The sequence below is a fragment of the Methanobacterium sp. genome, from assembly GCA_016222945.1.
In the GTDB taxonomy this organism is placed as follows: Archaea; Methanobacteriota; Methanobacteria; order Methanobacteriales; family Methanobacteriaceae; genus Methanobacterium_D.
Map to the genome: position 1 here is coordinate 403,701 of JACRPY010000004.1, position 115,343 is coordinate 519,043.

The 115,343-nt window shown below is 30.3% G+C and carries 104 protein-coding genes (2 of these 104 cut by a window edge); 58 read left to right on the top strand and 46 right to left on the bottom strand.

All coding sequences use genetic code 11. The features are described 5' to 3' along the window. The 7 genes from HZC47_07975 to HZC47_08005 form a co-directional block, all read right to left on the bottom strand. Positions 1–268: the 5' portion of a hypothetical protein gene (locus tag HZC47_07975; protein ID MBI5680813.1), read on the bottom strand. It extends 38 nt beyond the left edge of the window; the window shows 268 of its 306 coding nt (coding positions 1–268); it begins with the start codon at positions 266–268; the stop codon falls past the left edge of the window. A 96-nt stretch (positions 269–364) separates the two neighbouring features. After that, complete coding sequence (locus HZC47_07980; GenBank protein MBI5680814.1) at positions 365–1,570, bottom strand: hypothetical protein; 1,206 nt, start codon at positions 1,568–1,570, stop codon at positions 365–367. A 45-nt stretch (positions 1,571–1,615) separates the two neighbouring features. Beyond that, complete coding sequence (locus HZC47_07985; GenBank protein MBI5680815.1) at positions 1,616–2,638, bottom strand: Zc3h12a-like ribonuclease; 1,023 nt, start codon at positions 2,636–2,638, stop codon at positions 1,616–1,618. Beyond that, on the bottom strand, positions 2,635–3,390 hold the full coding sequence (locus HZC47_07990) for a metallophosphoesterase (GenBank protein MBI5680816.1): 756 nt from the start codon (positions 3,388–3,390) through the stop codon (positions 2,635–2,637). Before HZC47_07990 ends, HZC47_07985 begins: the two co-directional genes overlap by 4 nt. Continuing rightward, positions 3,391–3,744 (bottom strand): nascent polypeptide-associated complex protein, encoded by a 354-nt coding sequence (locus HZC47_07995; protein MBI5680817.1) that lies wholly within the window; start codon positions 3,742–3,744, stop codon positions 3,391–3,393. Then, positions 3,744–5,777, bottom strand: coding sequence for a tRNA guanosine(15) transglycosylase TgtA (tgtA, locus tag HZC47_08000; GenBank protein ID MBI5680818.1), 2,034 nt, complete (start codon positions 5,775–5,777; stop codon positions 3,744–3,746). The genes HZC47_07995 and tgtA overlap by 1 nt, the downstream gene beginning before the upstream one ends. Before the next feature lie 63 nt (positions 5,778–5,840). Next, positions 5,841–7,049, bottom strand: coding sequence for a hypothetical protein (locus tag HZC47_08005; protein ID MBI5680819.1), 1,209 nt, complete (start codon positions 7,047–7,049; stop codon positions 5,841–5,843). Between the two features lie 137 nt (positions 7,050–7,186). Between HZC47_08005 and HZC47_08010 the strand changes: the two genes are divergently transcribed. The 5 genes from HZC47_08010 to HZC47_08030 all read left to right on the top strand — a co-directional run bounded on the left by HZC47_08010 (position 7,187) and on the right by HZC47_08030 (position 11,510). Next, positions 7,187–7,771 (top strand): flavodoxin family protein, encoded by a 585-nt coding sequence (locus tag HZC47_08010; protein ID MBI5680820.1) that lies wholly within the window; start codon positions 7,187–7,189, stop codon positions 7,769–7,771. Positions 7,772–7,920: 149 nt separating this feature from the next. Beyond that, positions 7,921–8,697, top strand: a complete 777-nt coding sequence (locus HZC47_08015) for a glycosyltransferase family 2 protein (GenBank protein ID MBI5680821.1) — start codon at positions 7,921–7,923, stop codon at positions 8,695–8,697. Continuing rightward, entirely contained in the window at positions 8,697–9,074 is a 378-nt protein-coding gene (locus tag HZC47_08020; protein MBI5680822.1) for a DUF2304 family protein, read from the top strand. Before HZC47_08015 ends, HZC47_08020 begins: the two co-directional genes overlap by 1 nt. 26 nt (positions 9,075–9,100) lie before the next feature. Beyond that, complete coding sequence (locus tag HZC47_08025; GenBank protein MBI5680823.1) at positions 9,101–10,285, top strand: glycosyltransferase family 4 protein; 1,185 nt, start codon at positions 9,101–9,103, stop codon at positions 10,283–10,285. Positions 10,286–10,328: 43 nt separating this feature from the next. Then, complete coding sequence (locus HZC47_08030; GenBank protein MBI5680824.1) at positions 10,329–11,510, top strand: glycosyltransferase family 4 protein; 1,182 nt, start codon at positions 10,329–10,331, stop codon at positions 11,508–11,510. On the opposite strand, the gene HZC47_08035 is transcribed toward HZC47_08030, so the two are convergent. Together HZC47_08035 and HZC47_08040 are read right to left on the bottom strand one after the other, a co-directional pair. Then, complete coding sequence (locus HZC47_08035) at positions 11,502–12,524, bottom strand: glycosyltransferase family 2 protein (protein MBI5680825.1); 1,023 nt, start codon at positions 12,522–12,524, stop codon at positions 11,502–11,504. The two genes, HZC47_08030 and HZC47_08035, sit on opposite strands and share 9 nt — an antisense overlap. Positions 12,525–12,543: 19 nt before the next feature. Beyond that, positions 12,544–13,257 (bottom strand): family 2 glycosyl transferase, encoded by a 714-nt coding sequence (locus tag HZC47_08040; GenBank protein MBI5680826.1) that lies wholly within the window; start codon positions 13,255–13,257, stop codon positions 12,544–12,546. 393 nt (positions 13,258–13,650) lie between these two features. On the opposite strand from HZC47_08040, the gene HZC47_08045 reads away from it, so the two are divergent. The 12 genes from HZC47_08045 (at position 13,651) to wecB (ending at position 26,132) form a co-directional block, all read left to right on the top strand. After that, positions 13,651–14,577, top strand: a complete 927-nt coding sequence (locus HZC47_08045; GenBank protein ID MBI5680827.1) for an NAD(P)-dependent oxidoreductase — start codon at positions 13,651–13,653, stop codon at positions 14,575–14,577. Then, on the top strand, positions 14,567–15,067 hold the full coding sequence (locus tag HZC47_08050; GenBank protein ID MBI5680828.1) for a dTDP-4-dehydrorhamnose 3,5-epimerase family protein: 501 nt from the start codon (positions 14,567–14,569) through the stop codon (positions 15,065–15,067). The genes HZC47_08045 and HZC47_08050 overlap by 11 nt, the downstream gene beginning before the upstream one ends. Before the next feature lie 144 nt (positions 15,068–15,211). After that, a complete protein-coding gene (locus HZC47_08055) occupies positions 15,212–16,519 on the top strand; it encodes a hypothetical protein (GenBank protein MBI5680829.1) in 1,308 nt (435 codons plus the stop codon). After that, complete coding sequence (locus HZC47_08060) at positions 16,503–17,498, top strand: glycosyltransferase family 2 protein (GenBank protein ID MBI5680830.1); 996 nt, start codon at positions 16,503–16,505, stop codon at positions 17,496–17,498. The genes HZC47_08055 and HZC47_08060 overlap by 17 nt, the downstream gene beginning before the upstream one ends. Positions 17,499–17,532: 34 nt before the next feature. Then, positions 17,533–18,648, top strand: a complete 1,116-nt coding sequence (locus HZC47_08065; GenBank protein MBI5680831.1) for a glycosyltransferase — start codon at positions 17,533–17,535, stop codon at positions 18,646–18,648. Positions 18,649–18,701: 53 nt separating this feature from the next. Beyond that, a complete protein-coding gene (locus HZC47_08070; protein MBI5680832.1) occupies positions 18,702–19,379 on the top strand; it encodes a (Fe-S)-binding protein in 678 nt (225 codons plus the stop codon). Between the two features lie 46 nt (positions 19,380–19,425). Beyond that, positions 19,426–20,637: a lactate utilization protein gene (locus HZC47_08075; GenBank protein MBI5680833.1), complete on the top strand. Its 1,212-nt coding sequence runs from the start codon at positions 19,426–19,428 to the stop codon at positions 20,635–20,637. Positions 20,638–20,792: 155 nt separating this feature from the next. After that, the gene (locus HZC47_08080) at positions 20,793–21,506 is read left to right on the top strand and encodes a (5-formylfuran-3-yl)methyl phosphate synthase (GenBank protein MBI5680834.1); all 714 of its coding nucleotides are present in this window, start codon (positions 20,793–20,795) and stop codon (positions 21,504–21,506) included. 177 nt (positions 21,507–21,683) lie between these two features. Continuing rightward, the gene (gene guaB / locus HZC47_08085) at positions 21,684–23,171 is read left to right on the top strand and encodes an IMP dehydrogenase (GenBank protein ID MBI5680835.1); all 1,488 of its coding nucleotides are present in this window, start codon (positions 21,684–21,686) and stop codon (positions 23,169–23,171) included. Positions 23,172–23,232: 61 nt separating this feature from the next. Beyond that, positions 23,233–23,826, top strand: a complete 594-nt coding sequence (locus HZC47_08090) for a molybdenum cofactor guanylyltransferase (protein MBI5680836.1) — start codon at positions 23,233–23,235, stop codon at positions 23,824–23,826. Between the two features lie 426 nt (positions 23,827–24,252). Continuing rightward, complete coding sequence (locus tag HZC47_08095; GenBank protein MBI5680837.1) at positions 24,253–24,711, top strand: Hsp20/alpha crystallin family protein; 459 nt, start codon at positions 24,253–24,255, stop codon at positions 24,709–24,711. A gap of 104 nt (positions 24,712–24,815) precedes the next feature. Further along, the gene (gene wecB, locus HZC47_08100; GenBank protein MBI5680838.1) at positions 24,816–26,132 is read left to right on the top strand and encodes a UDP-N-acetylglucosamine 2-epimerase (non-hydrolyzing); all 1,317 of its coding nucleotides are present in this window, start codon (positions 24,816–24,818) and stop codon (positions 26,130–26,132) included. A gap of 105 nt (positions 26,133–26,237) precedes the next feature. On the opposite strand, the gene HZC47_08105 is transcribed toward wecB, so the two are convergent. Then, entirely contained in the window at positions 26,238–27,230 is a 993-nt protein-coding gene (locus HZC47_08105; GenBank protein MBI5680839.1) for a glycosyltransferase family 2 protein, read from the bottom strand. Between the two features lie 187 nt (positions 27,231–27,417). On the opposite strand from HZC47_08105, the gene HZC47_08110 reads away from it, so the two are divergent. The 6 genes from HZC47_08110 to HZC47_08135 all read left to right on the top strand — a co-directional run bounded on the left by HZC47_08110 (position 27,418) and on the right by HZC47_08135 (position 35,722). Continuing rightward, on the top strand, positions 27,418–28,791 hold the full coding sequence (locus tag HZC47_08110) for a hypothetical protein (GenBank protein MBI5680840.1): 1,374 nt from the start codon (positions 27,418–27,420) through the stop codon (positions 28,789–28,791). 31 nt (positions 28,792–28,822) lie between these two features. Continuing rightward, complete coding sequence (locus HZC47_08115; GenBank protein ID MBI5680841.1) at positions 28,823–29,836, top strand: glycosyltransferase; 1,014 nt, start codon at positions 28,823–28,825, stop codon at positions 29,834–29,836. 406 nt (positions 29,837–30,242) lie between these two features. After that, the gene (locus tag HZC47_08120; GenBank protein ID MBI5680842.1) at positions 30,243–31,829 is read left to right on the top strand and encodes a glycosyltransferase family 39 protein; all 1,587 of its coding nucleotides are present in this window, start codon (positions 30,243–30,245) and stop codon (positions 31,827–31,829) included. A 52-nt stretch (positions 31,830–31,881) separates the two neighbouring features. Beyond that, the gene (locus HZC47_08125; GenBank protein ID MBI5680843.1) at positions 31,882–32,874 is read left to right on the top strand and encodes a glycosyltransferase family 2 protein; all 993 of its coding nucleotides are present in this window, start codon (positions 31,882–31,884) and stop codon (positions 32,872–32,874) included. Positions 32,875–32,979: 105 nt separating this feature from the next. Beyond that, a complete protein-coding gene (locus tag HZC47_08130) occupies positions 32,980–33,996 on the top strand; it encodes a glycosyltransferase family 2 protein (protein MBI5680844.1) in 1,017 nt (338 codons plus the stop codon). Positions 33,997–34,126: 130 nt separating this feature from the next. Then, complete coding sequence (locus HZC47_08135) at positions 34,127–35,722, top strand: hypothetical protein (GenBank protein MBI5680845.1); 1,596 nt, start codon at positions 34,127–34,129, stop codon at positions 35,720–35,722. A 22-nt stretch (positions 35,723–35,744) separates the two neighbouring features. Here HZC47_08135 and HZC47_08140 read toward each other — a convergent pair whose 3' ends face one another. Continuing rightward, the gene (locus HZC47_08140) at positions 35,745–36,854 is read right to left on the bottom strand and encodes a glycosyltransferase family 4 protein (protein MBI5680846.1); all 1,110 of its coding nucleotides are present in this window, start codon (positions 36,852–36,854) and stop codon (positions 35,745–35,747) included. 419 nt (positions 36,855–37,273) lie between these two features. Between HZC47_08140 and HZC47_08145 the strand changes: the two genes are divergently transcribed. Both HZC47_08145 and HZC47_08150 read left to right on the top strand, forming a co-directional pair. Then, positions 37,274–38,206 carry a hypothetical protein gene (locus HZC47_08145; protein ID MBI5680847.1) on the top strand — a complete coding sequence of 311 codons (933 nt, stop codon included), beginning with the start codon at positions 37,274–37,276 and terminating at the stop codon, positions 38,204–38,206. A gap of 396 nt (positions 38,207–38,602) precedes the next feature. Continuing rightward, entirely contained in the window at positions 38,603–39,595 is a 993-nt protein-coding gene (locus tag HZC47_08150) for a hypothetical protein (protein MBI5680848.1), read from the top strand. A 34-nt stretch (positions 39,596–39,629) separates the two neighbouring features. Here the strand turns inward: HZC47_08150 and HZC47_08155 are convergent, their stop codons facing one another. From HZC47_08155 to HZC47_08190, 8 genes are all read right to left on the bottom strand, one after another. Then, the gene (locus HZC47_08155; GenBank protein ID MBI5680849.1) at positions 39,630–40,766 is read right to left on the bottom strand and encodes a glycosyltransferase family 4 protein; all 1,137 of its coding nucleotides are present in this window, start codon (positions 40,764–40,766) and stop codon (positions 39,630–39,632) included. After that, positions 40,766–42,661, bottom strand: coding sequence for a hypothetical protein (locus HZC47_08160; protein MBI5680850.1), 1,896 nt, complete (start codon positions 42,659–42,661; stop codon positions 40,766–40,768). The genes HZC47_08155 and HZC47_08160 overlap by 1 nt, the downstream gene beginning before the upstream one ends. Continuing rightward, entirely contained in the window at positions 42,661–43,542 is an 882-nt protein-coding gene (locus tag HZC47_08165) for a glycosyltransferase family 2 protein (GenBank protein ID MBI5680851.1), read from the bottom strand. The genes HZC47_08160 and HZC47_08165 overlap by 1 nt, the downstream gene beginning before the upstream one ends. A 73-nt stretch (positions 43,543–43,615) precedes the next feature. After that, positions 43,616–44,821 carry a glycosyltransferase gene (locus HZC47_08170; protein MBI5680852.1) on the bottom strand — a complete coding sequence of 402 codons (1,206 nt, stop codon included), beginning with the start codon at positions 44,819–44,821 and terminating at the stop codon, positions 43,616–43,618. A gap of 63 nt (positions 44,822–44,884) precedes the next feature. Beyond that, a complete protein-coding gene (locus HZC47_08175; protein MBI5680853.1) occupies positions 44,885–45,505 on the bottom strand; it encodes a PHP domain-containing protein in 621 nt (206 codons plus the stop codon). 53 nt (positions 45,506–45,558) lie between these two features. Next, positions 45,559–46,410, bottom strand: a complete 852-nt coding sequence (locus HZC47_08180) for a polysaccharide deacetylase family protein (GenBank protein MBI5680854.1) — start codon at positions 46,408–46,410, stop codon at positions 45,559–45,561. Beyond that, complete coding sequence (locus HZC47_08185; protein MBI5680855.1) at positions 46,403–47,578, bottom strand: ATP-grasp domain-containing protein; 1,176 nt, start codon at positions 47,576–47,578, stop codon at positions 46,403–46,405. Before HZC47_08185 ends, HZC47_08180 begins: the two co-directional genes overlap by 8 nt. Before the next feature lie 177 nt (positions 47,579–47,755). Further along, the gene (locus HZC47_08190) at positions 47,756–48,940 is read right to left on the bottom strand and encodes a nucleotidyltransferase family protein (protein ID MBI5680856.1); all 1,185 of its coding nucleotides are present in this window, start codon (positions 48,938–48,940) and stop codon (positions 47,756–47,758) included. A gap of 138 nt (positions 48,941–49,078) precedes the next feature. Between HZC47_08190 and HZC47_08195 the strand changes: the two genes are divergently transcribed. Next, positions 49,079–49,480: a hypothetical protein gene (locus HZC47_08195; protein ID MBI5680857.1), complete on the top strand. Its 402-nt coding sequence runs from the start codon at positions 49,079–49,081 to the stop codon at positions 49,478–49,480. Between the two features lie 27 nt (positions 49,481–49,507). Here the strand turns inward: HZC47_08195 and HZC47_08200 are convergent, their stop codons facing one another. The 5 genes from HZC47_08200 to HZC47_08220 form a co-directional block, all read right to left on the bottom strand. Further along, positions 49,508–51,322 (bottom strand): ABC transporter ATP-binding protein, encoded by a 1,815-nt coding sequence (locus HZC47_08200; protein MBI5680858.1) that lies wholly within the window; start codon positions 51,320–51,322, stop codon positions 49,508–49,510. Between the two features lie 35 nt (positions 51,323–51,357). Then, a complete protein-coding gene (locus HZC47_08205; GenBank protein MBI5680859.1) occupies positions 51,358–52,260 on the bottom strand; it encodes a serine kinase in 903 nt (300 codons plus the stop codon). 305 nt (positions 52,261–52,565) lie between these two features. Beyond that, a complete protein-coding gene (locus HZC47_08210; protein ID MBI5680860.1) occupies positions 52,566–54,458 on the bottom strand; it encodes a lasso peptide isopeptide bond-forming cyclase in 1,893 nt (630 codons plus the stop codon). Continuing rightward, positions 54,455–54,889: a lasso peptide biosynthesis B2 protein gene (locus HZC47_08215; protein MBI5680861.1), complete on the bottom strand. Its 435-nt coding sequence runs from the start codon at positions 54,887–54,889 to the stop codon at positions 54,455–54,457. Before HZC47_08215 ends, HZC47_08210 begins: the two co-directional genes overlap by 4 nt. Before the next feature lie 95 nt (positions 54,890–54,984). Next, positions 54,985–55,287: a PqqD family protein gene (locus HZC47_08220; GenBank protein ID MBI5680862.1), complete on the bottom strand. Its 303-nt coding sequence runs from the start codon at positions 55,285–55,287 to the stop codon at positions 54,985–54,987. Positions 55,288–55,614: 327 nt separating this feature from the next. Here HZC47_08220 and HZC47_08225 point away from each other — a divergent pair, with 327 nt between their 5' ends. The 5 genes from HZC47_08225 to HZC47_08245 all read left to right on the top strand — a co-directional run bounded on the left by HZC47_08225 (position 55,615) and on the right by HZC47_08245 (position 62,551). Further along, positions 55,615–59,526, top strand: coding sequence for a DUF11 domain-containing protein (locus HZC47_08225; protein MBI5680863.1), 3,912 nt, complete (start codon positions 55,615–55,617; stop codon positions 59,524–59,526). A gap of 195 nt (positions 59,527–59,721) precedes the next feature. Beyond that, positions 59,722–60,576: a DUF1616 domain-containing protein gene (locus HZC47_08230; protein ID MBI5680864.1), complete on the top strand. Its 855-nt coding sequence runs from the start codon at positions 59,722–59,724 to the stop codon at positions 60,574–60,576. 217 nt (positions 60,577–60,793) lie between these two features. Then, entirely contained in the window at positions 60,794–61,030 is a 237-nt protein-coding gene (locus tag HZC47_08235; protein ID MBI5680865.1) for a hypothetical protein, read from the top strand. 10 nt (positions 61,031–61,040) lie between these two features. Further along, positions 61,041–61,862 (top strand): hypothetical protein, encoded by an 822-nt coding sequence (locus tag HZC47_08240; GenBank protein ID MBI5680866.1) that lies wholly within the window; start codon positions 61,041–61,043, stop codon positions 61,860–61,862. 86 nt (positions 61,863–61,948) lie between these two features. Then, positions 61,949–62,551, top strand: coding sequence for a hypothetical protein (locus HZC47_08245; GenBank protein MBI5680867.1), 603 nt, complete (start codon positions 61,949–61,951; stop codon positions 62,549–62,551). 31 nt (positions 62,552–62,582) lie between these two features. Here the strand turns inward: HZC47_08245 and HZC47_08250 are convergent, their stop codons facing one another. After that, positions 62,583–63,923: a tetratricopeptide repeat protein gene (locus HZC47_08250; GenBank protein ID MBI5680868.1), complete on the bottom strand. Its 1,341-nt coding sequence runs from the start codon at positions 63,921–63,923 to the stop codon at positions 62,583–62,585. Positions 63,924–64,207: 284 nt separating this feature from the next. Between HZC47_08250 and HZC47_08255 the strand changes: the two genes are divergently transcribed. The 4 genes from HZC47_08255 to HZC47_08270 all read left to right on the top strand — a co-directional run bounded on the left by HZC47_08255 (position 64,208) and on the right by HZC47_08270 (position 68,382). Beyond that, complete coding sequence (locus HZC47_08255; GenBank protein ID MBI5680869.1) at positions 64,208–65,176, top strand: glycosyltransferase family 2 protein; 969 nt, start codon at positions 64,208–64,210, stop codon at positions 65,174–65,176. A gap of 229 nt (positions 65,177–65,405) precedes the next feature. After that, complete coding sequence (locus tag HZC47_08260) at positions 65,406–66,299, top strand: thymidylate synthase (protein MBI5680870.1); 894 nt, start codon at positions 65,406–65,408, stop codon at positions 66,297–66,299. Between the two features lie 19 nt (positions 66,300–66,318). After that, on the top strand, positions 66,319–67,080 hold the full coding sequence (gene cobM / locus HZC47_08265; GenBank protein MBI5680871.1) for a precorrin-4 C(11)-methyltransferase: 762 nt from the start codon (positions 66,319–66,321) through the stop codon (positions 67,078–67,080). Between the two features lie 66 nt (positions 67,081–67,146). Next, a complete protein-coding gene (locus HZC47_08270) occupies positions 67,147–68,382 on the top strand; it encodes a hypothetical protein (GenBank protein ID MBI5680872.1) in 1,236 nt (411 codons plus the stop codon). Positions 68,383–68,442: 60 nt separating this feature from the next. Here the strand turns inward: HZC47_08270 and HZC47_08275 are convergent, their stop codons facing one another. After that, a complete protein-coding gene (locus HZC47_08275) occupies positions 68,443–68,826 on the bottom strand; it encodes a CopG family ribbon-helix-helix protein (GenBank protein ID MBI5680873.1) in 384 nt (127 codons plus the stop codon). Between the two features lie 115 nt (positions 68,827–68,941). Here HZC47_08275 and HZC47_08280 point away from each other — a divergent pair, with 115 nt between their 5' ends. The 5 genes from HZC47_08280 (at position 68,942) to HZC47_08300 (ending at position 72,745) form a co-directional block, all read left to right on the top strand. Beyond that, positions 68,942–69,850 (top strand): zinc ABC transporter substrate-binding protein, encoded by a 909-nt coding sequence (locus HZC47_08280; GenBank protein MBI5680874.1) that lies wholly within the window; start codon positions 68,942–68,944, stop codon positions 69,848–69,850. A gap of 33 nt (positions 69,851–69,883) precedes the next feature. Beyond that, positions 69,884–70,630: an ABC transporter ATP-binding protein gene (locus HZC47_08285; GenBank protein MBI5680875.1), complete on the top strand. Its 747-nt coding sequence runs from the start codon at positions 69,884–69,886 to the stop codon at positions 70,628–70,630. A gap of 32 nt (positions 70,631–70,662) precedes the next feature. Beyond that, positions 70,663–71,463, top strand: coding sequence for a metal ABC transporter permease (locus HZC47_08290; protein ID MBI5680876.1), 801 nt, complete (start codon positions 70,663–70,665; stop codon positions 71,461–71,463). A 335-nt stretch (positions 71,464–71,798) separates the two neighbouring features. Then, a complete protein-coding gene (locus tag HZC47_08295) occupies positions 71,799–72,425 on the top strand; it encodes a hypothetical protein (GenBank protein ID MBI5680877.1) in 627 nt (208 codons plus the stop codon). 5 nt (positions 72,426–72,430) lie between these two features. Then, positions 72,431–72,745 (top strand): hypothetical protein, encoded by a 315-nt coding sequence (locus HZC47_08300; protein ID MBI5680878.1) that lies wholly within the window; start codon positions 72,431–72,433, stop codon positions 72,743–72,745. Positions 72,746–72,767: 22 nt separating this feature from the next. Here HZC47_08300 and HZC47_08305 read toward each other — a convergent pair whose 3' ends face one another. Then, a complete protein-coding gene (locus HZC47_08305; protein MBI5680879.1) occupies positions 72,768–73,130 on the bottom strand; it encodes a hypothetical protein in 363 nt (120 codons plus the stop codon). Between the two features lie 206 nt (positions 73,131–73,336). Between HZC47_08305 and HZC47_08310 the strand changes: the two genes are divergently transcribed. From HZC47_08310 to HZC47_08365, 12 genes are all read left to right on the top strand, one after another. Beyond that, positions 73,337–76,006 carry a valine--tRNA ligase gene (locus tag HZC47_08310; GenBank protein ID MBI5680880.1) on the top strand — a complete coding sequence of 890 codons (2,670 nt, stop codon included), beginning with the start codon at positions 73,337–73,339 and terminating at the stop codon, positions 76,004–76,006. 16 nt (positions 76,007–76,022) lie between these two features. Next, the gene (gene aroA, locus HZC47_08315) at positions 76,023–77,297 is read left to right on the top strand and encodes a 3-phosphoshikimate 1-carboxyvinyltransferase (protein ID MBI5680881.1); all 1,275 of its coding nucleotides are present in this window, start codon (positions 76,023–76,025) and stop codon (positions 77,295–77,297) included. A gap of 55 nt (positions 77,298–77,352) precedes the next feature. Then, a complete protein-coding gene (locus HZC47_08320; GenBank protein MBI5680882.1) occupies positions 77,353–77,835 on the top strand; it encodes a GTP-binding protein in 483 nt (160 codons plus the stop codon). A gap of 49 nt (positions 77,836–77,884) precedes the next feature. Further along, positions 77,885–78,805 (top strand): hypothetical protein, encoded by a 921-nt coding sequence (locus tag HZC47_08325; GenBank protein ID MBI5680883.1) that lies wholly within the window; start codon positions 77,885–77,887, stop codon positions 78,803–78,805. Beyond that, the gene (locus HZC47_08330) at positions 78,787–79,467 is read left to right on the top strand and encodes an endonuclease III (GenBank protein ID MBI5680884.1); all 681 of its coding nucleotides are present in this window, start codon (positions 78,787–78,789) and stop codon (positions 79,465–79,467) included. The genes HZC47_08325 and HZC47_08330 overlap by 19 nt, the downstream gene beginning before the upstream one ends. Before the next feature lie 379 nt (positions 79,468–79,846). Then, positions 79,847–80,779: a twin-arginine translocation signal domain-containing protein gene (locus HZC47_08335; GenBank protein MBI5680885.1), complete on the top strand. Its 933-nt coding sequence runs from the start codon at positions 79,847–79,849 to the stop codon at positions 80,777–80,779. A gap of 9 nt (positions 80,780–80,788) precedes the next feature. Beyond that, on the top strand, positions 80,789–82,288 hold the full coding sequence (locus HZC47_08340) for a nickel-dependent hydrogenase large subunit (protein ID MBI5680886.1): 1,500 nt from the start codon (positions 80,789–80,791) through the stop codon (positions 82,286–82,288). Between the two features lie 19 nt (positions 82,289–82,307). After that, positions 82,308–82,790 (top strand): hydrogenase maturation protease, encoded by a 483-nt coding sequence (locus tag HZC47_08345; protein ID MBI5680887.1) that lies wholly within the window; start codon positions 82,308–82,310, stop codon positions 82,788–82,790. Next, positions 82,775–83,515, top strand: a complete 741-nt coding sequence (tatC, locus tag HZC47_08350) for a twin-arginine translocase subunit TatC (protein MBI5680888.1) — start codon at positions 82,775–82,777, stop codon at positions 83,513–83,515. Before HZC47_08345 ends, tatC begins: the two co-directional genes overlap by 16 nt. 12 nt (positions 83,516–83,527) lie before the next feature. Further along, complete coding sequence (gene tatA / locus HZC47_08355) at positions 83,528–83,797, top strand: twin-arginine translocase TatA/TatE family subunit (protein ID MBI5680889.1); 270 nt, start codon at positions 83,528–83,530, stop codon at positions 83,795–83,797. Between the two features lie 166 nt (positions 83,798–83,963). Next, positions 83,964–84,626 (top strand): carbonate dehydratase, encoded by a 663-nt coding sequence (locus tag HZC47_08360; GenBank protein ID MBI5680890.1) that lies wholly within the window; start codon positions 83,964–83,966, stop codon positions 84,624–84,626. A gap of 615 nt (positions 84,627–85,241) precedes the next feature. Further along, positions 85,242–87,788, top strand: coding sequence for a PAS domain S-box protein (locus tag HZC47_08365; GenBank protein MBI5680891.1), 2,547 nt, complete (start codon positions 85,242–85,244; stop codon positions 87,786–87,788). 71 nt (positions 87,789–87,859) lie between these two features. Here the strand turns inward: HZC47_08365 and HZC47_08370 are convergent, their stop codons facing one another. The 8 genes from HZC47_08370 to HZC47_08405 all read right to left on the bottom strand — a co-directional run bounded on the left by HZC47_08370 (position 87,860) and on the right by HZC47_08405 (position 95,551). Then, complete coding sequence (locus tag HZC47_08370) at positions 87,860–90,043, bottom strand: DHH family phosphoesterase (GenBank protein MBI5680892.1); 2,184 nt, start codon at positions 90,041–90,043, stop codon at positions 87,860–87,862. A 111-nt stretch (positions 90,044–90,154) separates the two neighbouring features. Further along, positions 90,155–90,646, bottom strand: coding sequence for a hypothetical protein (locus HZC47_08375; GenBank protein MBI5680893.1), 492 nt, complete (start codon positions 90,644–90,646; stop codon positions 90,155–90,157). 195 nt (positions 90,647–90,841) lie between these two features. Then, positions 90,842–92,359 carry a GAF domain-containing protein gene (locus HZC47_08380; GenBank protein MBI5680894.1) on the bottom strand — a complete coding sequence of 506 codons (1,518 nt, stop codon included), beginning with the start codon at positions 92,357–92,359 and terminating at the stop codon, positions 90,842–90,844. A gap of 91 nt (positions 92,360–92,450) precedes the next feature. Next, on the bottom strand, positions 92,451–92,795 hold the full coding sequence (locus HZC47_08385; protein ID MBI5680895.1) for a DUF241 domain-containing protein: 345 nt from the start codon (positions 92,793–92,795) through the stop codon (positions 92,451–92,453). Between the two features lie 777 nt (positions 92,796–93,572). Further along, positions 93,573–94,034: a hypothetical protein gene (locus HZC47_08390; GenBank protein MBI5680896.1), complete on the bottom strand. Its 462-nt coding sequence runs from the start codon at positions 94,032–94,034 to the stop codon at positions 93,573–93,575. Positions 94,035–94,244: 210 nt separating this feature from the next. Beyond that, positions 94,245–94,514, bottom strand: a complete 270-nt coding sequence (locus HZC47_08395) for a hypothetical protein (protein MBI5680897.1) — start codon at positions 94,512–94,514, stop codon at positions 94,245–94,247. Between the two features lie 50 nt (positions 94,515–94,564). Further along, positions 94,565–94,951: a desulfoferrodoxin gene (locus HZC47_08400; protein MBI5680898.1), complete on the bottom strand. Its 387-nt coding sequence runs from the start codon at positions 94,949–94,951 to the stop codon at positions 94,565–94,567. Between the two features lie 15 nt (positions 94,952–94,966). Next, positions 94,967–95,551, bottom strand: coding sequence for a rubrerythrin family protein (locus HZC47_08405; protein ID MBI5680899.1), 585 nt, complete (start codon positions 95,549–95,551; stop codon positions 94,967–94,969). A 305-nt stretch (positions 95,552–95,856) separates the two neighbouring features. Between HZC47_08405 and HZC47_08410 the strand changes: the two genes are divergently transcribed. After that, on the top strand, positions 95,857–97,251 hold the full coding sequence (locus HZC47_08410; GenBank protein MBI5680900.1) for an MFS transporter: 1,395 nt from the start codon (positions 95,857–95,859) through the stop codon (positions 97,249–97,251). Positions 97,252–97,264: 13 nt separating this feature from the next. On the opposite strand, the gene HZC47_08415 is transcribed toward HZC47_08410, so the two are convergent. Genes HZC47_08415 through HZC47_08430 form a run of 4 tightly spaced genes read right to left on the bottom strand, consistent with a single transcriptional unit; the run spans position 97,265 to position 103,772 of the window. Continuing rightward, entirely contained in the window at positions 97,265–99,715 is a 2,451-nt protein-coding gene (locus tag HZC47_08415) for an SMC family ATPase (GenBank protein ID MBI5680901.1), read from the bottom strand. Position 99,716: 1 nt separating this feature from the next. Next, positions 99,717–100,985, bottom strand: a complete 1,269-nt coding sequence (locus HZC47_08420) for an exonuclease SbcCD subunit D (GenBank protein ID MBI5680902.1) — start codon at positions 100,983–100,985, stop codon at positions 99,717–99,719. Positions 100,986–100,991: 6 nt separating this feature from the next. Beyond that, positions 100,992–102,644 carry an ATP-binding protein gene (locus tag HZC47_08425; GenBank protein ID MBI5680903.1) on the bottom strand — a complete coding sequence of 551 codons (1,653 nt, stop codon included), beginning with the start codon at positions 102,642–102,644 and terminating at the stop codon, positions 100,992–100,994. A gap of 18 nt (positions 102,645–102,662) precedes the next feature. Next, positions 102,663–103,772: a DNA double-strand break repair nuclease NurA gene (locus HZC47_08430; protein ID MBI5680904.1), complete on the bottom strand. Its 1,110-nt coding sequence runs from the start codon at positions 103,770–103,772 to the stop codon at positions 102,663–102,665. 244 nt (positions 103,773–104,016) lie between these two features. Between HZC47_08430 and HZC47_08435 the strand changes: the two genes are divergently transcribed. Further along, a complete protein-coding gene (locus tag HZC47_08435) occupies positions 104,017–104,478 on the top strand; it encodes a hypothetical protein (protein ID MBI5680905.1) in 462 nt (153 codons plus the stop codon). 172 nt (positions 104,479–104,650) lie between these two features. Here HZC47_08435 and HZC47_08440 read toward each other — a convergent pair whose 3' ends face one another. Next, a complete protein-coding gene (locus HZC47_08440; protein MBI5680906.1) occupies positions 104,651–105,244 on the bottom strand; it encodes a hypothetical protein in 594 nt (197 codons plus the stop codon). Between the two features lie 512 nt (positions 105,245–105,756). Beyond that, positions 105,757–106,407: a hypothetical protein gene (locus HZC47_08445; GenBank protein ID MBI5680907.1), complete on the bottom strand. Its 651-nt coding sequence runs from the start codon at positions 106,405–106,407 to the stop codon at positions 105,757–105,759. 470 nt (positions 106,408–106,877) lie between these two features. On the opposite strand from HZC47_08445, the gene galE reads away from it, so the two are divergent. Continuing rightward, positions 106,878–107,849 (top strand): UDP-glucose 4-epimerase GalE, encoded by a 972-nt coding sequence (galE, locus tag HZC47_08450; GenBank protein ID MBI5680908.1) that lies wholly within the window; start codon positions 106,878–106,880, stop codon positions 107,847–107,849. Positions 107,850–107,912: 63 nt separating this feature from the next. Here galE and HZC47_08455 read toward each other — a convergent pair whose 3' ends face one another. Beyond that, entirely contained in the window at positions 107,913–108,158 is a 246-nt protein-coding gene (locus HZC47_08455) for a DUF131 domain-containing protein (GenBank protein MBI5680909.1), read from the bottom strand. 35 nt (positions 108,159–108,193) lie between these two features. After that, positions 108,194–108,706 carry a methyl CoM reductase subunit C gene (locus HZC47_08460; protein ID MBI5680910.1) on the bottom strand — a complete coding sequence of 171 codons (513 nt, stop codon included), beginning with the start codon at positions 108,704–108,706 and terminating at the stop codon, positions 108,194–108,196. Positions 108,707–108,822: 116 nt separating this feature from the next. Between HZC47_08460 and HZC47_08465 the strand changes: the two genes are divergently transcribed. Both HZC47_08465 and HZC47_08470 read left to right on the top strand, forming a co-directional pair. Further along, on the top strand, positions 108,823–109,263 hold the full coding sequence (locus HZC47_08465) for a hypothetical protein (protein MBI5680911.1): 441 nt from the start codon (positions 108,823–108,825) through the stop codon (positions 109,261–109,263). A 55-nt stretch (positions 109,264–109,318) separates the two neighbouring features. Next, entirely contained in the window at positions 109,319–109,813 is a 495-nt protein-coding gene (locus HZC47_08470; protein MBI5680912.1) for a class III signal peptide-containing protein, read from the top strand. Positions 109,814–109,853: 40 nt separating this feature from the next. On the opposite strand, the gene HZC47_08475 is transcribed toward HZC47_08470, so the two are convergent. The 3 genes from HZC47_08475 to metG form a co-directional block, all read right to left on the bottom strand. Further along, positions 109,854–110,321 (bottom strand): helix-turn-helix domain-containing protein, encoded by a 468-nt coding sequence (locus HZC47_08475; protein MBI5680913.1) that lies wholly within the window; start codon positions 110,319–110,321, stop codon positions 109,854–109,856. 86 nt (positions 110,322–110,407) lie between these two features. Beyond that, positions 110,408–111,979 (bottom strand): DUF530 domain-containing protein, encoded by a 1,572-nt coding sequence (locus HZC47_08480; GenBank protein MBI5680914.1) that lies wholly within the window; start codon positions 111,977–111,979, stop codon positions 110,408–110,410. 30 nt (positions 111,980–112,009) lie between these two features. Next, a complete protein-coding gene (metG, locus tag HZC47_08485) occupies positions 112,010–113,995 on the bottom strand; it encodes a methionine--tRNA ligase (GenBank protein MBI5680915.1) in 1,986 nt (661 codons plus the stop codon). 346 nt (positions 113,996–114,341) lie between these two features. On the opposite strand from metG, the gene HZC47_08490 reads away from it, so the two are divergent. Next, positions 114,342–115,343: the 5' portion of a DNA primase gene (locus HZC47_08490; GenBank protein MBI5680916.1), read on the top strand. Its footprint extends 297 nt past the window's final position; only the first 1,002 of its 1,299 coding nucleotides appear in the window; the start codon lies at positions 114,342–114,344; the stop codon falls past the right edge of the window.

Genomic DNA, 115,343 nt, shown 5'->3' on the forward strand with positions numbered 1-115,343 from the left:
TTGTATTCCCGCCGTTATTCTTATTTTCAATATAAACTGTCTGTGAACTTCCTTGATCTGTGTTTGGTGTAGTTTGAGGTTGTGTTTCTATATTAACATTTTTTGTAGTTTGAATTTGAGGCATTTCTTGACTTGTGTTGACTTTAGTAAGGTTATTCATGTCATTTGTAGATAAACCCATTACTATTCCTGCTCCTGATCCACATCCAAATGCAATTAAAGATATAATCAACGCAACTATGGCTTTAGCTTCAGTTTCTGGCTTCATAATACCACTTATATTTCTTTTGTAAATTAATATTAATATATTATGCTGTTATGACTTTTTATCATAACTTGCAATCCTAAATTCTTTTTAATTGATTTATGTCGCTACTGCATATAAAAGGGCCAGTAAAATGGCAACTATCCCAAATTCCCAGAACCCTGCACTCCATCCAACAAATGTAGCTATAAACACGAATATAAATATGAAGAATACTTTGGACTTCCCATGCATTAAAAAGTCCATTATTGCCTTTGTAAACTCAGAAGGTATATAATAAGCATAAGTTCCATCAGCAACATCAAATACTACAGCAGGACTGTTATTCCAGACTTTAATTTCATCTGCTATTTGTGCTCTTTCTCCAGATTCTCTTCTGCTTTTACCTATACCTGCTCTAAGTCTTGCACCGTTATTTAAGGCATGCCATGCAGAATCAATACCAGCTCTAAGTGCTGCATCCTTGGTAGGCATATTAGCAACCAAATCATCACCGCCTTCTCTGTATCCCTCTATTCTTCCTTTACATTCTTTTTCGATGAAGTTTTTTATATCTGTCATTACTTCAACGAGTTTATCGCGTCCATTTTCGTCTATAAATTTTGTAGAATCTATAATATCTATGAAAAGGTAATTATCATATACTGCAGGAGTTCCATGCAATTTTTCAATTTTAGATGAGAAAACTATAGCATATTCTCCCCCTAATTTAGTAAATCCTACACCTGCTGTTTCTCCTATTTGTTTATTGAGATTAATTGCTCTTTCAATGGCTGCTGCGCCAGTCATACCTGCTGCAACTCTTACATGGATATCTTTGTCCATACCCTGCCCAATTAGCTCAATTCCAACTCTTATAGCATCATTTTTTGAAAGAAGCCTGGCTACGATTTCTGTTTTACTCTCTTCAATAATTGTACCCTTTTCTTTTCTAATATTCTTTACAAATTCTTTTATAATCGGATCTCTCTTAAAAACTTCTACATACAAATATCTGTCACTACCCATGATTATATTACTTAAAAGTGCGTATTCATCGACTCTATCTTCTGCAGATTTAATTTCTATGAATTTCCGTCCTTCAGGAATGTTTTCTGTACCTACTTCTTTTACAAGGTTTTGGAAAATATTTTGAGTTGTGATATGGGCTCGATCTATTTCTAATAACATTGTATTAGTGTAATTCATCATATCTACATATTCTCGTTCCTTGTCGTTAGTTGGGTAATATTTTGTGCCTATGCTTAAGACTTTGGCTTTTACAAAAAATCCAAAAAGCCCTCTCATTAGATAATCCATGACCATTTAGCCTTTTCCTCCTGGATATGGTGAATTTATGTAGATACTAATTTAATTTTCCCCTTTTTCTAAAACAATTTCAAATTCTCCGGGTCTTTCCATTAGCATGCTTGGTTTTACTGATACTATTGGAAATTTCCAGGTTCCTACCCTTGATGCCACTGTACTCGCGATATTCCTTGAATTTTTCTTTACAAATGCGTAATCATGATCATTTATGGTTATATTTACATTATATTTTGATTCTTCAACAACTTCATCAGAAAAAAGAATATTCAGCTCAAAACTCCCAGGTCTTGTAAATAAATCATTCCTTACAGCTACAAGCGGGGCATGATCCAGTTTTAACCTGTCTCCAACAGTTACTGCAATATTCCCAGCATATCTGACAGCATCTTTATAATCTCTTGGACTTACAAGTACAAAAATTATGAAATCACTTGTTTTTTCTGCGTCTTCCACCATGCTCATTACTTTACCAAATAAAGGAATCTTCAAAAATATGTCTTCTATTTTAGAATCAATTCCTTCTTCTTTGCTTTTTGTTATTCTGTCTATTGCTTCTTTTGCAATTGCAATACCACTTAGTTTCTTACTTTTTTTACCTTTATATGCGTCCAAACCTTTTTTTTCAAATTCATCAATGCTTTGATTACATATTTTCTGTAATATGTTTTTAACTTTCTTAGGTTTGGAAGCTTTTCCAATGAAAACTTTACCTTCTTTTATATTATATGGGATTCTTCTACTTGCAATATCTTTGAATTCATCGTTATATTCCCTGAATATGTCGTTTGATAATATTTTTCCATTTTCGTCTTCTGCAATTTTTAAAATGAAGTGATCTGCTGTTGTACCTGCTGGAACTTGGTGAATTTTATTTTCTTCAAGTAGTTTAGTGAATTCTTCTTTTTCGTCAATTTCATGTCTTAATGATGCATCGGCTATGGTAAATGGTTCATAACCTAACTTTTTTAATGATTCTATTGCGTTTAACACATTATTTAGACTTGGTTTACCATCTTTTCCTTTTCCAAAGTGAGCAACATTGGATGCATCAACAATTACTTTCAATTGATCACCTTACATTTATTTTCATATTTTGCCAAAATTCTTGAATTCCCATCAGCCTTATTTAATATTATTTCAACTTTATCTGCTTGAATATTTATTGTATTGAATGAACATATATCCTTTCCTCGAAGTTTCAAGGAGGAAACTGTTCCTGCTGTTACAAATGCAGTATTTTCAACAAACCATACATAGGGAACATGTTTATGTCCTGAAAGTACCAGATCTGCATTTCCATCTATAACTGATTTTAAGATATCTCCTGCATCAGTTAAAACGTTCCTTTCACGCCCTGTTTTTGGAACAGGGATAATATGGTGATGAAGAGCTATAATTTTATATAAATTATCTTCATTGGCTTTTTTTAGATTTATTTCCATTGATGCTTGCTGTGATCTCCCTATTTTACCATAATCTAGGTCAGGTTCACTGCTATCTAAACCAATAGCACTTATTTCATCAGTTTCAGCTTTTAAAGTTTTACATCTTTTTTTAATGATTCCTTCAAAGCATTCGTTTCCTATATGTCTTGCATCGTGGTTACCTGGAACAACAAGCATTTGATTTTCTATCAAATCTAAGTATTCTGCTATGACTTTAAACTCGTCATAGTAACTATTTTCAGTTAAATCACCAGTTATAATAACTAAATCTGGATTAAGCTCATTTATATTATTTATTGCACTTAAGAGGTATTTTTCTTTGAAATTAACTGCCCCAACATGCATATCTGATAAATGAGCAATAACTGCCATCTAACTTAACCTCATAATTGCTTCTGCAAGGTCTCCATTTGTTTCTTCTAGTGCTTTTTTAGCTTCTTCCTTGCTTACACCTGTTTGAGCAGATACAAGTTCTATATCCTCATCAGGAATTACAAGTTCAGTTTCCAGTTTTCTTTCTTTAGATTTACCAGTAATCTGGTATGTTTTTTGACCCATAAAATCCATTAAATTTACTTTAGGATTAGCTATAACAATTTCTTTATCCTTAAACTTAATTATAACTTCTGTGGCACCTTTAACATCTTTCATGTCCATGCCCATCTGTTTCATTGACCTTTGCATTTGTTTAAGTTGCTTCGGATTCATTCCTGCGCCAGGTATCATTATTTATCACCTTTTCGTGTTTTTACAGCTTGGCCTGTATTAAAATCTTTTATTTCATTAGCATTTAAAATTGCCTTACCATAAGCAAGTAAATCATCATTTTCATTTACGATTAATACTTCCTCATTTGCTTTAATATTTATATCAATGTCTATAACAAATTTAGCAAATATACTTTTTCCTTCTCTTGCGAATGGTTCAGCATCACTGTTTACAACAACTCTATTTTTTGGATACTCGAAGAACTGGTGAAGTCTTTTTGCACCAGGCATACTCAAGACAAATATACCGTCACTAGCACGTAATGTTGCAATTAATTCTTCACCATCATAAACATGCCTTATTTTGCCTGTTTTTCTACTTTTAATTATTTTTACATTTCCTTCAAAAAGTGCAACTCCTGCACCTTCACCAAATTGATAATCTGCAATATACCTTATTTTCTCTTTATCATCAAAATTTAATGCTATAGATTCTATGTCCACTTTTTCAATTTCAAAATCCAGATCATAAGTTTTAATAATCTTTTCGCTAATTATAACTTCTTTAAAATTGTTTATATAATTATTTACCTTTTCTTTTATATTATTCTTAGAATCCATATCTAAATAATTTGAAGTTTCATTTTGAGCTAAAGGATAAACCTCATCAATTTCAATTGGAATTAGTCCAAAAGGGACATCTACAACTGTAATTTGAGTTGAATTATCTGTATCCTGCTCATTTTCAACTTTTACCTTATCCAATTCATTTTTTATTCTGTAAAAATCTCCTAAAATTTCCAAATCATATTCTTTCTTTTTACCATAATCCGTTAAAACATTTTTAATGCTTTTTGAATACGGTTTTTTAAATGAATCTATTAGAATCAGTCTATCTTTTTTTGGAAGTCTTTCCATCCTATTTTCATGTCTCAATATTTCCGGGCGATTTAATGATTCTGGTCCTGAATAGAAGAATGCAGACTTTTTATAAGGAGGATCATATTTTTCTATTAACTCTATGTAATTTTTAAGGTTTCTTAATCCATCTAAAAGATATGGATGTGCTCTACATCGCTGTTCAACTAATTCCAATAAATTACCTTCAATTATGGCCTGTTTAATTTTTCTAATTTCTGCAAAACTAACATGGAGATTGTGTTGGGCAATTAATTTCATTCGTGACTCTTTTTTCATATTCCTTAAATCATTAGGTGTGTAACCCTGACATATATCGCAAGAACATGGCATATATGTTAAATTTTGTAATTTATAAGTCCCATCAGGCATTAAAAAACGATCATCCTGTGCATATAAAATATATGCTGCTGAATCAAAAAGATCACAACCCATTGCAACTGCAAGAGCAAATACCATAGGATGGCCTGCACCCATAAGGTGTCGTGGTCTTGAAGGAGGTAAATTTTCTACTGATGCCATTACAATATCAACAACATCCCTATATTTATAATTTTCAAGTAAAGGGACTACAGCACCTATAGGATAGACATCAAAGTTCATTTTTCCTATTATTTTGGCACATTTAGCTCTTAAATCAGGGAAAGTTGATCCTTGAACAACAGAATTCAACATAAGCTTATTTCTTACTTCAAGTGCTTCTTCGGCGCGTTTTAGTGTTATTTCAAGTTCTTTTTCTGCTCTTTCACGTTTTACATATGGAGGAGTAGGAATATCAAGTGAAGTTCCAATATCTGTTCCTATTTTTTCTTGAAACTCAATAATTTCTCTGTTATTAACATCTATATCTCCATACTCTGATAGCTGAAAAGAGCCAGAATCAGTGACTATTGGACCATCAAAATTTATTAAGCTATGAACTCCTTCTTTTAATGCTTTTTCTTTAAGTTCTTCGTTTTTATAGATTATATATGAGTTTGTTATTACTATATCTGCGCCATATTTCCCTACATCGATTGTTTGCTTTCCAGGATGGATTACAGGCATTAATGCAGGAGTTTCCACATTTCCATGAGGTGTTTTTAGTATCCCAATTCTACCCATTGCATCCTTGTATTTGATTTCAAAATTCAATTTTTCACCTTTTATTTAAATAATCATTTATGATAGTCCATTTATTAAATTTAACTTCATATTTCATTCATTTGTTACTTTAGATAATCTATTTGCCATTTCATTTATCCTTTCCTTTGAATTATTTAATCTACCGATCCCACATGTGCATAAACATTCTTCAAACTGTGGACAAACAATAAAACCTGCTTTTTTAGACTTTAAATCATCTGTTTTGAGCATTTTAATGCTTTTTGTAACTCTTCTTTTAAGTCTTTCATTTTTTATATCTTTATATAGATATATGGGCGTTTTTACAGTTGATGCAAATTTTTTAATTCCCCTTACAGACTTTCGTTCATCTTCACGTCTTTTTATTATTATTTCACTGGAATCTTTAAGTTGAGGATCTTTAAATGGAATTCCTGCATCACTTAATGATATCATTCGCTCATCATCAATTGGAAGAGATTTCTCAATCTTTTCAGGGTTTTTTGAAGCTATGGTTCCGCCACTTTTTCTCCCAAATGAGGGCCCTTCTCCAACATGAAGCCCTGCACAGATCATTGCCGCCCTAACTGGTGCAGCAGAAGTGTATGTTAAAATAAGTCCATTATCTTTTAATAAATATTTCAAAAGAGATAAAAACTCAACAGAATATAATTCTGGAGATTTTAAAGGCGAAAATGGATCTAAAAAGATAGCATCATATTTTTGACTTTGGAATTGTTTTATAGTATTTCGGGCATCATCAATAAATATGTTGATATTTATTTTATCATTTAATCTTTCTTTATGAAATTTAAAGCCTATGATTCCTTCATCATAAAATTTTTCTTCTATTGCTTCCTTAATGATTTCATAAGATTTTAGTGGATTATCTATAAAAAGAGCAGTGGCAATTGTTTCTTTTGATATTTCAACCATGTCCATTTCAATTTTGGTCTTATCATCTAAAAATTCTATGCATGAAGCAGCATTGTAACCTAAACCGCTGCATATATCCAGGATGTGAACTTCTTTTTTATCTTTAAGTTTTGCAGGCTTTACAAATTTCTCTATGGATTCATTAATGGCTCCATGCGTTGTATGCATAGTTTCTGATTTACCATTGAAGTTATTTGAGCTAAGTGTATATGATCCATCATCAGTTTTGATTAAACACTTTTTTAAATCTTCCTTAGCTTCCTCTCTCGCTGTTTTTTTTCCTTTTTTTTCGTTCTGGAAGCATTTTTTAATTATATTCAATGCATCTTCTCTGGGAGTTAATGCATTATAATCTTCATTTTTCATGATACTTTTGATTATATGAATTTAATGATTTTATTAATTTATGTATAAAATTTTAAAAAAATATTTAATAGAAATAGAGTTAAATTTAATTTAATAATTTTTAAATGACATTTATAACATTTATCGGAGGCAAATTAATGGTTAAAATAATAGGGATTATTGGAAGTCCAAGAAAAAAAGGGAACACATCATATCTTGTTGAAAGATCTTTAGAAGCTGCAAAAAATGTAGGGGCAGAAATAGAAAGTATTCATCTTGGTAAAATAGAAATTGAGCCTTGTAATGCGTGTGATATATGTAAATCAACAGGTGAATGCCCTAAAGACGACGACATTAATGATGTTCTTATAAAACTTCAAAATGCTGATGGATTAATCATTGGAAGTCCTGTGTATTTTGGAAATGTTTCATCACAGCTTAAAATATTAATTGATAGGTCAAGACCACTTAGAAGTGATTTTAAACTGAAAGACAAGGTTTGTGGAGCAATAGCTGTTGGAGCTGCCCGAAACGGAGGACAAGAAACAACTATTGCAGCTATACATGAATTTTTACTTATTCATGATGCTATAATTGTTGGAGATGGTGCCCCATTAGCTCATTACGGTGGAACTGGAGCTGCAGGAGTAGCTGGTGATGCAAAAAATGATGATTTTGGCATAGAAACATCACAAAATCTTGGAAAAAGAGTTGCTGAGCTTGCAAGAAAAATTAATGGCTAAAAATCTGTTCTAGCAGTATTTTAAATAATTAATTAAAATCTCTTTCTTTTACTATGCAAATGTTCTTTTTGTATGAATATTAAAATAGAATCATAGTATCCCACTTGGAGAAATAAGAAATGAAATTATTTGCAGATGAGATACATAACATGAATAACACACTTGAATCTTCTAATAAAATTTCAGACGATCAAAATAATAATGACCCTAACTCGTTTGATTCCATATTTAAACTCCTGCAATCCAATATATATGTAGTTATACCTGCATATAATGAAAATAAAACTATAAAAAGAGTTATAGAAAATTTAAAGGATAAAAGATTGAATATAATTATTGTAGACGATGGATCCACTGATAAAACATATAAAATTGCAAAAAATGCAATTAATGGCACTTATAATTCTTATATTTACAGACACATCATAAACAGAGGTTTAGGAGCTGCATTGAAGACAGGAATAGATGTTGCACTATCAAAAAATGCAGATATAATCGTGACATTTGATGCAGATGATCAACATGACGTAGAAGATATATTCCATGTAAGTAAACCTATTATAGATGGTGCAGCAGATATTGTAATAGGAAAAAGGAACTTTGAAGAGATGCCTCTTTCAAAAAAGCTTGGAAATCAAGTTATGAATATTATTACAAGAATTTTTTATGGAATACATGTAAACGACTCACAATCAGGTTTAAGAGCTTTCAATAGAAAAGCTGCAGAAGTTTTAGATATTCATTCAAGAGGCTATGGTGTTTCATCTGAAATTATAGGCGAAATTAAAAAATACAACTTAAAATTAGAAGAAATCAATATTAAAACAATTTATACCGATTATTCCATGTCAAAAGGCACCAATCTAAAGGTTGGACTTAAAATATTATTTAAATTAATAATTAACGCAATTAAAAAGGTTTTATAATGATAGAGCATGCATATCAACTATTTGGAATTTTAATAGGAATACTTGCCATTATACTGTCTATATTCCGATTTAGGGAAGGAAAAATGACTTTAGGCATGTTATCACTATGGATTTTAGTCTGGATTGCAGTTATAGTGGTTTCGATATTCCCTGAATCAACAAATTCCCTGGCAGTACTTACAGGGATTGGAAGAGGCCTTGACTTTATATTGATATTAGGACTTATTGGAGCATATTATTTAGTTTTTAAAATGTACAATATGATTGAAAACATGGACCAGGAAATCACAGAACTTGTAAGGGAAATTGCTATTCAAAGAGAAGAACTAAAAGAAAAATCAGATGTAATAAATGATAAAAAAGAAAATAAATAATTAATAGAATTTATAAGTGAAAATTTATGAAAATAGGATATTTTATAAGTCATTTTCCCTACATAAAGCATGTTAATGATGTTAATTACGATAAAGAATATGCTCATGGCGGTACAGAAATCGCAGCATACAATTTAGCCCTTAATATTGCAAAAAAACATGATGTAGAAATTTTTACAACATCTATTGACTCTGAAGATGCAGTAGAACACAATGATAATTTAAAAATACATCGTTATGCTACTAATTTAAAAATATCGAGTGCTAATCTTTCTTCTAAGATATTATACAAACCATTAAGTCATGAAATTGATATTACTCACGCTCATTATAATATGCCTTATTCTGATTATGTTGCTTTAAGATATGCGAAAAAAAAGAATGTGCCATTTGTAGTTACATATCACGCTGATGCTCAAGATAGCGGAGGTAATTTTATCCGGAATTTGGCAACTTTTATTTACAACAGAACTCTGCTTAAAAAAGTTTTAAAGGGTGCAGATGTGATTATTGCAACATCTAATTCTTTCATAAATGAATCAAGATTTTTAGGAGATTTTAAAGAAAAAATCAGAGTTATTCCCAACGGTATAAACATTGAAGAGTTTGAAATTAATCTTTCTAAAGAAGAATGCAAAGCTAAATTAGGTTTACCTTTAAATAAAAAGATAATATTGTTTTTAGGTAATATTGTATCATATAAAGGGCCAGATATACTTATTAAAGCATTTAACGAAATTAAAGATGAAGTAGAAGATGTCGAACTTGTTTTTGCTGGTAGAGGCGAAATGCAAGGAGAACTTATAAAAATGGCCAATGATTTAGGAATTATTGATAATATACGGTTTACAGGATATGTAGATGAAGAATTAAAACCTATTTACTTTAAATCTGCAGATATATTTTGTTTACCTTCAATTACCAAAGCAGAGGCATTTGGAATTGTTAATCTTGAAGCTATGGCATGTGGAGTACCTATTATTGCTTCAAGACTTGGAGGAATACCAGATATTGTTAAAAATGAAGAAAATGGATTATTAGTAAATCCAAATGATTCAAAATCCCTTGCAGATGCAATCCTATTTTTACTTAAAAATGAAGATATTGCCCAAAAAATGGGAAATAAAGGAAAAAGGATGGTAAAAGACTATTCCTGGGAAAAAATTGCTGAGGAAACTGATAAAATTTATAAAGAGCTTTATTATGGCTAAATAAACAAAAAAAGTTATATATATTATTAAATGGTGAAAATTAATGGAAATTGATTATATAAAAGGACCTAAGACGTCTAAAATTTTTGGAATGTCAAGATATGAAAATGAGATTCATAAAAGGATAAAGAATGTTGATTTTAACGTTATTGAATATAAATCATTGACTCATGCCTTTGAAAAAAAATATAAATCATTAGTTCCTCCAAAAAATAATCATTCCCATTCTAATTTAAAATCTAATAAAACTACATCTAATAACATAATTAACAGCTTAATAAACACTGGAAAAAATATTACCAATGATATAGATAGATACAGATATGCTAATTTAGTAAAAAATAAAATAAAAGAGGATAATGTTAAACATATAACTTATCAGGACCTTGCATACTTATTAAATTCTGTTAAACTAAAAAAAAGTATTTTAACCTGTCATGATTTGATACCATGGGCATATGAAAAAAATCGCTCTTCTTTTTGGAAAAATAACCTTATTGGATTAAAAAAAGCTGATAAAATTATCACAGTTTCAGAATTTTCAAAAAATGAAATAATTAAATATGCGAAATATCCAAAAGACAAAATTTCCGTAATTCCAAATGCTGTAGACCATTCAATTTACTATAAAAATCCAAATAAAGACATATTAAACAAATTAAATATTGGGGAAAATGAACAAATAATTTTATATGTAGGATCTGAAGAACCGAGACAAAAAGTTGATATTCTAATAAAATCATTTGCTAAACTAAAAAAGAAGTTACCAAAAATAAAATTAATTAAAATTGGAGATTCTAACTTATATGGTGCAAGAGAAAAGCTTTTAAAATTAATTGAAGATTTAAATCTAAAGAAAGATGTTATTTTTATAGGTTATGTGCCAGATGACGAGTTACCTGAATGGTATAATGCTGCAGACTTATTTGTTTATCCTTGTGCCTATGCAGGCTTTGGTTTACCTCCATTAGAAGCAATGGCTTGCGGTACTCCAATAATTACATCAAATACAACATCACTTCCAGAAGTAATGGGAAACGCAGGAATTATGATTAACCCCAACAACATTGAGGATTTAAGTGAAAATATGTATGAAATTTTGACTAATGGGAGTTTAAGGGAAGATTTAATTAGTAAGGGGTTAAAAAGAGCTAAAATGTTTAATTGGGATGAATCTGCTGAAAAAACATTTGAAGTTTATAATGAACTTGATGAATTAATCTAAATCTTTAAATCCATATTTGCCATTAATAGCATCGATAACTGCATAAATGACTGTTTTAAATTCATTTATTCTTCCCTGAAATATTAAAAATAGTGAAAAAATAAATTTTCTAAATAGAAATACTGGTAAAAATATTAAAAGATGTTTAAAGTCACAGTTTTTTCTTATCAGTAAAAAATGATTACGTATCCCATAATATAAAGCCATTGTTGAATCTTTATTTATTGATGATGATATTTTATGCCATATTTTAGCCTCAGGAACATAGATAACTTTAAAACCTTTATTTTTAGCTCTTAAACACCAGTCTGTGTCTTCATAATAAATAAAATATTGAGGATCTAATAATCCCACTTCATTAATTACTTTTTTTTTGATTAGTAAGCTACATCCACATATATAATCAATTTCCCTATTTTTTAAATTATTTTTTGTGGTATTTAAATGAGGGTGTGTTATCTTACCAGTATAACAGTTGATATCGCCCCCAATATATGTTATTTTATCAGGTTCACTGTAATAATAAACATTCGGGCCCAAAATTCCAATATTCTCATTATCAGCTTCATTAACAAGGATATTTAAAAATTGAGGTTCTACCATAGTATCATTGTTTAAAAGCAGTACAAAATCAGTATTTAAATTTTCTAGTGAGTATTTTATTCCAATATTGTTTCCTTCAGCAAAACCATAATTTTCATCGTTTTCTATGAGAATTAACTTTCTATTTGAAGGTAATTGAAATAAACCATCTTTGGTGTTTAACTCATTATTAGTAAATTTTAAGATATTTATAGGCTTATTTACCGAATCATATTTAAAAAATGGCGATTCTACTGTTAATTTGCCTTTACAATATTCTTTAATTTTTTCTATTGAATCATCTTTAGAATTATTATCAACAAGAATAACATTATAATTAGGGTAATCAATCTGGTAAAGGGATTCCAGACAGCCTATGGTGTCTTTCCAACCATTCCAATTTAGAATTATGATAGAAACATGAGGATTCATAATAATTTCCTTAATAATTTCATTTATCTAAATAAAAAATTATTTTGTATAATATTTTTTGTGCAATAAATGGATATGCTGTATTCCAATTTCCAATTGTTGTGGGAATCCATTTATAATGTTTATGATGCTTATTAATCAATTTTTTCATAGTAGTGAAATATCCGCTTGAAACCGGAAACCCATTTGATAAATGATGTACATACATAGGGATTGCATATACATCCAATTTCAGATTTTTTACACTTAAACAGTAATCAACTGCATATAAATGCCAATTATCACAATTTTCCTCATCAAATTGAAGATACTCAAATACGGATTTAGGTATTATCACCAAACATTCATCTAAGGTTTGTACTTTCATAGGCATATCAATAGGAATGCCAACATCTTTAGAATCTTTACCTTGCTTCATATTTGAAATTACATGTGCTTCTTCTTTAATTTTTCCAGCAGCACCTGCAATTCCTAGATTATTTAATGAATTTAATGACTTTTCAATATTTTCTAACGATTCAAATAAAAAAGCAACATCTTGATGTATAAACACTATATATTTCTCTTTAGCTTTTCTACCACCATAATTAAGTGCTTCTGCAGCTGATTTATACTTATTAACAGTATTATCAATTAGAATTAGTTCATATTCTGTATTTTGGCGGTTTAAGCTTTTGAGTAAATACTCATCTAAAACTTTCTTATTATTAAAAACACATACAATTGAAAAAATCTATTCCACCCCTACTCATAGAATCATATCATATTTATTGCTTTTTCAATAAGAATCACTTTAATATCTATTTTAAACTTCCTTTCATCAATCTTAATTAATTATATATCTTAGATAAAACATTAAATTAAATATAATTTATATTCTATTCATATATGAATATTAATATAACACATGTTATTTATGAACGCTGTAATTTTTGATGATGGATTTAGAACACCATTAAACAACGAAACAAACATTAACCCCTTGCCAATGTTATAGGAGAAAATCCTATTTTATGTATATAATGAAATTATAATCACATTATGGATTTAGAGACTTATTAATACATTAATGATAAAGAGCTTATTAATTTAAGTAATTCAAGAAAAGGAAAATGGAGAATATGAAATGAATAAAACAGTGTTAGTTACAGGGGGCACAGGATTTATTGGTAGTCATGTTATTGAACGACTATTAGAAGATAAATTTGATGTTATTCTACTAAAGAGAAGTTATTCTGATGTTTGGAGAGTTAAAAATATTCTAGAATATATACAAAGTTACAATATAGATGAAATTAAATTGGAAGATATATTCAAAAAAGAAGATATAGATTCAATTTTCCATATTGCTGCATATTACAAGAAATTCCATTCTTCAAATGATTTAGATTCCCTAATTTCTTCTAATATAACATTTCCTGTTAAATTACTTGAATTATCAAATGAATATAATGTTAATCATTTTATAAATACTGGAACATTTTTTGAATATTCCAATAAACCATTACCTGTAACTGAAGAAAACACTAAAACGCCATTTAATTTATATGCCATGACAAAGATAGTTTTTGAAAGTATTCTCAAGACATACGCCACTAAAAAAGAAATTAAAGCCACTACTTTAAATCTTTTTTCTACTTATGGCCCTAAAGATAATGAATACAAATTATTTCCTCAACTAATTAAAGCAGCACTTAAAGAAGAAGAAATAAAATTGTCACAAGGTTTTCAAAAGCTTGATTTTGTTTATGTAAAAGATATTGCCAGTGCATACATGCAATGTATGAATAATATGGATTCATTACCCAATTATGATGCCATAAACATTGGAAATGGTTTTCCATATAGCATCCGGGAGATTGTTTCTGTAATAGAAGAAATTTTAGGTAAGCCCATTGGAAAAATATGGGGAAATCCAGCTGAAGAAGAGATTGATATAACATTTGCCAGTAAAGACAAATCTAGTAGCATCCTCAAATGGGCACCAAAATATTCCTTACATAATGGATTGAATGAAACTATAACTTATTATCGTGATGAATATGATTTATAAAAATGAAAATTTACTTAAAATCCCTGGAATTAAGGGCAAATATATAAAAGATGTGGAAATTAAAGCATTAAAAAGAATTCCAGATGAAAGGGGCAGCATATATCACATGTTAAGGAGTGATGATGAAATTTTTGAAGATTTTGGTGAAATCTACTTTTCTTCTGTATATCCTGAAGTGATTAAAGGCTGGCATATCCACAAAAAAATGATTTTAAACTATGCTGTAATACATGGAATGATAAAGTTAGTTCTTTATGATGACAGAGAAAATTCAAAAACACACGGTAATTTAATGGAAATTTTCATAGGAGAAGAGAATTATTTACTTGTTAAAATACCACCAAATATATGGAATGGATTTAAAGGAATAGGAGAAACCAAAGCAATAATTGCTAATTGCGCATCAATTCCCCATGATTCAGAAGAAATATCAAGAAAAGATCCATTTACAACAGATATACCTTATGAATGGAAGAAAAAACATGAATAAAACCTTGATTAGACTATAGCCTATAATTGATATGGATAATTTAAATTATATATTATATGATAAAAGAATTCATTTACAATGCCAAAAATAAGAGATATGGTTAAGATTAATCCAGTTTTTAATTTTTATGGTAAGGGAATTTAAATGTTCAAATTTAGATATAATTTACTTGCTATATTTCAAATTTCTCTACTGTTTTTAAATACAGTTATACTAATTAGAGTTTTTGGAGCTTCTTTTCAGACCGATGCTTATCTAATTGCCAGTTCCATAATAGAAGCACTTGGACTAATTCAGCTAATGTCAGTTGAACAATTTATGTATTTCTATCATGATTTAAAGGTAAAAAGTGTGGAAGAAGCTTATAAATTTTATAATTCATCTTTAGTTTTTTCTATTGTAGTTGGAATAGCCTTTTTTGCTATTTTATTTGTAGGAATTAACTATATCATAGATATATTTGCATATAACATAGATCCACAACGTTATATTGTTTTAAAAGATGTTTTAATCATTTTGATAGTGGGCATGATTTTTAATTCAGCTAATTTTGTAAACCAGAGATTATTAAATGCTGAAATGAAATTTTCAATTCCATATATATTAGAAGGGATCTTTCCTCTTTTTATTTTAATATCTTTAATCTATATTCTAATTTCAAATAATCCTAACATCGAATTTTTAGCTTATGCACGTGTTTTAGGTATTATTATAGCATTTATTTTAGGGTTAGTTATCATTAAAAAGTTAGGAATTCCATTTAAATTAAGATTAAGACATCCTATGCTTAAAAGCTTTGTAAAAAATAGTTTTTCCATGAGATTTGGGCATAATATTCATAATCTTTTCTTTAATCCAATAACTACTAACATATTATCTTCATTACCTGTTGGTTATGCTTCATTATTTTACTATGCCCAAATGATTGTTATTGCAGTTAATTCAATGGTTTTAGGTCCTTCAATCCGAGTTTTGTATTCTAAAGTCTCAAATTATTGGGCAGAAGATGAAATTAATTTGATCAAAAAATCGATAAAAGATTATTTAAGGATTTATATTCCTTTATTTGTAGTGGCTTTGATCTTAACCTTTTTTATTATCCCAACAGCTCTTAATTTAATTAGTTCAGGTACATTAAGTCCTGCAGATATTGAGTTAATTAAATACATATTTGCTGGATTAGCAGTATGGTATTTGATTATAATGATTGAATCTGCTTTTGTATCTGTTGGAGTGGCATCTAAAAACAGCGTGATATTTATAACTACCAATACAATTTTTATAATAATTTTCTTTAGCCTTTCATTTCTACTTAAAAATGATATTGGAGTTTTTGCAATTCCAATCGCGGCTATTATAGGTCAAATAATAAACTTTATATTTTATAGTACATATGGCCTGAAATTACTAAAAATTAAGATTAGGGGGAGAAACCATAAACCCAAAAATTAGCATTATAATACCCACATTCAATCGAGCTAATTATTTAATTAAAGCTGTAGAAAGTGCTTTAGCTCAAGATTATATTAATTTAGAAGTTATAGTGTCTGATAATGATTCTAAAGACGAAACTAGTGAAATAATGAAAAATTTCGTGGCCGATGAGAGATTTAAGTATTTTAAAAATGAAAAAAATATGGGAATGGTTGCTAACTGGAGAAAAGCAGTTTATGAACATGCCGAGGGAGATTTTTTCCTAATACTTTCTGATGATGATTATTTTATGGATAATAAGTATATTTCAAAGGCAGTAGAATTAATAGAAATTGATAATAACGTAGTTATAGTGTATGCTAACGGTTATTTGTTATATGAAAATTTAAACAAATATATGAAGCTTGAATTACCGTTTAGTGGTATTGAAGATGGTAAAACTATATTTTTAAGCAGGCAGAAAGTCAATCCTCAAGATTTTACATTGTGTAACATTTTATTTGATAGAAAATTAGCTATGGAGCTAAATGCATTTTCTAATAATTATAATATCTCCTGTGATTCTGAAATCTTTCTTAAAATGTGCTTATATGGAAAAATTGGAGTAATAAATGATTTTGTATCTGTTTATTTAATACATTCAAGTAATTTGATAGATAAACAAAAAACAGATTTCAATATGCTAATCAATAATTTAGACTACATTTTTGAGCCTTACAAATTAGCTCAATCGTTAAATGTTATTTCAAAAAATGATCTGAAAAAATGGGAAGATGAAGTAATTGTGCCCATAATTACAATAAAATTAGTTGAGATATTAATATTCCATAAAGAAAAATATGAAGATGCATTGGAAATATTAGATAAAAAAAATCATGATGCACTTCTAAAATCCCAAAAAACTTTAAAATTAAGGATGTACACCATTTTATCCAAAATTAATATGGCCAGATTTATTTATAACCTAATTACATTATTAACAAATCAAAAAAGCTAAATAAATTAAATAATCAAGATATTAGTGCATTAACATGTCGATTTTAGTAACGATTGGAATTGTGGCCAAAAATGAGGCGGAAAATATAGAAAAGACATTAGAAAGTGTTATAAATCAAAATTTTAGAAAATGTGACGCATTTTCTAACCTTTCGGAAATCAAAGATTTCCGATTCCCAAACGTAAAGCGTTTAAGGCCACTAAAATCAAAGATTTTAGAGGATTTTGATCATTCAAAGTTTGAAATAATCGTTGTGGACGGTAATTCAGATGATAAAACTCGTGAAGTAGCAGAAAATGTTTTAAACTCTTCAAATATAAAATATCAAGTTTTAAATGAAAAAGATTTTGGTTTTTATGGGTTATGCTTTGCAAGAAACATTGTAATTGATAATGCCAGCTCAAGCTCTAAATATATAGCTTTTACAGATGCAGATTGTATTGTGGAGGAAAATTGGCTGCAAGAATTATTATTAGAAATTGAAAATACTGGAGATAAGGTTGCAGGAGCTGGAGGGCCGAGATTAGTGGCCTTAACAAAAAACAAAAAAGAGGTTGTTATTAACCATTATTTAACTTCATTTATTGCATCTGCAGGTAATCCTGCATTCTCTAAAAGAGATGTTAAATTTTTAGACAGCATTCCTAACTATAATTCAATCTATAAAAAAGAGATAATCCAAAAATTTAGATATGACGACAGTTTAATCATATCTGACGATAATGAACTGAATTACCGGCTTAAAAAAGCAGGGTATAAATTTGTTTACGGCAAAAATGCTGAAGTTTACCACGGTGAAACTGATTCAATAATGGAATTTGGAAAAAATATGTTCAATTATGGAGTTAATATAACAAACACCATAAAAAAACATAGGATATTTAAAATAAAGCCATTTATTTCATTAATATTCTTAATTTACCTTATTTTTATTATACCATTATATTTAATCATTGGTTGGCTTATTTTAATTCCATTAATGCTTTATTTCATTCTTGCAATACTTACTTTTGCAGAAATTTTGTTTAAAACAAAAACTGTTTATTCTGTAATTGTTTTTTTATTAATGCCCATTCAACATGTGTGTTATGCATATGGAATAATTTATAATCTTTTATTTATTAGACCTGTGCATAAAAATAATAGTTAGAGTATAGAATAATTGAAGTAAAGTTAAGTTATATGTTTTTAAATGGTGAAGAAATGATATATTTTAGAGGTTGTGTTGCAAGGGAAAAGCTTAATAAAATATCTGAAGCTACAGAAGAGATATTGAATCATGCCAATATTGATTTTAAATTAATAGAAACTGAAACATGTTGTGGATCATTTTTACTTAGAACTGGCTTTGTAGATGATGCAAAAGAAGTAATGGAAAATACATTAAATGAGATTGAAGGAGAGAAAATAATTACTTCTTGTGCAGGCTGTTATAAAACATTTAAAGAAGATTATCCTGAAATTTTAGGTGTCAAGCTGGATGTTATGCACACTTCGCAGTTTTTCAGCGAATTAGTTGATAATGGAAAGCTTGAAGTTGAATATTTAGATAAAACTGTTACTTATCATGATCCATGCCATTTAGGGCGGCATCTTGAAGAATATGATGCTCCGAGAAATATTTTAAAAAAAATTGCTAATTTAGTTGAGATGAAAAGAAATAAAGAAAATTCAAGGTGTTGTGGTGCTGGTGCAGGAGTTAGATCTGCACATCCTGAAATAACAGAAAACATTGCAAAAATGCGCATAAATGATTTAGAAGAAATAGACGCCAAAATACTTGTAACATCATGTCCTTTCTGTATATTAAATCTTGAATCTGCCTCAAAAAATGTAAAAATCTTGGATTTATCCCAAATAATTCTAAATGGATTGAAATAAATAATATCAATCATTTAATTTGATAATTCCTTTTTGGAGTATAAAAATGGATGAAAATAAATTAAAGTCAATGCAAAAATCATTCAAAATACTTGAAGATCGTAAAAAAAAGCTTTTATTAGGTGATTCTACGCGAATAGAAGGGCTTAAAGAGTATGTGAAAGAAATACGTAAATATAGTATAAATAATCTTCAAGAACTCATTGAAACTGCCATTAAAAACTTTGAAGAAAATGGGATAGAAGTTATATATGCTGAAAACTCTAATGAAGCTTTAAATGAGATTTATAATATAGTTAAAGATGAAAAAATTATAGCAAAGTCTAAATCAAACACTATAAATGAAATTATGCTTTCAGAGTTTTTAGAAAATAAGGGAATTGAACTTGTAGAAACAGACCTTGGAGATAGAATAGTACAGCTTGATCCAGAAAGTAAAGGACCTTCTCATCCTATAGGCCCTGCAGCACACCTGAATATGGAAAAAATTGCCCAAATAGCTTCAAAAAAATTTGGAGTAAATGTTAAACCAGAAGCAAGACCTATACTGGATATAATTAAAAATAATGTTTTAAAAAAAGTTTCTAAATGCAATATAGGATTAACTGGAGCTAATACTGTGGCTGCTGAAGATGGATCAGTGATTGTGGTGCATAATGAAGGAAATATCAGTTTAGTTTCCATGAAAGATATCCATATCGTTGTTGTAGGTGTTGATAAGTTAGTAAGGACTATTGAAGAAGGTATAAGTCTGGTGAAACTTGAAACAATATTTGCAACTGGAAAAACAATTCCCGCATATATAAATGTTATATCTTCACCATCAAAAACTGCAGATATTGAACAGATTCTCTTAAAAGATATGTATGGTGCAAAAAGAGTTATTGTGATACTTTTAGATAATGGCAGAACTAAAGCACTTAAAGAATATGATGAATGTCTTTTATGCATCGGATGCGGCAGTTGTATTGTCGCATGCCCTGTTTATAATGTTACAGGCTATGAATTTGGATACAAAGGATATTTAGGCGGTAGAGGTGTATCATTCAGCTATTTTATAAAAGATAATGAAACATGCTTTGATTCAGGACTTTTTAAATGCACTGAATGTGGTTTATGCACCATTGAATGTCCCTTAAATATTAAAACAAATAAAATGATTGAAAAACTAAGAGAAAACTCTGTAAAATCTGATATTTATCCAGAAAAACATGGTGAAACTGCAAAAAAAATTAAAAAAAATGGATCACCTTTTTAAGCTTGCAAATAACTTTAGGGATTTTTTAAAAAAATAGTTGAGTTGAAGGAAAGAGTTTAAATAATTTAGAGTATAATTTTTTACAAAATAAGAATTTAAATATTAATTTATAAATATTAATTTAATTATCAAGATGATAAATGGAGGTATATGCTTTGCTTCTCTTAATAAGTCCAATAAACACTGAAGAAGCACACGAAGCCATTGAAGGCGGTGCAGATATAATTGACGTTAAAAATCCAAAAGAGGGATCACTCGGTGCTAATTTTCCATGGGTCATTAAAAGTGTGCGAGAAATGACTCCCAAAGACATGCTTGTAAGCGCAACATTAGGTGATGTTCCCTATAAACCCGGTACAGTGTCACTTGCTGCCCTTGGTGCGTCAGTTTCAGGCGCTGATTACATTAAAGTAGGGTTATACGGCACAAAGAATTATGATGAAGCCCTTGAAGTAATGGAAAACGTTGTAAAAACTGTTAATGATTATAATGATGATGCTATTGTAGTTGCATCAGGATATGCTGATGCTCATCGAATTGGAGCAGTAAATCCAATGGAAATACCAGAAATTGCTGCAGAAGCCGGTGCAGACTTAGCTATGGTAGATACTGCAGTTAAAGATGGTAAAACACTCTTTGATTTCATGGATGAAGAAATGATAGCCAAATTCAATGATGAAATCCATGATTATGGACTTAAATCCGCACTTGCAGGATCAGTAAAAAAAGACCAGCTTTTAACATTACATCAGTTAGGATGTGATGTTGTAGGGATAAGGGGAGCAGCATGTATTGATGGAGACAGAAACTCCGGTAAAATTCATAGAAGTGCTGTTAATGAATTGAAGAAAATGATAGAAAACTTTTAATTCCCTAAAATACAAAAAATTAAGAAATTCAAAATTATTTTTTGATCAATTAAATATTTGATCAAACACTCAAAACTAATGTCATAAAACAAAAAATAAGTTTTAATAGCATTCAAATTATGATTTTAAAGCCGTAACATATGTTTAATGGCTTCTTAAATTTATGGAGGTATTTTAATGTACTCAAAAAAGTTAAAAAATGCTCCAGATGGTTATACTTTCGATGATTTTTTAATAGTGCCTTCTGCATCATCTGTTGAGCCCAAAGATGTTAATATTAAAACAAAGATTTCCAGAAATTATTCTATTAACGTTCCTATAATAAGTTCTGCCATGGACACTGTCACCGAATCATATATGGCAATTGCTCTTGCTCAAGAAGGAGGATTAGGAGTTATACACAGAAATATGACCATAAATGAGCAGGTAAATGAAGTAAAGAAAGTAAAACAATCTGGTGACCTCACAGTTAGAGATGTAATAACTATCAGTCCTGATGAATCCATTTGTGAAGCTAATCAAATTATGGACATGGAAGATGTAAGCGGACTTCCTGTTGTTGAAGATGAAGTAGTTATAGGGATAATAAGTAGAAGAGATATAAAACCTATCATTAACTCTGATTCAGAAAAGAAAGTAAAAGAAATAATGACTGAAAATGTCTTAACAATCCCAGAATCCACAACTCCAGAGGATGCATTAGATATAGCTTATGAAAATAAAGTAGAAAGACTTCCAGTAGTTAGAAACAATAAATTAATGGGAATTGTAACTGTACGTGACATATTAGAACGTAAAAAATTCCCGAATGCATCAAGAGATAAAAAAGGGAAATTTATTGTGGCTGCAGCAGCAGGACCATTTGATTTAGAACGTGCCATTGCACTGGATGATGCAGGAGCAGACATAATCGCTATAGATGTTGCACATGCTCATAACTTGAATGTTGTTGATGCTGCAAAGACTATTAAAGATAATATTGAGGCTGATTTAGTTGTTGGTAATATTGCAACTGCTAAAGCTGCAGAAGACCTGATTGCAAAAGAAGTGGACGGACTTAAGGTAGGTATTGGCCCAGGATCCATCTGTACAACAAGAATAATTGCAGGAGTCGGTGTTCCTCAGCTTACTGCAATATCTGATGTTGCAGATGTAGCAAAAGAACATGAAATCCCAGTTATAGGTGATGGAGGTTTAAGATTCTCTGGTGATATTGCAAAAGCCATAGCAGTTGGTGCTGATGCTGTAATGGTAGGAAGCTTACTTGCAGGAACATATGAATCTCCTGGCGATGTTGTAATTATGAATGGAAGAAAATTCAAACAATACCGCGGAATGGGGTCATTAGGTGCCATGACTGGAGGAGTAGGTGCAGGAACAGACCGTTACTTCCAGGAAGTTAAAGGACCAATGAAACATGCAAAATTAGTTCCAGAAGGTGTAGAGGGAGTTGTACCATACAAAGGACCTGTAAATGAAGTTTTATTCCAGTTAATTGGTGGCCTTAAATCTTCAATGGGTTACTGCGGCGCAGAGGATATTCAAAGCATGAAAGAAAATGCAAAGCTTGTAAAAATCACTTCAAGCGGAATGACAGAAAGCCATCCTCACGACATGACAATAACCAATGAAAGCCCTAATTATCCTACAACACGTTTGATGTAGGGTAATTCTGCTTTATTTTAAATATCTAAAACTAATTTTTTTTATTTTTAAAGGAATTCCAATGAAATCAATAATAATCCTTTGCGGTGGAAAAAGCCAGAGAATGGGTAAAGATAAAGGATCCTTATTATTAAATAAGAAGCCAATGGTTCTCCATGTATTAAATGCCATAAAAGATATTGCTGATGAGATTATACTGGTTTTAAGAGAAAACACACAAGTTGAAAAATATAAAAACTTACTAAAAAATGAGAATATCCAATTAAAAATTGTTACAGATAAAATTGAATCTCAAGGACCACTTGTTGGAATTTTAACTGGTCTTTTAAACATTAAATCCGAGTATGCTCAGATTTTACCTTGTGATTCGCCGTTTATTTCTAAAAATTTTGTTTTAAAGATGTTTGAAATTATAGAATCTAATGATTTCGATGCTGTGGTCCCAATATGGAATGATGAGCATATTGAACCGCTACATTCAATATATAAGAAAAATGTCATTGAGATTATTGAAGATAGTTTAAAAAATGAACGAAGAGACGTTAATTCTTTAATTAACAGTTTGAAAATCAAATTTGTTGATGTTAATGAGCTTGACCAAACTACTCAAAGCTTCCAGAATATAAACACTATAAATGAGTTTGAAAATATTTGAAAGAATTTATTTTATCTTTTTTGGAAAATTTTAAATTATATTTATCCTGTTTTTTTGTTTAGTTGTATTTATTCATCTCATCTACTTTTAAAAATGTAATAAATGGATTTTATAATAAATTACACTCAAATACTGGCTGTTTTTGCTTATGTGAATATAGTAAACAAAGGTAACCCTCAAAATTCTCAAAAATCATAGCTACAAAAAACTTCGTTTTTTGTGTATCAAAATCAAAGATTTTGAATGATTTTTGGAAGTTAGAAATTGAAAATCTTCGATTTTCAAATTCGCAACGAAAGTTGCGAAAAATGCGTAGCATTTTCTAAAATTCTACGAATTTTGGGGCATCGAAAATCGATGTTTTTCGAATGGTATATATATTATTTAATCTAATATATTATTGACTCAAAATATGAGGCCGATAAAATGAAAACAAAAAGAAGATATAAACATAGGACTATTTTAGATAGGAAAGGTTTGATTGAAAGAATGCTTGAAGACACTTCAAAAACCATTGATTCTATAAAATACGACCTTGAAAAGTCGATTGTGGATTATACCTTTGTTCCCGGCAAAGATATAATTGAAACAGATGAAGATGTCATAGTACATATAGACCTTCCAGGTATCAAAAAGAAGGATATTGAACTTAGAATAACCGAAACTAAAATTCGAGTTAAAGCAAAGTTCGATATAGAGCTGGAAATCGAGCAGGGAAGTTATATAACACTTCATGATCGAAAATCAGGTGTAATGAGGAGAACTGTAAGGTTCCCTAAAAAAATCATACCTAACGAAGCCGAAGCTAAATTCCAAGATGGTGTTCTAATCATAGAAGCTCCGAAACTGGAAAAAGAAGAAAGCTTTAACCTGGAAATCAAATAATTATTTAACTTAATTTATCTTTTTTTATTTTAAATTACTTTTTTTAAATCCAAAATTAGAATTAACTTTATTAAACTTAAGATATTATATTTCCATTAATGACTATGAAAATTGCAGTTATAATAGGAACAAGGCCAGAAATTATCAAAATGGCCCCAGTAATTGATGAGATGGAACAAAGAAATGTTGAATATGTCCTGATTCACACTGGTCAACACTACGATCATGAAATGTCTAATCAGTTTTTTTTGGATTTAGAATTAAGAAAACCTGATTATAATATTGGTGTTGGCTCTGGATCTCATGGAGAACAAACTGCCGATATGATTAAAGGTATTGAAAAAGTATTATTAGCTGAAAATCCAGATTTAGTTCTTGTTCAAGGAGATACTAATGCAGTACTTTCTGGAGCAATTGTAGCATCCAAACTCCATATCCCAGTAGGACATGTTGAAGCTGGTTTAAGATCATATGATAAATCCATGCCTGAAGAAATAAACAGGGAAATTGCTGATGTCTGCTCAAAGATGTACTTCGTGCCTACTGAAGAATCTGCAATTAATCTGCTTTTTGCCGGTATAAATCCTAAAGACATTTTTATAACAGGAAACACTGTTGTAGATGCATGCATGAGAAATTTAAAAATCGCTACTAAGAAATTAGACACTTCTTTGGAGATAACTGCTGGTGAAAATATTTTAGCACTTACAATGCACAGGGCAGAAAATGTTGATAATCCCCAAAGGCTCCAAAATATAATAGATGCATTAATTGAGCTTAATGAATTCACTATAATCTTCCCTGCACATCCCCGAACCATTAAAAATCTTAAAAAATTTAATTTACTTGAAAAATTAGAAAATGCAGAACATATTAAACTTATAAAGCCAATAGGCTATCTTGATTTCTTAGTTCTTTTATCTAATTCTAAATTTGTAATGACTGATTCTGGAGGCATACAAGAAGAAGCCATTACTTTAAACGTGCCATGTATAACACTTAGATACAATACTGAACGTCCTGAGACAGTTAAAGCTGGTGGAAATATACTTGTAGGGGCAGAAAAGGATAAAATGATAGATACAGTTAAAAAAATCTTAAGTGACCAGAATCTATATGATAAAATGAGTGAAGCTAAAAATCCTTATGGAGAAGGAGATTCATCAAAGAAGATTCTTGACTCAATTTTTAAACTTTATGATGAAAATAAGCTAAAAATAACCGTGCCTGATGATATAATGAAGGTTAAAAGTCGTAAAATTCTTAAAATTAAGGAAAATATTGATGTTGCTGAATTTGAAAAGAAAAATAAGGGTACAACTGTAAAAATGGTCTTTGAAAAGAGTAATGTTTTATATCCTTATGATTATCTTAATTTGAAGGACAAAACTGTTTTAATTGATGTTTTAAAAGAAAAGTAACATCAGATACTCAATAAACCTTTGTATAAATGTTACTGTTATATCAATAAAAAAAATAATTTCATTGTGCATAATGAATTAAATAATTATTTTTAAGATTAAAGATCATAACAACCTAAAATTAACCTTATAAATTAAATTAGCAGCTTTTCTAACAAGTCTATCCAATAAAGTGTAACTTAATTGTCTTGTTGGAATTTTCCAATCTAAAGATTTAAGTAATTTTCTTCTATCTGATTCTATTTCTTTTATCTCCATGAACAAACCATCTCTAATTGCTAACAATTTGAATTTAATTCCTGAAGGACCTTTTAATATAGAATATCCCCATGTAAGTATTTCTGTCATGATTAAAGAAGGAGATATAATTAAATATTCCCTCCAAGTTAAATATCTCCTTAAAATGATGTATCGGCCCTTTTCAAGGTGGTAAAGCTTTTCTGGAGTAACAATGAGTGTGTAATCATGATAAACAACAGAAGTTGGAACATATAACACATTTAATCCTTTGGCTTTGCATCTCCATGAAAGTTCAGTGTCTTCCATGTAAATAAAGAAATTCTCATCAAAACCGCCAATATCCTCGAAATTATCTTTTTTTAAGGCAAAACAAACACCTGAAAGCCCATTAACAAACTCAAAATCATTGAAACATTCAGGATTATCCCCTAAACCTCTTGTAAATGCTAAACCTGTAAAATGCTCCTTATTTCCACATGTGTTAATTTGATTCCCATTATAATAAAGAATTTTAGAGGTTGTGATTAAATTTTCATCTTTTTTTAAGGGTTTTAATACTTCATGAATGGAATTTACCTTAATCTTTGTGTCTGGATTTATTATAACCATATATTTGCCTTTAGCAGTTTTAACACCTAAGTTGATTCCGCTGCCGTAACCAGTGTTTTCATGGTTTTTAATTAGTTTTATTTGTTTAAAGTTTTTTTGAATGATTTCTACGGTTTTATCAGTTGAATTATTGTCAACAACGATGATTTCTAATGCTTTTTCTTTAATAAGTGATTTTAAGCATTCTTCAATGAATTCCTGGTGATTGTAGGTTACTATTACAATGCTGGTGTTTGAAGTTAGGGACATTTATATCTCCAGAAGTTTAAACTAATTGAATATCATATAAAATTTAATTTAGTACTTTGTGACAATAATTATTATTGTTTTTAAACCCAAGAAGTATAATTAAACTGTATAAAAATATAATTTATTGAATTAGCTATAAGTTGAAGAGAGTTCTATTGATTCTTAAAGCTTATATAACGGAGCTTAAATGAAAATTTCAGATAATCTTTTGAGAATTCCTGGCTTGAATCGCATCATATCCATTTTAGGTATTGATAAAGCAATTTTTTACACTGTTGTTGGTGTTATATGGTCTTCACTTGCCGGAATTTTATCAATATTTTTTATTGTGAATTATCTTACTCTTGCAGAACAGGGTTACTGGTATACATTCATGAGTTTAGGTGCGCTGGCTACTTTTGCTGAGTTAGGTTTTACTACTATTATTACGCAGTTTATTAGCCATGAGTATGCTCATCTGGAAGAAAAAAATGGAAAATTAGAAGGGGATGAAGATAAGCTAGATCGAACTGTTTCCTTGGTTAAATTTTCTTTTAAATTTTATTTGATAATCACATTGATAGCATTTATTATATTATCCACAATTGGAGTTATCTTTTTAAAAAGCTTCACCAATAATTACCAATTACTCTTAGCATGGGTATTATACTCTTTCACCGGAGCGTTTCTATTATTGGTTTCTTTATTTGGAGCAGTTTTGAAAGGATTTAACAAAGTAGAGAAGGTACAAAAAATAATTACCTTAGCTGGTTTTGTAAGTACTGTTTCAATTTGGATCGCCCTTTTTGCTGGCCTAAATTTGTGGTCCTTAGCAGTAGGTGGATTCGTGAACATCGCATTCAGTATGCTGCTCTATATTTCATCTTCCCGGAGTTTATTAGCCCAAATACTCCATGAAAATGTCAAGGGATATTATAATTGGCTTAAAGAAACCCTACCCTTGCAGTGGAGATATGCCATAAGTTGGGCATCAGGATATTTTATCTTCCAATTTATTGTTCCAGTAGCCATGTTCTATGCTGGTGCATCTATAGCAGGCCAATTAGGAATGTCTCTCGTGATGGTTCGTGCTGTTCAGAGTATGGCTGGTTCATGGGGAATGACCAAAGTACCCCAATTAAATATATTTGTTGCCCAAAAGAAACGCCAAAGCTTAGACGGATTATTCAAAACTCTCCAATGGCAAAGCTTATTAGTTTATACTTTAGGTTCTTTAGCATTACTCTTATTAATGATCTTTATATTTCCCATCATCAATTGGAATGTAAGAATACTACCCATAGGGGAGAATGTAATTTTATTCATTGCTGAAGGAGTTAATTTGATCATCTTCAACTGGGCTTTCTTTTTAAGATCCCATAAACAAGAACCTTATGTTAAGATATCTTTTTTAAGTGCCGTATTGACTGCTTTTGGAGTTTGGCTGAGTTATTACTTATTCTCATCAACATTACTGGCATTATGCAGTTTCTTAGCAGCACAGCTGATTATTTTAATTCCTGCTCGAAGAATTCTTAAAATCAAAAGAAAAGAATATGATGAGGGTAAGATAGGATATTAATATGGTTAAAGCTAAGATCAAAGGAGAGAATATGATCGAAGAAAACCTTGAAATTCTAATAATTACTTATAACCGAGCTAAAGATCTGGAGAACACATTTAAACAATTGATGGAGAGTCCTTTTTCTAATTGTAAGATTACTGTGCTAGATAACTGTTCTACTGACAAAACACCTGAAATATGCACTAAATATCAGCAAATATTTGAAAATATGCACGTTGTAAGACATAAAAAGAATATTGGGGCAAATCCTAATTATTTAAGAGCCGTCGAAAAATCTGAAGCTATTTATACCTGGGTTCTTTGTGATGATGATATATTTGATTTTAGTGAATGTGATGATGTTTTAGGAGAAATTGAATCTAATACACCTGATATTATTATAGTTACTTCACATTATCAATATGGATGGGAAAAAGGCCTTAAAACTACTAGCAATGAACTAATTAGAAAAGGTTCAAGATATTATCATACATTAAGTTTTATGCCTGCCATTATTTTTAAAACAGAGTTATTCGATTCTAATTGTATTCATAAAGGATATTTTAATGTATCTAATCTATATCCTCACTTTGAATTTATTAATAAGTCAGTAGAAGAAGATTTTAAAGTTTATGTATCAAAAAAGGGAATTGTTGAACCGGGTGGTTTTAATCAAAGAATCCATTTTTCAGTAATTCACTGGCTTGTAGTATGGATGAACAGCTGTTTAACTATAAAAAATAAATATATACGTAAAAGAACTATATATGACTCTCCTCTTGATGGAGGTTCATTCCTGCTATTTGTAATAATTTGGATTATTATGGAGAAAAAATCAAAAAATAAGGACAATAAAGATTTTATTAGATTCATTTCCGCGTTTATAATAGCATTTGGTCTGAATTGGTATATATTTGCACTGGTTCTGATAATACCATTCATGATAATCCCTTCAATTTTTTATAAATTTTTCCTTAAAAGTTTCGCATATTTTAAATATCATGTATTAAAAAAAGAACGTCCTCATAAAACAGATTTACAAATAGATGAATTTAGATATTAATTATTAAAAAAATTTAAAATTATTTACACTGAACTTTTAATAACATAGAAACCCCTAATCTATCACATTTAATCTAAATATAATTACTCTTAAGGAAATTCAAAATGAATCCCAAAGTTTCAATTATCATACTCAACTGAATGTCTAGAAATGATACCATAAATTGCTTAGAATCACTCTATCAAATTAATATACTATTTTAACATAATATTGTTGATAATCATCTGTTGATAATTCCATAAAAAAGATCAAAAAAGAAAAATCAATTATTGAGTAGAAAATATGACCAGAAAGCAGAAAAAATATTCTCAATCCCACAAATTAACAACCCAAATTAATCCAAATGTTTTTATATTAATTAAAATGTTAACTAAAATATTAGATTAAGCTAGTTTGAGAGGCAATAATGAATTTAAAAGTATTAAATTTAAAATCCATGGACAATTATGGAAAAATATTAATATTTATGATTTTAATAAGCTTATTAATCAAATTAATTATGATTGATCAAGGCATGAATATTTTATTAAGTAAATTCCTGGAGGATGATGCATTTTATTATTATTCATTGGTTTTAAACATTATTAATGGACAGGGCATCGTTTTTAATCTTGGAATTCCAACTAACGGATTTCATCCAATTTACGCTTTGATTTTAATTCCAGTTTTCTATTTTACACATTCTTTTGGTGATTATGTACCGGTTTATATTTCTTTGGTAATTTTATCATTATTTAATGTTTTAACTTCAATTTTTTTGTATTTAATAGTAAAAAATTTGTTTAATAAGGAAGCTGGATTATTAACTGCATTTATATGGTTATTTAACCCTGAAATCATGTTTATAACATTAAAGGGGATGGAAGTTCCCATTCAAATATTTTTCATATCTATACTTACTTACTATCTAATAAAATTAAATTTAAATGAATTAAATATACGCAATTCGGTTATAATAGGTTTTTTATTAGGAATCATCTTTTTAAGTAGAATGGATGGTTTTTTCTTAACATTAGGAGTTATTTTAGCTCTTTCCATACGATTTATAAAAAATAGGAGTATTGATTATTCCTGGCAATCGAATAAAATAAAGAGTATGGTTGCAATCCTTATTTCTGCATTTATAACTGTTTTACCATGGATATTATACAATATTCTCATAGTAAAACAGTTGTTGCCAGTAAGTCTTGCAGCAAAGAACATAATACGTTCAGACCAAGCTTTACATGTTGGTTTATATAATAATATTTTAACTACTTTTTATCCATCTCTTGTTCTATTGACACAGTATTTTTTCTTTTTCATTCAAAAAAATGTGTTTAATTTAGCGATTTTATTATTAATCCTTATAATTTTTTTATTACCCCCTTTTTATTTAGTATTAAAAAAAGATAATCCCTTTATTAAAGTAATTAAATCTTTAGATTTTTTAATTTTCTCAATAATAATTTTCTACCTTTTTTACTTTTTCTACGGAATTATGTTTAGAGAGTACTATTATCTATATACTTATTTCATTTTTACCATATTTCTCTCCATTGCATTAATAAGACTCTTCCAAATTTTTAAAATTAAAAAAGTTAAACTGAGGTATGCATTAATAATTTTATTATTAATATTTACTTTCATACTTGGAGGAATCAATAGATATGACTATGGAAATTTAAACCCGATTACTTTTGAAGTAATTAACTATATTGATACAAATATATCACCAGATCAAAATATAGGCAATTTCAATTCTGGCCTATTAAACTATGGTACTGGGCGTGACTTTATAAATTTAGATGGAATGATGAACCCAGAAGCTTATAATGCTCGAAAAGCAGGAATGTTAGAAGATTACATAATGAAAAAAAGAATTAAATACATCATTGATATGCCTTCGTCAATTAAAGGGATAAATAATGATAAAATAAGTCTTCAATATATAAAAACATTTAAAGGACAGAAATATGGAGAAGATCTCGTTTTGTATAAATTAAATTATTGAGAAATTCAATATTAAATTTTAATGAACAATTTAAAAATTAGGAATATCGAAAATGAATCCAAATGTAACAATTATTTTATTAAACTGGAATGGATGGACTGATACTATTGAGTGTTTAGAATCACTATTCCAGATTGATTATCCTAATTATAACGTAATTATTTTAGATAATAACTCCCATGATAATTCCATAAAAAAAATTAAAGAATATCTGGGAGGAAATATTACTGTTAAATCATCTTTTTTTGAATATATAAAAGGTAATAAACCACTAAAATATTCCGAATTCACCAAAGAAGAGGCTGAAAAAAGGAACATGAATTTAAATGATTTAAACCTCTCAAAAGTCGTAATAATAAAAAATGACAAGAATTATGGTTTTGCTGAAGGAAACAATATTGGGATTAGATTTGCCTTAGACAAATTAAATTCGGATTATGTTATGCTTTTAAATAATGATACGGTGGTCAATGCCAATTTCTTAGACATATTGATAAAATCAATTGAAAATGATAATGAAATCGGAATAATTGGTCCGCAAATCAATTATTACAATGAAAAAGATAAAATTCAGACTTTAGGTTGGAATATCAATTGGAATAAAGGAAATGGGCGCCCCACTGAATATTCACCTGGAAACTTAATTGAAGTTGATTTTATTGGGGGATGTTCCCTATTATTTAAAAGAACGTTGATTGAAGAGGTAGGTTATTGGGATAAAGAATATTTTGCTTATTGGGAAGATATTGATTTCTGTTATAGAACTAAAGAAGCAGGTTATAAGATAGTATGTAATCCTCATTCAAAAATATGGCACAAAGGATCAGTTTCCACAGAGAAAATTACTGGTTTCAATGTATTTTATAACACTCGAAACAGATTCTTGTTTATGAAAAAATACGCTACAAAGAAAAAATACAATATATTCAAATTATATTTCTTCTTATATGAATTCTGGCGTACCGCCGCATTATTTGTTATTACCAACAAATTAAGCGAATTATCATGTTATTATAATGGAATTAAAGCTGGATTAAGAAAATAAGAAACAAATTAAAAAAAATAAAGGAATATATAAACAGTGATATAAGCTATTAATATAACATTATAGAAAATTTTAGATTTAATATGAATATGTGGACGAACGATCATGATTGAAGAAAAACTGGAAATCATTCTTATAACCTATAATCGACCTAAAGACCTTGAAAACACATTAAAACAATTACTTAAAGGTCCATTCGTTAATTGTAAGTTCACAGTTATAGATAATTGTTCTACCGATGAAACTCCTGAAATATGTTTAAAATACCAACAACTATTCCCCAAAATGAGAATAATAAGAAACAAATTAAACATAGGGGCCAACCCAAACTACTTACGAGCAGTGGAAACTTCCAATTCTCTTTATACATGGATACTGTGTGATGATGATAGTTTCGATTTTTCTGACTGCTTAGATGTGATAGATGCTATCGATTCAGAAAAACCTGATATTATTATAGTGACATCTCACTTTCAACAGGGATGGGAAAGAGGGCTTTTTACATCAAGTAGAAAATTATTAAAAAACGGTTCGAGGTATTATCATACATTAAGTTTTTGGCCAGCAATTATTTTCAAAACAGATTTATATGATTCTAATTGCATTCATAAGGGCTATTTTAATGTGCCTAACTTATATCCTCATTTTGAATTTATTAACCATTCCATAGAAGAAGACTTTAAAGTTTATGTTTCAAAAAAAGAAATAGTTAAAAATATAGATGAGCATCACCCGGGATTTCCCCTTTTACACTCTACTGTAGGTTGGATGAACAGTTGCCTCCTAATTAAAGATAAAGAAATCCGTAAACAGACCATCTACTTTAAGGAAACTTATCCTGAGATAATTGAATATTTTTGTGTAATTATATTGATAGAAAAATTGAATAATAGAAACATCTTTAATTACATTATACAGTTAAAAAACGCATTTATCCTAAACTTTGGATTAAGTAAAGACCTTTTTATTTTGTTATTAATCTATATATTTGCTTTGGCGCCTGCTTTTTGTTATGAACTGGTTCTAAAAGCTTATATGATCAAAGATAAAGAAAGAACTGAAAGATTCTTAAAAGATATCAGAGGAGAAAGCAGTGAAAATAAATCAATTTTCCGTTATTGAATTTATTTAAATAATTATATTCTAATAAAGCTATGTTTAATAAAAACAGTTGAATTATAGTTTAATGGTTTTTTTTAGAATGGAAAATATTGGGATTTAAATCAGCTTGAAAATTTTATGTGGAGATACTATGAAAAACATATTTAATCGTGTGAATAAATATTATTTGCTACTTTTTCTAGCATTAATAATTTTTGCGTTCCTTATATTGTATATCTGGAAATTTACCGCTGATGATGCTTATATTTCATTTAGATATGCTCTTCATTTAGTCCAAGGTTATGGATTAATATGGAATATAAATGAACCACCTATTGAAGGTTATACCAATTTTCTATGGGTTTTACTATCTTCTATTGTGATATTTTTAAAATTAGATCCTGTAATATTCACCAAAATTTTGGGTATTAGCTCCGTAATATGGATTGTTTTTGTATATTGGGTAATAGCAAAGGATATGTTTGAAGATAAAAAGTTAATTATGCAAGTATTCTGTATTTCATCAATATTGCTCTTAGTTAACCCTGCTACTACGATTCACGCCGTTTCCGGTTTGGAAACAATGTTTTATTCATTACTAATACTAATTAATATGTTTTTAGCATATAAATTAATTTTATCAGCCAATAATAGGTTATTTTGGCTTTTTGCATGTGTTTCATTAATTTCCAGTATTGTTCGACCAGAAGGAATTCTCATCTCTACAGGATTATTCATATTAATCTACATTACTGCCTTAAACAAAAATGATGATATTAAAAATAAGATAAATCAATGTTTACCTTTTATTTTGGGATTTATAATACCAATTGGAGTATATATGCTATTTAGAATCTTATATTTCCATGAATTGTTCCCTCTTCCATTTTTGGTAAAATCTGTATCAATGGGAGGATTATTTAGTGGGATAGATGCATTGGGTTCTGCTATTAAATATATTGCCCCATTTGCAATAATAATCATCCTATATCTACTGAAAAATGTGGAATTGGTCTCTAAAAAGATTCTTAATTCAAAAATAGGTGTTTTAATCATTACAATGTGTGTTACCATCTTTTTTGCAGATGTTTTATATATTTTTTCTTTCCTTTTAATGAATTATGTTCAAAGATTTTATTACCCCTCTTTTGTGATTATATACATAGTTACAGCAATTTTCCTGGTTCTTTTGATTAATGAATTGAAGAATACTAAATTAAATGAATTATATAATAAAAAAACCAGTATTTTAGGATTTTTAATTGTTTTGCTCCTCTTATCTTCCAATTTAAGTTTTGTATTAGAAGTTCAAGGTCTGCATCATTCTGCAGATAGATTCTCATCATCATATATTCCACTGGCACATGAATTGAGTTTCGTTTCTTATGATAATTTAACATTTGCAAGTGTAGATGCCGGTTCTTTACCTTATTTTTCAGGATGGAATCATATTGATATTTTAGGGTTGAATAATAAATTCATAGCTAAAAATGGAGTTGGAACTGAAGAATATATAGAAAAAAATCGTCCGGATTTGATACTTTTTATTTCTACAGATAATAAAACAATCAATAGCAAAGAACAAGTACCATTCCTAGAATTTGCTAAAAAAAATGGATATATTCAGCTTCCATCTATCAAATATTTAGATAATTATTATCTAGTACCTTTTTTGGATCCAAAAACAAAAGATTTTAATAAAATAAAAAACAGCTTAGAAAAAGTTAGTAAATCATCTTTCAATTGATTTAAATGATTAAAATTTTTATTTATATTATCTTTTTATAAATATTAACTGTTTTTTCAGATATTTTATCCCAATCAAATTCTTTTGCTCTTTTTTCAGCATTTAAACCCATTTTATCTCGTAAATCCTGATTTTTCAGCAGATTTATTATTTTTTGGGCAATATCTTTTTCATTTTCAGATTCAAATAGAATACCTGTGTTTTCGTCAACTAATGATGGAATATTACCTACATTGGAAGCTATTACTGGTTTTCCACAGGCCATAGCTTCTAAAATGGTAATTCCAAATGATTCATACCTTGAAGGAACTGCACATATGTCCACGGATTTAAAATTAGAATATTTTTCTTCTCCAGAAATGTAGCCCAGAAAATCGATATTATTTTCTAAACCCAATTTTTTAGTGAGTTTCCTTAGATTTTCTTCCTGGGATCCTTTACCTGCAATATAAAAGTGAATCTCAGGAATATCATCTTTAATAATATTAATTGCTTTAATTAATGTGTCAACACCTTTTATTTTTTCTAATAACCCTATATAAATTATTGAAGGGTGTATAACTACTTTAGATGAACTAAAATTATCAATTTTTTTACAGTCAACCCCATTAGGCACAACATACACTTTTGCTCTGCTTAATTTGCCAATCTCTTTTTTCATTACCTCAGAACATACAATAATGTTTTTAGCTTTCCTAAAAGCATATTTTTCAAGTAAATATGAAATAAATCCTCCAATGAAGTTTAAACCTTTATTGAATTTATATTCTGTAGCCATTATACCGTGAACAGTTATTATAACCGGATATTTTTCAGGTATTGCTCTGCTAATGTAGTTATAAGGATAATGAGTTCCTTGAACATGGACAACATCAGGATCTATTTCTTTTATCTTGTTTATAACATTTTTAGCATCAAATGGAATTGTAAAAAGCATTGGAAGTCTTGATGACCTTTTAATAAAGTGAATATTCAAATTATTTGATTTAATGTCTTCGTTTCTATCTGAAAAAGTTATAATATGGGTTTCAACAGAATTTTTAGAAATTGCTTTGGCTAAATGATAAACATGTGTTTGAAGACCGCCATATGGTGAATTTAAAGAATAATCGCTTACAATCACTACTTTCATAATATAAATTCCTTTAATAGTTTATTTGAGAATATTTTAACAGGATATAATCTAAACATGAATATTTAAATATATAATACTCCATATGAATTTTATATAATTATATTAATTGATCTAACTTTATCTTTATGGACAAATATATTATTGTACATCATCAAAACCCCTTTAAAAATTATTTTACTTATTCAATGAGATAACAGCTTTTAATAATGAGGATATTCATGTTTAATCTAAAAAATATCAATTATTTGAAATTAATTTATTTATTCCTTTTTATTCTAAGTTTATTTGAAATCTACAACGTTGCTGCGAGCACTAATAACAATACATGGTTCTTAGTTCTCCTTTTTAAAACTAATATCATATATTTACTTTATTCCGTTATTTTCATAGTTGGTTATATCCTTTTATTCACAAAGATGGGCCAAAAAGTTTCAAATAACCCGAAATTTAGTATTTTACTTTTAGTATTATTGATAATTTTATCTGTAACTTTAAACTATTTAGGGAATATTCCTTCTATTGATCAAAATATTGACTATGATGATGCCTTAGAAATATGGATTAACCATCTTTTTTCATTTCAATATCCATATGACGCATTAACACAACTTGGACAACGAATTACTCCTTTTCCTTCCTTACCATTATATTCCATACCATTCTATTTATTAGGAAATGTCGCTTACCAGGATTTCATAAATCTTTTTATAATACTCTTTGTTATATGGAAATTTTCAGATAATATACTGCAGAGGAACTTTGGATTAATATCACTTTCAATTAGCACACCTTTTTTAATTTGCCTTTTAAGTCACTCATATCACATAACCCTAGCATCATTTACAGCTTTAGGCCTCTATTTACTCTTTAAAAACCGTTTTATATGGGGAAGTGTTATTTTTGGGTTGCTAACAGCATCAGTAGGTTATATCTGGTTTACAATACCTACTGTAATATATTATATTTTTAAAAAAGGAACATCTCAAAATTTCAAGAAGTCCTTATTTATTATAATATTGATCCCATTAATCATTGTTTTGCCATTTATTATATGGAATCCTGACATATTCTTCCATTTCGCCCCATTAGCTGCAGTAAGTGGTAGATTAAGCGCTTTTAAGTATTTTGATGTAATTGTTGCTTTAGCTCTTGCTATAATCTCTTTAATTTCTTATAAAAAGACAAACAATTTATTTTTCTCGGTTTTCATAGGATATTTAATATTTGAATTAATATTACCCTTACGTTCCATGTTTTTACTGGCATTATCTGCAATATTACTTGGAGTATATATGGATAAATTAAAGATTGATACTAACAAAATAAGTGATCAAAGTCAATCGGATTAAGAAATATAAAATATTAAATAAAATACTAAATATTATTCTCGTTATCACTAATTAGTTCATTACAAACTTCAAATGTTTTATCAGAGATTATAAACCTGAATATTTAAATATATAATATTCTATATGAATTTAATAGAATAATTAATTGACCTAAATCATATTTTTATGGACAAATATGTATATATTGTAATCAAAACTGTTTAAAAAAGTATTTTACTGATTCATTTGTATAAAAACTTTTAATAATGAGGATATATTATGTTTAATTTAAAAAATATAGATTTTTTGAAATTATTTTATTTATTAATTTTTATTTTTAGTTTATTTGACATTCGTAGCTTTTCAATTTACACTAGCAATAGTACATGGTTACCTTTTTTTCTTAAAGAAACTTATATGATATATTTAGGTTATTTTATTCTTTTTTTATTATTTTATGTAGTTCTATTCACTAAAATAGGCCAAAAAATTTCAGATAATAAAAAATTTACACTATTAATTATATCTCTATTAATAATTTCATCTGTAACTTTAACGTTTTTAGGGAATAATCCATCTATTAATTACTACTGTGACAGTGATGATGCATTAACAATCTGGATTAACCAATTATTCTCATTCCAATACCCATACGAAGCTGTAACACAGCTTGGACAACAAATTACTCCTTTTCCATCCTTACCATTATATTCCATACCATTTTATTTACTGGGAAATGTTGCATACCAGAACATCGTAAATCTTTTTATAATAATATTTATTCTATGGAATTTTTCTGAAAATAGACGCCAATTAAACTTTGGATTGGTATCACTTTTAATTTGTGTACATTTTGCAGTTTCATTTTTAAACCACACAGATCATATGACTGTAGCCACATTTGTCGCTTTAGGCCTCTATTTACTTTATAAAAGTAGATTTAAACTTAGTAGTCTAATATTTGGGCTTTTAATAGCTTCAAAAGGTTATATATGGTTTATTATACCTACAATAATTTGTTATATTTTCAAAAAAGAAAACTTCCAAAATTTCAAGAAATCGTTACTAATTATAATATTAGTTCCATTAATCATTGTTTTACCATTTATTCTTTGGAATTCTAACATATTCTTCCATTTTGCCCCTGTAGCGGCCGAAAGCAGCCTATTCACTGCTTTTAAGTATTTAGACATAATTGTTACATTGGCTATTGCTTCAATAGCGTTATTTTCATATAATAGAACAAAAAATTTATTTTTCGCCGTTTTCATAGCATATTTAATATTTGAATTTATATTACCATTGCGTTCCACATTTTTATTAGCATTATCTGCAATATTGCTCGGAATATATATGGATAAATTAAAGATTGATACTAACAAAATAAGTGATCAAAATCCGTCAAATTAAAAAATGTAAAATAAATGAAACGGAATGCTAAATATTAATCCCTTTTATTATTAATTAGTTCATTGTAAACTTCAATTGTCTTATCAGAGATTTTATTCCAATCAAAATCCTCTGATCGTTTCAAACTTTCATTGCCCATCTTTTCTTGTAATTTTTTATCTTTAAGTAAGGTTATTAATTTATCTGAAAGTTCATCAACTTCTCCAGGCATTACAAGAAATCCATTTTCCCCATCATTTACTAAATAAGGTATTCCCCCAACATTAGAAGCAATTACTGGTTTTCCACACGCTATTCCTTCTAAAACTGCTATTGGAAGCGATTCCCAAAAAGATGGTAGTACAAAAACATTTGCCGATTTAATTAATGAATATTTTCTATCTCCCTTTACAAAACCAAAAAATTTAACATCATTTTCTAAGCCTAATTCTTTAACTAAATCCTTTAATTCATTTTCTTCATCACCTGACCCAGCAATATATAAATAAGAATCTGAAATAGACTTTTTAACTTCCTGAAATGCTTTTATTAATGCGTATAGTCCTTTTCTCCTAACGAGAGTACCAATATAAAATATAACATTATTTTTATCGGACTGAAACGATCCAATACTCTTAATCAAATCTATATTCACTCCATTAGGTATCATAAACGTTTTTGAATCCGTCATTTTTTGAATGATTTCTTCTATTTGTGGAGCTACCACTATAATATTCTTAATCCTTGAAAGAGCGAATTTTTCAGCGAATTTTGAAAAAAACTTTAATATAAAATTCCTTTTTACATGATAATCCATTTCCACAGATGAAATACCATGTAATGTAACCACTGTTGGATATTTCCTTTGGCATAACATTGCAGCCATACAATACAGTGGATGAAATCCCTGAAAGTGAATTACATCAAAATTTTGTTTATTAATCTTTTTCATTAACCTGTATAAATCAAAGGGTAAAAGAAACATATATAAAGCTATATTGCTTGCTAATCTTTTAGATATGTTAATTTCCATATCATTTTGCTTTAAAATTTCATTTTTATTCCCATAAGTCAATACATGGATGTTTATATCATGTTTTTTTGATAAATAGTGGATTATATTATTTGTATGTTCCTCTACACCTCCAAACATTTCCACTCGAGGGTCACCATAAACCATTAGTAACTTCATTAAATTCCTCCCTCAAAAGCTGTAACCGTCCCACTATCATAAATTCTATTTTCTTTTTCTATTTTATCCAGAAATAAACGGTCTAAACCACTCACACTAAAGTGACCTCCTCCCAATGCACTTGTAGAAAAAGGATTATGTTCAAGGTCTTTCCTAACTAAAATAATTCCAGTTAAATTTCCATTTCCAGATAATATACGAGATGCATCTTCCACAGTTACATTATAGTTAGTAATACTGGGAAGACGATGCCCTAAATCTATATATAATTTTATGCTCGATGGAATATCATCAAGAATTCCTATATTCATTTCTGAATATTTCATTCCTTGTGTAGGACCTGGTGTAAATGGATTAACATTTTGAGCATTAGCATCATAGCTGGTCAACCACATAAATGATATTAAAATAACTAGTAAAAAAACTGTAGTAACTTTTCTAGGCGAAATCTGAGATATAGACATTACAGCAAGAACTACTGGAACTATAAGACAAATCATAACATAAATAAACCAGCGGGCAGGTAAAAAAGAATTTAAACTTAAAAATACACTGATAAAAACGAATAATATAACCAACCACCCATAAAGAGATATAGTTTTGAAATTTTTAATTTTTAAAGTAAATAAAGTCCCTATTAAAGCTAAAAATGAAAATAGATATAATGGAAGCATTTTCATTGCAGTAGTCGTAAAACTCTCCATGATCGTAGAAACAGCAGGTGCTTGATCACTAGCAGAAAGACCCCATTTTAAGCTATCTCCAACTACTCCCATCATTCCTGATGAATACATCCAGTAGTATATTACAAATACTGAAAAGAATACAATTAATGTTAGTGTAACATACATTTTTTTTTCAAAAACAATTCCAAAAATTTCCATTACTTTCATTTTAAAAGTATCAACTGAAAATATTGCTAAAAGAATAATCAATGCTGCAAATGAATCTATTGTATGAGTAAATATAATTCCAGTTAAAAATAGTATAGTAAATATGGTATAAACAATCTTTTTATATGTTAATTCAATCTTTTTTTGGATAAAAACCAAGTAGATTACTATGACTACGTATGTTATACCAAATGATTGAGGTATAATTAAAAATCCAATACCAACGGGATAAGTTGCTACAGCGAGAATTAAAAAAGACAATAATCCTATTTTATCGCCTAAAAATTCCTTAACAACAAGATATATAAATGTAAAACTCAAAAATTGAGATAATCCTGCAATAAACATGGAATTTTTGATATCAAGCCCGGTTAAATAGTGTGCTGATGTAATAAATAAATGCATGAAAGGAAAATTAGAATAACCTTTCATTTCTTCAGTAACGTGCCCCATATCCGTAATTAATGTTATTGACCACGCATGAGACCATGGATCGCCCCCGATATACCCATAAAACTGGTAAAATACACTTGCACGAACTAATATGCCCAAAATTATGATCTCAAACAAGATCAAATAATAATCTCTTTTATTAGTAGTTGAAACAATCTGAACAGCTATTAATCCCGTTATAATGGATATAATCACCAGAAATGATAATGGACGACCATATAAATCCTGGTTGATGATCAAAACAGAGAATATGAATAAGGAAAAGAAAATGATACTTATCAATAAAAATTTTGTTTTTGAGATTCCTCCCTCTGAAAATAAAGATTCTATGGATTTTGGAAATTTACCTCGGAAAATAAAGAATAATACAGTTGCAGAAATTAAAATTAAAGATACTTGTTCTAATCTATCTGCCCCTAATTTAAAGCCCAAAAAGAAGGCTGAAATTCCAGATACAAGTAATAAAATTCCAATAATTATATCTGCATTGTTAATTACCTTCCAGATATGTTTTTTTTCCTTATCTATAATTTCTTCGATGAATCTCATTAATTTTCACCTAAATAATAGTGTAAAATTGCATATAGGACAAATAAAAGGAAATACGGAGCCATATAAACAGATTTAATCCCAAAATTCCTTATTAAAAATATTATATGGTTTCTAATAAAATAGTAGGACCATGAATATAATGGAAGCCTACAGCCCCCTTCACTTTCAACATTGTGAAACATTATGGCTTCAGGCTGAAAATATAATTTATATCCCTTTTTTGTAAGTTTAAAATGAAAATCTGATTCTTCACCAGTATAACTTCCTTTATATGCATTTTCTTCATATCTAAACTCATCATAAATATTTTTAGGATATAATGAGCATGAATGACAATCATTAACCTCAATTACTTCTTTAAAGTCCGCTGAAAAGTTTCTATAAATTAAACCAGTTTTTTTATCAATTACTGAGGGATTATGGGATAATTCTTCCTCTTTTGAACGTCTGGCAAAGTTTAACATGTTTCTTTTCTTTCCTTCATCTTCAAAACTTGATATTAACGCCGGACAAACCGACCCAACATTTATTCCATCCTTACTAATGTTTTGATATGTTTCAACCAGTAATTTTATACAATCTTCCTTTAAAACCATGTCATCTTCTGTAAATAAAATAAAATCTCCAGAAGTTTTATCTATAGCTGCGTTCCTATTTCCAGGTAAGCCTAAATTATTCTCATTCCTATAGTATTTTATTCTATCATCCTTAAAACTAGTGCAAACCTCTTCTGTTTTATCTGATGATCCATCATCAGATATTATTAATTCCCAGTTGCTATATTCCTGCGAAATAACCGAATTTATGCAATTACTAATTATATTTCCCCTATTGTATGTAGGGAGAATAACTGAGACTTTTGGATGATTATTGTCCATATTTTTACCAATTATTTTTATTTTAAATGCATATATAAACTTAATTTAATTAAAAAGATTTTAAATCACCTTATTATCTTGTTGTGCTTACTTTTTCCCATAATACTGAATATTTACCAAATATAAAATCTTTCCATGCCAATAATATTAGATATTCATTCAATAAAACATAATACGCAATACTGGGGAAAGATTTTATTGAAAATCCTGATTTTGAAGCTTCATTTTTAATTATTTTTGATTTTAAGTAAGTTAATATCCCAAAAACCAGTGCAAATATAATTAAAGTTAAAATGAGATTTGTAATTATAATGTTTAAATCCATAATTATTAAATACAGAACTGGGATTGCTATTAATATAAACGGCGAAAACATGACTAATGCCTTGTGGGAAGGAAAAATTAGAAATGAATAATAATTTTTAGGAGGTATCCAGTAGTTTAAATGTTTAAAGATGGTTTGGATAGTTCCAATACTTGTCCTTCTCTTTTGTATTATTATTTCTTCTGCTGTTGTAGGGGATGGTTCATAGAAAACAGCTTTTGGTTCGTATTCAATTTTATATCCATTTCTTCTAATTTGAATGGCCATGTCCAGGTCTTCTGATAACATTCTTGTGTCTGCATCCACAATATCTTTCCGCCATGCATTTATTTCTCCATGAAATAGGCATGCTGAATCTAAAGCTGCTTCTCCTTTTCTCATTATGAATTCTAAATCCAAATAGAATTGATTTGAAGATGTAATTGAGCTACCAGTAGCAGGTAATGTATGTTTACCTCCAACAGTACCAATTTTGGGATCTTCAAAATGGGGCATCATTTCTTTTAAAACATTTTCTTCAAAGGTGGTGTTTGCATCAGTTACTAATATTATATCTCCCTTTGAATTCTTTTTTCCAAAATTAATAGCCGATGCTTTACCTTTCCTTTCTTTTTCAACTAATAAACTTAATTTAGGATTTCGAGTTCTGTTTTTTATTATTTTTTCCACTATTTCCCTTGTTTTATCTTCAGAACCTGAATCAACCACAATAATTTCATATTTATCATCAGGATAATCAAGAACATCTAAATTCTTAATTCTCTCATCAATTACCTTTTCTTCATTAAATGTAGGTACTAAAATTGATACAAATGGCTTATAGGCATAATCCTTATGTTTTTTATCTCCTCTAAGTGCAATTATAGCCATTAAAGCAGGATAACCTACAAACTGCCATATTACAAGAAATGATAAAATATAAAGAATTATAACTAAAATTAATGTTAATATCATAGTTTCTCATCGTTTTTTAAATTTTAATAAACACATAATCATTTTTAAGTTAATATAGAAGTCTTATATTATTTTTTTGATTTTTTCAGATAACACACTTAATCCATGCACCCAATAATAATTAGATTCTGATCCCATTATTTTCACATTACCTTCTTTTAAAGCTTCCCTAATCTCTCCATTTACTTTAATTTTTCCTTTACCTATTTCAAATCCAAGATGAGCATCGCTTCCAGCCGTAACTGCTTTTTTATACTTTATTGCGAGTTTAAGTGATTTTATATTATCTGATTTAATGGATCTGGCGTTAAATGCTTCTATTAAATCAACGCTATCTATAATTTTTTCTGGGAATTCATAATGCCTGTAAGGATGTGCTAAGGAAATTAAACCATCCTGTGATTTTATTTCATCTACAACCTCCAGAAAATTCCTACTTTTTATTTCTTCATTTAAAAATAATCCCAATATATCCCCATATTCTGTTCTTATCTCAGCACCGACAATTAAATCAAAATCAACGTCATTGTTAATTTTTAAAGCAGTTATTCCACCTTTAATTGTGTTATGATCAGTAATTGCAACTCCTTTTAACGATTTTTTCTTTGCAATCTTAATTATTTTAGCTGGATCAAGAAAAGAATCATTTGAATATTTTGAATGAACATGTAAGTCGTATTCCATTTAAATTCCCCGCATAGCATTAAATCTTCCTTTTTAACTGAATTTGAACATAATCATTCATTAAATGTCCCATAATCATTTTCAAGAACTTCACGTATGGATGTAAATTTGAAATTTTTAAGTAGCATCTCAATTTTCCCTAAAGTTGAATTAACACCGTGATAAACTATAAATTTTGATTTAAATGGCAAATGTAGCTTAGGTATATTAGGATTTATTTCCCGAGGATGTGTATAAATTACAAACGGCCTATCTTTATTAATTTGTCTTAAACCTGCTTTTAAAATCCATGCTGGAATTGTTCTAAGATAAAATCCTCCTGAAAATGGGAAATTTTTACCCAATAACCTTAAAACTGTTGATGGGAATTCTAATAGTTTACCATTAGGATCGTTTACTGCTAAATCTTCTTTAGAAGGCCTATAAATATTTAATGGAGCTTCAGGAAGACCATAAAGCATTGTTTTTATGGGGAATATGCTGGCGTCATACCTAAATTTGTATTTTTCAAGAACTTCGAATGCCCATCTATTTTCATTATTAATGGAAAATGAAGGTGCTCTAAACCCTAAAGGCTTTTCATGAGTTATTTTATACAAAATATCTATAGATTTCTTTATTTCATCTTCAAATTCACTTCTTTCAAGTTTATTAACGGGTTTATGGGAATAGCCATGTGATGCAATTTCATGGCCCGCATCATTTATTTTTTCTATTAATTCCGGCTCTTTTTGAGCTACACAGCCTAATACAAAAAATGTGGAATTTACATTATATTTTTCCAGTAAATTTAAAAGTTTTTCTGTAGATTCTCCCAACTGAGGGTCTTCTTTCTTAAATTCATATCCTTTTAAGAATTCATTGTGCCACCAGTATTCTAAATCTATACTAAATGCATTAATCATCGTCTTTCCTCAAAACAAACTTCCACATGTCTTTATCAAAAATATATCTTAAAGTTGCTAAAATGAACCCAAATGTAGGCCCTGGATCACTCCAAGAGAGCATATCGTCAGGATTACTGAAATTCAGGAGCTTTTTAATATTCTTTAGTTTATTTGGAGAATTTAAAAACCATAAAATATCTCCAGGTAATAGCCATCTGCAATATATATCTTCTTTATAATCCAAATCTTCATCAATATCCTCATTCATAATCATTTTATAGAGCCGGTAAGGAAAATCAGCCCCTGCTAATATGGAAAGTTGTAGAGAACCCCAAAATCTGGGATTTACTTCCATTAATTTTAATGAATTATCCCGTGAATCCACTCTAAATTCAACCATTCCCACTCCTTCCCAATTCATGGCTTTTAAAAGTTTAAATGCTGTTTCTATGGCTTTATTTGAGGTTTCATTTTTAATTGTTTTTCTAAGTGTGCTTGGACCACCAGAAACTGGATAAGACCTTATCCTTTTTTGAACTGTCACATTTTTAGGTTCTGATCCATTATTAAATAGTGTATAAACTCCTAATTCGCCACCATATGGAATATATTCCTGTATAAGTACTTTACCATAATTAGAACTTATTTTTTTAAAATCAGTATGTAGTTCATCCCAAAAATTACAAATTTTAACTCCTCTGCGTCCTGAACTAATTCTTGGCTTTATTACTACTGGATATTCTAAATTATCTTTAATTTTATTTAATTCTTCAACATCATTAATAAAAAAAGTTTTAGGGCACGGTAAACCATTTTCAATTGCTATTTTTAATGTAAGTCCTTTATCATAGCCTTTCATGAAAATTTCCGGACTAGGTAAAGCTATTTTCGTATATTTTGATATTTCTTCCCAATTGTCCATTATTGGTTTAAGACAGGCATCTGCAACAGGAAATATAACATCAAATTGCTCCTTTTTAATTAGTTGAATTAGATATTCCACAAATCCCTCAGGATCCTTTGTTGGGGATGGATAAACAACTCTTTCTTTACAGTATTTAGAAAAAAACCCGGTAGTAAATCTGGTTTCTTCTCCTGCTGTAACATAAACTCCTTTTTTTCCTAAAGATCTAATTACTGCAAGAGAACTTCTCATTTGAGCATCAGTTACAAGGACTTTTGACATATTATCTCCAAATCATGATTAAAAAATATTAATATTAGTTAAATTCGTTGAAATCTGTATTTCAATAGTAATAATTTTGATTGATTAGAAAACTAATGTATATTATTTAAAAAAGAAATTTATAAATCTATTTGTTCTTACTCTAAATCAAATATCTTTTTAAGCTTTTATAATTTTTTATAAAGGTTTTGATTTAAAAATACCCCAACTCTGCCTTTTTAGTAAAAGAATTGGCCTTACAATATAATATAATGGAAATAAATAGCCAGGTAATCTTATTTCAGCTAAATCTTCGTCAGATGGTGCAAAAACATGTAATATGAAATCCATTAAACCATTCCTTAAATTTTCCCTTATTTTGATATGGAAAATAGAATATTCTAAAAGACCAGGTTCTCCATTATTTTTAGAGAAGAAATCATCCTTTAATTTATTTGAAATACTTTTACTATGCTTATCCTTATTTATCTCTTCTAAAATATCTCTGGGAATTTTTACATCCAACAGATCATTTGCAAGTAAAAGATTGATAAATAACATTCTTTTAATACCTAATTTTCCTGCTTTATCCATTATTTTATCCCAATTCATATTATTTGAACAGATAAGTTCTGCAACATCACATATCCATTGTAAATACTGAAAACGGTGCCCCGCATTATGAATACATAATATTAATAATAAATCTTCCCGAGAAAAGCTTAAGATATCTGTATTTGAAATTTTAACATGTTCAAAGCTTTTTGGATCATACAAGTACCTAATATCAGTTTTAAATGAAAAAGAAATGCCAGATAATTTCCATTTTATTTCAATCTGTACACCAGAATCACTATTAATAAAATGGTACTCCCTTTGGGATTTAATATAGTTTAAGTCACCTACATTACTTGAATCCATTTCATATCCCTTAGAATTTAGTAATTCTTTAACTTTTCCGATGTCAGTTTCTTGAATAAAAATGTCAAGATCATCAAATACTCTTAATCCTAAATTTCCATAAGCTGAAACCGCCAGCACAGGCCCTTTATAGGGAACTGCTGATATTTCCTTAGATTGGAATAAATTTAGTATTTTTATCAATTCACCTGTTAATAAAAGGTTTTTATGAAGATTTTCATCGAAATCATCCTTTAAATTATTTAAAACATCTTTTGGAACTTTTTGGGGACAAACCGAATTAATTTGAAAATACAGTAATGGTAATAACCTGTTTTTGGATGTTTTTTCCAGTAGGTATGTCCAGTTAATTTCATTTTCAATTAATGATAATAATTTATCTTTAGTTTCAAGATCAAGACTTGTACGGGCACAGCATAGGATTATTTCATCTTCAACGCGGATTTTAGAATTAAACTCCATTTATATCACCATCTGCTCCCATATATAATTATAAATATTAGAAAAAATTATTATAAGGTAATTACTTATAGTTACCTAATATTATATTTAGTTCACCTAAATTCAATTCATGAAATAAAATATTTAAAGAGATATAAAATGCATGTTAAACTTCTAATTTTGTTTTTATTCCTTATTATGGTTGGAATATCTGGATGCACAATAGATCCAATTGCAAACAGCACATTTGGAGAAAAACCACCCCTTGCTATTAATAATCTGGAGATTACAAACAGCAGCGGAGCTCCTTATCAATATAATGGAACTAATTATTATGGAATAGCTGGTATCGTTAAAAATAACGGCGAGGAAGACACACGATACGTCAAAATGGAAGCAATAGGCTATGATAAAGAAAATAAGACAATTGCAACCAATGATACTGTTGAGCTTGACCCTAAAATAATTCAAGGTAAAGGAAAAAGTAATTTTTATTTTGATCTATATGATCCTAACAAAAAAATAGTGAGATTTGAAATAAAGGTTATTGATGTAAAATAATTAAATTTAATGCTTAAAATAGAAATATTAAATCTGTGATTTATACAATTCCCTAAATCGTCCCTTTTCTTTGTTAATAAGTTCATTTAACGTTCCTGATTCTACTAATTTTCCATTTTCTATTAAATAAATGATATCTGCATTTTTAATGGAAGAAAACCTGTGTGCAATAACCAATATGGTCATTTTACCATGTAGCTTCAAAATAGAGTCTTGAATAATTTTTTCATTTTCAGAATCTAAGTTACTGGTTGCTTCATCTAAGATAAGTAAAGTAGGTTTGCTTAATAGTGCTCGAGCAAGAGTTAAACGCTGTTTTTCCCCACCTGAAAGTCGTACTCCCCGATCTCCAACAACCGTTTCCAGTTCATCAGGTAATTTAGAAATGAATTTTCGAGCTGCAGCCATCTGCAGTGCATTTTCAATATCAGATCTATTTGCGTCAGGATTAGCTACAATCAGATTATTTAGTATTGTATCATGGAAAAGAAAAGGATCCTGGGCTACATATCCTATTTGATCCCTCCAATTAAGAATATTTTTGGAATTTAAAGCATTATCATCTACCATTACATTCCCATCTGTAGGATTAATAAGCCCCATAATTATATCTGCAACAGTACTCTTTCCTGCTCCAGAAGGGCCGATTATTGCAGTTGTTTTTCCTGCAGGGATTACCAGATTAATGTCCTGGACTGCGTGGACACCCATGTCTTCATTGTAATTAAATGAAACATTATCAAGCCAGATTTCATTATTCATTGTTATTTTCTCTTGTTTTAGATAGTACAACTCCGATTCTATTTCACAGCTTTCTTTAATCTTCATTACATTGGAAAATGATGGCAACATATTTATAAAATACTGGTAATTTTGTTGTATTGTGGAAAATTTAGGTATCATGCGTATAAAAAGAAATATAAGCAATAATAATGATGCTGTCGGAATTAAAAGTACGTCTATTATAATAATTACTAAAATACTTAAGATTATAACAGATAATATGCTGAAAAGAAATGTTACGTCTGCATAATTTTTTACTGTGTCTATATAGCTAAGTTTCAGCCGATCATTGAGTTTTTCAAATTCATTAACATTTTGACTTTCCATTCTGAAGCTTTTTATTGTTTTCATTCCATCTAAATGTTCTAAGACTGTAGAATAAAATTTTTTGACTTCTTTTGAAATTTCTTCACCCCTAATCTGGGCTAAATTCGTTTTCCGCTTAAGTAGAACTATTATAAATATTCCCACTAAAAATGTTATTACAGTGATTTCCAAGGATATTTTTAATGCAAATAGGAAATATATAAAAATTACAGCAATATTTGTTATAAGATATAATAATTCATATGTTCCCATGCCAATCCTATCAATTTCATTAGTTAATGCATGAGCAAAATCAGAAGAACGGTTTTTTGAAAAAAATAGCCATTTAGAATTAGTAATGGCAGAATATAATTGATTTCTAAGGTATGAACCATATTCATATTCAATATTGGCTATTTGTATTGACTGCAACCTGTAAATAAAGGCATTCAATCCCATAATAACTACAAATAAGGTTAATACGCTGATTAATGTTGGTTTTATACCAAAATATGCAAATAACTGGAATAAAAAGTTTTCAATTTGATTAAGAGCACCATATTGTACATCTAAACCAACTAATTGTAACAATGGCACCAATAAAATTAAGCCTATTCCCTCAGTTAAGCTAATAAACACCATTAATATCAAAGTTAATGTGATATTTTTAGGTATTACATGAATTAGACTATCTAAATATTTTTTAATAGTAGAATCTACTATTTTCGAGAGAAATCTGCTGTTTTTAGGCATGAAAAAACCCATGAATTATTTTTCTAAGTCCTAATTTATTTTAAGTCATTGAAACAATCATTTTCTATCTTTTTTACCAATTCTGATAGTTCTTCAAATGATTTATTAACTTTCAATGAGCGTATTGTGACATCATCCATTAATTTAGAACATTGCTTGAAATTTAATGATTTATCTTTATTTTGAAAGAATATAAAACAGTAAGAATTATGAATTAATTCCATTAAAGCTTTTTGAGGCTTAGGATTTTCAATATAAGAATTTAAAGCTTCCTCAATAATATAAACTCTTTTTAAAGGTAAAATTTCACAAGAAAAATTAGGTGTAGTGCAATGAAAACGTTCTTCTGGCCCTAAAATTATTTTTGGTATCTCCTGATTGTCCCACATTATATTAATCATTTTCGATGAAAGTTTTGTTTGAGGTAAACCCGAAAAAACAAGAGATTTATCCTCATCAGTTTGAATTACAAGAATATCATCAGTTATTAAGGAATATCCTTGGTTATTTAATGCCATAGCAAGAGTAGATTTGCCAATTCCAGAATAACCTAAAAATGCAACTGCATAATTGGCAATTTTTACTGCACTTGCATGTAAAACTAAAAATCCTTTCAAATAAAGCAAAGTCGCGATAACTGGGCCCCAAATATAAGAATTAAGAGTGTAAACATCTGCATTATCTTCTGGAGAAACTACAATTTCACTATCAGATACTTCAAAGGTCCCTACACCTTTCCAATAAAGATAATATTCATTATCATTGCCTTTACTAATCTTAAAGAACTTATTACTAACTATTTCTTTTGATAATGAAGAATCAACATTTCCAAGCTGAATTATAACATCTAATTCTGTTGATTCATCATTTTCAATTGTATTATCTTTAGAATTAATTTTTAACCCAATATTTAAACCATACGCTTTATAATAATTCAAATCATGCCCCATTTATCTAAAAATTTTTAATTAACTTTTTTAATAAAAAAAATTAGTTCAGTAGTTTGAACTAAAATTAATTTCTTGTCTTTCCTACAGTACCATCTCCTCTTTTACCGCTGGTACCCCATGTTAATTTCTTAGCATCACCATGAACTGTTAATTCCGGTTTAGAATATTGTTTTTTAATCTTATTTTTTGAATCCATCTTTAAGCCTCAATTATATTTTAGTATTTTAATCTTATTTAATATTTGGAATAATAAATATAAACTTTACCTTAACATGAATATTGGATAAAACAATTTAAGTACCTTTTTTTAATAGCCACATATACAAATTAATTACTTTCCATAATAAATAAGGCTCATCACCTAAATATAAAGATTTTAATTCTTTTGATTCAAATTCACGAAATACTTCACTTATTGAATTAAGATCTATGTATTTTCCAATAGAATCATCATCATTGAGAATATTTTTAAATTGTTCTTTACCAAAATTTTGAAGATCACTATTAAAGTTTGAGTCGAAAAATGTCTTATCATGCCTAAATTGAATTTCTGGAGGAATAATATTCTCCATTGCACGACGCATGATGATCCTATCCCACCCATCACTTAACTGCTGATCTGGAGGCAAAGACAGACAAAATTCTAACAATCTTTTGTCCATGAAAGGAAAACGAAACTCCATTGAAGATGCTGCAGCTATTTGATCAAACTCTTCAAGTATCATCTGATAAAAACCAGAACTAAGCTCATAAAACTGGTTATTTCGAACATTTTTTCCCTTATTCTTCAAATATTCATTCATAATTTCATAACGCTCTTTTAGATTTATTTTTTTTGCAAAATCTTTATTTATGATCTTTTTTTCATGATTTTTGTATGTGAAATCCTGGCTTAAAAATTTCCAGATGTTCTTTAAAAATTCTGGAGCCAAAGGACCCATTACTTCATAAAACAGTATTTCAAAAGGATTAACATGTGTAAGCTTGGATGTTGCTTTAATTTCCTTTATCATCATTTTAAACCTTTTCTTTCGGGCAAGTTCTTCTAAAAGACAGTTACCTCTTCCCACTGCAGCATCGCCTTCAAAACCATTTAAAAGAACCCTTACACCTTCTTCTTGAGCTTTTTTGTAGAGAAACCAGAATACATACATACTATGAGCTGATGGAGGCGTTTCCTTTGGCCATAAAGGATTTTCCATTACTTCAAATGGATTTATTCCATCACTTTCAATAAAATAGGAATCCATATCACACCATTTTGAAACTATTTTTGAATAATTACTCTCATCACAATCAGTTAAATCCTTAAAAACAATGGAAAATGTTTTCAATCTTTTTTTATCTTTTGATAAAATTTTTTGTGACATGCATGAAACAGAAGATGAGTCCAATCCTCCGCTTAATTCTGATCCAACTGGAAAAGCACTTCTTAAGCGACATTTAACAGCTTCTTTAAATATATCATGAAATGCTTTGGCATATTCTTCATCAGAACCTAAATTTAATTCATTTGAAGGATCAAGTGTCCAGTATTGCTTTAACTCATTTTTTTTAAAATCAATACTGATTGAATGAGCTGCAGGTAGCCTGTATATCTCTTGATAGAACGTATTTTTCCTGTCTTCATCCATAGAGATTATGTAATCTGCAATTTTCACTTCATTGAGCTTGCAAGGTATTTCTTGAACACTTAATAATGCTTTGATTTCTATTGCAAAATAGAAGCTATCATCTGATAAATGATAATAAAAGGGTTTAACACCCATATGATCTCTTGCACAAAACAGTTTTTCTTTATTTTTATCCCATATAGCAAATGCAAAATCACCTAATAATTTTTCAGGGCATTCCTCACCCCATTTTTGATAAGACTTTAAAATAATTTCACTGTCTGTAATAATCTTTCCCGATTTTTCCAGTTTTAATACCCTAATAAGTTCATTTCTATTATCAATTCTTGCATCAGCCGTAATAGCCAATCCCTTTTCTTCATCAAAAAAAGGTAGATTTTCATTTAACGATTCAGGAGTTGTATGCAGCATTTGATGACCAAAAGCAGCATTTCCATTAATCCAAATATCTGAGCCATCAAGTCCTCTGTATGAAAGGGTATCATTCATTTTTTTAATTAATTCCAAATTAACTGATTTATCTTTTAAAAAAATCCCTGTAATGGCACTCATTGCGTTTTCTCACCTAAATCAATTAATGGAATATATTCTGTTTCTGATTCGCCTAAAACTATTTTGTTATCAACTTCAAGCCACGCATGTGATTCTAATTTACCATTATCCTTGCAAACACCTATCTTTATGCTTGAGTTGTAATTTTCTCTTTTAAGTAAAATCTGAGCTGCCAGAGCACGTGTAAGACATGTGCATAATGGAACATATTTGCTGGTTATATCTACAGAGTATAATATTTTATTTATGGATATTTTATGATTTGTATTCTTTTTATCATTATTTACAGTTAAATCTCCACTAATTTTTTGAATATAAGAAAAAGGAAGTATCCACAGCATTATCCGTACAATCCACAGTAAAATAAATGATTTAATTAAAATATATTTTTCAAAAGTGCTGGATTTTAATAATATATTATTCATCCTCATTAATAACCTCAAAATCTCTCAAACCATTTGGGTTTGGAGCACAAATCGAAGATTTCTAAGCTTTGATTTTGGGTTCAGGAAAATCCCTCAAAAACCTACGGTTTTTGAAAGCCCTGTTTTCCTTCAACCTCAACAAGACCTTTATCTAAAAGTTTCTGAATTAAAATCAATAAATCTTCTTTGCATGTGTCTTCTTCAACATCATATTCATCCACGATTGCATCACAAATTTCAGTTAAACTTCTGGGTTTTTGGATTAAATCCCATATAAATGCACCTGAATTATTTAATCCATAATATACGCCATCTTTAAGGCCTAAAATCACTATTTCATCTTCTACATTACAATAAACAGATTTTTTGGCCATAATAATTGAAGAACTTGATAATTTGTTCATATATAATATATCCCCTTAATCTTCTTAAATTTTATTTGATTAATTTGTTATTTATCAATTTATAATTCATTTTCATAAATAATGTTTTATAAAAGTAGTTCATTATATTCATTAAATTCACTTATTTTTTTAAAATTGAGCAAAGATTTTAAATAGTATAAATGTGTAAAATTATATTCACATAAAAACCTCAATTCATTTATAAGGATGTTACAAATTTCACATTAAATTCACTTATTTTTTTGATATTGTGAAAAAATTCACATCCCATGAAAAAATGAATTTAGAAAATTCAATTTCATTACGCTTCAAAAAGAGGTAAAAAATATGTATAAAGCTATAAAAGGAGGTGAAAAAAGTTTGATACCAACAGCAAAAATTAAAATCAAAAATTATCACGCTTATCTTATCATAATAGGAGCCATTATCTTAATGGCTTCTTTGTCCATGCAAACTGCAAGTGCAGCAGATATTTATGTCAATGACACAGGAAGCGACACAACAGGTACGGGAACAATAGATAATCCTTATAAAACAATTAGTTATGGAATTACACGAGCAAGTACTACAAGTACTGATACCATAAATCTTAACGCAGCAACCTTTAACACTTATAATGCTGACGCTACACACAGAGATTACAATATAACAATAGCCAAAAACGTTAATATTAACGGTGCAGGCCACGACCAGACCATAATCAACCCTGCAGGAAGAGGATGGGCATTTACTGTCACTGCAGGATTCACTGTAAACATATCCAATTTAACAATCACAAACGGAAATAAAGCAGGTACAGGCGGAGCTATCCAAAATGCAGGAACACTAACATTAACTGATTGTAACTTCACCAGTAATACTGCACAGAATGGTGGTGCAATTTACAATACAGGTACCTTAACTGTAACAGGAAGTACTTTCAGAAGCAACCGCGCTACAGGAACTGGTACAAATAACGGTGGTGCCATTTGGAATAGTGGTACTTTAACTGCAACTGGGAACAATTTCCTAAATAACGCAGCAGATAATAATGGTGGTGCCCTTTACAATAATAATGGTGTTACAAGTACTGCAAACCTTCAATTTAACCGAATTATTGGGAATACTGCCCCTACCGGTAGTAACATAAGACAAAACGGCGGAACAGTAACAGCAAACAACAACTGGTGGGGATCTAATGGAGGAGCAGTAGGAATATCTGGTTTTACAGTCTCAACATATCTTGTTCTGACAGTAACTCCTCTTGATAACTTTATTCCAGCAACCAGTAATTCAATTGTAAAAGTAGACTTATTACATGATAATACTGGAACTTACTATGATCCTGCTTCAGGACATGTCCCAGACGGAATACTCGTAACATTATTCGCTTTGAATCCTACCACTATAGGTTCATTATCCCAAACAACAGGAACTATTGTTAATGGTGCTGCAACAACAACATTCACAGGAAACGCCAATACTGGAACAGCTACGGTAAGTGCAACAGTAGATACAATAACTTCAAGTGGAACAATCACTATAGGTGGGGGTAAGAATGATGTTTATGTCTCACAAACAGGTAATGACACCACAGGAGACGGAAGCCAAAGTAGACCATACTTTACTATTCTAAAAGGATATAATAGTGTTTACTCTCGTGGAAACATTCACATAATAGGATCAGCGACATCTTACACTGGAGCAAGTAACAAAAACTTAACAATCAACAAAAACGTTAACATAATGGGCGAAAGTGGAACTGTAACTCTAGATGCTCAAGATTCAGGTAGATTTTTTACAATAAACCACGAATACACAGTTACATTGTCTAACATAACGTTCACAAATGGTAATGTAGGTACCACTGCTAATGGTGGAGCTCTTTACAATGACGGTAATTTGACTGTAACAAACTGTATTTTTACAGGTAACGACGCAGATTGTGGTGGTGCCATATGGAATACCATGTTTTTGACTGTAACTGACAGTAATTTTACAAGCAACACTGCTGCAAGAGATGGAGGAGGTATTTGTACTGGAAACGGTCAAACAGATCCTATAAGTAGTATTGTAACTGTAACTAACTGTATTTTTACCAGTAACAGTGCACAATGGGGTGGTGCTATATGGAATCGTAGCCCTTCATTAACTGTAACTAAAAGCACTTTTACAAGCAACACAGCTTCACAGTATGGTGGTGCCATTAGAAACTGGGTTAATGCAGTAGTAACAGAAAACACTTTCACAGGTAACAGTGCAACAACTGGTGGTGCAGCTATATCCACATATAATGGTGGTAGTACTATTGCTCATTTCAACAGACTTATAGGAAACGGTGTTAATGAAATGCACCTTGCAGCAGGAACAGTCGATGCTACAGATAACTGGTGGGGATCTAACACAAGTCCTTCAGCAAAAGTAGATGCTGCAGTTAACGTCAGTACTTGGTTAATACTCAGTATTACTGCAGTTCCAGATTCTATCCCTAAACTTGCTAATTCATGGTTAACTGGACTTTTAACAATTAATTCAAATGGTGTTGACACCTCAAGCTTAGGTCATGTACCTGACGGTATAAATATGGGCTTTGCATTTGTTAATTTAGGAGTTAATTTAGGATCTGTAAGTCCAACTACAAGAACAACACTTAATGGTTTAGCTACTTCAACATTTACAGCATTAAACACTAATGGTGTTGCAAGAGTTTCAACAACAGTTGACGGTGTAACCGTATACACAGACATTGTAATCGGAGACCGAACAGACCTTGCAGTAACCAACACATTAGACTACGATGACTCAGTCGTCTACCTTAAAGATACAGGCATATTTTATATAACTGTACATAATAACGGGCCGGATGATGCTACAGGAGTCACAGTAACCATACAAATACCTACTGGATTCCAAGTACTTGCAATTAACCCACATGTAGGAACCTATAATGCAGGAACTAACACTTGGACTATAGGAAACCTCAGTAACAATGGAACAGCATATCTGGACTTAATATTAAAAGTAATCCAACCGAACGTAACATTAACAACTAATGCAACTGTTACAGGGACTCAAGAAGACCCAAATATGAGTAACAATGTTGCACGTAAAACAGTAACCATAAGCCCATCAGCAGACATAGCTGTAACCCAAACTGTATCTAATCTTACTCCAAACACAGGAAATCCAATCACCATAACGGTAACAGCATCAAACAACGGGCCACAAACAGCAAATAATGTTGTAGTTTTCTACAGACCGCCAGCAGGACTTAATGCAGTTGTAACACCATCTGCAGGAACCACTTATAACTCTGGAACTGGTCAATGGATTATAGGAACATTAAACAACGGAGACTTTGCAACATTAAACATTGCAGCAACAGTAACAGCAGCAAGCGGAACCATAATCAAAAACACAGCAAGCTGCATACAACTAACTGAAATAGACAACAACAACACTAACAACCAGAACACAGCCAACATACGAGTTGGCGGAGTAAGCTACACTCCATCAACATGGTTAAGACTAAACCAATATCTATACAACCCTGGATACTCACATGACCCACAAACACTATACGACACAGCAATGTTCTACGTGGATCTGCGTAACTACGGACCAGACGACGCAACAGGCGTTAATGTAGCCGTAACAATACCTGCAGGGTACACAATACTAGCAATAAACCCTAAACAAGGAACATACAACACAGTAACAAACACATGGAATTTAGGAAATCTCTGTAACGGAGAATGGGCATACCTAGATTTAGTATTAAAAGTCATGACCGCAAACACCGCACTAACAACCAACACAACAGTCACACAAGCTGGAACAAATCCAAATCCAACCAAAAGCTCACCAGCAACAATAAACATCAAAGCAGCATCAGACATACAAGTAAAACAAACAGTAAGCAACACACACCCTACAAGCGGAAGCTCAATAACTTACACAATAACAGTAACCAACAACGGACCACAAGCAACCACTCTGGTTATAAACGATCTACTCTCAGCAGCCCTTACATTTGTAAGTTACACTAGCACAACTGGAACATACAGCTCAACTTCAGGAAACTGGACTATAAACAACCTAGGAGCAGGAGCAACAGCAACACTAACCATAACCGCAAATGTAAACAGCGGTTTACCAATAGGAACCATAATCAAAAATAACGCAACAATAACCAGTTTAACAGGAACAGACCCTAACCAAACAGACATATCAAAAATAACAACCATACAAACACAATAAAATCCAAATCATTTTTTAGGGGAAACTCCCTAAAAAACCCTACTTTTTTTTTAAATTTCTTTTCTAATTTCATTTTAACAAACTAATTTTAAGAACACTTTTAAATATAACAAATTTTAATAATTCAATTAAAACAACTAAATTATATTTGTTTATTCAAAAACAACATCATAATAGCTATTTAAGGTTTTGATTATGAAACTATCAGGGAATTCAGATATCATTATTGTGATTTTAATCACAGTTTTATTGATTATACTTACATTTGTACCAATACTAAATGACACTTCAATCAGAACACTCCTAGGCATAATTTTTATACTATTTTTACCAGGCTATTCTTTAACTGCATGCCTATTTACAAAAAAGAATGATCTAACTGCAATTGAACGTTTTGCTTTGAGTCTGGGACTAAGCATAATGCTCACACCTCTAATAGCTTTCGCCCTAAATTTCACCCCATTGGGAATACGTTTGATACCACTCATTTTATCATTATCTACCTTTACAATCATATTAATTCTAATTGCATACATAAAACGGATGAAAACTTCTCCTGATGAAAGATTTACTGTTGAATCCGCCAAATTCTTCAAAAAAAATACACAAAATTTCAAAAACGCACCTAAAACTCAAAAAATTCTGGTGGTAGTGCTTATAACCTTAATTGTTATCGCAATCCCCTTGACAACTTATGTTATACTTAAACCAAAAGAAAGTGAAAAATTCACAGAATTTTATATTTTAGGGCCAAATGGAACAGCAAGTAATTATCCCACAAATTTAACTTTAGGGCAAGCAGGAAACGTTAATGTTGTTATTGTTAATCACGAGCAAATCACAACAAAATATCACCTTTTAATTAAGTTAAATAACATCACTATCAAAAACGAAGACCTCACCTTATCTAATAATGAAAAAAAAGAGATTCCATTCACATTTACTCCTTCAAAAACGGGAAAAGGCCAGAAATTAGAATTTTTACTTTATAAATTACCAGATGATGTTAACATTTACCGTTCTCTTCATCTTTGGATTAATGTTTCTTAATTTAAAAATAAGACATTTAAATTTTAACCTGTTACCTATGTATTTTTAGCATTATAAATCCCTAATTTCATTATAAATCAATGTGTGAAAATATGCACTTTTCCTTTCTAAACCCCATAATTTTTGTGAAAATTAGCACTGCTTTATAAGGTATTTAGATTAATTTTGTGAAATGACCACAACACTTATATATTAAAAAACGAATATATAGGATGTAATGATATCAACTGTGACTACTACCACAACAACTGTAACAACTGCAGAAGTTATGACTTACAGTATAATTGCGGTGGTTTTATTATTACTTTTCTTAGCTCTTAGGGAAATATTAAATGCGGGAGCATACAAAAATAAAGATATGGGATCTTTTGTAAAAAGATCTAATATAGCTATTGTACCCTTACTTTTAGTTTTTATAGCAGTTATGGCTTACAAATTATTTATTATACTTTAAAGGCGATTAGATGGATAAAGATAGAAAAAAGAAAATTGGAATTATTTTATTACTGCTAATTATTTTAGGTTTACTCTTATTATTTTTTAAAGGACCATTTGGACCTTCAGGTAATGAAACAAAAATACAAATGTCTAACAATGGAACAACATGGATCCATGTAGTTATGGCCTTTGAAAATGTAACATTTAATGGAACCACTAATCAAACTCTCGGTGGTCAAACATCAATAAACATTACCAATGGAACCCGTACCAATCTAAAAACAACCACGTTTTACGTTGATGCTTGGATTAAACCAAATGGAACAGAAACAATAAATTTAAGCGAAATTCTAGGTTTTGGAAGTAATGCAATTCCAAATGGTGCAAGATTCCCAACAAAGATATGGTTAAGTGCATATGCACCTGGAGTAAATGAAAGTGCCAAACCAAAAGATAACATGAATTTCTTGATACAGGGTTGGTCTATGAGCAAAACTCCTCCTTCAAACCCAAAGTTAGTCACAGTTCAAGCAGTTGAACCAGAGTTATATAACTTTGAATTCCAAAATGTCACTGTAAATTTACTTCCGTCAGATATAACTGACAATAAATTAACAATAACCGAAGATCCTACTCAATTTGCAAAAATACTTGCCGGAATGAGTACTAATGTTTTATATCTCAATGTGGTATTCCTTGATGTTGATGGTGACTTTAAATTAATCATTGACAGAGTAAGTCTATTGAATCTCGGGCCAATAACCACAGCTCCAAACGGTGCAGTAACAATTAATGCAAGAAATCCAGGAACATTTGGACCAAATACATTATGCGTAATTACCGCATAATCTCTTTTATTTATTTTTTTAATAATAATGCTACTCTTTTAAAATTCAGTTAATTATATTAAACCATTGCTATAAAGTGAAACACCATGGAAAGAAAGGTTGTAATTATAATCGTTGCAAGTTTACTTATTTTCGGATTAATAGCAGTTGAATTTAGTGAAGGTTATATCGAAAAATTATTATTTAACACCATCCCCTACAATTACACTTCTTATGTTACTATACCTCCTTCAGGAAATACTGGCACTCTTGGTGGGTATTACATAATATTTGGGAAAGGAACTGATTTTAATTTTGAAATTAAGTTATCTGGTGCTGAAAACTTTGAAGACCCACTGTGTTATACTGCAGATGGTCTTAATGGCACTGGAAAAATAGATAAAATAATAGTTACATTTGATACTATTTATGCACTTATATCTGGTGATTTCAGGAAAGCTATGTTAAGCACTATATTTTCAGGAAAATATAACATGAAATGTGCTGCCTGGACAGGTCACGGTGACTTTTCAAGTGATGGAAATAATGTTACAAGTAATTTTGTTATTAATGGTCATGACACTTACTGGGAAGGTAAATTCAATCTCATTGCTGCTGGTAATCGGATAGTTGTTCCAGCAAATTATATATGGTACCCTAACAATAACCCTAGTGAACTCCATAACGTTAATAAAACCTATTATTTATAATTAAAACGTTTATATGAGTTACAATACTGCATTATCGATGGATCAAAGTTATTCCAAAGATACTATACTCTGTTATAAACGGCATTATTAAAAATAGAAACGTATTAGATAATCCGTGGGATAATGTTATTCCAAATATACTTCGAGTTTTCTGGTAACAGTATCCATATAACATTGCAACTGAAAAAACAAATGCTAAATCTGTTAACGACTGCCATCCAATGTGAAGACTTGTAAAGAGTAATGAAGCGTATAACAGGCCAAATGCTCCCCCAAATAGATTTTCAGCATTTCTCTGTATAATTCCCCTAAATAAGAGCTCTTCTGCCAATCCTGTTGAAATTAAAAGTATTATGCCTGCTATTAAAACTGTTTCAATACTAAAATATGGTATTAATGGTTTGGGGTGAAGAACCTGGTACTCTATAAATCCAAGGATAACTCCTGTAAATGCTATAAGGAGCTGAACAGGGATATTGCCCCATGTTAAGCCTAAACTAATACGGCTTGTTCCTTGAACTCTTATTATTATTATTGCAGCTGCAAAAAGAGGTATAGAAATCACAGGGAACCAGTAAAGTACTGGAACTTGCAATAGTGGCATTGTAAGTCCAACTATTCTGATCATTGGTAGTGCCATCATTGCCATTAAAATATTTGAAAAATTATAAGACTTGGTTGTTGAACTTTGAATTAAAAGTGAAAAAAGTATAAAACCATGTACTAAAATACCTGCTTCAGGATTTACATAAGAAGTTATTAATTCTGCAATAATGATTAAAACAAGATATCCTATTAAAATTATGAGTTGATTTCTAGACAATCGAGATTTAAGCTTTTTCTGCTTTAAATTATCCATTATTTCTATAATTTCATTTTCTCGTTTAGTGTCCTTAATCTCGCCGAAAAGTTTCAGGGATTTTTCATATTTTATTAAAGCATCTTCTACTGCATCTTGACTTTCATATGTATCTGCAATAAGAGATGTTAAAATTGGGGTTCTTTCATTGTCTTTTGCTTTCTGGAACTTTTTCAGTGCTTTCTTATAATATTCTCGGGATTCTTCGTATTCCTTATCGTTTTGATAGGTAACTCCCATCCCTGTTAGTGCATATCCTTCTCCAATTATATCTTTATTTTTTATATAAATTTTTTGGGATTTTTTATAGAATTTTCTAGACATTTTAGTATCATTTAACTCAATGTAGATGTCTCCTATTTCAAGAAGTGTGTCCGCTTCTTTTTGTAAATCACCCACTTCTTCAAATGTGTCTAGAGCCTGGTTATAATATACAAGCGCTTTTTCAAGCTCTCCTCGCCCATAAAATTTGGATCCGATCTTTAATGCCAGGTCGCCATCATTTTTTCCCATTAATGCACCTTATAAATCTTTTATTATACTATTGTCTTCATTGAAAAACATATATACATTACCTATAATTTCCATTAAAATTTTAAAATGAAGATTATTTGTATTTAAAATCATTTAAGAAAGTTATTGCAACATTATATCATGTTTTCTAAAATAAATTAAATTATTTTATGAAAAAAAATATTAAGGTTAAAATTAAATATTAATTTATATTTTAAATTAATGTATTATCTCTTTAATATAATTTAAAAGAAATATTATAGTAAATAAATTAGAGGCATGACATGACCCAAGTAACAGTGCTAATACCTGCTTATAATGAAGAAATATCCCTAGGAAGTATTGTACTCAGCGCTAAAAAGTATGCAGATACAATAATAGTGGTTGATGACGGTAGCAGCGATAGAACATCAGAAATAGCCAGACTTGCAGGGGCTGAAGTAATAAAACACCCTTTAAATCAGGGTAAAGGTGCAGCACTTAGAACAGGTTTTAAAGCCATCAAATCCTTAGGTCTTGGGGCAGGAAAATCAGATATTATTGTCACAATGGATTCTGATGGACAGCATAATCCTGAAGAGATACCCAAAATTATAAGGCCTATTGAAGATGGAGAAGCAGATATAGTAAATGGCAGTCGTTACATTGAAGGTAAAGAGAAAAATACACCTATTTACAGGAGATTTGGTCAAACTGTACTGGATACAGCTACTAATGTAGGTAGTGGTATTCCCATTACTGATAGTCAAAGTGGTTTTCGAGCATTTGCCGCTTCTACGGTGCCTACTTTTAGATTTAGTTGTGCAGATTTTGGTATTGAAAGTGAAATGTTAATAGATGCTGCAAATGCAGGACTCAAAATAAAAGAAGTTAAAATTGGAGTAAGGTACGATGTAGATAGTTCCACAAAAAATCCATTATTTCACGGTCTGGAAGTCTTAGTAAACATTTTAAATGATATAGAGTTCCAAAGACCGTTAGTTTATTTCACATTACCTGGAGGTATAATCATTATCATAGGTTTAATGCTAGGCCTTGCTTTCTTTAGAGATTATGTTACAGGTTTAAGTACAAATTTAGCCGCTACAATATTATCAATTCTACTCACGCTGGGAGGGGCATTTTTAGCACTTACTGGCATAATTTTAGATTCAATGTCTAGAATGATAAATAAAATGCAAAACAAACCCTCAATTAACATAATTCACCCCGATGAAACTAACTTTAAATCCACTATTAAAGATCAAAAATAAAATTATGGTCAAAATCATATATCCTCTTTTTTTAATTCTATATTCTCCTAAATTAGAATAATCAGTAAATTATAACTTAAAAAGAAGCGTATAACTCATTATTTCATTTAAAATTCTATTATTTGAATTAAATGGGTTTATAAATAATTTTTTATTTAAAATAATAAACTATAATTAATTGTAATCTAATAGAAATTTAAGCTAATCTAAGTTGGTATAAAAAATGGACATGCGCATATTTATTCTAAGTTCTGGAAATTATGGAACACGAATTGTAAATAATATTGCTAAAATGAACTTTGCTTCATCAATAGTAGGTATAAATGAAATTCCTGAAGATTTACCTGAATTCATTGATGATGTAGAAGAATTTGTTCCTGAAAACCTTCCTGAAGCAGATTTAATACTTTCTTTAGGATTATATGGAGATATAAATATGATTTTACCATTTGTTGCATCTGAAACTGGAGCAAAATCAATTATTGTTCCCATACATGATCCTAAACAAATTCCTGCTGGTCTTCAAAGAGAAATAGAAAATGAAATTAAAGATGCTAAAATTGTGTTTCCAAAACCTTTCTGCTCACTTAAACCCGTTGGAGATGAATATATAGATAAATTTGCTTCAGTTTTTGGTAAACCATTGCTTGAAATTAAAGCAGATGAACTTATAAAAAGCGTTGAAGTTAAAAGAGGCGCTCCCTGCGGTTCAACATGGTTTGTAGCAGAAAAGTTAATAAATATCCCTGTAAACGAAGCAGAATTTGAATCAGGTAAATTTTATCATAATTATCCATGTTTAGCTTCTATGGCTACAGATCCTCAAGTAGGAGATACTATACTTCACCTTGCAGGTTATAAAATAAAGGAAGCTGTAAAAAAAGAGCTTGGATTTGCAGCAAAATCTGCAGTTGTAGATGAAAGTATATGTGAAGGTGGCGATAATTGCGACCACATATGTTTTAATGTGTGCCCTAATGTAAAAATAGGGGATAAAACAATTGTAATAAAAGAAAATGGGAAAGTTAAAGTTGATGCAGCATCTTGTGGGTGCTGCGATATATGTGTTTTAAAATGTCCATTTGGAGCAATTGAAATTGAGGAAAATGTTAAATTAAAATAAAAAAAATAGAGTGAACAAAATGGAAGGAAAAGTAATATTTATAGGTGCAGGGCCTGGAGACCCTGAACTTTTAACAATAAAGGGTAAAAATGCATTAGAAATATCTGAAATTATCATTTATGCCGGATCACTTGTTAATAAAGAAATTTTAAGTTATGCTAAAGAAAATACAGAAATTTACAACAGTGCTTCCATGAATCTTGATGAGATATTAAGTATAATGGAAAAAGAAACATCTAACGGGAAAATTATTGCAAGAGTGCACACTGGTGATCCATCCATATATGGGGCAATTGGTGAGCAGATACAATTTTTAAGGGATAAAAACATCCATTTTGAAATAATTCCTGGTGTTAGTTCATTATTTGCAACTGCTGCTGCACTTGAATCTGAATTAACTTTACCTGAAGTTTCTCAAACTGTCATTATAACAAGACCTGAAGGTAGAACCCCTAAACCCCAATTAGAAGCTATTTCTAATCTTGCAGAACATAATGCAACCATGTGTATATTTTTAGGAGTTCATATGATAAAAGAGGTTGTTGGTGATCTTTTAAGCCATTATTCTCCAGATACACCTGTTGCAGTTGTTAAAAAAGCTTCATGGCATGATGAGATGATTATTAAAGGAACATTAGAAAATATTGCAGATAAGGTTAGGGAAGCAAAAATAGAAAAAACAGCAATGATTGTGGTAGGTAAAGTTCTTGATCCTGGAAATATTACTCCATCCAAGCTTTATGACTCTAAATTCACTCATGAATACCGTAAAGCAATTTAATAAATATATTATTTTGAATTGACACTTTTTGAAAAATATTTAGAATAATCATAAAAACTGAGTTATATGGACAGAATAAAAAAATGGTGGGAAAAACAGTCTAATACTGATAAAGCAGTATATGGATTAAGCGCATTTTGTGTAGGGGCATTAATATTCATTGCAATAACTGGATCATTTGTTCCAGATATTACTTACAGCTCATTAGATACAAATAATGCACAGATAAGTAATTCTACCACTGAATTTATAGTAAAAGGTCAAACTGAACCTAATGCTCAAGTTTTTATTAGTGATCCTGATTTAAGATTAAATAAAACACCTGTTAAAGTTAATAGTAACGGTAGTTTTGAATATAAGCTTACAATTCCCATTGAAATTTCTGATACTAGTGTTTCTGTAATTTCAAAGGCACCACGCAAGTATGAGGTTTCCCACGATGTTGAAATACAACGTCCATTAACCTATCTTTCAATTAAACCCATTGGAAAGCTTGATTATGAAAATAAAATTGTTGAACTTGAAGGCCAAAGCGATCCTAATGCCTCCATTTGTATAATTTCAAATATGACCCTAAGAAACAATCTTGATCTGGAAAGTTATATAGATACAGCCTTTGATGATCCTGTAATTAACAATATTACCCTAAAAGCAGATTCTAATGGGCATTTCAAATATAAATTTTATGTGCCTTTAAATTCAACCTCTGTCTATTTCAGTATAACTGCTGGAACCGTTGGAAAAAGAAATATTACACAAATCCAAAATATAACACGGGAATTTGAAGTATTCCCTCCTATTACATCAATTTTTGATATAAATGAAGTTTCAAACAAATCAAAAATGAAAAATTTCACTGGAAAAGGATTTTCTATTAGTTATCCTTCAGTTTGGCAAAAAAGATCATATAAAAACGCTGGAAAAGATGCCAGGCTTTATTTAATTTATGGAAATAGTGTTGAATGCATCGTATGGTACGGTAAAATAGGGAGAGAGTTTGGTAATTCTCTGGAAGAATATAAAAAGACTCAAGATAGTTATATACGTGCATGGTGGGGTGGAACTGAAGTTTTTGAACAAAATATCAGTTACGGTGATGTAAAAGGTTTTAGAATTGTGTATAAATGTCAGCAAAACCCTGTATTTTCTAATGATATTCCTTCACCATTTTATATTGATAGAACAACTGTTACTAAAAACAATGTAGATGTTTATGAGCTTCAATTGATGGTTTCAGGAGATTATTATGAAAAAAATGATTATTTCATTGAAAACACTGTAGGGAGCTTTCTGCTTAAATAAAATCACTCAAAAACAAATATTATACAATAATTTATTGTTAATTTAAAATTTATTTTATAATTAAACAACGATAAGTTTTACATAATCAATTTTTCGGCTGGTTTGAAATTTTTTTGATAATTTCTTAGTTCTATTTGCGTCTCCTTCTAAAATAAAAAGTTCTAGGCAGGCATTATCCTTTAAGTGGCTGTGTATTTGAGTGTTGATAATATCTTCAAAATCATGCTTTATTTCTGTTACCTTATCTTCAGCTTCCTGTTTATGAATAAGTACAAGTATGGAATTAATTTCACCTTCTAATTCTTCTTTTTCTTTATTATCAAAAATTAACAGTCTTGCACTTGCTCTAATTACATCAGATCTTCCTGAAAATCCGATTTCATCCTTTATTTTATCAATTTCTTCCAGTAATTTTTCATTTAAGGATATACTGATAATAGGCATGTTATATACTAAGTTAATAATTCATTATAAAGATTTTGTTAAAATTTATTAAGAAAATATTTAAGTATTAATAAAAACTAAATAGAGTATAACTAATAGAAAAAATAGGTGTATCATGGAAAAAAGAAGAATAATAATCATTTTTGCACTTATTATAGGCATTTTGCTTTTAGGATCGGTTATATATTATGCATCACCAAGTAAATCTGCTTCAAACGAAGGTAAAATCAGTTTAATTGTAACTGTACCTCCACAAGCTGAATTTGCAGAAAAAATTGGTGGAGATAAAGTTAAAGTAACTGTAATGGTTCCTCCTGGTGCAAATCCCCACACATATGAACCATTACCTGAACAACTTAAAGAAGTAAGCAATGCTCAAATATATGCTCAAGTAGGCTCTGGTATTGAATTTGAAAATGTTTGGATGGAAAAAATAAACAGTATGAATAAAAATATAGTAATTATAAACTGTTCTAACGGAATTACTTTCATATCCAACAATGAAACCAGTTCAGAGCACTCTGAAGGCTTAAAAAATCAGTATGATACGCATGTATGGGTTTCCCCAAAAAATGCCAAGACAATTGTAGAAAACATCTATAAAACTCTTGTTCAAATAGATCCTGCAAATAGGGATTATTACACCTCTAATAAAGACAAATATCTGAAGGAACTAGACAATACTGATAAAAAAATTAATGAATCCATTTCTGGAAACAAAAATAGGATAATAATGGTTTATCATCCCTCATGGGGTTATTTCTGCAGAGATTATGGTCTTACCCAAGTAGCTATTGAAAAAAATGGAAAAGAACCTAGCCCACAAGAAATTGCAACTCTAATAGACATTGCCCAGAAAGATAATATAAAAATAATATTTATTTCGCCTCAGTTTAGTAGGAAAAGCGCAGATATGATTGCCTCTGAAATTGGAGGACAAGTAATAGTTATAGATGACATGGATAAAAATTATATATCTAATTTAAATAACGTTGCAGAAGCATTTAAAAAAGCATTGAATTAATTTAATGATTTATTTAAATCCAGGTGTTTATATATGACTGCGGAAGCTCTTAATTTAAATGGAGTTTATGTTAATTTGAATAATATACCTATTCTTGAAGATATAAACCTTTCAGTTAATGAAAATGATTTCATTGCCATAATTGGTCCAAATGGTGGTGGAAAAACTACTCTTTTAAAAGCAGTTTTAGGATTAACTAAATTATATAAAGGAAATATAAAAGTTTTTGGTAAAAATCCAAGTGACGGGCGAAAATTTATCGGTTATCTTCCCCAACATCCTTTTTTTGACCATAGTTTTCCTATTAATGTGTATGATGTAGCTTTAATGGGACGATACAGGGGTTTATTTAAAAATTATGAAAATAGAGATAAAAAAGCTGTTGATAACGCTTTAAATGCTGTAGAAATGTTTGAATTTAAGGATAGGCAGATAAGTGAGTTATCAGGAGGGCAGCTTCAAAGAGTGTTTATTGCAAGAGCCATTGCTAGAGAGCCAAAGTTACTTTTACTTGATGAACCTACTGCAAGTGTTGATCCTGAAATGCAAAGATCTTTTTATGACCTTTTATCATCTCTAAAGGATAAAATGACCATAATACTTATAACCCATGATGTAGGTGTGGTTTCATCCTATGTGGATAAGATTGCATGTCTTAATATGAAATTATTTTATCATGGGCATCCTGAAGACTCTGCAAGCGGGATTGAAGCTGCATATCACTGCCCTATAGAATTAATTGGTCATGGCGTTCCTCATAGGGTGTTTAAAAAGCATTGAATAAAAAATATAATGATTCATGGATGTTTCCAATGTTTGAATTTCTTCAATATGGATTTATGCAAAATGCATTTATTGCCGCTGTTTTAGTCAGTGTAGCTTGCGGAATGGTTGGTACATATGTTGTTGTTAAAAAAATTGTTTCAATTAGTGGTGCAATTTCACATGCAGCTTTTGGCGGTATTGGTTTAGGTTATTTAATTGGAATAAATCCCATTGTCGCTGCTATTCCCTTCAGCCTGTTAACTGCAGTAAGCATTGGATTAATTAATGAAAGGGTTAAAATTAGTGAAGATACTGCTATTGGAATTTTATGGAGTGTTGGAATGGCTTTGGGTGTTATATTTATTAGTTTAAGCCCAGGATACGCTCCAGATCTATTTAGCTATTTATTTGGAAGTATTCTTACAGTTCCCTACTTTGATCTTACACTAATGTTTATTTTAGATCTTATAATTCTGTCTACTATTTTATTATTTCACAAAGAGTTTCTTGCAATCTCCTTTGATGAAGAATTTTCTAAAGTAGTTGGAGTTCCATCAGAAAGCCTGTATATTCTCCTTTTATGTCTTGTTGCCCTTAGTGTAGTTGTACTCATTAAAGTTGTGGGAGTTATACTCGTTATTGCTCTTTTAAGCATTCCTGCAGCCATAAGTAAACAATTTACATATAAAATAAAAAATATAATGGTTTTATCTATAATTTTAGGAATAATACTTACATTTACAGGTTTATGGTTATCTTTCGTGTTTGATTTAGCTTCAGGGGCAACAATAGTAATTGTTTTAGGATTAGCATTTTTAATTTCTATCTTTTTAAAAAAATATTGGTAGCCTCTCCATTACTAATTTGAATATCTGGTTAATATTCCCTTAAGTTCAATTTGTAATTATTGAATTTTGTGATAGTATTCACAAGGGAGGGATTAAAACATTATTTGTATGTGACATTAAGCTATATGTAGGACTAAAAAAGTCCCAGGTGAAAGTTTGGATAATTATCCTTCTTATTAGTTTTTTTATTCTCTCTTTCACCTCCTTTATGCCCTTAAGATATCTATACCCTTCTTTTTAATGATTAGATAATTATCTTGTTTTAATTCTCATTTTATAAAATTCAAATAAATCTATATAAAATAAATTACAAAATAAACAACATGAAGAATAAAATGCTTTTTTCATGTATTTCACTTTTAATTATATTGTCTATCCCTTCAGCTGTATTTGCAGATGTAATAGAACCTGGCACAAAACAGGTTGGTTTAACTTATAAAATTTCCAATATCCAAAATTATCCTGATTATATTTTTTTAGCTCATGGGACCCCAGCACCAGAATATGCATTACTAAATTCCAGTGAATTTAGTTTCTATAAGTTAAGTACCTTCTCAATATATGCTATTAAAAAATCTGATTTTAATGAAAATGAACTGAAGAGTATGGATACTTCAGAGATTGACAATTTCTTCAAAAATGATCCTCGTGTTATAAAATCAAAGATTATGCTTGAAGGGAGTTATGGAACAGTTGGAATGAGTAATCCTCTTGAAAATGCTACAGTAATTCTGGAGATAACCTCTTTAAATGGAAATAATTTAGAAATTAAAAAATCCAAAGTAGTGTATGCATATATTGACGGGTCAACACAAGAAGAAAGTATCAGCGAACAAAATAATTTACCAGAGCCTTCTAAAAACAACATGTCTTTTTGGATCTATCCATTATTCTTTATTCTAATTCCAGTTTTAGCCATCATCGCCATTGTTCTAATTATTATAGCAAGGAAGTATAAATAAAAATTATGATAAATTATTTTTGGGCATGGATTCTTACCATTATTATAGAATTTTTCATTTTATGGCTATTTATTAAAAAACAAACTTTAGAATTACTTCTTTATTCTATACTTATAAATTCACTTACACTTCCTTTAGCCACATACAGCTACCAAAACATACTCAATAACATTTATATCATTGAATTAACAGTTATATTGCTAGAAAGTTTATTAATCATGATCTTACTTCAAATAAAATATAAAAAAGCCTTTTTAATTTCTATTACTGCTAACACTGCTACTGCATTAACTGGTTTTTTGATATTTGCATTAAATTAAAAATAAGATATTAATTGATGTCTTAGCTCCAGGGCGCTAATATCAATATGAAAAATATAGATTCTACAGTAAAATGCAGTGCTCTATGCTGTAAATGATTCATCTTACTGCCTGAAAGCTCATGATATAAATCCACTACCATATGAATTAAAGCTGCCAATATTCCTATTTCAATGGATAAAAATACTACCGAAAGAACCACAAAATGAAACATTGCTTCAAGGAATTCATGAATAATCCAGAGTCTAATGTTAGATGCTACATTTCTTTTGATTATACCTGCAAATACTATGTAAAAATCTGCAAGAAGGCTCCACATTATTTTGCTGTGAATTTCATCACTAATAGCGAGAACCACTGCAATATAAAACCATAACATCTCCATTAATATCACCGTTTTAAAGGAATAAGTTTACTAAATTTTTTTATATAATTTCATTTAAACTACTATTTTTAAAGCTACATTTAAATTATAATTCTGTTATATATATTAATTGAATTACTGAATTTCTTAAGTTTATATAGTCAATTAATTTAACACATACTATATTAATCTTACTTGTTCTTAAATTTATATAGAGGAGACATAAGATGACTAACGATATTCCAAAGGACTATGATCATAAAAAAGAAACCCATTGGCAAAATAAATGGCAAAACGACAACACATACAAGTTCATAGGTGACGGAACAAAACCTAATTACATTATTGATACACCTCCACCATACCCTACAGGCGCTACCCACATGGGACACGTCCTAAATTGGACTTATATTGATATAATTGCAAGATTTAAAAGAATGCAAGATTATGATGTGCTTTTTCCCCAAGGATGGGACTGTCATGGACTTCCTACTGAAGTTAAAGTTGAAGAAACTCATAATATCAAAAAAGGCGATGTTCGACGGGATAAATTTAGGGAAATGTGTGTAGAGCTTACAAGTCAAAATATTAAGCAGATGAAAGCCCAGATGTTATCTCTTGGTTTCTCACAGGACTGGTCACGGGAATTTGTAACCATGACTCCTGAATATATGAAACGTACACAGCTTTCTTTTTTAAAAATGCATGAAGAAGGGCTTATTTACAGGGGAATTCATCCAGTAAACTGGTGTCCAAGATGTGAAACTGCAATAGCCTTTGCAGAAGTAGAGTATCATGAAAATGAAACAAATCTAAATTATTTAGAATTTCCTGCTGAAAATGGTGAAAACAGTGTTTTAATAGCAACCACTCGACCTGAACTTTTATCTGCATGTGTTGCTGTTGTTGTACATCCTGAAGATGAAAGATACAAAGACCTTGCAGGAAAACATATTAAAATACCCTTATTTAACCGTTCAGTTGAAATAATAACAGATACAGAAGTTGATCCTGAATTTGGTACAGGGGCAGTTATGATATGTACCTTTGGAGATAAAACCGATGTTATATGGGTGAACAAGTATGATCTTGATATAATTGAAGCTATTGATGAACAAGGTATAATGCAAGAAGTTTCAGGAAAATATGCTGGTCTTGATATTAAAGAATGCAAAGAAAAAATCATAGCTGACCTTAAAAATGAAGGTTATCTTAAAAAACAGGAAAATATTGAGCAGAATGTTGGTTTATGTTGGAGATGTAAAACTCCAATTGAAATACTGGTTAAAAATCAATGGTTTGTAGCTGTTAAAGAACTGATTGATGATATAAAAGAAGTTTCAGATGAGATAAAATGGACTCCTCAATATATGGAAACAAGACTCCTAAACTGGACAGGTTCCATGGATTGGGATTGGTGTATTTCCCGTCAAAGAATTTTTGCAACCCCCGTTCCTGTCTGGTATTGTAGCGAGTGTGGAAAAGTTAATATAGCAACAATTGATATGTTACCAGTTGATCCAACCCAAGATAAACCGGAAGATAGCTGTGAATGTGGTAATAACGAATTTATTGGAGAAACTGATGTTCTTGATACGTGGATGGACAGTTCAATCAGTCCTCTTTCTATAACTGGCTGGCCAGATGATGAATTTAAAAATTATTATCCTACAGCTTTAAGGCCACAGGGACATGATATATTAAGGACATGGGCATTCTATACTATCCTTAGATGTAAAGCACTTACTGGAAAAAGACCTTTTGATGAAATAGTTGTTAATGGAATGGTTTTTGGTGAAGACGGCCATAAAATGAGTAAATCACGGGGAAATGTTATCTCAACAGAAGCTATTTTAGAAGATTATGGTGCTGATGCCCTTAGGCTATGGGCTGCAAACAGTGTTCCAGGATCAGATGTTCCCTTTGCATGGAAAGATGTAAAATATGGCTATAAATTCATAAGAAAGTTTTGGAACGCATTTAGATTCATTAACATGCACATTGAAGGTTTTAAAACCAGTATGAGTGAAGAAGAAATTCTAAAAAATCTAAATCCTATGGATAAATGGATATTATCCAAATTAAACAGAATAGTTGACGATATAACTGATTCCATCGAGTCTTACAACTTTGCAAATGCTGTAAATAAAATTCAGACATTCATATGGCATGATTTCTGTGATGAGTACATTGAAGCCGTAAAATACCGGCTTTATGGAGATTCTCCTGAACTTAAAAAATCAAAAGAAGCTGCACAGTACACGCTTCAAACAGTTATATTAACTTCGCTAAAGCTTTTAGCTCCACTAACACCGCATTTTACAGATGAAATATACCAATACATGGACGATGCAGATATAAGTATTCATAAAACATCATGGCCTGAATTTAAAGGAGAATTAGTTGATGATGAGACTGAATATATTGGAGAAATTGGTGTAGAATTAATAGGAGAGTTAAGAAGGTTTAAATCGTCTAAAGGAATGTCTCTAAACACTCCACTTAAAACTGTGAATATATACACTTCTAATTCAAATTTAGTGGGCAAAATAGAGTTTTTAGTTTCTGATATTAAAGGTACCATGAGGGTAACTGATTTGAATTTAATGTCTGGAAAACCAGATATTAAAGAAAAAGTCGTTGAAATTATCCCTCAAATGGCAAAAATAGGTCCTGAATTTAAAGGGGATGCTCCAAAAATTGTGAAATATTTACAATCCGGAAATATGGACGATATTGTAGCGACTCTGGATAAAGAAGGAGAAATTTTAGTTGAAGGCTGTAAATTAACATGGAGCCATATTGAAGCTAAAAAAGAAGTTGTGGGTAAGACTGGTGAAAAGGTAGAAGTGATTCATGCCGATAATTTAGATGTTATTATTGAAATAATAGTTTAAAACTTAAAGTGATTCCATGGAGCTTGAAATTCAAAAAACAGAATCAATTGAAGGAGTGATTAAAGCACCTCCTTCAAAAAGTTATACTCACAGAGCAATTATAATCTCATCTCTTGCAGATGGAAAATCCGTATTAAAAGATCCTCTCCTTTCAGAAGACACTCTTGCATCCCTAAAAGCCTGCAATTCATTTGGATGTGATATTAAAGAAAAAGAAAATGATTGTATTGTAAATGGGACAAATGGAATCTTAGAAACACCAGAAGATGTGCTTGATCTTAAAAATTCAGGTACAACACTTAGAATAATGACTACTGTGTCTTCTCTTGCTCCCAATTATGCTGTTTTAACTGGTGACAGTTCTCTTAGAACAAGACCAATGCAGGATTTGCTTGATGCGCTTGAAAATCTGGGAGTTAGAGCATTTTCTCTTAGAGGAAATGGAAAACCTCCGATTTGCATTAAAGGTGGTTTTAAAGGAGGTAAAACTGACATAAAAGGTAATGTTAGTTCTCAGTTTATTTCTTCACTACTTATAGCTGCCCCTTATGCTGAAAATCCTGTGGATATACACGTAAAAGGAGATTTTATTTCCAAACCATATGTTGATATGACCACAGATGTTATGGAAAAGTTTGGAGTTAATCTGGATTATGATAAAAAAAATAATTCATTCCATGTAGAACCTCAAGCCTACAAAGGCAGAAATTATACAATTGAGGGAGATTATTCTTCAGCATCGTACATTATTGGGGCTGCAGCAGCACTTGAATCTAATGTAAGAATTAAAAATCTTTTTAAAGATTCAAAGCAAGGCGATAAACAGATATTAGATATTGTTAAAGATATGGGTGCTGAGGTTAACTTTAAAAAAGATGAAGTAGTAATACGTGGACATGGGAAACTTAATGGTGTTGAAGTGAATCTAGATAATGCACCAGATTTACTACCAACAGTTGCAGCACTTGGAGCAATAGCTGAAGGCATTACCATTATTAAAAACGTGGAACATGCTCGATTTAAAGAAACTGACAGGATTCATACCTGTGCTCTTGAACTTTCAAAGCTTGGAGTCAATGTTAAAGAAAATGAAGACGGGCTTGTTATTAAAGGCGGAGCTACAGGAGGGACTGTTAAATCTCATGGAGATCACAGGTTAGTAATGGCTCTTTCACTTGTTGGACTTAAAGTCGGCAACGTAAGAATAGAAAATGCTTCAGTTTACGATGTATCTTTCCCAAAATTCCCAGAAGGCATGAAGGAACTTGGATGTAAAATTAATCAGATATAACTGCATAAATAATGCAGATACATCTGTAAAATGATAATGCAGGTTGAAAAAAATGATGCAAAAGAAAAAGGGAACAAAAATTGTCATTCTTGGATCCGCAGATTCCGGGAAAACAACCACAATAGAAACTCTCTTAAACCGTAAAAATGAAAAAATAACCAAAATTGAGTGTAAAGGAACAACAGTAGCACTTGATTATGGAAATACAATAATTAACAACCAAAGATTCCATATATTTGCCACTCCTGGTCAAGAAAGATTCCAATTCATGCGTGAAATTCTTTCAAATGGATTAGATGGTGCGATTGTAGTTATAGATAACTCTAAAGGTGTTACAAATACAGATATAAAAATATTAGAAAATTTAAACTCGAGTAACGTTCCTTACGTAGTATTCAGCAACAAACAGGACATAGTACCTGGAAATATTGAATCAGAACATATAAATCAGGATATTCCTGTTGTTCCAACCACTGCAACAACTGGAGAAGGAATTCATGAAGGTTTAGAAGTTCTTTTAGACTTAATGGAAAATTAACTTATAAAAATTTATTTTTTACCAATTTTAATTTATTTAAGATGATAACATGTCTTCAATTATTTTAGGGCCCTCAACAATTGCCAGCCAGTTTTGGTGTGAAATGGCTGTGGATTTAAGGCGTAAATATGGAGAAATTTCCACGCCAGAAAAAGAGAAGGGCAGTGAAATTCACAAAGACCGTTTTCTTGAGGTTTTAGAAGAAATAGTTGTTGATATCAAGACTCCTGGAGATAAGCTTCATTCTAATATTCATAACATCATTGTAGGGCTGGAACTTTACAAAAAAGAAGGTTTAACCCGTGAACTTCCCATAGTTTCCAAATTTAATTCTGCACTTTTAATGGGAATCATTGATGAAGTAAGGGAAATAGAAAAAATTGAAATTCATGATAATAAACGAGTTAAAATTAAAAAAACACAAGTAGTAGAGATGAAAACCCGTAAAAGCCTAAATCCACCATCTCCTCAACAAATAATCCGTGATAAAATGCAGGGAATGATTTACTGGTATGGATTAAACTCCATGATAAATAAAGAGACTGAAATGGGAGATTTCTGGCAAGTATATGGTGTTGATTTAATAGAAAATGATTTTAATGAACTTATTTTAAGCGAAGAATATATGAAAAGCCTTGAAATCCCACAAAATCAATGGAAAACATATGGAACTCTTCTTTCAGTGGGAAATTTAATTAATGAAATGCTAAAAAATGCCAGCAAGTTACCTCCACTATCAGAAACCATTGAAATTAATTATATACATCAAAAAACACTTCAAGAAGTTCACAAAGAAAGATACAGATTTGATGAACGATTTTTTTCACGTGGAATGAAATGGGCACTTGAATATTGGGCAGGGAAACGAGACCCAGTTTCTGTTGGAGATGCAAATAATTGGAAATGCAATTTTTGCAATTATTACACTGTTTGTCCTTCAATACACAAAAAATGGAAAGAAGAAGGGTGATTAAAATTCAAAAGAAGATCAAAGAGATCATGAAAAGATTAGATAAATACGTTGCTCAGCCTGCAAAAAATCCAAATCCGTTTAGAGTGTTGATTACAACTATTTTATCCCAAAGAACACGTGATGAAAATACTGATGAAGCTGCAGCTGCCCTTTTTTCTGTTTATAAAACGCCTGAAGAAATTGCAAATGCTCCCACTGAGGAAATTGAAAAATTAATTAAAAAGGCGGGTTTTTTTAGGGTTAAAGCAAAGAGGGTTAAGGAAGTTTCAAGAATTATTCATGAAGACTATGATGATGTTGTTCCCTGTGATATAAATGAATTATTAGGTCTTCCAGGAGTTGGAAGGAAAACTGCAAACTGTGTTATTGTTTATGGATTTAGAAAAAATGCTATTCCTGTGGATGTGCATGTGCACAGGATTTCAAACCGTTTAGGACTTGTTGATACAAAAAATCCTGATGAAACAGAGTTTGAACTTGCAAAAATTGTTCCTGAATGTTACTGGCTTGATTTAAATGAGAAGTTTGTGCGTTTTGGGCAGGATATTTGCAGGCCAATTGGGCCAAAGCATGAGGAATGCCCCATAGCTGATTTATGTGATTGCTACAACCTTTTAGAAAAGCCAACGAAACTCCGTTTCGCGGCGCCAAAATCATAAATTTTGAGCGGTTGATCAAAACTCCCTTTATCAGTTAATTAGTGCAGTTAAAAAATGAGTTATGTGATTGCTTTTAACATTTACCTCGCTCCATACTCTATGTTTATATATATTAAACTAATACAATAATGATAGACATAATTTTGGTGATAAAGGGAATTTTTAAATGAAAAATATTGTAAAATATATTTAATAAATTTATAATACAATTAAAGTAAAATTTCATATAAAAGACCTTGTTTTTGTTTTAATATATAAGCTTTTCCTATTAACTCAAATGGAAAAGTATTAAAGGATGATTAGTGATAATAGCGATTGTAATACAGAAATTTGAACTGAGTATATGACACAAAAAAAAGTAATACATAGGTGATTTTGTATGAAACAAGAATTTAAAAAAATATTGGATCATCCAATAGATAGGAGAACATTCCTGAAGGCTGTGGGTGCAGGGACCGTGGCAACACTATTTGGTGGACAAGCAACCATGGAAGAAGTCTTTGCGGCTTCTCCAAAAGTAGGAATAGTCCAACTTGGAACCTGTGCAGGATGTCAGGTTTCTTTAACAGAATTTGGAATGGATATAAGGAATATTAGCTCTTCAAACCCAACTATTGCCGATATACTACCAACAATAGATATAAAATATGCACCACTTCTAGTAGATGTTCTTGCTGAATCATTTGAGAATATTAGCTCCCTTGATATTTGTATAATTGAGGGTATTGCAGGCCCCACAGTTGAGTCTTCAGAACTTCTGGATCACGCCAGATCGATATCAACTAAGGTTGTTGCACTAGGAGATTGTGCATCCTACGGCGGAGTCCCTGGTTTGAATTCAAGAAAAGGTCTTTTAGATCTTCATCCTATAAACGAAGTAATTTCAGTAGATGCATACATCAGAGGATGTCCACCACAACCAGAACAAATATGGTACATGGTAACTGGTGGAGCTATTGGCGAAGCCATAAAACCTGGAAGAGTATGTGATCCATGTATCTATGATCCTGAAGGCCCTCAAGCAAGTGAGCTAGGCCAGCCCGGATGTAAAAAACATCTTGGATGCCAGGGTCACGATAGTCCATGGCAATGTGGAGCTACAAGAAGCACTGGTGGAAAAGCACCATGTACACTGGTTGATGATATTTGTATAGGATGTTACAGAGACCAGTACCCAGTAACACCATATTATGTTAAAGGTCAAGTACAAATGAGAAATCAATATGGAGCTGGAAACCAAACCCCTAGTGGAAATACAACAAACGCAACCACAAATGCAACACTAAATAAAACAGGAATGATGGGTAAGTAGGTGATTTAAATGGCAGTTGAAATAAAACCCGTAACTAGAATTGAAGGCGATGGAAAACTTGAATTAGAAACCTACTTGGACGAAGCTGGAAAATTAAAAGTAAAAAATCTTTTAACACCTAATGACGGAACTTTAAATTTACCAACAGATAATGCTGCAAGGTATCCAAAGTTCTGTGTCACAGAATTTAGAGGATTTGAGAAATTTGCAGTTGGAGAACAGCCAGACACTGTTACAAAACTAGTTCCAAGGATATGTGGTGTTTGCCCCGTGCCTCACAACATGGCAAGCACATGTGCAGTTGAGGCCGCTTATGGCACAAAAATAGTTAACAATGCAAAGACAGTAAGAAGATTCATGCTTGCAGTTCATACAGTACACAGTCATCTACTGCACTTCTTTGTACTTGCTGGAAAGGACATTCTACCACAGAGCATAATAGATCAAGAACTTCCTAACATAATAAGTGCCCACAACAAGGCACAGGCTTGTGTAGCAGTATTTGGAGGAAAACCTGTTCACCCTGCATCATGTATTCCTGGAGGACAGACAAAAGTTCCAAACAGTACAGAAATTGGACAGATCAGAGCACGAATGCAAGAAATACAAAGTTATGCAACTTCTCTTTTAGGTGCATTAAAGGGTGCTCTATTAAATCTACCAAACGACTTTGGTGTAAGACCTAGTAACTACTTGAGTTCTGGTGTTCCTTTCTATAGTGGTGTTTCTGGATCATTTTCATACTTTGGAACATCAGGAGGAGTTGTAATCAGAAATCCTTCAAATCCAACTGACTTTAACTCAGCCACCATAGTTCCATTTAACCCAGCAAATGTGAAAGAAGAAATCATAACCCCCTACGGAAGCGTTATAAACCTTCCAACAAACTACAGCTACACCAAAAGACCATACTACACCCACAACGGCGTAAACTATGTATGTGAAGTAGGACCTCTTGCAAGACTCGCAGTAGCATACAAGGCTGGTGACAGCGTTGTAAAATCTACCGTAGACAGCATCGCAAGTAGTTGGGGTGTTGGTGCAAACGACATATTATCTCCCTCAACAAGAAACAGGCACATAACCCGGCTTATAGAAACCGTGATAATGATTGACAGAATTCTAAATGGCGGTTGGTCAAACATAGCTCAGGTAGACAGTTACTCACCTCCAAACGAGAAAGCAGGAACTGGTATGGGCATAGTTGAAGCACCTCGTGGAACACTAATACACAGCATACAAGTAGGATCTGATTTAAAGACTGCATCATACGACTGTATGGTACCGACTACAGCAAACACAGGAGCTATGGAAGAAGCTGTAGCAGACGATCTCGTGGAGATAAGACCAGAAACAATAGAATTGCTAGGGCGTGAACCAACAGAAGACGAAAAACTACTTTTAGGAGATGCAAGCCGAAGCATAAGAGGATTTGATCCATGTTGTTCATGTTCCTCCCACATGATAGAAATTAAAAACCCAGATGGCACTAAAAAACGCCATCTATAACTTATTTTTTTGTGGGAAAATGATATGCATAGTTGGCTTTGGAAATTTATTGCTTGGAGATGATGGAGTAGGAATAAGAATAATCCAAAGACTTAAAATGATGAACCTTCCAAATTATGTGGATATAATAGATGCTGGAGCTTATGGGGCAATCCTATTCAGCCTAATTGAAAAATATGACAAAATAATTGTGGTGGACGCTGTTAGATCCAATCATGAAATTGAAAGAATCATTTTAATGAAGGCATCTGAGATAATGAAAACAAATGAAAAATATTACTTTTCTGGACATGATTTAAATCTGTTAGATATATTTTCAATGATAGAATCTGTCTATTCAGACAATCTATTGGATAAAATATGTATCATTGGCGTTAGAATCCAAAAAATTGAAGAATCATTAGAACTTTCAGAAAAAATTATAAAAAGCATGGAAAAAACTGTGAATTTAATTACAACTAACTTCCTAAATGAGGGTGATGAAATATGGAAGAACCACTGATTACGCATTTCGACGAACTGAGAAGTAGATTAATAAGAATTGCTATTGTAATTATTGCAATATCTGCTGTTACGTTCCCATTTGCCAATCAAATTCTTATTAGAATTCAAAATGATTTACTACCTGAAGGAATGCGTTTGATTGTAATAGGCCCCTTAGAAGCCATATGGGCACAAATAGAAGTATGTATGCTTGTTGCATTTGTAATTGCCCTTCCATACATTATCTATGAAACTATGAAATTCTTAAAACCAGCTCTTAAAGGTTCTGAGAATTCTTTTTTAATTAAAACAATACCTCCCGCATTGATACTTTTTGGAATTGGAGCTATATTTACTTACAAAATTGTGCTTGTAGTAACACTTAAATTTCTTATTGGCTATGCAACATCCTCCGGTGTTATACCTCTTTTAAGTTTAGGAGATTTCATATCATTTGTACTCCTAATGATTTTGGTATTTGGGCTACTCTTTGAATTACCACTTGCCTGTTGTGCTCTTGCATCCCTTGATTTAATCTATTCTGATACCCTTACAGGTAACAGAAAAGGAGCTTACGTTGGTATTTTGATTATCGCAGGAATTTTAACACCAGACCCCACACCGTTTACTCAGCTTATTGTCACATTACCAATGATCATTCTCTTTGAAATAAGTGTTCTTTTGATTAAATACATGCACAGAGATAAGAAAATGGAGGTTACAAATGATGCATCCGTTGGTTAAGGAGGTGAAAAAATGATTGGTGGACTTGGAATGCCAGAACTTTTAATAATCCTTTTTGTGATCCTGCTCCTTTTTGGTTCAAAGAAACTTCCAGAACTTGCAAAAGGAATGGGTAAAGCTTTTGGAGAGTTTAAAAGAACTCAACGTGAGTCAGAGTTTAAAATAAAAGAAGAACCAAAAGAAGCAGAAGTAATAGAGAAAAAAGAGGAAATAAAAACTGAATCTAAAGAAGAAACAGTGCAAACAACTAAAACAGCTGAAAAATCAGAAACAAAAGCATGAATAATAGGATACTCTTTAATGAACGTTTAAACGATTCATTAGTTTGCCTATAATCTCATAGGATACTCTTTAATGAACGTTTAAACGATTCATTAGTTTGCCTATATAATTTTTTAGTATATGTAATATTTATATAACTTAATGCCCTTAAATGGAGGTTAAAAAAATGAAGAAAGAATACCTAATCTTAATTTCACTTTGTTTGGCCATTATTGCATTGGCTGCATCTTTATATGGGCTTTCTAAAACCCCAAACATTTCTACAAGCCCAATAACGTCATGGAATTCACAAATTATGTCTCCACAAATCAGTGCCACGTCATTTGTGGATCCTTCAGCCAGAATAATCGGAGACGTGACTATTGGAAGTAACGTTTTCATTGGACCATTCGCATCAGTGCGTGGCGATGAAGGATCACCTATTTACATTGGTGATGGTTCAAACATCCAAGATGGTGTGATTATACATGGTCTTAAAGACCCTCGAGTAACTGTTGGGGGTAAAAATTATTCTGTCTATGTTGGAAAAGAAGTTTCAATGGCACATGGCAGTATAATTCACGGTCCTGTCTTTATTGACGACAAAAGTTTTATTGGCTTCGGTGCAGTGATATTCAAAGCAACCATAGGTAAAAATTGTGTTATACTACACAATGCTGTGGTGACAAATAATGTAAAAATAGCCGATGGTAAATATGTACCAGCAGGTGCAATAATCGACGACCAAGCAAAAGCAGATGCACTAACAGAAGTTCCAGAAACTCTCAAAGAGCTACCTCCAGACGTAGTGAAAGTCAATAAAGAACTGACAAATACATACAAACGCTAATGGGATATTAACTCAGTTTAACATGTTCCCCCCATTATTTTTTTAATGATAAATGAGTTAATAATATCCCATTAGTTTTTTTGTTTTTTTATTTTTTTGGGCATGATGATCTTATTTTAATGACTTTAAAAGTGGATAAACTTCGCAAATACTGGACTTGATAATAAAAGTTCTAAAATATCTTAAATATATTCTCCAAAAAAGCCCAACATAAAGATTAAAAAAAGGGGATTTAAAAATTATTAATTAAATAAGACTTTTTTTTATAACAAATGAATTTAAAGCATTTTATAACTGATAGTATTTGCTTAAACAGTAAATAATACCCTAATAATATGTGTTTCCATAATCTAAACTTTAAATAAATAACTAATAAAAAAATGAATCTCAAAATTCAAGATACAATATTACTAAATTCAGTATCCTTACTTAAATTTGTTAGATATATATACATTAAACAATTAATAATATGACTAGAATCTGAATAATATCATAATCCAAAATAAATAATATTTGGATTTCTATTTACATATAATAATTTCCATTATTAAATAATAAGTTATATATTTTTTCAAAAAAAATAGTGTTAGCAGCCATGATTTTGGTTTTGTTATTATGCAGTATAAAAAAAAGAAAGAAAATCAAGATGTAGATAGATCTAAGAAATCAGAATACATCTTTGTAGAACCTGATAATTTCAATGAAAAAATACATTTAAAGGAGATTTTTAAAGAATCTGAAGAGGGATATAAGTTTCCCATTAATAATTCTAAAGTTCCAATAAACATCTTCTCTGAAGATATGAAGATTTTGGATGTAAATAAAAGGCTAATTCAACTTTCAGGATATTCTAAAAAAGAGCTTTTATCCATGAAATTGAAAGATATATACCCTGAATCGGCTGAAATCTTGAGTAAAGGAATAAAAAAGATAATTGAAGCTAAAATATTTCCTATTTTAGAAGTTAATTTACATACTAAAAAGGGGAAGATTATACCTGTTGAAATAGTTGTCACTGAACTTAAAAATTATGGTCCAAAAAGTGTTTTCCAAGGTACTGTGAGAGATAATGATGCACTTATGCAAATAGAAAAAGCTTTAACTGATATTGAAAAAAGTTTTAGAACATTAGCTGAGACTTCCTTTGATATTATCATGCTTTTTGATCGAGAATGCAGAAATCTTTATGTGAATCCAACAATTGAAAAGCTAAGTGGTATTCCTCCAGAGGATTTTATTGGCAAAAAGTTTGTACAACTTGGTTTATCTGATGATTTAGTTAAACTGTATAAAGAGACTGTTTATAAAGTTTTTGAAACCAAAACCAATGATCTTATTGAATTAAAACTTCCTAAAGGTACTTGGATAGATGCTTTTTTAGTACCTGAATTTGATGAAAAAGGTGAAGTAAAGTTTGTTATAATTACTGCACGAGATATCACTGAACGTAAGCATGCAGAGGAGAGCTTAAGGGAAAGTGAAAATAAGTATCGTGGACTTGTCAATAGTAGTGTTGATGCTGTGATATCTGTTGACATGCAAATGAGGATCACTATGTGGAATCCTGCAGCAGAGAGATTATTTGGTTATAATGAAAAAGAAATACTTGGAAAAAGCTTAATGACAATTGTTCCAAAAAGCTATAAAAAAGAAAAAGAAGAAGGATTTGATGAATATAGGAAAACTGGTGCAAGTTTTGTTATAGGAAAGACTGTAGAACTTGAAGGACTAAGAAAAGACGGAATCAAAATACCTATAGAGCTTTCAATTTCGTCAACAAGAGTGGGAGAAACAGAAATTCCTACTGCAATTATTAGAAACATCACTGAACGTAAAATGGCCGAAAAAGCTATTAAGGAGAGTGAAGAATATCAAAGAACCATTTTTTCTTCAGTCCACACTGGTATTATTGTAGTTGATGAGAAAACCCATGAAATACTTGATGTTAATCAAGTAGCAGCCGATCTCATAGGTGTTTCAAAGAAAAAAATTATGGGGAATATATGTCACAGATACATATGCCCTGCTGACGAAGGTAAATGCCCCATCAGCGACCTTGATCAAGTTGTAGATAATTCTGAACGTGTTCTTTTAGATGTTAAAGGCAATGAAATACCCATATTAAAAACTGTGATTCCAATAAAATTAGCAGGGCGCGAATGCCTTCTTGAAAGTTTTATTGATATGACTGAACGTAAAAAAATGGAAAACGCCTTAAAACATAGCGAAGAAAGTTTCAGGGCTTTATCCGATGATTCAATTGACCTTATCATACGTCATGATAGAGAGCACAGACACCTTTATGTAAATCCCATTGTTGAAAAGTTTACAGGTATTATGCCAGAGGACTTTATAGGTAAAACACTTTATGAAATGAAATTTCCAAAGGATTTAGTGGAATTGTGGGAGAAAGCTATTGACAAAGTATTCAAAACAAAAAAAAATAACCACATTGAATTCGAACTCCCGAAAGGTATATGGATAGATGCATTGTTAGTGCCGGAATTTGATGAGAAAGGTGATGTAAATATTGTTTTAACTTCAGCACGTGACACTACTGAACGTAAAAAGATGGAAACCACCTTGTCACGGGAAGTTTCAATTAACAATGCTCTGGCTAAATTATCAAGAAATCTCCTGTCTCAAGCCTCAATTGATGATATTTCATATCTTGTTTTAGAACATGCCAAAGATCTAACCCAAAGCCAATATGGTTTTGTTGGATATATAAATCCTAAAACAGGTTATCTAATGGTTCCTACCCTTAAACGAGATTTCCGGAAAGAATTCAAAAAAAAAGATAAAGAAACAATTTTTAAGGAATTTAAGGGATTGTGGGGTTGGGTGTTGAATAACAAAGAGTCAATCCTCACAAACGATCCAGCCTGGGATCCAAGATCAACTGGAACCCCTGATGACCATATCGCAATCAACAATTTTGTATCCGCTCCTGCGATGATAGAGGATAAATTAGTAGGTCAAATTGCTTTAGCTAATGCAGATCATGATTATACTAAAAAAGATCTAGAATTGGTAGAACGTTTAACAGATCTCTATGCTATTGCTATTAATCGTCAATTATTAGAAGAAAAAATTCGTGGAAGTGAAGAAAAACATAGAAAAATAGTTGAAAAATTTTTAGAAACTGTTTCAGAGGATTGAGCAAAACCAAAAATCTAAGAGTATATTCCAAATATTTTTTTTGTTTTTTTGATAATCCTTCTTTAAAATAATTATTTTCCAAGCATTGCAATTTCTTCTGCGAATGTTCCCAGAACCTTTTTAGATAATCCCTCTACAAATTTAAGGGATCCTGCACATTCATGTCCTCCACCATCTATTCCTGCTTCTGGAATTTCTCCATCAAGTTTTATAATTATTGTGTTTAAATTGAATCCAAACATTTCATTTACAGCATCTGTAGCCCTTATTACTCCAAAATCAGGCCCGTAAGAAAGAGTTACTATTGGGGTTTCTTCACCATATTTTTTAACCATTGTATCATGCACATAACCTGTGGTTTTACCTGGTGCAGGATATGTGAATTTAAAAGCAAATTTTTCAACATCTAACACGTTAAATATCACACCATTTGGTAATTTCTGGGTTTTAAGGTTAGGAAGAGCAGCTCTAAGCTGGTTTTTAACTCTCTTTTGAGATTCCTTGTAAAGTGCTTCAATGAGTTTTGAATGTTTATCCCGGTTTCCAATGCCAAGAATTGTGTCCATTATTCCCCTACCATTCATAAATCTCAGATAAAACGCTTCAAAGTCTACACATGTGGCTATTTTTTCAAGATCTTCCCTATCGTAACCTTTAAAATCTGAAATTTCTATATATTTTTGAGCTTCATCAGAGCTTGCATGATCACCTACAGCTGCAATTCCAGGTAAATGCATTAATTGCTCTTTAACTTCAGGATTTATCATTTTTGCAACTTCAAATGCAAGTGCACCTGCTGTTATTTCTGAATTACCACCTACAAGATAAGGATTTACATGCACATCCACATAATCGTCTACAACCACTCTTTCATCAACTACTTCGCCAGGATAATGATGATCTATAACTACAATTTCTATATCATAAATTTTAGCTTTTATAAGAGCTAAAACATCCTCCTCTGTTGATCCATTGTCTAATAAAACTATTAATGGTAATTTTTGACCGTGTCTTTCCCTATCTTCAAGTGCAAATGATAAATCTTTTACAACATCCTCAATTTCATAGAATGGTGCTTTACTTGGCGCTCTTTTAAAAAAATGCCATTCAGCATCACTTCCAGGATTTATATCTCTTATAAGAGGTACTACTGCTTTTTCTATGGCTACTCCTGCACATATTCCATCTGCATCTGCATGGTGTCTTACCAGAACTGATCTTCCATCAAAAATAGCCCTTCTTATGGCTTTTGCAGCTAATCTCATCCTTTCTTGAAGTTTATTAAGGACTTCACTTTCAATCATTAGCTCTGTGGTTTCAGGTTCTGCTTTTTTGTCTATTGCTTCATCAATTAATCTTCTTGCATCAATTGATTCTTTTCCATGCAGTTTTTCAATAGATTCTGATTCTATCTGTATTTTTCCACTGTGAATATTCACTTCACCGAGGACTTCCACTATGTTTCCGATGCTTATATGTGGATATACTCTGATTCCAGGTTCATCAAAGGCTGCAGCCCATGTTGTAGATGTTTCATCTGATATTGTGAATATGGTTGGTCCTGAAGTCTGTTGAATTTGAATTACTTCCCCTACAATTCTAACAGTTCTTTTAACATAGTTTGTAGTTATTTCACCTATAAGGCTCCTTGCAATGTTTTTTCTAAGCTTAACTAACTCATATTCTCCTTTTATATTTGATTTAACAAGGTCAACTTCATCTTTCCCGCCTTTACCTTTTTTAATGTCTATTACTTTAACTAAAAGGTCATCGCCAACATCATATCCTAGCATTCGACCTCTAAGTAATCCAAATAATTTTTTTGAAAGGCTTACAAATATTCCCCAGTCTTCAACCCTTGTGACTTTTCCTTTATAATCTGCACCTCGTTCAAGATCGTTTATATCACATGCTGGGTGCAAAATATAGACTTTGTTTTGAACTTCACAGTCTTTGCAGTAGTCTCCTGATTCTATTTTCTTACCGCATTTTTTGCACTGGTTCATTTCACCTTTTCCTTCACATACAACACATTTTTCAGTGACTTCTATTTCGCCTTTTCCTTTACATACACCACATGGAACTTCTTGTTCTTCATTTAAATCAAATCGTTCCATTGCACCGCTTGAAATGCCTTTAACATGTTTTTTTACATCTACCTGGTCTTTAAAGCAACTTCCATGGCATGCTTCGCAAATTTTATAACTTATGACTTTATGTCCCTTTCCTTTACATTCTAAACAAATTTTATTCATAATATACCTCAAATTTTTCGAATTTGGGTTCAGAAAATACTATGTATTTTCTTCAACTCAAAAATAAGAATTATCTAATAATTTATCAATTATTTATCTTTTATTTATATTTCATTTAAATTTAGTTGGGTTCTGCTTTACTATACTGTTCTTTTTATCCTTATATTCCATTGCTTTGTCCATAAACTGATTTGCAAGCTGCACATGAGGGTTACCAGTGTTATTATTCTTTTGCTGGAAATAGGGAATAGCTTGCTTTAATTCTAATGTAGCATTAAGCTTTGAATCTATTTCTACCATCAAATTTTGCATATAACCTACAAAAACCGTATCTTTAGTGGCTTGAGCATAATTTAAAGCTTCTTGTGCTGAATTTTTTGATGAATTAAATTCTGTAATTGCATTATTACAGTTTGTGGTCGCACTATCTAATGAATATTTATTTAAATCTGATGCTGCATTGTTGTAATAATCGTCTCCTTTTTTAAGATGGTCATTGATTGTTGAGGAAAGTCCATTTATTTTACTTAAATCTGATTGAATACATCCAGATAAAGCTACAACAAGCATGATTAGAATTAAAGGGATAACTGTGTTTTTCATATTTTTCACGTGAACATTGATTAATAAACATCTAATTTTAACACTTTAAAATCTTATGATTTTAAATGTTTGGAAACCTACGGTTTCCTCAACTTTAAAATGTTATCTTTAATTTATTATATAATTAATTTAAGTTATAGCTTTATAAAATTAGATATTAATATTTATCAAGTTAAATATTCATTTTATTTTTGATTATTTAACTTTATTACCAGTATTAAATGTTATTTTAAATTTTGTACCCTTATTTTTTACCATTTCTATGTTACCATGTATTTGATCTGTTAGGGCCATAACTAAATGCAAACCAAGTGATTTCGTGTTTTTATAGTCAATATCCTCTGGAAATCCAATACCATCGTCACTGACAGTTAAAACATATGAATCATCCCCATTGGAATGTAAATCAACAGTTATAGTACCTTTTTTTCCATTAGGGAATGCATGTTTTATAGAATTAGTTACAATCTCATTAATGATAAGGCCACATGGAATTGCCGTGCTAACATCGAAGGATATATTATCTGCACTAACCTGAGGAAGTATAATCCCTCTAGTAATTCCATATGAACGGAAAAGGTCATTTATAAGGCTTTTTATGTATTCTTCAAAATCAATTACCGATAAATCTTCTGATTGGTACAGTTTTTCATGGACAAGAGACATTGTTTTTACACGGTTTTGACTGTCTCTAAAAAGCTCAAATGTCTTTTTATCATCTATATACCTTGATTGCAGTCTAAGTAAGCTTGAAACTATTTGCATGTTATTTTTAACTCTGTGATGTATTTCTTTAAGTAGTACTTCCTTTTCTTCCAGTGATTTTTTTATTTTTTCTTCTGCAATTTTATGTTGGGCTTCAATTTTAATATTGTGAAGTGCAAATCCAATATCTTCAACTAACTTACCCAGTAATGTTACTTCATTACTATCAAAAGGTTCTTTATGTTCAGAACAGATGTTTAGAACCCCATAAATTTTAACTCCTGAAAATATAGGTAAAGCAATGTAAGAAGTATTGCAATCATTTATATCGCCCTTATCATTAGATTCTTGGTGAGCATTATCCGCAGTGCTAGGATTGACTTGAGTTTTACCTGTTTTTATTGCCATTTCAATTGGAGTTTCTCCTGTAACTGGATTATTCCCTGTAACATTAAAAAATTTTAGATTATCCTCACTAATACCTTCTGATGCTACAGGTTTTAGTTTAAAACTATTTTTTTCAACTTTACCAATCCATACGTAATGGAAATCTCTTGTTTTAAATAAAATTTCGCATACTTTCTTTAAAAGAGTTTCTGGATCTTTTTCTTTCACTATAAGTTGATTAATATTACTTATTGATATCAAAATTGAATTTAAATGCAGTATTTTTTCTTCTGCCCTTTCACGTTCTATTATTTCTATTTTTAATTGTTTATTCTTATTTGAAAGTTTTGTTATTTGAGTTTTAACTTGTCCCCAACTTCTGTATAATCCGTAAATAATCAGTATGTATGCAATTATTCTAATTATGACCAGATATTGTTCTAATGGACCTTTTAGACCTACTAAAAAGAAAAAATGAGAAATTCCAAATAGCAAGAAGGCTAAGGCAATATAAAGTGCAATTAAATTTTTATTTATTTTATAAGTTGCAAATCCAATTACAACAATGATTAAACTAAGTATTAGATTTGCTAAATATATCGGATCCAACACCAGCGGCATTCCATTCCCTTCCAAATCTACACTTAATTATTTATGCTTATATAATAAATTTTTATCCATAAAATTTCGTAAAATAATTCTGAGAGTTTTTCTAATTAATTAAACTTTTAAATAATCCTTTTTTACTTCCAGATACATTATCTGTTCCTGTTTCCAGTTTTTCAATATATTCTTCCTGTAATCTTAATTTCACTTGCAGTTCGTTGATCTGGGCTTTTAATTGATTTCTTTCATTTTTCAGCGTTTTCAAGATGGCCTTTAGTTTTTCAAAGTCATTTTTACGAGTGATTTTCACGAATTCATCAACTTCAAAAGGATTATTCCTATCTAAATGGATTAAATATTTATCATGTACTATTTGGCGTTGCCTCATCTTTTTATCCATTATTACTGTGATATCCTTACATTTACGAACCCTTGCATCTACAACATCCAATTTAATCACCTGACTATATATCAAGTGAATTAATGTTATAACTGGATTGTTAGAGCATCAGAAAAGTAATGATTCAAAATATAAAATAATAAAAAATAAACAATCTTAAAAAATTAGCTATTGTGCAGTAAAGATTATTACCTGTATACGTGAACATATCTGTGGAGCTGATATTATGATAAAATATGTAGATTTTAAAGTATTAAGTAAAACAAAGCATTTTGCCACAGATATTCTTTTTAGATATAAAGACGACAAAGTTACTAAATAAAAACATGACTTTATTAAGCCAAAACTAAATTCATTTAATTTAGAAATTGATACAGACCATTCCATGACCATAGAAACAGATTATAATAAATCCACAGAATAATTAATAGTTGGGCTAATAATTACATTCCCTGATCATCGTCCATCCACACGTACTCCTAAAGAGGAGTCTTTAGAAAAAGCTAAGATATTGGAAAAATATAAAAACTTATTCTTAGAGTTTTACAGCCATTTAGAACAGCAATTCACTTTAAATAAAAAAATAAAATTAGTTAGCTCTCTGATATATTCCTCCTTCCACATGCGGGGCAGTCCCAAAACTTTTCTTTAGTTCCTAAAGCTTCGATTACGTTTACACGCCCTATATGGTGGCATAATTCGCATTCTCTTTTTTCTTCAGCCATGTTTTATCCTCCCCCCTATTTAATTTAATATTTTTTGTAATTCCGCTCACTATAATCTCCCATAATATTTGTATTGTATAAAAAAAGTTAATAAAAATTTTATTTATTCATTGAATCTTATTCCAGCTCCATAAAATGTAATTTTAGCATTTTCCCATTTAGGACCTACAGTTTTTGGAAATTTTACAAGCATACTAATTACTATGCCAAAGTTAATCTCAATATCTGGGAGATCAATCTCAATCCACTGTTTTCCATATTGTTGGTTAATTTTTCTAACTCTATTTTGGTCTATATATATTTGATTGGGACCATCCCAAAGATCTACTCTTGTAATTTCTGCGTTTCCTTCTCTTTTTATATAAATAAAAGCATCTCGTAACTCTACATGATCATCATTGTCTATTTGTGTTGGAGTAGGAATAGCTAATTGAAACCATCCACTGAGATCTTTATTATAAAATTTTCCTGTAGCCTCAGCTCCCCATCCAAAGTGTAATAGCTGAGATATGCCTGCTTGATCTTTCACATTCAATCCACTTGTCCAAAAATCATAATCTCCCATACATTTCACCTCATTTAGTTTTTCCTAATATTTTAGGAGCTTAAAAATGAAAAATATACCCATTTTTTTTTAACAATAAGTAAATCCATTTTCACTTTGATGAGTAGTTGTTATCACATACACAAAAAATTTTTAATTAGTGTATGTGATTACTATCGCGATGTATGCTTAAAACAATTTAAAATAGAATATGGAAAAGTAATCAAAAATTTATGAAAAAAAGAAATATTTAGAAGTATTTAAATACTCATTTTTATTAAGTTTATATATGGATCTAAGCATTATTTCCTTAATAATATCATTTATAGCAGGTTTAACAGCTGCCATAATTTCTACTGTATGTGTCATCTTTACTTTTCTAGGTTCCTTGCTTTTCTTCTCTAATTTTTCAAATTCTTTACTTATTTTATAACTATAAATGCAAAAACCCGCGAAGATTACAGATATAACGCTCAAAAATAAAGATTTAAAAAGATCCATAATAACCCCATGAATAAAAAAAAATGAATATCTAAATAGTATTTTTTGATTTATACTGATTTCCACAAACCATGAATACTACAATATTCTCTGGCACTGATTTTGCTGGTATCATCAATTTTAATCTCAAATTCAGCTTGCGGTTCATCACCCGGTTTTAATGATTTAATGTAAGCACAGTTATCAACCAAAACTTCAATCCACTCAATAAAGTGATTTTCCTCCATTGGATGTGGAATTGAACCAACTTTGACTTTTAACCCATTAGCAGTCTTTTCAATAACTGGAACATGTTTTTCAAACCCTGTATCCTCAGTTTTTTCTTCAAGTAATTCCATTAGCTGACCACAGCATACAAGACTTCCTCCACCAGCATGCATAACTTCCACTATATTTCCACAAATATTACATCTGTAAACCTGTTTATTTTCAGTCATTTTTTCAAACTCCTTTTAATATTCTTCAGATCTTACTTCAAAGTATTTTGTTGGATGATCGCATGATGGACATTTTTCTGGAGGTTCATTTCCGTAAAATATGTAGCCACACTTACTGCAGTTCCACTCTAAATCTTTTTCTTTCTTTAATAAAGTTCCAGCTTCTATCTGTTCTAATATTCTGGTGTATCTATCTTCATGATGAACTTCTGCATGTCCAATTGCCCTTAATCTGTCTGCTACGTCCATTAACCCTTCTGCTTCTGCAGTATCAGCAAATTCAGGATACATCTCTGAATTTTCGTATTGTTCTCCTGCAATTGCTGCTTTAAGATTTTCTACAGTTGTTCCATAGATTGTCGGTGCTGCAGCTTCAACCATAATTTCATCTATTTCCTGGTTAGTTTCAGCTTTTAGCTCATTAATCATTTTCATTAACCATTTAGCGTGCTCTCTTTCATTATCTGCAGTAATCAGGAAAATATTTGAAAGCTGAACATATCCTTCCTTTTTAGCAGCTTTTGAGTACATTGTGTACCTATTTCTTGCCTGACTTTCACCAATAAACGCTTTTGCCAAATTTTCTATGGTTTTTTGCATAATATCACATTAGTTTATTTGTAACTTCAAGTTTATAAATTTTTATGGTCAATTGAAAACCGTAAATAGCTCAAACATCATTTAATATGAAGATCAGTTAAAATCTGCCTTTTTCACATATTCATTAATTGTATCAACTAAAAATTTATGAAATTCTTTATTTCCCAATTCTCTTTTTATGAAATTTGCTAATAAACTTCAAAAACCTAATTTATTCCATTATATCCGAAATTATTTATTTATCATGGTAACAATATTTAATTTGAACTCAAATTTATCTTAATAATCTTTTTCCGGTGAATTTTATGGAAAATAATAACGATAATACCAATGCTAAGATACCAGCTTTAATAATTGCAATAATCGCTTCATTTTTGACCCCATTTATGGGATCAGCTATTAACATAGCGCTTCCATCTATAGGAAATGAATTTTTAACCAATGCTGTCCTGTTAGGCTGGGTGCCAACAGCATTTTTGTTAGCAGCCGCCATATTTGCAGTTCCTTTTGGACGAATTGCAGATATTTATGGTATGAAAAAGGTTTTCACCTACGGAATGATAATTTTTACTATTTCATCTCTACTCTCTGCAATAGCACCTTCAGCAGTTTATTTAATAGCTTTTAGAGTAGTTCAAGGAATAGGGTCTGCTATGATTTTTGTTACAGGCCTTGCAATTGTAACATCTGTTTATCCTCCCCATGAAAGAGGTAAAGCAATAGGTTTCACCATTGGTGCTGTGTACATAGGTCTTTCGCTTGGACCTGCTCTTGGTGGAATTTTAACACAATATTTTGGATGGAGAAGTCTCTTTTATTTAATGGTACCCATTGGAATCATGGTTATAGCCCTAATATTCTGGAAATTAAAGGGAGAATGGGCAGCATGTCAAGGAGAAAAATTCGATGTTCCCAGTACAATACTCTACAGTTTAGCTTTATTGACATTTATGTTTGGATTTTCAGAACTTCCAGGAATAATTGGAATTATAATGATAATAATAGGTGCAGTAGGTCTTGCAGCATTTGTTATGCTGGAATTAAAAGTAAAAGTGCCTGTTTTTAACATGAGACTCTTTAAAAATACAACTTTCGCATTTTCAAGCTTAGCTGCTTTAATCAACTACATGGCCACATTTGCAGTGGTATTTTTCCTGAGTTTATATTTGCAGTATATAAAAGGTTTAGATCCACAAACTGCAGGCTTTATCCTGGTAGCACAGCCAGTTATCATGGCTGTTTTAGCGCCTGTTGCTGGGAAACTTTCAGATAAGTACGAACCAAGGATAATTGCCAGTATTGGGATGGGATTAACCACTATCGGATTATCATTTTTCATCTTCTTAGATATGAGCACCAGCATATTGTTCATAATATTAGGATTAATTATTCTGGGCTGTGGATTTGGCTTATTTTCATCACCAAACACTAATGCCATCATGGGATCTGTGGAAAGAAGGTTTGTAGGAATTGCATCAGCAACTGTAAGTACAATGCGACTTATTGGGCAGACATTAAGCATGGGAATAGCCATCCTTATACTCTCATTAATTATTGGAAAAGTAATGATAACTGCAGATAACATCCCTGATCTTTTAGGGAGTATACAACTAGCATTTACAGTGTTTACAATACTTTGTTTTATAGGAATTTTTATATCTATGGCTGGAAAAAAGAAAAAAATAGAAAAAACAGATTAAAACCAAAATACGGTTAGTTCTGTTTGGATACTGTGGAATAACCGTCGATTTTTTCCACTTTGAAAACATTGTCTGCAAAACTTCCTAGCTCTCTTTCATGGGAAACAAGAATAACTTGAGGGCATTTCAGTTCATTTAAAATTTCTCTAACTTTGTATAATTGTTCTCTGCTAAATCCATCAGTTGGTTCATCCAATATTAATAAATTGGATTTCATTCCTGTAGAAACGTGCTGAACTACATTATTTAAAGCTAAACGGTAAGCTAAAGCCACACTGGTCTTTTCACCACCACTTAAATAATTAATATCTTGTTCAAACCCATCTTGTTCTACAATTGGGGTGAATTCTTCATCAATTTTTGCATTTTTGGAAGTATCTTCAATTAGAATGTTAAACCATTTTTGGAAATTATCATTAAACTCCTCAAACCTTTTTTGCATCACATGTTTTTCTATCAAGCTGAGTGTTGGAATCAAGTAGTCATTAACCCAAATATGATAATCATTGCACTTACTCAACTGTTTAGTGAGACTTTCCTTTCTCGCTATCTCATCTCTAACTTTTGATATGTCCTCAAGCAATTTTTCCATTAAAGTTTTAGCTGAAGCCATATTTTCTTTGATTAATTGCATTTGGGAAACTGTCTTTTCATATTCCAATTTTGATTCAACAATTTTAGGTGGAACATTTGCTAATTCTGCTGATTTTTCTTCAAATTTAGATAAATCCTGTTTTAAATCATTGATTTCATTAGTAAGAACATTGATAGACTCTTTATTCAATTTTATTTTAGCAAGATTTTTTTTAAGTTGATATTTAATGTTTTCCAATTCTTTTTGGCTTCTATTATATTCTTTAAGTTTATCCATTAAAACTTCAAAATGATTTATATAATCCTCGATTTCATCAAAATCAGTGTGATATTCCGTTATTGATTCTAAATTTATATCAAGGCTGCTTATTTTTTCTTTTATAGAAATAATTTTATTTTTCACCTTTTCTAAATTTGATACTTTTTCTGTAAGGAATTTCAAATCATTTAAATTATTTTCAAGATTTTTTAATTCTTTTTCATACTGCTTTAATTCTTCTTTTCCTTTTTCTTCAACATGACTTAACATTCGGTTTTCAGAATCAATTTTTCTAATACTTGTGTCGCTTTCAGTCTTCAAATTCTTTTTATGTTCTTCATTTAATGTACTACCGCAAATAGGACATAAATCCCCTAAACCATCTAAATTTTCCAATTTTTCAGTGATATCTGATTTTTTAGCCTCTAACTTGTATATCTTTTTAGAAACTATTTGCAACTGTTCTTTATGGGAATCCACTAAATTGGATTGTTCTTCTATTTTAAGTTTTAATGATTCTTGTTCATTCTGAAGGTCTTTAGAAACTTTTTTTTTCTCATTTCCAAGCTCATTTTCGAAGGATTGCCTATTATCATTTAACATAACTAAATTAGAGGTTAAACTGTCACGATCTTTGACGATCTTTTTAATTGCAGCTAATTTACCACTTAGATCCTCTTCAGTTTCATTAGTTGGCTTTTTAATCTTTTCAATCTTTTCAATTTGTAAGATAAATTTCAGCCTATTTTCTTCTTCTGCATTTTTAATTTCATCTTGATATTTGATTGATAACTCTTCTTTATCTTTTATTTGCTTTTTTAAATGAGGAATTTCAGCCTGTATTTTTTTTAGTTCCAGTTCTGACTCTTGTAACTTTTCAAGTGCTTCATTTTGCTCTTTAAGTAGTTTTTCAAGTTCTTCTTTACTAACTTTGAATTTGGCCAGCTTATTTTCATTTTCTTCTAATTTTCCTTTTAAAATAAACAAATCCTGCTTTTTTTCATCTAAATCTGCTGTTTTAGCCTTTAATTCAATAACTTTATCTTTTATTGACCGAGATATTAAATTTGCATTTTCTGCTGCGATTTTATAATCTTCTATTCCAAAGGCTTTTCTTAAAGTTTGAAGTCTATCATCTGGTTTTTGAGATAGTATATATTTCATCTCTTCTTGAGGAGTATAAACTGCATATCTAAATATCACGCTTTGGGCTCTTGGATTAAGTGGTTCTTTAAAATTAAGAATATCTAAAACTTTTTCCTTGATTTCTGAAGCTGATAAATGAATTTTTTTACCATTAATACCTAAAAGACCCTTATCTTGCCTTACAGAGCCATCCTTTTCATTTCTTATAAGAGTTCTTCTAATTTGATAATTATTATTTCCCACCATGAATTCTAAAAGTACTGATCCATTTTTAGAGCCTTTACGAAGTATTGAATCACCTTTTTGGTTTCCAAGACCAAAAAGAGCAAATTCAATTGCCATTAATATTGTAGATTTCCCAGAACCAATATCTCCTTCAAATAAAGAGGTTCCCATAGGGAATTCTATTGGTTTATGGTTTTTGTAGCTCCTTATATTAGTCATGGAAAGTGTCTTAAAAATCATTTTAATTACTCTCCAAATCTAATACTTCTAATGATTCATTTAAAATTCTATTATGATAATCTAATTTCTTTTCATTAGGTTTTGGGCTTTGTCTTATGGTTTTCATCAGTTCTAAGGCAATTTGTGCACCACTACGGCCATTCAATTGTTTCTGCATCACTTCTATGTTACTAACATTTTCCAGGAGCAAATTTTCCTCTATCTCTGCTGTAGTTTCACCTTTAACCCTAATTTCTGAAAATTCTTTAGAAACAAGGCCATGATGATTAATACTAACATGAATAGCTCCCGCTTCCCTTATAATTCGCCTAATCTCATAAAAATTAATATCAGATGTTTTACCTCCTGATAATTCTCCTTTGACCTTTATAATAACTATTTTATCATCTAATGATTTCTTTTTTATTTTAGATAGTATTTCTTCATATAATTGATTAGAATTTTTATGATTGGCTTCAAATTGCATAAATTCATATTTAGCAATGTTTAATTCGTGAAATTTAACATTAGATATTTTTTCATCAAATTCCACAATAAAAAAACCTCTTTTTTCTCCTTTAGCATTCATTTCTAAATCTTTAGGATATCCAGCAAAAGGAGGCCCAGAATAAGCGACAACCCCATGGTTTTCAAACTTATTTTCACATATCTGTTTGTGTATGTGCCCGCCAGCATAGTAATCAAAATTTTTAGGCAATAATTTAATATCAATACCATCCATTTTAGATAAAAAATCAGGTAACAAAGTCTTTATTGCAGTGTGAAAAACGAATATTTTAAATCCTTCTTCATTTTCAAGACTTCTCCTATCTAACATACTATAATAAGTATCATCAATACCCATTTTCCGCCCAGATATACCTGTTAACTTAGCATTAGTTTTTTCATCAGTTGTAAAATTTAATTTAATCTTTTCTTCTCCAAAATCATCTTTAATAACCCTGGCATCAAATAGTTTTTTCAATAATCCGCTTTCAGTTATTACATCAATAATAGATGTTTCATTAGGGCTGAAATCATGGCTACCATAATTAATATAAACAGTAATGCCTTTCTCTTTTACTTGTTTTAATTTTCCTACAGCTTCTTTAACAACACCCATGTCTGGAAGATTTGAATGGAACAAATCACCAGCAATAATTATAAAATCAACTTTTTCTTCTAAACATACATCTAAACATTGTTTAAATGCATTTATTTCTAATTTTTTTAATTCAGGGTATTTTTGAGCACCTAAATGGCAATCAGCAAGATGAGCAAATTTGTACATGTCATATCAACCTATAAGTTCTGTTTCACCCTCTATTTCAGGTTCTTTGGGCATTTTTTGTATATATTCATCAACAAATTTTTCAAATTCAGGAGTGTATATTGGAATAGCAAATCTTGTGAAAACACTGCTTACTATGGCTTCACCCTTATCTAAACTTGCAATTATCCTATTATCATCAGAAAGGTCTTGGGACGCACTATCTATTATAGCTGACCTTTCAAGAGACATTTCATTTCCTAAAATAATCTTTGTATTCATATTAGCTAAAATTGGCCGTGGAATAACACTTGATAACTGGGTAATTGCAATTAAACCTATTTTGAATTTTCTTCCTTCTCTAGCTATCGTACCATAAATATTGTTTCCTCCATGGCTTTCTAAAGCATCCTTTCCTAAAACCCTCGGAGCTTCTTCAATCACGATACTAATCACAGGCTTGGATTTTAAATCAACCGAATTATACCTTTTATATCTGTTGAAAATATTGCTAGATATGATACTTCCTACAAACAGTTCTTCAAAGTCGCTCAGCTTTGAACTGTCAATAATCACTATTTTTCCATTTTCAAGAGCTTCAATAATGTCATTAATTGTGGATAAGCCTGAATCGCCACCTATAAACAGATTGCTTTTATATGTGCATTTCCCGTCAGGATAATATATATCTGAAATAGAACAAATTCCAAGCTTAGTTTCAATTTTTCTCTTTAAAACATCTGCAGTAGTTTCATTAATACCTAACATTTTAAGAGTTTGCTTATCTTTTCCTTTTGCAACTTCTTTTATCCAATTTTCACCATATTTATTATAAAACATTCTCATGGCTTCTTTTTGAGCAGAAGAGAATCCACCTATTCCACTAAAATGATTAGGCCTTATTTTTTTAATATTTATGGCTAATGTTTGTGCACTCTCATTATTACTATCTGGAGAATAATATTCTAACTTTTCATCTTTTTTAGGATGATTACGTAGCCCTTTTCTCACATTATCCCCGTAATATTCATTGTGAGGATCTAAAACCAGTATTCCTGCGCCTTCTGAATCTAAAATACTCCAAAGCATTACCCTAACTAAATTACTCTTTCCTCGACCAGTAGTTGCGGGTATTAAGATGTGATGTGTTAAAGATTTGATTAAATCAATGTATACTTTAACATCTTCTTTTGTAGTTGAACCACTCCTGAGATCTCCTAAATAAATTGAATTTTCAATATTCTCAGGTTCTAAAAATTTCAAATCAGACTTTTCTATAGATCTAATAGGACTAAAAAAATCAGGTAATCTTTTAGGGCTTTTAGTGATGTATCCTGGTTTTTTATCTTTTTCATTTTCATTATTATTTTCTTGAACATGGAGCAGAGATTTAGCTCTACCCAACACATAATTAGTCAATTCAGGTTCCATAAACCCTAAATCAGGATTATATCCTTCTAATTCCATTCCTGAAAGAAGTTCATGAGTTGATTGGGGAGCTTGACTTCGATATTCAATATCTTTAATTTGAAGAATAGAATAATCCCTTATATTTTTATTTGCTGCTTTAGATGCGCTTTCAACAATTAAAAGTTCACCTAATTCTAAATTTTCACCAGTTTTTTCTCTGATAATAATATCTTTCAATCCGCCGCCTATAATCTGACCTCTTTTGTTCATCTACGCCTGCCCCCAACGTTATTGTCCATCCAACTTTTCATGAGTGTTAATAATTTTAATAAGAGGATTGGTTCTTGACCAAAGCCCCATCCTTGAAAGTTCAGAATATAATTTAGTTTTATAACCTTCCATCTCTTCATTTTTAACTCTTGCCCATAAATCCGCCTCAATGAGGCCATAAGGATAGCCCGGAACTTTAATATCTCTGGAATAATCAGCAATACATGAAACTATTTCAAATATTTCTTTTTCACTCATAGTATCTGCTTGTTCTTTAAATATTTCAAATCTAAATGCTGTATGGGCATGTTTATTCAATTTCACAACCATGATAACTGCATTATGCTCACGATTCTTTTCTTTACTCCGCGCCACAGGATAATAACACCATTTATCGTATTTAATATTTGAATCTTCTACCAATCTTTGAATAGAATCAATAAGAGAAACTTGAGTATCAGTAGTTAATCTACATGTTTTAGACAACCCCGTGAAAATCACATCTTTCTCCATCGCTTTCCTAAAAGCTTTTTCCACATATTTATATTCATTTTGATGACCTGTTTGCAAAGATCCGTCTCTTAAGATGATATCTCCTGATTCAAGCTCTAAATCTATGACTTTCTCGGCAATTTTCCATTCTGCGAATCTTCGAGCCATTGATGCCATTCTATCCATTCCTGCTTGTGTTCCTGCATCTACATTTTCTTCTCGGGCCTTAGTATAAAGATCTCTTTCATCAGGTAAAAATTCGTTGAATTTATCCTTAACTGGCCTTATTTTTGTTTCAAAAAAGATATTTTTATCCTCCAATTTAGAAGAAGTATATGAAAGAAAATCAATTCTTTGAGGAATTCCAGATTGGAGTAAAAATCGTTTATTATTTTTAAATATACTGAAATATATACGGTTTAATTGCACTGAGTAAATTGGAGAAGGTAATATTTCCTGGTTTCCCCCATCAACGAATGCAATTTTTCTATTGGAGTTAGCTGAATTAATTTGATGGAAATTTTTTTTATTTAAGGGATATGACTGGTAATCAGAATCACTGAAATAAGGATCTCCCAATTCCCTTTCAGATAAATCTAAACTCAAAATTTCAGCAATTTCTTTTATGCTCTTCATGATGAAGTCACTCTTTTTTATATTAATTAATTGTTCTTTAATGTTATGAGTAGTACTTATATTTTTAGCCTTTTCCCTTATTTACATTAGTATTCAAAGAGAATTTTAAAAACGCAATAATAACATTTTTAAGATTGTTCAAAATTGTTATGTGCCTATTTTTAACCATATCTTTGGTAAAAATTAATTTTTGTTTAATCATTATCAGTTAAAAATAAGTAAAAGAGAATCCAAATCCTTTCTTATGATTACAATCACTAAAAAAGAGAATCTCATTTTAAACCAGATCAAATATTTAAAAGCAGAATATAGTGATGGCGTACCATATAACATTTTAAAATTGAATTTAGATATATCTGAAACTGATCTTAAAGATATACTAAATAATCTTGAAAATAAAGGACTCATTTCTAAAATTGACAATTATATCAAAATTCAAAGAGTTGAAAATGAAATTAATGTTGTAAAATCCCGAAAAGAGGTTATAAAAGAGGATCTTAACCAAAGTGAAGGTAAAGCATTCAAGATTATCCAAAGTTTAGCAGGAGATAAAGGTATAGTATCCAGACATATTTTAGAGGGAAACTTGCTTTATGGTGATTTAAAATTAAGTAATCTTCAAATGTATCATTTAGTCATTGGACTTGAAAATAAAGGTTTAATAAAAAAAATTCAACTAAATGACGGTGAATATTACTCATTGTAATCATTTATATTCTATTAAATTATTTTAACGATTAATCCCGATTTTTTTTCAAAATACTGTTATTTAACTCTTTTACAATTATGAAAACATGAATTTAAATAGAGATTAATTCTCAAAATAAATAAAAATTAAAAAAAAGTTAAAAGCTCAATTTTGAACTTTTATTTTCAAATTATGCAGGTGTTAAATATTTAGGATCACCATTAACATGTTCTTTACCATGAACTATGCAGTAGTCAGCATCACAGCCGCCTTTACCCATATCACAGTAAAACATTCCTTCTGGACATCCCTGCTGGTTTGTGTAGCTTAATGTATGGTACTTAGTGCAATGAGGACAATAATTTACATATGTTCCATGGTGAATGTTGTAATCTGTGTATAAACTACATGAACATTTTCCATCTGCAGATACAGTATCTGGTGTTATTACAGGATTTCCTTCCACTGGATTGTATTTCGGTGTACTTGGTGTTGAGCTTGGTGGTGTGTAAACTGGAGTATATGTCTGCACATATTTGTAAACCCATTTAGTTCTCCACTTACCTTTGTATTTGTATCTTACTTTTACCTTGTATTTTGTAGCAGCTTTTACTTTTTTAGTGACTTTCTTTGCTTTTACTTTCTTCTTTGATGATTTAATTGTTTTTATGGATGCCCCTGCATTTACATTCAGTTTATTTTCGTTTAAACCAATTTTATCATTACTATTGGGTGCAACTTGGTTTTCTGTCCCTCCAACTAAAGGGAAAATACATACAACCATGCCTAATACAAGTAGCAGTGCGCATGCAGATTGTCGCTTAATAATACCGCCTCCTTGTCCAATGCATTAAATATGTAAAATTAGGACATTTTGGGCTGTTAATACATCTTTTGTATATTACATATAAATCTTATTATATACTTTTTTAAAAAATAAGCCCATATATTCTTTTTTTCAAAATTTAACGCCATATTTAGTGGTATTTTAATAAAAAACCCATGATCAATTTGCTCTAATCTGCTTTTTAATAAGTTATACTGTATTAAAACAATATTTTCTTAAAACACGACGATTTAAAGCTCTTTTTTTAGTTATTATATTATAAACGAGCTTTTAATTTTATGATGTAATCCATTATATAAAAATAAGAATATTAAACATTTTATTTTAAAAAAGAAGAAAATACTCAATTTTTTATGTGAAAATAACTGTTAATACAATATTTACAAATTATTTAATTTAAATAAAAATAAAGAAAATAGAAACCAATTCTTTGCATTAATTTAGGTTTCTTAAGCTGGTGTTAAATATTTAGAGCCACTATAAGTATGTGATTTACCGTGAACAATACAATAGTCAGCATCACAGCCGCCTTTATTTCTATCACAATAAAACATTCCTTCAGGACATCCCTGCCCGTTTGTGTAGCTTATAGTTCCATATTTATTACAGTAAGGGCAATAATTAACCCATGTACCTGTATGGACATTATAATCTGTATGTAAGCTACAAGAACATTTAGCATTTGCAGATACTGTTTGAGGGACAATTTGAGGATTACCCTGCACTATACTACTCGCTTTCACTTTTTTATATTTATATCTGGACTTTTTGTACTTGTATGCTGCTTTAACTTTTTTGTAGCTCGTTTTTTTATATTTATAACTTTTTTTAACTTTAGATTTTTTAGCTGCATTTACTTCTAAAACGCTTTTATCGCTTAAAATTATTTGCGTGTTTGAAGAAGTATTTTGGCTTTCCGCTGCTCCTACTGAAGGGAAAACTGACATTGCTATGGCTAAAACCAATATTAACGCACTCTTTGATTTCCACGTAATTATACCGCCTCCGTGTCCCCTGTTTAAATAAATATTACATAGGGACATTTTGAAGTACTTAGTTATAGTACGGACATATATAAAGATTGTGGTTTTATTTCTCAAATAAAGAGTTATTATAATCTTTTATTAGATTTAAAGCTCTTTAAAAAGATATTTTTATAACAAATTTTTGATAAGGAGTCTTTGATCTTATTTCTATTAAATATGGTCCTATTAAACATTATTTTACAAAAATAACCCTCATGAATGCTTTTTTAAAATGTACCCTTATATTGAAATTTATTATAACACAGCCAAGAAACGCAACATAATGAATATCTTAAATTTCACCCTAATTTAAACCTATAACCCTCATAAAATTAAAATTAACCCATATAACTGTATATAACTTTGTTTTTTAAAAAAGTCATATTGATAGCATATAATTTATATAAATCATTTCCCCAGAGAATAAGTTAATAAAACCTATCTAAATTAAATATTTTCAAATACAAGTTAGCAATATTAAAAATACGGAAAATAATTATGATAATCATGTTTTTTACTAAAAATTTAAAATGGAGATAAAAATAATGATACTTATTGTCGGTGGAGCAGGATACATAGGATCCCATTTAAACAAAAAAATCAATGAAAAAGGATATGAAACCATAGTATTTGACAATTTAAGCTATGGACATAGAAATTTTGTAAAATGGGGAACTTTCGAGCAGGGAGATTTAGGAAATATAGATGAAATAAGAAATGTTTTTAAAAAATATGACATTGAAGCAGTGATGCATTTTGCTGCTTTTACCTATGTAGGTGAATCTGTTGAAGATCCACAAAAATATTACCTAAATAATGTTAAAAACACGTTGAATTTGCTTCAGGTGATGCTTGAAGAAGATGTTAAACACTTTGTTTTCTCATCAACATGCGCCACATATGGAGATCCTGTTGAAATTCCTATAACTGAAAATCATCCTCAAAATCCTATAAATCCTTATGGAAGGGGTAAATTAATTATTGAACAAGTCTTAAAAGATTATAGTCATGCTTATGGATTAAAATATGCCTCACTTAGGTATTTTAATGCAGCAGGAGCTGATCCTGACTGTAAAATAGGGGAAATGCATGACCCTGAAACTCATTTAATACCCCTCATTTTAGATGCTGCAGATGGAAAAAGAGAAGATATAAAGATATTTGGAACAGATTACGATACTCCTGATGGTACCTGCATCAGAGATTATATTCATGTGACTGATTTAGCTGATGCCCACATACTGGCCCTTGAATATCTTCAAAATGGTGGAAAAAGTGATGTTTTTAATCTTGGAAATGGAAATGGTTTTTCTGTAAAAGAAGTTATTGAAGAAGCTCGAAAAATCACAGGCAAAGAAATAAAAGCCACAGAAGCTCCTCGAAGATCTGGTGACCCTCCAACTCTCATTGGTAGCTCTAAAAAAGCTATGGAAATATTAAAATGGAAACCAGAGTATCATGATCTCTCAAAGATTATAGAAACTGCCTGGAACTGGCATAAAGAAGTAAATAAATAATAATATTGTTTTTAAATTATAAAAAACAGTTTTTTCTTTTTTAAATATTTTTTGTCAATTTAATTAAGATGTTGCCCTATAAAACAAAATGTACCAAGCTACCATAATAATTATCGCAAATACCACTCCCATAAAAATTAAGCTTTTATCATTGCCAAATATGATAGGAATAGGCCCTATCATAATAATACCGCCCGTATGAACTTCACCAGTTTTTTGTGATGACTGTAATGCTGTTCCCACAAATACCAGTACCACACCAACGAAAATAATGATAATTCCTGATATAATCAATGTGTTGGTATCCATATTCATCATCTTAACTATTTTTATAAATATAATGATTATTTGGATTTAATCTCTTTTTTAAGTCGGTATTCAATTTTTTCATCCAAAATCTGCTTTTCTATAACTCCGTTTAAACACATTTCTTCCAGTATTTCATCAAATTTGTTATTTAACTGACATTCATCATCACCACTGTTTTTACAAAGCATTGCGAAACACGGGCAGATAATTAGCTCCTTTAAATCCTCCTTTTTTGTCCATGTCCCTGTTTTATTTAAAACATCATATATTGAAAGGTAGGATAAAAGTAAATCTTTTTGTTTGTCTGTAATGTTGATATCATCACGTGAACCTTTTATTTCACTTATTAACGAATCCACTGCATTTAACTCATTTTCAGGCACCATTAATAGAACATGGACCTCGGTTGATAGATATGAATCGCCCCGAATTATGTCAAAATGATCCATGCTGAATACTATTCCTCCTGTATCTTCTACAAGTTCTTTTAGTTCATCAAATCTGTATACACCACCACGAAAATGTAAGATTTCATACATAGGAACCATTTAAGCATTTTTTAAATATCACCAATTGAATCATTTGATATATTTCTGTCTTTAATTGGATATTTAAATAATGATGTTACATTTTATTTATATATTATTAATAATATATTAAAATTATGGATAGTCGAGGGATAATAACCAGTGACCTTATATTTGCATCTATTTTAATATTAATGGTGATTGGGAGTATTTTAACCATTATTACTGAACGGTTAGATGCTGTATCTAAAACTGAAGAAACAGGAAAAGCCAGAATGATAGCAGAAAACGTTGCTGAAATTATAAACAATGTTTATTCTGGTGGAAATGGTCATTCAGCAAATATTAGTTTACCTGCTAATATTACGGACAAAAATTATGAAATAAAGATAAATTCATCTGGAGTATTCGTTTTAATTGATGGAATGATAGGTAAGGCTTATGTTGCTCCCAATAAATTCTCAAGTAGTGATTTATTTAAAGAAACAAGCATTTGCATGCATAACAACAGGAAATACTTGATAAAAAACGTAGCAGATGAAGATGGAAATAACTGGATAATTATAACTGAAACTTAATTAAAATACTTTATGAAAAATAAGTATATAAATATTAAGTTTGATATATTGATTTATGGATAATAAAGGTCAGATATCATTAGAATTTATTCTTGTAATAGCCGTGATTATATTAATTATTGTGTGTATTGCTTCTTTTTTTGGAGGGGAAAATGAAATAACTCAAGCTATGGCTGCTGCACGAAGTGGAGCGATAGAAGGAGCTAACTTAAATAGTTTTGCTGTTTATCCCAAAGAAACATTTGATGATTACACAAGCAAACATCCAAGGCTTTTAAGCCAAAGCAATGTAAAAATAATCAATATTAACTATGTAAATTATGGGTCAAATAATACATATAATAAAACAAAAATTCAGCTTCAAATAACTGCTTCAGCCCCCAGTGTCAATACTAAAAGTGACAAGAATGCATTAGGAGATCGTGTGAATTTTTATGTAAGAAAAAGTATATGCGAGTCTTTTGGAACCTCAAATCTAACAAATAAAGTTTTTAATCCTGCTTTTTCTAATAGATATGTTTTTACCACTGCTGATGTAAAATGGACGTGAATTTTCCAAAAATCTAAAAAAATATTTAAAATTAAACCTATTAATCATTTTTTCGTTTTAATAAGCAATATACTGTCCTAAGAGGAATATTTAATTTTTTTGATATATCTTTAGCAGAAACCCCGTTTTTATGTAAATTCTTTACTTCATCCTCTGTTTCTTTAGAATATTTTGGTTTCCTACCCCTTTTTAGTTTGGTATCTTTAAGATAATAAACAGTTTTTAGGGGTATTTGAAGTTTTTGGGATATTTCCTTTGTACTTGAACCTTCATTTAACATTTTTTGGATAAGCTCAGCTTCAGTTTTATCATATTTTTTAGGCCTACCTCTCTTATCAACAGGTTCAACTTCAATCCCCAGCTTTGAAAGTGCATCTAAATACTTTTTTGATGTTCTAGCGTACAGACTACGGGGACTTTTTATTTTTTTAAGATGAGGATACTTTTCTAAAAGTTCCATAATCACTTGTGAGGATAATGGTTTATTAATATAGATTTCATCATCCAATTTACCACCAATGTATATTTTATATTATCCACAAATTAAATTTTGCGAAAATATCAAATTAAAAAGTAAGAATTATAAATTGTTAATTATTTTTTTATCATTTCTAAAAACTGTATTGCACGTTTAGAAGTTGGTTTTCCAAAGGTTTCAATTTTTTCTTTTTCTTTTTGAACATGAGAAGGATTAACTGAAAATATGTTGGCTGCAATTTCAATAGGGATATTTCCAGTTATATTTAAAATTGCAGAACCCACAGCAGGTGGATCAGACTTAACATGGAGTCCTTTAATCTTATTTTCAATATCAAACTTCTTAGCTACAACATCCTTAATAACTGGAACATATTCAATCTTTTCATCAGTGTAATCCTTTAATATTTCAACTATTTCTTTGTCAAAATCTTTAAATGCTTTTAACTGGTTTGAATCCAAATTCGGACGTAGATTAGGGAAAGGTCCCGAATATTTACTTCTTCTATCATAGGTTGTAGTTAAATAGTATTTTGCAATATCCCATAAAATTAAAATTCTTGGTATTTCAATGAAAAGCTTTCTTTTAATTTCTTTTCTTTTTTCAATGTCATTTTCAAGCTCTTCATCAAGAATATCATTATTATCCATTAAATTGTTCTCATTTAGAATCTCATTTAATTTTTCATTTCTTATTTCCTTTCTATCTTCTAAATCAGGTGTTATTGATTCCGCGAATTCAGTTGCTTTTATGAAAGCATCATCATAAATATTAATCTTTTCTTCATTGGCGAGAATGTCATTTAATACCTTATCTTGAATTTTATTTGCAATTTCCCCTGCAGATTTCACATAAGCAATTGCAATAGCTGTTTGAACATTTTTATCATTTATTATGGCTGGTTTTTTACGGTAAAATTGTATAAATTCAATACGTGCATTTGAACCGTATTTTTTTCTGATTTCTTTTTCATAGTTCACTTCTTCATCTGCATCAATGTTTTCTCTTTTTCTAATCCATCTTCCATCTTCAAAAACCTTAACAACAAGAGAAAGTGTTTTTACAATGCCTCTTTTTTCGTGTTTTAGAATTCTAACAATATTTCTGAATGCTTCTCTTCCAAGAGGAGACAGATCAGAAATTCTAACCATGTACTCCCCGGACATAGGCAAATACTTAAGTGCATCTAATCTGTAAACACCCTGTTCATTTTTGTCTAATTTTAAATCAGTTGATCCACAAGTGCATTTTTTAGATTCTATATATTCAATTTCATGCCTTATGTATTTCTTTCCACATTTTTTGCATGTAATTGTTGCAAATTCTTCAAGGTGTCCGATTGCAATTTTATGAGATGCTATGGATGATTTAACTCTATCTAACACATTTTTTTTAGCTGCAGCCTTCATTCTAAAGTATTGTGTTTGCCTGGAAACATCATGAATTTCTTCAGCCTTCAATTCTGTTGTAGAAGAACGAGAAGATCTAATTAGAGATCTGTATGGTGCTTTATAGCCTTTAATTTCCATAGTGTCCCTAAATTCATACATTTCATCAATATTTTTTTTTAAATAGTGATATACTACAATAAAGCTTTCAAAGTCGTTTATTTCATCGACTTGTATTCTTTGACGTTTTACCTGGTCAAGAAATTTCTCAGCCCTTGCAATCAAAACAGACTCGTTCATTGTAGCTCCCTTACTAAATCCTTATTAAATTTATTTTATTCTTTCACCTATATTTGCAGTTTCCGCGCTTAATACATTTAAATTATCTGCTGTTGCCAGTATCATTCCCTCGGATTTTATTCCAAAGAGCTTTGCTGGTTTTAAATTTACTAAAACAACCACTTGTTTATCTTTTATTTCTTCAGGAGAATATTTTTTGGCAAGACCTGCTACAACCTGTAATTTTTTCTCTTTAATATCAACCATTAATTTTAGTAAGTTATCAGAACCATCAACACGTTCAGCTCCAATTATTTTACCAATCCTTAAATCTATTTTAGCGAAATCTTCAATACTTATTATATTTTTCATATTTACATCATCCTTTAAATTTTCATAAAGTGCTTCTTTTTCTTTTTCAATTATCTCATCATCAATTTTAGAAAATAATGGCTTTGCTTTACCTATTTCATGGCCTGAAGGAATAAATTCATTTGCTTTTTCCCATTTAGATGTTTCAAAACCATCTAAATTCATTATTTTCATTATTTGTGAAGATTTAACTGGAATATATGGAGTTAAAATTACAGCTAATGTTTTTGAAAGCTGATTACATAAATATAAACAGTTTGCAGCTGTTTGTGGATTTTCTTTTATTGCTTTCCACGGTTCTTTATCATTAAAATACTTATTACCGAATTTTGCAAGTCTAATTATCTCAATAAGGCCTTCCCTAAACTTAAAGTTTTCTATATGATTGGAAACCACGTCAGGAATGCTCATAATCCTTTCTTTAAATTCTTCATCAAATTCATCAAATTCAGAGGGTTCTGGTATCTTTCCATCAAAGAATCTACTTGTAAATGAGAAAGTTCTGTGTAAAAAGTTTCCCAGTACATCTGCAAGCTCGTCATTTACTCTTCTCCCGAAATCATCCCATGAAAAATCAGTGTCACGAGTAAGGGGCGCATTTACAATAAGATAATACCTTAAAATATCAGAATCAAATTTTTCAAGGAAATCTGCAGCCCAAATGACCCAATTTTTACTTGTTGACATTTTTTGTCCTTCAAGTGAAAGATATTCACCTGCAACAATGTTTGTGGGAAGTTTACATTCATATCCCATAAGTAATGCTGGCCAGAAGATTGAATGGTGGTATATTATGTCTTTCCCTATAAAATGGATTGCTTTATCATTCCAGTAATCTTCCCATGATTTATTTTCTTTTCTACTCCATTGTGCGGCTGATGATATGTATCCAAGGAAAGCTTCTCCCCATACATAGATTATTTTACCTTCAGCACCATCTAATGGGACGGGTATCCCCCATTCCATGTCTCTTGTAAGAATCCAGTCTTTTAATCCTTCTTTTATCCATTGAAGTGCATAATTTTTAACATTTGGAGGTAATTGTTCATTATTACTTATCCAGTCCTTTAATGCTTCTTGAAAATGACTTAATTTAAAAAAGTATTGTTTTGATTCTTTAATTTCAGGTGTTGAACTACATATAAGGCATTTTGGTTCTTCAAGTTGAATAGGGTCTAAATGTCTTCCACAGACTTCACAATGGTCTCCTCTCGCTCCTTCTCCTTTACAATGAGGACATATTCCTTCTACATATCTATCTGGTAAAAATCGTTTGCAGTTATTACAGTATGGCTGTTGAATTACTTTTTCATAGATATAACCCTTTTGATAAAGTTTTAAAAAGAAATTCTGGGCAATTTCGTAGTGAACTTTATCAGTTGTTCTTGAGAAGTAATCAAAAGAAATATTACATGAATCTAAGTCATGTTTAATCATTTTATGATATTTATCGGCGATTTCTTTGGGAGATTTTCCTATTTCTTCTGCTCTAACTGCAATTGGAGTTCCATGTTCGTCTGTTGCACAAACAAAAAGAACATCAACATCTTTCATCCTATTATAGCGAGCATAGATATCTGCAGGGATGTAGGTCGATCTTAGATGTCCTAAATGACAGGGTCCGTTTGCATAGGGCAGTGCACAGGTAATAAATACTTTACTCAAGTCAATTCCTCCTTACTAAAAGATGAATTACAAAGTCATTAATGGACTTGAAATTCAGTGATTTAAGTTATAATAAGATTTAAATAGCTTCAAAAAGCATGAAATAGTTTTTCAAGCTGTATATACAATTTCTAAATTTAAATATATATTATTTTTCTTTTTTTATATAAATTTAAAATAGACTGCTTTTCTATTTTCTAATTAAGTTAAACTGTTTAAAATACTTAATTGCAATGAATTATTTTTAGATATTCTCAAGTTAAAAAAATAATTTTTTTAAATTTCCATTGCTTGATGATTGCTATGCATTAACTATTTATGAGTCGATCAAAAAAGCATAATTTATATGATACCCATGTCCTTTATAAATCCTTTATCTGATGAAGGAAAACAAATAGTCCGTAAAGATGGTGGAGATTTAAACAGGATATTTGACGAAAATGACATGCTCATAGAAACCGTTAGTTCTATTAAATCTCAAGACATATCAGACGATGCATATATTCCTCGAAATTATGTTGATCTTGTTATTAAAAGGATTGAATGGTATGTTGAGAAAAAAAGTGATTTAAAATACAATTTTAAAAAATTTGCTTTTTTATTTGATGCTAAAATTACAAAATTCGATGTAATTTCTTTTTATATATTATGTCAGGCAGTTGGAGTAAAATTTGGCCCTAATTCCAGAGAAAGCAGAGCCATAGTTGAGTTACAAGGACAATTAATTGAAAACAGGCTTGAAGAATTAATTACAAGTGAAAGAACAGAAATTACAGAGCAGATAATGAACAATCTTATTCTTCAAGACAAAATCAAGTGGACACAGCTTGCTGATCTTATTAGCTCCAAAAAAATAAGTATGCAAGACCTGGTTTTAAAGGATGGAAATGTTATATTGGACTTTGAAGATTATTTAGAAGAATTTAAAGACGAAGTTATGCACAGGCAGCCTGAAAAAATGTATAACCTTCTAATTGGAAACCGGGTTAAAGAACTTATTATCATTAAAATGATTATGCAAAACACTGAAAATTATATAAAAAGTGTGCATGAACAGATGAGTACTGTTGAACCAAATCCTACATTGTTAAAAATTGCGGGTGAGATTTCTGAAGTTTTATCCAAAGAAATACGTTATTATGGTAGCGGTTCAGGAGATGGAGATGTTAAAGCTTCCCCCTTAAATGTTGATCTGTTACCTCCTTGCATCAAACATGCTTTAGACGGTATTAAGTCAGGTGGAAGGAATGAAGTAATTGTTTTGTTTTTAACACCATTTTTATCATACGCTCGATTGTATCCATCAGTTTTCAGGAGCAATACTTCATTAAAAGTTTCTGATGTTGAT

What these genes read in the sequence shown, in the direction of transcription:
- HZC47_07980 (MBI5680814.1), bottom strand. Translation starts at nt 1,570, where the DNA reads ATGGTCATGGATTATCTAATGAGAGGGCTTTTTGGATTTTTTGTAAAA.
- HZC47_07990 (MBI5680816.1), bottom strand. Translation starts at nt 3,390, where the DNA reads ATGGCAGTTATTGCTCATTTATCAGATATGCATGTTGGGGCAGTTAAT.
- HZC47_07995 (MBI5680817.1), bottom strand. Translation starts at nt 3,744, where the DNA reads ATGATACCTGGCGCAGGAATGAATCCGAAGCAACTTAAACAAATGCAA.
- HZC47_08005 (MBI5680819.1), bottom strand. Translation starts at nt 7,049, where the DNA reads ATGAAAAATGAAGATTATAATGCATTAACTCCCAGAGAAGATGCATTG.
- HZC47_08010 (MBI5680820.1), top strand. Translation starts at nt 7,187, where the DNA reads ATGGTTAAAATAATAGGGATTATTGGAAGTCCAAGAAAAAAAGGGAAC.
- HZC47_08015 (MBI5680821.1), top strand. Translation starts at nt 7,921, where the DNA reads ATGAATAACACACTTGAATCTTCTAATAAAATTTCAGACGATCAAAAT.
- HZC47_08020 (MBI5680822.1), top strand. Translation starts at nt 8,697, where the DNA reads ATGATAGAGCATGCATATCAACTATTTGGAATTTTAATAGGAATACTT.
- HZC47_08025 (MBI5680823.1), top strand. Translation starts at nt 9,101, where the DNA reads ATGAAAATAGGATATTTTATAAGTCATTTTCCCTACATAAAGCATGTT.
- HZC47_08030 (MBI5680824.1), top strand. Translation starts at nt 10,329, where the DNA reads ATGGAAATTGATTATATAAAAGGACCTAAGACGTCTAAAATTTTTGGA.
- HZC47_08035 (MBI5680825.1), bottom strand. Translation starts at nt 12,524, where the DNA reads ATGAATCCTCATGTTTCTATCATAATTCTAAATTGGAATGGTTGGAAA.
- HZC47_08045 (MBI5680827.1), top strand. Translation starts at nt 13,651, where the DNA reads ATGAATAAAACAGTGTTAGTTACAGGGGGCACAGGATTTATTGGTAGT.
- HZC47_08050 (MBI5680828.1), top strand. Translation starts at nt 14,567, where the DNA reads ATGATTTATAAAAATGAAAATTTACTTAAAATCCCTGGAATTAAGGGC.
- HZC47_08055 (MBI5680829.1), top strand. Translation starts at nt 15,212, where the DNA reads ATGTTCAAATTTAGATATAATTTACTTGCTATATTTCAAATTTCTCTA.
- HZC47_08065 (MBI5680831.1), top strand. Translation starts at nt 17,533, where the DNA reads ATGTCGATTTTAGTAACGATTGGAATTGTGGCCAAAAATGAGGCGGAA.
- HZC47_08070 (MBI5680832.1), top strand. Translation starts at nt 18,702, where the DNA reads ATGATATATTTTAGAGGTTGTGTTGCAAGGGAAAAGCTTAATAAAATA.
- HZC47_08075 (MBI5680833.1), top strand. Translation starts at nt 19,426, where the DNA reads ATGGATGAAAATAAATTAAAGTCAATGCAAAAATCATTCAAAATACTT.
- guaB (MBI5680835.1), top strand. Translation starts at nt 21,684, where the DNA reads ATGTACTCAAAAAAGTTAAAAAATGCTCCAGATGGTTATACTTTCGAT.
- HZC47_08090 (MBI5680836.1), top strand. Translation starts at nt 23,233, where the DNA reads ATGAAATCAATAATAATCCTTTGCGGTGGAAAAAGCCAGAGAATGGGT.
- HZC47_08095 (MBI5680837.1), top strand. Translation starts at nt 24,253, where the DNA reads ATGAAAACAAAAAGAAGATATAAACATAGGACTATTTTAGATAGGAAA.
- wecB (MBI5680838.1), top strand. Translation starts at nt 24,816, where the DNA reads ATGAAAATTGCAGTTATAATAGGAACAAGGCCAGAAATTATCAAAATG.
- HZC47_08105 (MBI5680839.1), bottom strand. Translation starts at nt 27,230, where the DNA reads ATGTCCCTAACTTCAAACACCAGCATTGTAATAGTAACCTACAATCAC.
- HZC47_08110 (MBI5680840.1), top strand. Translation starts at nt 27,418, where the DNA reads ATGAAAATTTCAGATAATCTTTTGAGAATTCCTGGCTTGAATCGCATC.
- HZC47_08115 (MBI5680841.1), top strand. Translation starts at nt 28,823, where the DNA reads ATGATCGAAGAAAACCTTGAAATTCTAATAATTACTTATAACCGAGCT.
- HZC47_08120 (MBI5680842.1), top strand. Translation starts at nt 30,243, where the DNA reads ATGAATTTAAAAGTATTAAATTTAAAATCCATGGACAATTATGGAAAA.
- HZC47_08125 (MBI5680843.1), top strand. Translation starts at nt 31,882, where the DNA reads ATGAATCCAAATGTAACAATTATTTTATTAAACTGGAATGGATGGACT.
- HZC47_08130 (MBI5680844.1), top strand. Translation starts at nt 32,980, where the DNA reads ATGATTGAAGAAAAACTGGAAATCATTCTTATAACCTATAATCGACCT.
- HZC47_08135 (MBI5680845.1), top strand. Translation starts at nt 34,127, where the DNA reads ATGAAAAACATATTTAATCGTGTGAATAAATATTATTTGCTACTTTTT.
- HZC47_08140 (MBI5680846.1), bottom strand. Translation starts at nt 36,854, where the DNA reads ATGAAAGTAGTGATTGTAAGCGATTATTCTTTAAATTCACCATATGGC.
- HZC47_08145 (MBI5680847.1), top strand. Translation starts at nt 37,274, where the DNA reads ATGGGCCAAAAAGTTTCAAATAACCCGAAATTTAGTATTTTACTTTTA.
- HZC47_08150 (MBI5680848.1), top strand. Translation starts at nt 38,603, where the DNA reads ATGATATATTTAGGTTATTTTATTCTTTTTTTATTATTTTATGTAGTT.
- HZC47_08155 (MBI5680849.1), bottom strand. Translation starts at nt 40,766, where the DNA reads ATGAAGTTACTAATGGTTTATGGTGACCCTCGAGTGGAAATGTTTGGA.
- HZC47_08160 (MBI5680850.1), bottom strand. Translation starts at nt 42,661, where the DNA reads ATGAGATTCATCGAAGAAATTATAGATAAGGAAAAAAAACATATCTGG.
- HZC47_08165 (MBI5680851.1), bottom strand. Translation starts at nt 43,542, where the DNA reads ATGGACAATAATCATCCAAAAGTCTCAGTTATTCTCCCTACATACAAT.
- HZC47_08170 (MBI5680852.1), bottom strand. Translation starts at nt 44,821, where the DNA reads ATGATATTAACATTAATTTTAGTTATAATTCTTTATATTTTATCATTT.
- HZC47_08175 (MBI5680853.1), bottom strand. Translation starts at nt 45,505, where the DNA reads ATGGAATACGACTTACATGTTCATTCAAAATATTCAAATGATTCTTTT.
- HZC47_08180 (MBI5680854.1), bottom strand. Translation starts at nt 46,410, where the DNA reads ATGATTAATGCATTTAGTATAGATTTAGAATACTGGTGGCACAATGAA.
- HZC47_08185 (MBI5680855.1), bottom strand. Translation starts at nt 47,578, where the DNA reads ATGTCAAAAGTCCTTGTAACTGATGCTCAAATGAGAAGTTCTCTTGCA.
- HZC47_08190 (MBI5680856.1), bottom strand. Translation starts at nt 48,940, where the DNA reads ATGGAGTTTAATTCTAAAATCCGCGTTGAAGATGAAATAATCCTATGC.
- HZC47_08195 (MBI5680857.1), top strand. Translation starts at nt 49,079, where the DNA reads ATGCATGTTAAACTTCTAATTTTGTTTTTATTCCTTATTATGGTTGGA.
- HZC47_08200 (MBI5680858.1), bottom strand. Translation starts at nt 51,322, where the DNA reads ATGCCTAAAAACAGCAGATTTCTCTCGAAAATAGTAGATTCTACTATT.
- HZC47_08210 (MBI5680860.1), bottom strand. Translation starts at nt 54,458, where the DNA reads ATGAGTGCCATTACAGGGATTTTTTTAAAAGATAAATCAGTTAATTTG.
- HZC47_08215 (MBI5680861.1), bottom strand. Translation starts at nt 54,889, where the DNA reads ATGAGGATGAATAATATATTATTAAAATCCAGCACTTTTGAAAAATAT.
- HZC47_08220 (MBI5680862.1), bottom strand. Translation starts at nt 55,287, where the DNA reads ATGAACAAATTATCAAGTTCTTCAATTATTATGGCCAAAAAATCTGTT.
- HZC47_08225 (MBI5680863.1), top strand. Translation starts at nt 55,615, where the DNA reads ATGTATAAAGCTATAAAAGGAGGTGAAAAAAGTTTGATACCAACAGCA.
- HZC47_08230 (MBI5680864.1), top strand. Translation starts at nt 59,722, where the DNA reads ATGAAACTATCAGGGAATTCAGATATCATTATTGTGATTTTAATCACA.
- HZC47_08235 (MBI5680865.1), top strand. Translation starts at nt 60,794, where the DNA reads ATGATATCAACTGTGACTACTACCACAACAACTGTAACAACTGCAGAA.
- HZC47_08240 (MBI5680866.1), top strand. Translation starts at nt 61,041, where the DNA reads ATGGATAAAGATAGAAAAAAGAAAATTGGAATTATTTTATTACTGCTA.
- HZC47_08245 (MBI5680867.1), top strand. Translation starts at nt 61,949, where the DNA reads ATGGAAAGAAAGGTTGTAATTATAATCGTTGCAAGTTTACTTATTTTC.
- HZC47_08250 (MBI5680868.1), bottom strand. Translation starts at nt 63,923, where the DNA reads ATGGGAAAAAATGATGGCGACCTGGCATTAAAGATCGGATCCAAATTT.
- HZC47_08255 (MBI5680869.1), top strand. Translation starts at nt 64,208, where the DNA reads ATGACCCAAGTAACAGTGCTAATACCTGCTTATAATGAAGAAATATCC.
- HZC47_08260 (MBI5680870.1), top strand. Translation starts at nt 65,406, where the DNA reads ATGCGCATATTTATTCTAAGTTCTGGAAATTATGGAACACGAATTGTA.
- cobM (MBI5680871.1), top strand. Translation starts at nt 66,319, where the DNA reads ATGGAAGGAAAAGTAATATTTATAGGTGCAGGGCCTGGAGACCCTGAA.
- HZC47_08270 (MBI5680872.1), top strand. Translation starts at nt 67,147, where the DNA reads ATGGACAGAATAAAAAAATGGTGGGAAAAACAGTCTAATACTGATAAA.
- HZC47_08275 (MBI5680873.1), bottom strand. Translation starts at nt 68,826, where the DNA reads ATGCCTATTATCAGTATATCCTTAAATGAAAAATTACTGGAAGAAATT.
- HZC47_08280 (MBI5680874.1), top strand. Translation starts at nt 68,942, where the DNA reads ATGGAAAAAAGAAGAATAATAATCATTTTTGCACTTATTATAGGCATT.
- HZC47_08285 (MBI5680875.1), top strand. Translation starts at nt 69,884, where the DNA reads ATGACTGCGGAAGCTCTTAATTTAAATGGAGTTTATGTTAATTTGAAT.
- HZC47_08290 (MBI5680876.1), top strand. Translation starts at nt 70,663, where the DNA reads ATGTTTGAATTTCTTCAATATGGATTTATGCAAAATGCATTTATTGCC.
- HZC47_08295 (MBI5680877.1), top strand. Translation starts at nt 71,799, where the DNA reads ATGCTTTTTTCATGTATTTCACTTTTAATTATATTGTCTATCCCTTCA.
- HZC47_08300 (MBI5680878.1), top strand. Translation starts at nt 72,431, where the DNA reads ATGATAAATTATTTTTGGGCATGGATTCTTACCATTATTATAGAATTT.
- HZC47_08305 (MBI5680879.1), bottom strand. Translation starts at nt 73,130, where the DNA reads ATGGAGATGTTATGGTTTTATATTGCAGTGGTTCTCGCTATTAGTGAT.
- HZC47_08310 (MBI5680880.1), top strand. Translation starts at nt 73,337, where the DNA reads ATGACTAACGATATTCCAAAGGACTATGATCATAAAAAAGAAACCCAT.
- aroA (MBI5680881.1), top strand. Translation starts at nt 76,023, where the DNA reads ATGGAGCTTGAAATTCAAAAAACAGAATCAATTGAAGGAGTGATTAAA.
- HZC47_08320 (MBI5680882.1), top strand. Translation starts at nt 77,353, where the DNA reads ATGCAAAAGAAAAAGGGAACAAAAATTGTCATTCTTGGATCCGCAGAT.
- HZC47_08325 (MBI5680883.1), top strand. Translation starts at nt 77,885, where the DNA reads ATGTCTTCAATTATTTTAGGGCCCTCAACAATTGCCAGCCAGTTTTGG.
- HZC47_08330 (MBI5680884.1), top strand. Translation starts at nt 78,787, where the DNA reads ATGGAAAGAAGAAGGGTGATTAAAATTCAAAAGAAGATCAAAGAGATC.
- HZC47_08335 (MBI5680885.1), top strand. Translation starts at nt 79,847, where the DNA reads ATGAAACAAGAATTTAAAAAAATATTGGATCATCCAATAGATAGGAGA.
- HZC47_08340 (MBI5680886.1), top strand. Translation starts at nt 80,789, where the DNA reads ATGGCAGTTGAAATAAAACCCGTAACTAGAATTGAAGGCGATGGAAAA.
- HZC47_08345 (MBI5680887.1), top strand. Translation starts at nt 82,308, where the DNA reads ATGATATGCATAGTTGGCTTTGGAAATTTATTGCTTGGAGATGATGGA.
- tatC (MBI5680888.1), top strand. Translation starts at nt 82,775, where the DNA reads ATGGAAGAACCACTGATTACGCATTTCGACGAACTGAGAAGTAGATTA.
- tatA (MBI5680889.1), top strand. Translation starts at nt 83,528, where the DNA reads ATGATTGGTGGACTTGGAATGCCAGAACTTTTAATAATCCTTTTTGTG.
- HZC47_08360 (MBI5680890.1), top strand. Translation starts at nt 83,964, where the DNA reads ATGAAGAAAGAATACCTAATCTTAATTTCACTTTGTTTGGCCATTATT.
- HZC47_08365 (MBI5680891.1), top strand. Translation starts at nt 85,242, where the DNA reads ATGCAGTATAAAAAAAAGAAAGAAAATCAAGATGTAGATAGATCTAAG.
- HZC47_08370 (MBI5680892.1), bottom strand. Translation starts at nt 90,043, where the DNA reads ATGAATAAAATTTGTTTAGAATGTAAAGGAAAGGGACATAAAGTCATA.
- HZC47_08375 (MBI5680893.1), bottom strand. Translation starts at nt 90,646, where the DNA reads ATGAAAAACACAGTTATCCCTTTAATTCTAATCATGCTTGTTGTAGCT.
- HZC47_08380 (MBI5680894.1), bottom strand. Translation starts at nt 92,359, where the DNA reads ATGCCGCTGGTGTTGGATCCGATATATTTAGCAAATCTAATACTTAGT.
- HZC47_08390 (MBI5680896.1), bottom strand. Translation starts at nt 94,034, where the DNA reads ATGGGAGATTATGATTTTTGGACAAGTGGATTGAATGTGAAAGATCAA.
- HZC47_08395 (MBI5680897.1), bottom strand. Translation starts at nt 94,514, where the DNA reads ATGGATCTTTTTAAATCTTTATTTTTGAGCGTTATATCTGTAATCTTC.
- HZC47_08400 (MBI5680898.1), bottom strand. Translation starts at nt 94,951, where the DNA reads ATGACTGAAAATAAACAGGTTTACAGATGTAATATTTGTGGAAATATA.
- HZC47_08405 (MBI5680899.1), bottom strand. Translation starts at nt 95,551, where the DNA reads ATGCAAAAAACCATAGAAAATTTGGCAAAAGCGTTTATTGGTGAAAGT.
- HZC47_08410 (MBI5680900.1), top strand. Translation starts at nt 95,857, where the DNA reads ATGGAAAATAATAACGATAATACCAATGCTAAGATACCAGCTTTAATA.
- HZC47_08415 (MBI5680901.1), bottom strand. Translation starts at nt 99,715, where the DNA reads ATGATTTTTAAGACACTTTCCATGACTAATATAAGGAGCTACAAAAAC.
- HZC47_08420 (MBI5680902.1), bottom strand. Translation starts at nt 100,985, where the DNA reads ATGTACAAATTTGCTCATCTTGCTGATTGCCATTTAGGTGCTCAAAAA.
- HZC47_08425 (MBI5680903.1), bottom strand. Translation starts at nt 102,644, where the DNA reads ATGAACAAAAGAGGTCAGATTATAGGCGGCGGATTGAAAGATATTATT.
- HZC47_08430 (MBI5680904.1), bottom strand. Translation starts at nt 103,772, where the DNA reads ATGAAGAGCATAAAAGAAATTGCTGAAATTTTGAGTTTAGATTTATCT.
- HZC47_08435 (MBI5680905.1), top strand. Translation starts at nt 104,017, where the DNA reads ATGATTACAATCACTAAAAAAGAGAATCTCATTTTAAACCAGATCAAA.
- HZC47_08440 (MBI5680906.1), bottom strand. Translation starts at nt 105,244, where the DNA reads ATGGTTGTATGTATTTTCCCTTTAGTTGGAGGGACAGAAAACCAAGTT.
- galE (MBI5680908.1), top strand. Translation starts at nt 106,878, where the DNA reads ATGATACTTATTGTCGGTGGAGCAGGATACATAGGATCCCATTTAAAC.
- HZC47_08455 (MBI5680909.1), bottom strand. Translation starts at nt 108,158, where the DNA reads ATGGATACCAACACATTGATTATATCAGGAATTATCATTATTTTCGTT.
- HZC47_08460 (MBI5680910.1), bottom strand. Translation starts at nt 108,706, where the DNA reads ATGGTTCCTATGTATGAAATCTTACATTTTCGTGGTGGTGTATACAGA.
- HZC47_08465 (MBI5680911.1), top strand. Translation starts at nt 108,823, where the DNA reads ATGGATAGTCGAGGGATAATAACCAGTGACCTTATATTTGCATCTATT.
- HZC47_08470 (MBI5680912.1), top strand. Translation starts at nt 109,319, where the DNA reads ATGGATAATAAAGGTCAGATATCATTAGAATTTATTCTTGTAATAGCC.
- HZC47_08480 (MBI5680914.1), bottom strand. Translation starts at nt 111,979, where the DNA reads ATGAACGAGTCTGTTTTGATTGCAAGGGCTGAGAAATTTCTTGACCAG.